This window comes from Parafilimonas sp. (assembly GCF_051953455.1).
In the GTDB taxonomy this organism is placed as follows: Bacteria; Bacteroidota; Bacteroidia; order Chitinophagales; family Chitinophagaceae; genus Parafilimonas.
This window is the reverse complement of record NZ_JBQCIT010000014.1, coordinates 115344-230686: the sequence shown is the minus strand read 5'-3', so window position 1 is coordinate 230686 and position 115343 is coordinate 115344. Positions and strand designations below refer to the sequence as shown.

Genomic DNA, 115343 nt, shown 5'->3' with positions numbered 1-115343 from the left:
TTAATGCATCTTCACTCATCATGGATTCTATGGGAACGCCGCCCCAGCTTGCATTGATGATGCCTATAGGAATATGGTATTTTTTATACAAAGCTTTGGCAAAGAAATAAGCCACTGCCGAAAACTGCTGTACATCTGTTGGGTTGGCCCACTTCCAGGAACCTGATGGCAGATCGTTTTGAGGCGCCTCTAAATTGGTGATGTTCGGAACCCAAAATTGTCTTATTTCACTATTATTTGCATGGGCAATTTCATTTGCATACCGAATGCCATGCAATATCATTTGATGTACCATATTCGACTGGCCTGCACATAGCCAAACATCACCAATCAATATATCATGCAGGGTAATTTTGTTCTTACCCGATATATCCATTGTATAAGGGCCACCGGCTGTTTGCGGCACCATTTGCACCGCCCATTTACCGTCGTTTCCAGTAGTTGTTTTATACGTTTTACCATTAAACTTTACACTTACCTTTTCACCTTTTGAAGCCCATCCCCATATATTTATTTTGGCATCGCGTTGCAGTATCATGCTGTCTCTTATCAGTTGCGGAAGCTTTATTTGTGCGTTAACAATAATGCTTGCAAACAGGCAAAAACAAAACATAATTATTCTATTCATTCGTGCGTATTTAGTTTTCAGTTGTCTCATATTTTATAAGCAGGCTTCGTTTAATTTTTTATGTTGAAGGTATTTGTATTGCAGTGTTGAAGACTGGTTCAGTCTAAAAGACTGAACCAGTCTGTATGGCGCTTATTCAGTTTTCTTCACAAACTCACCTGAACCATATTGGTCCAAATGAAAGCCTGAAATATTGCCTTTATCATCTTTTGCAAAATGTATTTTCAAAAAAAATGAAGTCATATAAAAATCGGTTTCAGATGCTGCCAGTAATTTGAATGTATTATTGCCAACGGTTGCAGACAGCGAACCATTTTCCGGTTTTACTTGTATGATTGTTCCATCATTCATTTTATAGCTACCTGTGTATTGCCCCAGTATGGTTGATGACAATTGCAGCGAAGGCCGTTTAAAAACAAACTGTAGCCCTCTTGCATAGCCTTCGCCTTTTGTACCGGAATGCCCCGTGTTTTCCAACACCCTGCTTTCAATTTGCAGGTTTGAATAATGACGATCCTTTAAAAATGACGTTAGTTTTTCAAAGCCTGGTACACTTGTCTCAACACCACCAACACACATGAATAATTTTGCCGGGGGATTAGATTTATTTGTGTGGTATTGCTCTTCATATTTATTCAGTACATTATTATCCCAGGTAAATGCAGGGCTTGCTGCCACATAACGGTTAAACATATCCGGATGGGTAAACAAAGTGTACATGGTAAACAGGCCGCCGAGCGAACAACCAACCAATGTTTTATCATTCACATCCACCCGGTAATTGCTTTCAATAAGCGGGAACACTTCTTTTTTTATAACAGATAAAAATTTGTCAGCACCACCGCTTTGCGGTAAACGCTTTTCGTTAGTAGGCGTGTAATCCCTGGAACGTAAACTGTCAGGATTTGGGTGATGGCCGCCCCACGTGATGCCAACGATAATCAACTCAGGCAAAAAACCATCATAATATTGCTGGCCATATAATGCTGTTAACAACGGAAAATCCCACTGCGAATCCATGAGGTAAACAACCGGGTATTTCTTATCACTCTTATCATAGCCTGAAGGCAGGGAAATCTGCAAAACATATTCCTGCCCGTTCACAATTGTTGAAGTGAACTTTTTTGTTTGCGAACCAGGAATAGTTACCTCAGTTGACTGACTAAACAGGGTTGAAGCAGGCAGCAGGATTATTAATGCGAGGAAAACCTTTTTCATATTTTAATTACAATTTTTTATTGAAACTGAAATGCAAAATACATGCAATCATTATTATCATTATTGCGGATAGCATGCGGCGCATTGAATATAAATACACATTAACGGCATTTGAAGAGCATTGCATTCTATGCTTATATCAGGGCCTTTAAATCTCCATAAGGTTTTATTGTTTTTATAAACCCGTTCTCATCGTATTCGATTTTTGTAACTTTTATACTGCGCAGATGCGTTACACCTTTGCTTAAACTGCTGTCGTGATAAAACAAATACCATTCACCATTAAATTCAACAATCGAGTGATGCGATGTCCACCCTACAACAGGTTCTAAAATCCTGCCTGCATACGTAAACGGCCCGTAAGGATTATCACCAATGGCATAACAGATAAAATGTGTATCGCCGGTGGAATAAGAGAAATAATATTTGCCGTTATACTTATGCATCCAGGATGCTTCAAAGAAGCGGCGGCTATTATCGCCCTGCAATAAGGGGTTGCCATTTTCATCAACAATAACAACATCTTTCGGTGTTTCTGCAAACGCTGATAAATCATCTGTAAGCTTTGCCACTTTTGCGCATAAAGCAGGTTCTTTATCATTTGGCAAATGTGCTACCGGGCTTTCCGGTTGTGCCGCATTGAAACTGCCGCTGCGCCAGCGTTGCAATTGTCCGCCCCAGATACCGCCGAAATACATATAATAATTGCCATCATCATCTTTGAATACGGCAGGGTCTATTGAAAAACTTTCTTTGATCGCTTCCGGCTGCGGTGTGAACGGGCCTGTTGGTGAATCGCTGACCGCTACACCGATTTTGAATATGCCTTTATGATCTTTTGCGGGAAAGAAGAGATAGTATTTACCGTCTTTTTCATTGGCATCGGGCGCCCACATTTGTTTCTCCGCCCAGGGCACATCGTTTACATGCAAGGCAACACCATTATCCCTGGCCTCGCCGGTTGGTGAATCCATTGAAATGACATGATAATCTTCCATGGCAAAATGGCTGCCGAGATCATCAAAGGCTTCGCCGGCATCCACATCATGTGATGGATATATATAAATTTTTCCGTTGAATACATGTGCCGACGGATCGGCAGTATAAATGTGGCTGATCAAAGGTTGCGCAACGGCTTTGCTGTTAAGCTCTTCAAAATTGATATGTGTTATACTTTCTTCAGGCATGATATTTTCCTCCTCTAACTTCCTGTTTAAAGGAAAGCTTTTTCATTAATTAAGAATGTTTGTTTATATGTTTTTTTTACTTTTTGTCTTGACACAAAAACTAACAAGAAAGTCAAGCATGGATGATAATACACACATCCGTGCACACGCCCTGATTTAGCTTTTGTATTGTTGTTTCTTCGGCTGTTATTCTTCAAACCTTAGTCGCGATCATTTTATTTACGTACAACCTGGTCAGACGCATTAAGCGTCAGACCAATATCAATAATCAGCTTAATCAACAACAATAAAATTTTGTAAAAGAGCTTTTGCTTATGAAACATTGAACCGCAACCTTCAGCTCAACAGCGTTCCTGCTGATGCAGTGTTGCGACGCAACCGTGATGCCACCTGTTCATTTGCCGGTATCATCATCTTTATCAAAAAACAACTTGTTGTTTTAACTGTTTCGTTTTTGTTTTAAATCGCTTTCAATCTGCACTTCCATTTTTTTATTGATGACATAGAAAAACAAAAGTCCTGCGCCAATCAAAAAAGGTATAGAAGGATATACGCTCACCAGCATTTTTACACCGTTAATGGCTGCAGGTGTTTGCACATCGCTGTTGGGAACATAGTTATACAAACCAAGGATCCATGTTACCAAAGCGCCGCCAATGCTGAGGCCGGCTTTTAAACCCACCATCATTGCTGAGAAAATAATGGCGGTGGCACGGCGGTTGTTTTTCCATTCACTATAATCTGCCACATCGGCTATCATGGCCCATAACAACGGTATGGTGAGGCCATAAAAAAAGCCATGTAAAATTTGCGATAAAAAAATAATTTTTATTGATGTTGGCGGATAAAAAACAAATGCCAGTATGAATAAAGTGGAGATGAATAAGCAAATGCCAAATACATCGCGCTTGCCATATTTGTCGGCAAATCTTTTTGATAAGGTGATGCCAACAATCATGAAAATGATACCGCCTGCGTTGAATAAACCAAAGCCTGCTGAAACAGGGTCATCTTCAAAAACATTAAGGCCGATGCCTGAAAAGAAATGGATGATAGGGGTTACAAAACTGGTGAGGCTTTCCTTATCAACATAATTTCTAAAATAATAGACATAAGAGCCGCCCTTCATAGCAAGCGTTATAAACACGAGAGTTGTAAGCACAAGCATAATAACCCAGGGCCTGTTTTTAAAAAGATCGCTTAAGTCTTCCTTTAAACTTGATTTTTGTTCGGGCTTTGGTACAATGCGTTCCCTGGTGGTAAAGAATGTGATAAGGAGCATAATGGTGCCGATGATGGCCAGCCACGTCATTACTTTTTCTATGCCCACAGATTTATCGCCGTTGCCTGCCGATACAATAATCGCCAGCATAAAAACCTGCACGAAAAACTGCGCAAACATTACCGCCACAAAACGGTAGGAGGATAGGCTGTTGCGCTCTTTCATATCTCCGGTAATAACACCGCTTAATGCTGAGTAAGGAAGGTTATTGGCGGCATACAGCAGCAACAATAAAGTGTAAGTAACAACCGCGTAAATCACTTTGCCTTTATAAGAAAAATCTGGCGTACTAAATGCAAGCAAGGCAATTACACCGAGCGGTATAGCCGTGAATAAAATCCATGGCCTGAACTTACCCCAGCGAGAGCTTGTCCTGTCGGCCAGCGCACCAATAATTGGATTAAACCCAAATGCCGCAATAAGGCCAACGGTTAATATCAACACCGATGCATGATTGGCCTCAAGGCCATAGATATCGGTGTAGAAATAGGCGAGATAAGTCATTAATGTTTGAAACACAAGATTGGCGGCCAAATCGCCGAGGCTATAGCCAATCTTTTCAAGTACAGATAATTTCTGTGAACTGCCCGGAGGCTTTGTTGTTTGTTTTACTGCTGTTGAATCCTGCACACTCATATATAGGTTTTAAAAGATAAAATTTACTGGCCCTTTGCCGTTGTAATCACACTGAAAAAAGCGGGTTTAGGTTTGAAATCCCTGTCGAATAACAGGGGATAGTTGGTACGTCCGGGAATGGGCCAGCCATTGAGCCATGATTGTCCATCGTTAACGCCCCAGAATGTAACACGGCTAATATTCTTTTTATATTTCCTAAAAAGCCTGAATAAATCTGCATAGGATTGAGTAAGTGTTTGCTGAGCAGAATCAGGTAAGCCAGCCGCATAAGGGTTCATCTCTTTGCTGCTCTTGGCAGTAGCACTTACTTCAGCCGTTGTATTATCCCAGGGGTTGGGCAATACCGTTAAATCGAGCTCTGTGAACATTACTTCGATACCTAAAGCACTAAAAGTTTTTATGCTTTCTTCAATATCTTTTAAAGGGACACTGCCGGCTTTCCAATGGCCTTGTATGCCTACACCATCAATGCGTACACCGGCAGCCTGTATCTTTTTAATAATGGCAATAGCGCCTGCTCTTTTTTTCGGTTGTTCAATATTATAATCGTTATAATAAAGCTTTGTATGCGGCGCTGCTTTTTGGGCGAGGCGGAATGCTTCAACAATATAATTGTCGCCGAGCTTATCAAGAAAAACAGACTTGCGCAAAGTGCCATCTTCATTCAAAGCTTCATTCACCACATCCCAGGAATACACTTTGCCATCGTAGCGGCCGGCAACCGTTGTAATGTGATTTTCAAAATACTTTTTTACAGAATCTGCGCTTTGTATACGTCGCATAAATGCAGGCAACTGGCTATGCCATATCAGCGTATGTGCATTTACTTTGATGTTGTTCTTTTGTGCATAAGCCACCAGTTTATCGGCCTCGTCAAAATTATATTTATCCCAGCCGGGCTGGATTATTTCAGCCTTCATAATATTCTCCGGCGTTACGGCATTAAATTGTTGTTTGATGAGTGCATCTGCAGCGGCATCCTTTTCTTCTATCTGCGGCGTATTCATGGCAGTGCCGATAAGAAAATCGTTTTTAAAAACTTCTTTTAAGGAAGGTGTTGCCTGCGCCGAGACATTTTTAGCAGTGATGCCGCAAGCCAGCATCAAGACTGCAAAGGAACGAATGCGGGAAAGTTTTTTTGCCATATGGTCAGTTGTTTGTTGATTTAAAAATTGTTTCCTCAGGGCCCAGGTAAGATGGCTGCAAATCATTAAAATGAAGCACTATTTTTTGAAGGATGACCGCAGGGCTTATCATCCAATATTTTATTGTATGCTTTCCGTTTTTAATAATCGAATGATTGGTTGTTTTAATAATGATGTTATTGGCAACCCAGTTATCCCATACACGCGGCTTGTTTTCATCGTTGTTGATAGAAATAATTTGCGGCGTTTCGTCGTCTATTGAAATGGCGAATTGCAAACCGGTTGAGTTGTTATGGAAATTTAAGGTAGGAGAGAAGTAAGCATTTAATTTAAATGCGCCTGTATCGGAAGTGTAAAATTCATATTCAAGGTGAGGTGTGTTTTTATTGATTGTTTGAGTGGGTGCTGTTACCGGGAAAGTTGTAATGCCATCGCCATCCCTGCCAATACCCGGAATGATTTTCCAATAAATGCCTGGTGCATCTTTTTTGTTTGTATAATGTGCTGCTTCAATAGAAACATCACCATTCAGTTCATAAAAAATATTTTTATCTGTGTCTTCAGCGCTTAATTCAAAATCCGGTACACTATCTATGAGCGTTACATCCTTAACGATGAGCTTAGAAGAGTCTAACAGCTTTTTTGACTCTTCATGCACATATTTCACTTCTGGCATTTTTTGTTTATCAGGTTGTTGCCAGTAAGTATAGCCAATATGGGTTTGGTCCATCATATGATTCCACTTGCCGCCATTTAGTTGATTGTATTCAAGGCTTATTAAAGAATCATTTGCATAAAACTTTTTCGCTTCATCTGCATATTTGTTGGCAAGCAGGTTGTTGTGTTTGTAATAAAAATCATTGTAAGCAACAGCCGTATATAAATACTGCAGGTTGGTATATGCTTTTAGAGGATGCAGCACCAATTGATAAAATGCGTTCCTGTATTCGGATGGCAATTTATCGTTTATCTTTTCTGCTGATGCCAGTAAACTACCCCAGTCGTTTGTAACCCTTTCTGCTTCATTAAAATTTTCTATGTTGTATGTTTTTGCATTTAATAATTCCGGTTTTCTTCTGGATGCATATTGTGCATACTTTGCCAGTATGCCTGCAATACCTGCAGCATTAGCTCCACCAAATTGTTTGGTTGCCCATTGCAAATAATAATCATTCAAATTATCTTCATTCCAGCTGTTCACGTTATATGCATAGTCTAAAAAGAAAGAGATAGGAAACTCCATAGGTTTTAAATCACCCACATTCACAACCCATATCTGCCGTGCTCCGTATTCGTAAGCAAGGTGCATTTGTTCCCAAACCCTTGCAATATTGTTGGTGTTGATCCATTTATAATTTCTCGGCCCGCCTACATAATCAAAATGGTAATAAATGCCATAGCCGCCTTTGCGTGGTTTGTCGTTTAATTTTGGTAGCCTGCGGATATTGCCCCAGTTGTCATCGCACAAGAGTAAAGTAACATCATCGGGCACACGCATACCCTGGTCGTAATAATCCTGCACTTCTTTATACAATGCCCAATCCTGTGGTGTTTCACCGGCCGGCTTCCCGGTAACTTCTTCAATTATTTTTCTTTGATCGGCAACGATTTTCTCGAGTAAACTGATGGCTGTGCCTTTCGTCATTGGCATGTCGCCATCACCGCGCATGCCAATGGTAACAATGCTTTCGTGATGATCCATATTTTCAATACCTTTTTTCCAGAAAGCACGCAAAACAGAATCATTTTTTGTATAATCCCATGCACCGCTGCCATAACGTTTCCATTCCTGCTGCGCACGCAGCATTGGCTCATGATGCGATGTACCCATAACAATTCCCCACTTATTGGCAAGCACCGGGTTTAGCGTATCATCATCATTGAATGCATTGCCCCACATGGCAGGCCATAAATAATTTGCTTTTAAGCGAAGCAATAACTCAAACATGTGCTCATAAACCAAATGATTTACGCCACCGAATTTTTCTTTTGTCCAGCCGCTGAATGCAGGCGCTTCATCATTAATAAATATACCACGGTATTTAACTGATGGTGATGGATAAGTATAATTGCCTTTGATTACATATAATTCCGCTTTCTTCTTTACGGGCACATCTGCCCACCAGTACCAGGGCGATACGCCTGCCTGCTCTGATAATGTGAAGGCACCGTAAGCTGCGCCGCGTTTATCATTGCCAACAATCACTAATGCGTTTTTTATCCCTTTAACGGGATCACTGATGGTTTGCAGTTTAAAAGCTTCCCATTGATTTTTTATTGCATCAACTTTTAACTTTTTTGCTTTTATTAATTGATTGATTGTTGATGAACCATTTATTGTTCCAATGATAATAATATTGTCTGCTGATGGTGGCAATGATGCAATCACTTTGGGTTTTTTGCCGGTTATCATTTCTATGTCGTGCTGTAATAAAGAAGCAGCTTTATGCACAAGCCAGTCATCATGTTCATCAACATATATGGAAGTTGTTTGTGATGCTGCAACAACCGGGAAATCTGCACCTGTTTTTTTTTCCGATATAAAAGCCTGTGTATAGGAAGTAACCGAAAAAGCAATTGCCGAACAGAGTAAAAAAATAAATTTAATCTTCATGCAGTAAATTATAAAGGCCGACATTAAAAACCAGTGACTGGCTTGCACACTTAAAATATAGCGCAGGTTCAGTGGCTTCGCAAACGCACCGTTTTGCAAACAATTCTCTGGCAAAGTTTGTTTTACTATTTAAAAAGGCAATGTAGTAAATAAACTGTAACCGATTGCATTAAATCTGGATTTTCTCTTATTTTAGCGGAGCTTTACATGCATCCTGGTAACTTTTAATAAATAACTATTGCTTTTATCTTTTAAAATTTTATATGAAACTGTTTGCTGTATTTGTGTGCACACTGTTGTCTTATTGTTGTGCTGCCCAGCATTATAATAACTTCAAAGTATCTGTTTATTGCCGCGCCTATGAGGTTAGACAGATGGGTGATACCAATAATTATTTAAAGCCACTCTGGAATGAAATTTCAAGGCAGCTAAAGGTTGACAAAGTATACCTTGAAACTCACCGCGACCTTATTGTAGTGAACCAGGATACCTTAAATATTGCCAAGAAATTTTTTAAGGACAGGGGCATTGAAGTGGCTGGGGGCATTACTTTGACGATAAGCGAGCCTAACCGGTTTCAAACTTTTTGCTACAGCAATCCTGATGACAGAAAATGGATAAAACATTTAAGTGAGTACACGGCTAAAAATTTTGATGAGTTTATTCTTGATGATTTCTTTTTTACCAACTGCAAAGATGACGGCGCTATAAAAGATAAAGGCGACAGGAGGTGGACACAATACCGTTTAAGCCTGATGACGGAAGCTGCAAAAAGCCTGATCGTTGATCCTGCAAAAGCGGCTAATCCAAAAGTAAAAGTGATTGTAAAGTATCCAAACTGGTATGAACATTTTGCCGGCATGGGTTTTAATCTTGAAACAGAACCCAAAATTTTTGACGGCGTTTATACCGGTACTGAAACAAGGGATGCGGTAACATCTGCGCAGCACCTGCAGCCTTATCTTGGTTATAACATTATCCGTTATTATGAAAATATTGCCCCGGGCAAAAATGGCGGCGGATGGGTTGACCCTTTCGCCAGTAATTATGCTGACAGGTATGCGGAACAGCTCTGGATAACCTTGTTTGCAAAAGCACGTGAACAAACCTTGTTTGATTTCAGAAGTATAACAAGGCCGATAGCTGCAACCGACCGCGCCGCATGGCAGGGGCAGCATACGAGCTTTGATTATGACGAAATGATGCAGCCGCAGAATTATAACGGCGGCGCACCTGCAAGGCCAACAACCATTGCAAGGTTTGCGGGTTATACATTTGAAAAAATAGACAAATTTTTAGGCGCGCTGGGAAATCCGGTTGGTATAAAAAGTTATAAGCCTTATCATTCTGTTGGAGAAGATTTTTTGCAGAATTTTTTGGGAATGATTGGCCTGCCAATGGATATGCGGCCTGAGTTTCCTGCAGAAGACAGTATTATTTTATTAACCGAAGAAGCAAAGTTTGATGATAAGATCGTTGATAAAATAAAAAAGCAATTGACTGATGGTAAAACCGTTGTAATAACATCGGGGTTACTTAAAAATATACAGGATAAACTGAATGATATTGTTGAATTGCGTTATACAGACAGGAAAGCCATAGTGCAGGATTACACTGCAGGCACATTTCATTTGATACATGCCGATAAGCCTGTTCTTATTCCGCAGATAAATTACATTACCAATGATTCCTGGGAAATTGTTTCAGGCATCAGCGGAGATAATGGCTGGCCCATTTTGCACACGGCAGATTATTCAAAGGGCCATTTGTATATATTAACTATCCCGGATAATTTTTCAGACCTGTACAATTTGCCCGTTGAAGCATTAAATAAAATCCGCCAGGTTTTGGGCGGCGAACTCAATGTGCAGATAGAAGGCCCTTCTAAAATAAGTTTGTATGTATATGATAACAATACATTCATTGCTGAATCTTTTCTTGATACGGAAACAGTAGTAAAAGCTGTAACGCCCACATCATTTAATACAATTACAGACATGAATTCAGGTGCAGTTATAAATAGCGAATTGAGAAAGCCCGGCTTTAGCTATACCGAGAAAAACCTGAGCGCTAAGAATGTTTACACATTTACACTGAAGCCTCATTCATTCCGGGTTTTTAAAATAAAATAGGATTGCAATCGATTACAAATTTTCGGTTTAAAAAAGGAAGAATTATGCCGTAACCGTTGACATGTTAAGTATATAATTCACCGTAATGGCAATGAGGCTGCGCTGCTGCAGCCTCATTGCCATATTTACAACAAAATTTATTGGTGACCCGGTTGCGTGCGTTAATCACGTTCAAACATTTTGTTACAGCAACCCCGATTACAGAAAGTGGGTAAAACATTTAAGTAGAATGCGGCAAAAATGTTGATGGATTATTCATGATGATTTCATTTTTATGAACAGCAAAGAGGAAGGCGTTAAAAAGATAAAGGCAATGGAAGCTGAGAAAATAAAAAAAAATTACGTAATCGGTTGCTAAATCAAATAAAATCTTACTTTTAACCACGAAAGCCAACTTTTATTATAGAAACCTGATCAAAGCCATACGAGAATTCAAAATAAAACGTAGCCAGTTTTAATAATAATTAATTTTTTTTGCAATCGGTTTCTATTAAGCCAATGAGAATTAAAGCCGGAAGCTTCCTGCTTCCCGAAGACGGTTGCACCTGATAACGAACAATAGGCTTGCTTTTATCATTTAGGGTATATGTTCAAGTATGTATAAAATATGCGGTTTTATATAAAAAAGCCACACTACATATAGGAATAAAATAATGCATTTGTAAAAAATAGCCGGGATATAATTATTGGCTTTTATTAAACAGCATGCGTTACAGGCGAATAAAGCAAAGCCAGGCTGCTTTTGTTTAATAAATTTTAATTATTCAATTAAGAGCAATAGGCTTCTGCTGTAAACATCCTATAAAGAATAGTAATTGTTTCACCAAATCTATACATCATGAATAAAACCTGACAAACTGCAAATGAATATTTCACAAACTAATAGGCGGCTAACCTGGACGAAAATCTTTTGGATAATACAATCCCAGCTAAATCCAGGTGAGTAAAAAGCATATTCTAAAGCGCTTTAGTGTAAGAGAAAATATTCTAATCAACAACAATGATTTTAAACTTATGTGCTTTTAACGATTGCATTCATTAAAAAACACTTTATGCAAAATATCACTACCAAACAGCTTATTTTCAGCAATCCATTTTGGATTAAACATTGTTTTCTATTTGCTTTTATTACCTGCTGCATAACATCATTTGCAAGAGATGTAAATCATAAAAACAACCCAGCTTCTTCAGCTTTATTTACGGTGGCTGGTAAAGTAACCGATAGCAAAGGTGTTGGGCTCTCGGGCGCTACTATTACTGAAAAAGGAAAGTCAAATGCCACTGCAAGTGCTGCCGATGGTAGTTTTACCATCAATATTCTAGGCCAAACGGCAGTGCTCGTCGTGTCTTATGTAGGATATACAACAAAGGAAGTACCCGTAAATGGCTCAACCAGTAATCTTGTTGTTGAACTTACTTCCCTGGATGCTTCATTACAAACGATAATTGTAGTTGGATATGGTACGCAAAAAAAGCTTTCATCTACTGCTGCCATATCTACTGTAAAAGGAGAGGAGCTGGCTGAAGCTCCGGTTGCCAATGTTTCAAATTCACTTGCCGGCCGGGTATCCGGTGTAATGATGAATGCAAACGGAGGCCGCCCCGGTGCCGATAACCCTGACATTTATATCAGAGGCATTGCAACAACCGGAAATGCCAATCCTTTAATTGTGGTAGATGGCGTTATCCGCAATAACATCAATGAGGTTGACCCCAATACTATTGCTTCGGTAACCGTTCTGAAGGATGCGGCTGCAGTTGCCCCTTATGGCCTTGGTGGCGCCAACGGCGTAATTCTTATTACAACAAAAAGAGGGAATGCATCTAAACCTACATTAACTTTTGGTGGCTATTATGGAGACCAGCAGCCTACCTATATTCCTAAAATGCTCAGCGCACAGGATTATATGCGGCTTCGTAACGAAGCTTACCTGAATGAAAACCCGGGCAGCTCGACTTTACAATTCTCCCAGGAATTGATTGATACATACGCACAAAAAAATGCGGAAGATCCCGATTTATATCCTATCAGTGATGCCTTGAATACCGTGGTGCAAATGCATGCGCCAATGGCCCAGGCCGATGTACAGCTTCGTGGCGGTTCAAACAGTGTGCGATATTTTGCCGGCTTAAGTTATTTTAACCAGCAAGGTATGTTTGACCCTGTGGGATACCAGCGATACAATTTTAATGTGAACCTTGATGTGGATGTTACTCCAACCACCCTCGTTTCCCTGTCATTAAATGGTTCTTATCAGAAGACCGATAATGTGGATGCTAACTCCAGTACAGATAACCTTTTCAGGGCTACCTATAAATTTATTCCCATAGCTAATCTTTTATACAGCAATGGTTATTGGGGAGAATTTGCAGGCAATGCACCATTAGGCGTTTTAAATGCGGGGGGTTATTATTACAGAAATACTACAACCCTGCTGAGTACTATATCTATTGATCAGAAACTACCTTTTATAAAAGGGTTGAGCATTAAAGGAGCATTCAGTTACGACCCTTATAACTACTTTGAAAAGCAATGGCATAAACCTTTTATTTACTGGTCGCAGGATGTTAGCACCACTCCATATACTTATACGCAGCAAATTTCATCACAGGAAGGCGGCGCAGCTACCTATACCTGGCTTAATGAAAACTATTGGCAAAACAACACGTTTACTTACCAGGGTTATTTGAACTATCATAACACATTTGGGAAGCATGAAATAACCGGGTTAGTAGTGGCTGAAGCAAGAAATAACAAGCAACTAAACTTTAATGCAAGAAGAAACAATTTTGCTGTTGATGTTGATGAGCTTAGCCTTGGCAGTTCTGACAGGAATGATTATGATAATGGCGGAGGATCTGCTACGGGCAGCCAGATAGGCTATGTTTACAGGTTAAATTATGGGTTTGATAACAGGTATTTACTGGAGGCTTCAGGCCGGTATGATGGGCACTATTATTTTGCACCCGGAAGCAGGTGGGCTTACTTTCCGGCTTTTTCTGCCGGTTGGGTTGTGTCCAACGAAAAATTCTTTCAATCCGTAAGAAATATCGATTATTTAAAGCTCAGGGCTTCATGGGGAAAATCCGGTAACCTGGCAGGAGATCCATTTCAATATTTAAATGGCTATAACCTGTATGGCAATGCCTATGCGTTTGGCGGCGGCAGGCTTGTACAAGGTTCTTACCTGCCCATAGAAGCAAACCCCTATATTACATGGGAAGTTGCAAACAAAGCAGACATTGGTTTTGAGGCAAATATATGGAGAGGTTTGCTGAGGATTGAAGCAGACTATTTCAATGAAAAAAGAACCGGCATGCTGTTGCCGCCACAGGTTACAGTTCCGGTGGAATATGGTTTAAGCCTTGCCCAGGAAAATGCAGGTGTGATGAAAAACCGCGGGTTTGAAATTACAGTGGGTTCCCATAAAACACTTGGTAACGGGCTTCAGCTTGGGATTGACGCAAACTTTAGTTATGCCAAAAATAAAATGATACAGGTATTTGAAACTTCTGTAACTAAAAACGATCCCAAACGCAGCAGGACAGGCCGTGCGCTGAATACACTTTTTGGATACCATTCGCTTGGTTTGTTTAACACATCCGATGACAAAAATGGCGATGGCGTTATAAACGGCGATGATGGCTATGATATAGTTCAATTTGGTGAATTGCATCCCGGCGATATTAAGTATGCTGACCTGGGTGGCCCGGATGGCAAGAGCGATGGAAAAATTGATTCGTATGATGAAACTGTAATTGGTAATCCAAATATTCCGGCCATTACATATGGAGCAAATATTTCCGCAGCATGGAAAGGATTTGATCTTTCTTTATTCTTCCAGGGCTCATCCATGTCAAGCCGCGATATAAGGGGTTTTATAACTATTCCGTTCAATAACAATAACAGCAATTCCACATACGAATATTATAATAACCGGTGGACCTCCGATCACCAGCATGCCAAATACCCAAGGGCCAACCAGTCTCCGTATAGCAACAATAACCAGGCTACTGATTTCTGGATTATAAACACATCCTATATCAGGTTAAAAACGGGCGTGATTGGATATACATTTCCTGCAGGCCTGAGCAAAAAACTTGGTATGACAAGCCTGAGAATATATGCCACAGGACAAAATGTGTTTACGATAAGCAATCTTAAATTCACTGATCCGCAAACGAACGGTGAAACAGGATACCCGCTTCAGAAGGCTTTTATTTTTGGTTTAAACGCTTCTTTCTAAAAAATTAAAATTAATAAAGATGAAATCAGCTAATAATAATTTTCTTCTTTACAGCTGTATACTAATAATTGCTATTTGTTTATACTCCTGCAAAAAAGATTTTCTTGAGAATGCCGACAAAACGAAATTAACAGATGACACACAATGGGCTTCGGAAGGCAATGCCGATATCTTTTTGAACGACATTTATAATAACCTGCCGGATTTATATAATGCTCCTGAAAACCTGGATAATTTCACGGATGATAACGATGCAGGTTTTTATTATGGCTCCTGGAATTTTAAACAGGGAATTATTAATCCCGCATCTACAAATTACAGCATCTGGGGCGGCGATGCAGGCCCGGCAGATATTAGCCGGTTTAACTGGACCGATGCTTATAACACCATCAGGAAGTGTAATCTCTTTATTCAGAAAATAGGTGAAAACAAGGATAATTTTTCCGACGATTGGTACAATAAAAGACTGGATGAAGTTCGTTTTCTCAGGTCTTTTTATTACAGTAATCTTTTTCTTCATTTAGGGGGGGTGCCCATTATTACTGAACCGCAAACCCGCGATGACAGTACCACTTTATTTAAAGCAAGAAGTACTTATGCCGAAACGTTTAACTTCCTCACATCATCATTAGATACGGTAGTTAATAACGGGTATCTTGCCAAAAAATACAGCCAGGGAGATCCGAATGCAGGCAGAGCAACCCTTGGTGCCGCTTTAATGCTGAAAGGATGGCTTGAACTGAATGCCGCCAGCCCAACTTATAATTCAACATCAGCGCCCGGAGGGCCTGACCCAAATAAAGTGGCAGGTTTTGGCGATGTAGATCAGGGACGGTGGGCTGCCGCTGCCGCTACTTTTAAAAAATTTATAGATGATTATGGCAACGGCGCTCCTTATGAATTGTTCCCGGATGATTCAACACTTTGGTTCGAAGCAAATGAATATAATTCTGAAGTAATTTGGGACAGGCAATATGTTCCTAACACAATGGGTTCCACTTTCGAGCAATACGGCGGCCCTGTTTGGATTAACGGCGCTTACTACACGTGGGGTAATTATGATCCTACCCAGGAATTGGTTGACCAGTTTTTTATGGCAAATGGAAAAGCAATCACTGATCCCACTTCCGGTTATGATCCCCAGCATCCTTACACAAACCGTGAACGCCGGTTTTATAAGTGGATAGTTTATGACGGCGCTCCTTACAAAATGGACTGGATGACAAAAGAGGATACCATTTATACCCGCATAAATGAAGTAAATCCTTCTAAAAACCAGATTGATTTTGCAAGTGATGACGTAGGAAATACGGGTTATTATTTTAAGAAAAAACTGAACCCGCTTGTGCGTCCTGGCGGCGGCCCGGCCAGTGGCGCCAATTATATCTATTTCCGCTACGCCGAAGTTTTATTGGGTTATGCAGAGGCTCAAAATGAGGTTGCAGGCCCCGACCAATCAGTATATGATGCCATTAATAAAATAAGGCAACGATCAAATCTTCCTCCTCTTGCAAGCGGCCTGAGCAAGGACGAAATGCGTAGCGCTATTCACCATGAAAGGAGAGTAGAATTATGCTTTGAAGGCAAGCGGTTTTATGATATCATCAGGTGGAAAATTGCCGACCAGGTAATGAATGTGGATAAACATGCAATGAAGATTACCAATACATCACCTGCTGATAATAGTGGTGTTTGGAAGTATGAAGTAGTGCCTTTAAATCATCCTCATGTATTTAATATGAAAATGTATTTAAATCCAATTCCTCAGCCGGTAATTGCCCAAAATAATAAGCTGGTGCAAAACCCGGGTTATTAAATATTGCAAACGGGAAAAAATCAAACCTCCAATTGATTTTTTTAACCTGAATGTTCCCATTTAAAACAATAAGGCTGCGATGTTGCAGCCCTATTGTTTTATTTATATAAATACAAACTTATTGATGATCCGGCGTATTACCGCTACTGTCATGGCCGGCAGGTGGTGGTGGCGGAGGAGGCGGCGGTGCATTACCATGATCATCATCCGGCAAAACTGCATCTCCTGGATGTGGGTTACCGTGATGACAGGTTACACATTTTACAACAGAAATAGTATCCGGCCTTTGAGAATTTTCCGGGTTGAAATATTTCATGTTTATTTCGTGCGTCATATTAAGCATATAACGGGCAATGTCTTTTTCAGACTTTGCATCACTGGAAAAATCCATTTTACCATTGGCGCCTGGTGAATGACAAAAATTACACCGTACACCCAAAGCTTTATTAAAGCCATGCATTACTTTCTCGAGGTCTTCTTTGCTTATATCTTTCGGTAAAACCTTAAGGTTTTTAAATAAACCTGTATCGCTTAAGCTGGTGTTGTTTTTAATGCTGGCAGAGGGTTTGGTTGCGGCAACACTTATAAAAACACATACAGCAATAAATAGCAGGAAATTAAGTTTTCGTTTGTTTGAATGCATCATAGAGAATTATTTAAGCTTAAAAATTTTTATTTTAAAAAAACGACAATTTATTACAATTGTTCATCAACAGCGTAAATAATGCCTGCTTTTTTTCTTATAGCATCCAATGTTTCGATAAGCGATAAAGAATCTGCGAATGTCATTACGGGGCTTTCTGTTAATCCTTTTTTCAAACATTCACTTACATGTCTTGCCTCGTATTGATAGCCGAATCCTTCTTCAGGCCTGCCTGTATCAATAATTTGTTTCGTATCAAGCCTGCCGGGATAATATTCAATAGTTGCAAAGGGTGTATAATAGCGGGAGGTTAAGCGTATGCGGCCGTTGGTTCCGCAAATGTCTGCTTCCGTTGTACAATCGGATAGAAAAGTTGAAAACAATTGCGCCAGCCTTCCATCATTATATTTAAAAGTAACAGCGCATTGTTCATCGGTGTTCCCTGCCGTTAATATTGCTTCTGCTGTTATAATATCAGGCTTGCCTAAAAAGAACAAAGCCGTAAATACATTATAAATACCAATATCAAGTATAGTGCCGCCGCCCAATGAAGGATCAAGCAAACGTTGCGGTGCATCCGGCGGTGCTTTAAAGCCAAAATTTACAAGCAGGCTTTTTATATCGCCCAGCATGCCGTCATCAATCAGTTGTTTCACTTTATTAAATGGCGGCAAAAATTTTGTCCACACAGCTTCCATTAAAAAAACTTTTTTATCGCGTGCTGCATCAACCATTTCCTTTACCTGTGCATAATTAAGGGCAAATGCTTTTTCGCATAACACGGCTTTACCGTTATTAATGCACAACAGTGCGTGTTCATGATGATGGCTATGTGGTGTGGCTATGTATACCACATCCACCTCATCATCTTTTACCAATGCTTCATAGCTGTAATGTTTATGTTTTATATTGAACTCTTTGGCAAACGCATCTGCTGATGCAGCGTTGCGTGCGCCACAGGCAATGAGCATTGCATCTTCAACGAGCTTAAGGTCTGATGCAAATTTTCTTGCTATGCGGCCACAGCCTAAAATTCCCCAGCGTGTCATATTATTTTTTAGGCGGAAGATAAAGGATTTGATATTGTTATGATGAACTTTTAAACATTTGAAGCAAACCATGCAGGTACATAATTTTTTAGCATAAACAAAAACAAAAGCAGCACAAAGATTTTATTGAAAATGAAATACTATGGTTCACTTTGTATTTTACCTAATACAATTATAAAGTGTACACAGTTGCAGCAGATGCAGGGATTGACAATAACATGATGATACAAGTTTTGTAACTTCATACAACTAAATTCTTCCCAAATGCCAAATACAGAAAACGATGAAACCAGGCTTCGCCGTAAAATTAGGACTGCTGTAGTTTTTATCATTATCGGTTTATTGTTGAATGGTATTTCTGCAATACCGTTGCAGGCGGAGTTAAAAATCTTGCTGTCAAATCCCGATGCGCTGCCGCCATTCCTTCGCGATTGGTGGACTTACGTAAATAGTGGGATAAATGATACAGCCAAAAATTATCCTTTTATGCGGTATGGTTTTGACTGGCTTGCATTTGCGCATTTAATGATTGCAATTTCCTTCATTGGCCCGTTAAAAGATCCTGTAAAAAATCAATGGGTGGTGCAGTGGGGCATTATTACAGCTGCATTTAGCATGGTGATGGCACTGTGCTGGGAACGGTTACGTGATATACCATTCTGGTGGTCTTTAGTTGATGCATTTATTGCGGTTGTTGCGCTTATCATTCTTTTGTTGTGTAATGGCTGGATAAAGCAATTGAAGAAAATAGCAATTGCCTGAAAAGGAAAAGTAACCGGCAGACTCCTTCAGTAACTACAAAACACAGGCTTATTGCACAAGCTAAATCTGTGAACAAAATAATCTGTCAACAGTTTCTTAATCGCCATCATAATAAAAGATGATTTTGGCATTGGTAGAAAGATCTGTTTTTACAAACAGCTTATATGTTTCTTTGCCAACTGTAATACGCATAAGGGCACTGTTTGGTGATATGTCTCCCAAGTTATCGGCGACCAAAATAAATTCATGCTGACGGTTTAATGCATCGGCATGAATAGTAAAAGTTATAGGTTTTGTAGAAAGAAGTTCATTATTAACTACCGGCCTATTGTTGTGATAAACAGATATTCTGTCGCCATCAATTTCGCCGTTATCAAACAGGTCAACCACAATATCGGGCGTTGTAATGTGATAAGCGCCCAACAATACATTACCCCTTTCTTCCAGCACTTTGTCTTTAATGCTTGAAGGCTTTGCCCTTGCTGTTTCCAAAGAGTCAAGTATTGCCCGCTGTTCTTTCGCAGCAAGCGCTTTACTCAGGGAGTCTTTGGTGCGTTGCTGCTTTATGGCTGCAATGTTTTCCAAAGAATCTGCTATCTGTTTTTTTCTTTTTTCTGAAAGCTGTGCATTAACCGCATTTAATTTTTGTTGTTCTTTCAGCTTTGCAATTGCCTGCAAAGAATCCGCAATTTGCTGTTGCCTTTTTTTTACGGCAGCGATAGAATCTTCAATATGTTGCTGTTTGATTTTAGCTGCTGCTTCATTCAAAGAATCTAACTTTCGTTGTTCTTTTAGCTTTACAATTACTTGAAGGGAATCTGCAATTTGCTGTTGCCTTTTTTTTACGGCAGCAATAGAATCCTCAATATGTTGCTGTTTGATTTTAGCAGTTATTTCATTCAAAGAATCTAACCTTAGTTGTTCTTTTATTTTGGCAATTGCCCGTAAAGAATCTGCAATTTCCTGTTGCCGCTTTTTTACGGCGGCAATTTCATTTAAGGAATCCAACCTTCGCTGTTCTTTTATTTTTGCAATTACTTGAAGGGAATCTGCAATTTGCTGTTGCCTTTTTTTTACGGCCGCAATAGAATCTTCAATATGCTGCTGTTTGATTTTGGCGGCAATTTCATTTAAGGAATCCAACCTTCGCTGTTCTTTTAGTTTTGCAATTACTTGAAGGGAATCTGCAATTTGCTGTTGCCGCTTTTTCACGGCAGCAATAGAATCCTCAATATGTTGCTGTTTGATTTTAGCAGCTGCTTCATTTAAAGAATCTAACTTTCGTTGTTCTTTTAATTTTGCGATAGCCTGCAAAGAATCTGCGATTCCCTTTTCATATTTTTGCTTATAGGATGCTACAGATTTAAGTGAATCCTGTTTCAGCTTCTCTCTTTCATCAGCTTCAAATGCCAATCTTTCTTCCAGCCTCTTTTTTCGCAGTTGTGCAATTAAAACAAGGTTTGTCGTGGAGTCTTCTATTTGTTTCAGGCGCTTCTTTTCTTCCAATGCTTCAGGCGTTTCCTTGCAGGGAACGAAAGATTGTATGTTGCTGCCTGAACCAAAATTTTTTACAAGGTATAATTGCGTGGCTTCATCAAATTCACACAGCAGCCGGTAATAAATATCTACGCCATTGCAGCTATCATTGCATGCAATGATGCGGCTGGTTAACAAAAGACTGTCTTCCTTAATCGTTAAATTATTTTCCGTAACGCAGGAAAGGCATTGCGGCGTGTAATCTTTTTGGGATGTTTCACCTGAAAGAACAGTTATGCCCTTAAAAACAAACCGGCTTGTTGTATAGCTGCCTTTTATATCAATGATCACGGGCAGCCCTTTCTGTTTAAAAATAGTTATTCCTGTAAAAGAACTGCCTTTAACACTGTCAATGATTAAATTTTTCGAATTGAGTCTGGGATCTGTTTTTTCTTTCCATAATCCTGCGAGCCAGTTTGACTGCTGTGTATTACCACATAAGAATGCAAAGCAAAGCAGAATTGCCAGAGCAGATTTTTGTAGTTTGCCCGAAGGCATTTGTGCGAATATGTGATACAGGCAGCCGATAGTGTTTGATTTGAATAAGGGTACCAATAAACCGTACTGAATATTATTTAGTTTGAAGCGAAAGTAATAAAGAAGACAAAATGCCGGTACAGGTTTTTCGAAGGCAATTTTTTATAGGAACATCTTGCGCATTTTACGGTTAAATTTGTTTACACTTGTATAAATAAATTCTTTACACCAAACCATTATTATGTTATCCCAATCAATGCAGGAGGCCTTAAACAGGCAGGTTCTTATGGAAGCGCAATCTTCGCAGGCTTATCTTGCCATGGCAAGCTGGGCCGATATACAACCGGGCCTGAAAGGCGTAACACAGTTTTTCTTTAAACACAGCGACGAAGAGCGTATGCACATGCTTAAACTAATCACTTATATAAATGAGCGTGGCGGTTTTGCCGTAGTGCCGGCTTTGGAACAACCCACTTTAACTTTTGTTTCTTTAAAAAAAGCATTTGAAGAACTTTTTAAACATGAAGTAAAGGTGAGTGAAAGCATAAATGAACTGGTGGATATGAGTTTGAAGGAAAAAGATTATGCCACTCATAATTTTCTGCAGTGGTATGTAAATGAACAGCTGGAAGAAGAAAGACTTGCGAGGGAATGTAATGATAAGCTTGAATTAATCGGTGATGATAAAAGCGGCCTCTATCTTTTTGACAGGGATATTATGAACATGGGCGGTGAAGGTCATGGCAATAAAAAACATTGATTTATTCATTTATATATTTTTAGCCGGCCGCAGTATTTCATGGCATCACGGTTGTGTCACTCCCTTGTACAGGTGTATTTCATGGCATCAAAGTTTCAGCTTTATTTCCCAGAAAAAACTGGTTTTCTTTTTTCAAGAAAAGCGGCCGCTCCTTCTTTCGCGTCAGCCGTATCAAAGCACTCTCCGAATTTTTTCATTTCAAAATCATAACCCTGCTGTGTGTGATCAAAGTTATTAATGCATTCAATAACCCTCGCAATAGCAAGCGGCGCTTTTGTATTAATTACACCTGATATCTTTTTCACTTCATTCAATAACTCTGCAGGCGCAACAATTTTATTTACTATTCCATATTGCTGTGCCTCTTCCGCAGAGATTATTTCGCCCGTCATCATTAACTGCATTGCCCGGTTTTTGCCAACCAGTTGTGTAAGCCTTTGCGTGCCACCATAACCGGGAATAAGCCCCAGGTTTACTTCGGGCTGGCCAAACTTTGCATTACTGCTTGCTATAATAAAATGACAGGCCAATGCCAGTTCGCAACCGCCGCCCAATGCAAAACCATTTACGGCGGCAATAATCGGCTTGGGGCAGGTTTCAATTTTATCAAACACCGTTTGCTGCCCTTTTCTTGCCAGTGCTTCGCCGGCTGCGCCATCAAGTTTAAGAAACTCGCTTATATCAGCACCGGCTACAAAAGCCTTTTCGCCGGCGCCTGTAATAATGGCTGATTTTATTTGATCGTTTTTATATACTTCGTCAATAGCAACACTTAATTCTTCTATCACCGTCCTGTTCAATGCATTCAGTTTATCAGGCCGGTTGATGATGATCGTGTAAACAGTATCATCTAAAGATGTTTGTAATGTTTGATAACTCATTTTCTATAATTTAAAAACTTCTGTTTTCTTTCACCCAATCCTTAATATAAACCGCTATTTCGTGTGTGTTGGCGCCCGGCGCAAACAATTTGCCAACGCCCATTTCATGCAGCGCCTTCATATCATCATCAGGAATAATGCCGCCGCCGGTTACCAGTACATCATTCATCTCTTTTTCTTTCATCAGCTTTATGATTTTTGGAAAAACCGTCATATGTGCACCGCTTAAAATGCTTATGCCTATTGCATCAACATCTTCCTGCAACGCAGTGTTTACAACCATCTCCGGCGTTTGGCGCAGGCCCGTATAAATAACTTCCATGCCTGCATCCCGCAGTGCAGTTGCTATAACTTTTGCACCGCGGTCGTGGCCATCTAACCCAACTTTGGCCACCAGCACACGTACCGGCCTATTTAATGTTTCATTCATGCAATCCCTTTATAATTCATCAATAGATAATGCAATTTACGATTGAATTGCATTGATAATTTCTTTGCTTAGCGGATCAATGCCCGGTTCAAAATAATGCGTAAGCATGCCTTCTTCATTAATAAGATATTTGGTGAAGTTCCAAACCGGTGGTTTATTCAGCCAGCCATTTTCATGTTCATTACTCAGCCATTCAAATATTTTATTTTGGCCTGGCTTTTTTATAACGACGGACTTTTTAGCCAGGGGGAATGTTACGCCGTAATTTACTTTGCAGAACTGAGCAATGGCTTCATCATTGCCTTTTCCCTGCTCATTAAAATCATTTGCCGGAAAGCCGATGATTGTTACATTGTATTGTTTGTATAATTTTTCGAGGTTCTTATATTGGTTGGTATATCCGCAATCGGAAGCGGTATTTACAATCATCAGTTTTTTTCCTTTAAAAGAGAAAAGATTTTCTGTTTTGCCATTATTTAATTCAACACGGAGGTTATAGATGGATGTGGCAGGTTGAGCATGTTGCTTATTAAAATAAATGACCTTGTTTGAATTCCTTTTCATAATAAGCGGGTACAAAATCTTCATTATTTTTTGCCGTATGGTCATTCCAAAAATTTTGATGAAAATACTGCGGGTTATCTTAATGAAGAATTATTATGCATATTAAGCAAATCAACTTTCTTCATTAAAATTTGTTTGTCAGACTGGGTTTTAGCCAATTGAATGGCATTGTCAAAATTTAATCTCGCCTTGGTATTATCGATACCTGTATATAATTCTCCAAGCAAAGCGTAATAATATTGATTACCGGTTAACTGCAGTTTTTCTGCTTCTTTAATGGCCCTTCCTTTTCCATGCACTTTTGAAAGCGCGTATGTGCGGTTTAATGCGGCAACCGGTGAATATTCAAGCTGCAGCAGGCGATTATACATTTGTAAGATGTTATCCCATTTTTCCGCAGAATCTTTTTTAATCGTATGCCAGTATGCAATATTGGCTTCAATGTGATACTTTGAAATCGTATCTCCTGTTGACGCTTTGTGGAGGTAATATATTCCCTTGGCTATAAGTTCCCGGTTCCATAAACTTTCATCCTGGTCGTAGTATAAAACTATTTCACCGTTTTCATTCTTCCTGGCTGCAAACCGCGATGCCTGCAGGCACATTAAGGCCAGCAGCGCATTCACAGGCGGCAGGTTGGTTTGTTCATTATCCGCAAGTAAATAAGTTAACCGCATTGCTTCCTGGCAAAGGTCTTCGCGAAGCACAATATTTTTGCTTTCAGAATAATATCCTTCATTAAATAAAAGGTATAAAGTGAGAAGCACATTATGTAAGCGCTTATATATTTCCTGCTGTGATGGAAAAGCTATCATTACATTTTCCTGTTTCAGCTTTTCTTTGGCACGTAATAATCTTTTGCTGATCGTTTCTTTATTACTAAGAAATGCGTTGGCAATTTCTTCTATTCCAAAGCCGCAAAGTATGCGCAGCGCCAGGCCTATCTGCGATTCAGCGGGTATTAAAGGATGGCATATGGCAAACATCATTTGCAACTGGCTGTCGGTAATATTTTTTTCTGAAAGGTCTATTTCAATTGTTTCAATGTCGTCAATATTATTTTTTAACTGTGGTTGAATTTTGCCGGTAAAAATTTTATTGCGGGCGATATGATTCTTCGCCTTGTTTTTAGCAACCATATAAAGCCAGGCAACTGGATTGGGGGGAATGCCTTTATAAGTCCAGGTTTCAAGCGCCGATAAAAAAGTTTCGCTTGCAATGTCTTCTGCCGTTTCAATATGTTCAATGCCGAAAAGTTTACATAAAACAGCGGTGATCTTTGCAAATTCTGTTCTGAATAAATGCGGTATTAATTGCTGGCTTTCCATAAGAACTTCCGTAACATTTCCTGTTACGGAAGTAGTGAATTTAAATTGTTAATGCATACCATCATTCCTGGCTATTCTTCTTACTTCCATAGTATTGCCCGGACCCTGTAAAACCGGTGAACCTTTCGCAAATTCAACGGCTTCTTCAATTGACTCCGCCTTTACAATAAGATAACCACCCAGTGTTTCTTTAATATCGCCAAAGGGCCCGTTGGTTACAACATTATTATGATGCACCACTTTGGCATCATCAAAAATAAGCCCGTTACCGGCTACAAATTTATTCTGGGCGGCGATGCTTCCAATCCAGTCCATTGTTTGTTTCATCCAGATTTGTATTTGTTCAGGCGATGCTACTTTTTTACCATCTTCATGCCTGAAGATTAACATGTATTCATCCATAAAATAAATTTTTTGTTCTTCTTCATAAAAGAACACGTTATAGAAATTTGTTTGATAACTATATAACAAATGCGATTTTAAAAAATGGACAAGCTTTGTAAAATATTTTATGGTTCCGCCAATACCATGAATAAAAGCATTGAAAAAAATTCTGTATTAATCGTCATAACCTGTTCAAAAAAATATATCATATTTAAACCCACATTTGAATTTAGTTTTACAGTTATAAATTTATCACATGCCCCATACTTTTTCAGTAAAAGGAAATTATGTAAATATCAAAAGTAAAACCATAAACGAAGCGGCAATATTTGTTGAAGACAGCAAGATTGTTTCTGTTGAAATTTATGGAAATGAAAATAAAACGCTGCCTTACATTCTCCCGGGCTTTATTGACAGTCATGTGCATGTTGAAAGCAGCATGCTTGTGCCTTCAGAGTTTGCGAGGCTGGCAGTGGTGCATGGTACGGTAGCCACCGTAAGCGACCCGCATGAAATTGCCAATGTATGCGGCATAAAAGGTGTTGAATTTATGATTGCCAATGGGAGAGAAGTAAATTTTAAATTCAATTTTGGCGCGCCGAGTTGTGTGCCTGCAACCATTTTTGAAACGGCCGGTGCTGCATTAAACAGCCAGGAAGTGAAAATGCTATTGGAGAAGCCGGAAGTAAAATATTTGAGCGAGATGATGAACTTTCCCGGTGTATTAACGGGTGATGATGAAGTGATGAAAAAGATTGCGGCTGCTAAAAAACTAAATAAACCTGTTGACGGCCATGCGCCGGGTTTACGCGGTGAAGATGCTAAAAAATATATTGAGGCCGGTATATCAACAGATCATGAATGTTTTACAAAAGAAGAAGCGCTGGATAAATTGAAATATGGGATGAAGATCATTATACGCGAAGGCAGTGCCGCTAAAAATTTTGAAGCATTAATTGATTTGCTGAATGATTATCCAAACGATATAATGTTTTGCAGCGACGACAAACATCCTGATAGCCTGGCAGAAGGGCATATTAATAAATTATGCGAAGGGGCCGTTGCAAAAGGTATTGATACTTTTAAGGTATTGCAGGCGGCCTGCATCAATCCTGTTGAACATTATAAACTGGATGTTGGTTTATTGAATGAAGATGATGAGGCTGATTTTATTCTTGTAAAAGACCTTATATCATTTCATGTAATTCAAACTTATATTAACGGCGAACTGGTTGCAGCAGGCGGGCATACAAAACTCCGGTCGGTTCCCGTTAAACCCATCAATAATTTTTCTATTGATAAAATAAGTGAAAACGATCTGAAAATTGCAGCGGGCGAATTTAGTTTAACTGATGATAAAATTCCTGTGATAGTAGCATTGGACGGGCAGCTTATCACCAATAAATTATTGATGAAACCAATGCAGGTAAACAACGAGCTGGTAAGCGATGTTGAAAATGATATTTTAAAAATAGTTGTGGTTAACCGCTACAGCAAAGCGCCCGTTGCAAAAGCTTTTATTAAAAATATGGGTTTGAAAAGCGGAGCCATTGCTTCTTCCGTTGCACACGACAGCCATAATATTGTTGCTGTTGGCTGCGATGATAAATCATTAACAAAGGTAATTAACTTAATTATTGAAGCAAAAGGCGGTGTAAGCTGTGTGGATAATGCAGGTAATGAAAAAATAGTTGCGTTGCCGGTTGCAGGTTTAATGAGCGCAGATGATGGCTATAAAGTTGCGGCCGCTTATACTGAAATTGATAAAATGGCGAAGACAATGGGTTCGAATTTATCGGCACCATTTATGACTTTAAGCTTCATGGCATTGCTGGTAATTCCGCATATAAAACTTAGTGATAAAGGTTTATTTAACGGCGATAGTTTTTCATTCTTTTGATGAAGAAATGGCATCGCTTAAAGTGTCTGCACTCATAACAGATAAAGCCAGGCTGTCTGTGCCTTTGGGCAAACGGTAGCGTATTTTAAAATTTTTTGTTGCACCCGGCTTAAGTATAGATGGAATAACATCTTCATGCTCTTCTACGCGAATGCCGTTTTTATAACAAAGCATTTTAAGGCGCGTATTTTTATAAGCGGCAACAGAAGCCATATTTACAAGCTTTCCTTTAATTACCGTGTTCCCAAAAAGATTCCGCTTATCATCCGACGATAAATGAATGAATTGTTCCGGATGTTCACTTTCACGCTGGGCAAGGCTTATCTTATTTTCCGCATAGGTTTTGGAATCAAATCTCTCCTTGCAGGAAAGCATGGCCAGCATACTTACTGCTACAATCAAATACTTCATATAATGCGTTTAGGTATTAACGATGTAAAGTTTGGCTTTATTACAGCATCAGGCTTCCTGCCCCATCCAAACAGCGCCGCCTATGCTGTTTCTTGATGCGCCTGTAACCGAAGCCAGTACCGTATTTTCTTCGCGCCATCTTAATATGCCAAGCAATGCCATAATTAAAGCTTCCTTATACTGTACAATATTATTTTCTGCAACAATCGCTTCAATGCTTAAAGATGCTAAATTTTCCTTTATTTTTTGAATAAGAAATTTGTTAAAAGCGCCACCACCGGTAATAAGCAGTTTATAAGGCTGCGCCGGCTCATTTAAAATTAATGCTGAAGCAGATTGTTTCAACTGGTAAACAATATGTTCTGCATAAGTAAATAATGCATCGGCTGTATTTATATCGAAAGATTTGATGATCGGAAATATTGTATCCGTTCCAAAATTATTGGAGAGCGACTTAGGCGCGGATTGCTGATAATAATCTAATGTATTCAGTTTTTCGAAAAGCGCCGTATTTAAGTTGCCTGATGAAGCCATGTTCCCATCTTCATCAAATTCTTTACCGGCTTCCTGCGCCAGCATGTTTAATACACGGTTGGCAGGGCATATATCAAAAGCAATAAAATTATTTTGCTGCTTAAAAGAAAGATTGGCAATACCGCCTATATTCAGATAAAAATCATAATCGGGAAACAACAGTTTTTCACCCATGGGAACGATAGGTGCACCCTGCCCGCCCAAAGCCACATCTATAATTCTTAAATCACTTACCACATTAATGCCTGTTAATGCCGCCAGTGTTGCGCCACAACCCAATTGCGTTGTTACGCCATTCAAAGGATCATGAAAAACCGTGTGCCCATGCGAGGCAATTAACTGAACGCGGTGATGCAAATTATTTTCTTCAATAAACCTGTTTACACAATCCGCAAGGTATTTGCCATAAGCCGCATGCAATAAACAATAATCATAGGCACTGCTTGTTTTTGCATTGGTAAGTTTTTCTTTCCATTCCGCGTTGTATGCATAACAATCTGCTGCAAGTATGTTATAACTCCATGTGCCGCGGTTTTCTTCCAGTTCAGTGAAAACAATATCAAGCCCGTCCAAGGAAGATCCGCTCATTAAACCAATAACCCTGTATATCATTATAATTAATTTCTGAAGCCCGCAAGTTATCTGAATTATTTTTTGATTGGAATATTACGTGCTTCAAATAATCGGTGCAGGCTTCCAATTAACCATGAACTGTTGGCCGCTTACGAAAGTGGCTCCGGTTTGGGTGCGCCACCCGCAGGTTTGGATTTATCTTCAGGCAATGGTATAAACTCATGGTTATCTGTTGGCGGCAATATGATGCGCCCCTGCTTCCAGTCTTCTTTTGCCTGTTCAATCCGTTCTTTTCTTGAGGATACAAAATTCCACCAGATGTATCTTTCTCCCAGCGGTTCACCGCCAAGCAGCATTAATGTTGAATGTTCTTTTGCAAGCAGAGTAGGATCTGCGCCTTTGGTAAATACAAGCATCTGGCCTGCCTTATATGTTTGCCCGTTGATTTCTATGCTGCCATGAGCAATATAAATGCCGCGTTCAGCATGTTCTTTTGGTAAAGCAAATTTCGTATTGGCTTCAATCACTGCATGCAAATAAAACAACGGCGAATGGGTTTTCACATCGTTACGCAACCCATAGGCATTGCCGGCAATGAGCCGCATCCATATGCCTTTACCGGTATAAATTGGTAAAGCATCGGGTTTATAATTATTAAAGGCCGGCGCCGATTCTTCATCCTTTTCCGGAAGTGCTACCCAGGTTTGTATCATTTCGAGCTGGCCACCAGCAAGGGTTGCGGGGTCTTCAAACCGTTCTGAGTGAGCAATGCCGCGGCCTGCCGTCATCCAGTTTACTTCGCCGGGTTTTATTACCTGTTCCACGCCCAGGCTGTCGCGGTGCGTAACCTGCCCGCCAAAAAGATAACTCACAGTTGATAAACCTATATGCGGATGCGGCAATACATCGAGTGAAGATATTTGCTCAGGCGCCTGCAAAACCGGCCCTGCATGATCCATGAAAATAAATGGGCCCACCATGCGGCGCAGGCGGAAAGGCAAGATGCGTTTTACCTGCATTGACGGGCTTATGGCCGCATTACGTGCTTCGATAACAATGTCCAGCATAATAATGTTTATGTAAAGCTATGCCGTTTTTAACGGGCTGGCCAAAAGGCCAGCCTATTATCTTTTTTGAAAGACTTTTAAAATCAAATTGTCAGCTATAACTATTGTATTATCAACCGTATTGTTTCGTTCAGCTTATTGCCTTTGATAACTACATTATATATGCCTGCTGCTGGTTTGCCTGCGAATGGAATGGCATAATTACCATTCTTTTGAACCTGTATATTTTTCGATAAGATCAATCTTCCGTTTATGTCTGTTACTTCTGTCGTTATGTGTGTGCCATTATAATTATTCAATGCAATAAAAGCATTGCCATTGGATGGGTTGGGATACACTTTTACAGTGGGCGTTTCAATGTTTAAGGTTACAACCTTTATATCAGAAATTTTACTGCTGCCATCTTTATTTACCTGTATAAGCTGGTAATAGTTATTGCCGTTAACAGGCTGTAAGTCGTACGTATTGTAAGATTGCGCTTCTAAAGAATTGCCCCTGCTTTCTACAGTAGCCACATTGCGCCAGCCCGTTTTACCATTGGTGCTATGTTGAATTATAAAATGGTCATTTCCTGTTTCTGTTGCCATCTTCCAGTTTAATAACACTTTTGTATTGTTTTCCGGTTTTGCATCAAACATGTCCATTTTTGCAACAGGCGAACCATCCGTAAAAGGTGATAGGCTTTTTAGGTCGGCACGCTGAAACGTAGGCCAGTAAACGGTTTTGTCGTCCAGCATTTGGCCGATATCACCAATATTGCAATAAGAAAAAGTATAGGTGCCGTTATTTTCCGTTTCCTCGTGAATCAATGCGAAATAGCTCATGATATCAGCCTGCTCTTCAATTTGCCCCACAATACTTCTGTTTATCCAGGGCCCAATGGGTGATTGTGCATATTCCACTTCTATCTTATTGCTTAAAGGCGTCATGAATAAGGCTACATAATGATTGGGCCCCATGCGCACCACTGAATACAAATTCACATCTGCAATTTCTTTACTATTCTGATAATCGTAACTCCAGCCTGTGTCGGTTAAAAACTGCCACGGCGTTGTTGCGGAAAACTGGCCTGTGGGAAACCTTGCTACAACCGCATGCGATTCATACTGGTTTATTTCGCGGGCTGCATACGCATAGGTGTATCCATCATCTGCCTTGCATAAAGTATTATACTGAAGTGTGCCGATCCAGGGCATCCATTCTATGCTGTGCAGCGTAAGGCCAGGCAAAGAAAACACAGCCACGGCTTCGCGATCGCCATACATTAAAGGATCGCCTTCATTAGGTTGTACCACATCCGGCAGCAGCACTTTCAGCGAATCATTTTCCACGATCATATCCCTTGGCCAGAAAAAGTCATCATGGCCAACGGGGTTTGGCGGCTCCATAATGGCTTTGGGATCTTCAACCGTTCCGCCAATCAGCGTGTGCAAAATACCATTTGGCTTATCTGCCGTTTGCAATACGAGCGTATTGCGGAGTAACCGGTTTGTGCTCATTGAGTTGGTGGTAGTATCGTTATAACCATACCATCCGTCCGAGAAAGTCCACACAGTTCTTCCATCGGGTAATGGTTCGGATATTTGCCCGTCTGCACTCAGCCATGCATATTCATTTTCGGGCCGGTTATTTTGCCACATATAATTCATGGCCACATCAATTTCATTATTGTTTTCATCTAATATTTCAACCTTATCAATATTATATTCTGTAGTTGATAAAAATACAAAACCAAGTGCAGCCTTTGTATCTGCTGCTTTAAATGCAAATTGAAATTCTTCCCAGCCTGTATATAACTTATAATCGTATTGCAGCAGTTTATGTGGCCCTTTTATAATCAACGTCATTTTCGCCGATCGTGCTTTTGCTTTTGCCCAAAAGCGTACCATATATACTCTGTCTTTTTTGAAAGCCATCATATCGTGCTGTAACCCTACATCCGGTGCAGTGCCGCGGCTGGTGACATTTACCTGTAAAGATTTAAGCCCGTCTTTATACAAAGAATCTATAACAGAAGCCGAAGCAACAACACCGGCGTTCTTTTTAAATTGCCAGTTTTGCATATTCTTTTCAAAGCTTCCATTGGTTAATAATTTTGCTTTTGAATTGATGTTTGCAGCAGCCTTTATTGAAGGCAGTGCCATCGGATAATCAAGGTTAGGAATCCTAAAATAATACGTTGTTCCTGCTGTTATATTTTCTGTAGGTTGAATACTGTATTCATACTCCGTTACAGTATTGTTATCCATTGACTGGTTAAGCTCATTCGTTCGGGCCAATAGTTTTCCCGGTATGAATGTATTGCCGGTGCTGCTTAATTGTTGCGTGGTTGCAGCGAGATCGGTGACGATCGTATTAGCCAGCGTTATTTTAAATGGATTATTGTTGTCAAAATTGGTGAGGTAGCGCCAGGGGCCGTTAGGCGAAGAAGCCACCTGCAGGTTGGCATTAAAACTTTTGTTTTCGCCGGTGGTGTTTTGCAACCGGATACGCAAACGCAGAATGCTGTCAATTGAATTAATGGTGATTGACTGGTTTTCAGCAGCCTTCCACGTGGCAGAAGATTGAGAACCGTTATTATTACGCCATCGCCAGTTGCCTTGCGAAATAAAAGCAAAAGATGATGTGCTGAATGCAATACACAGGAAGATGAGCAGTGTACATTTTTTCATGCTTTTTTTAAATTTATGTGGAGAATTATTTAATTCATAAGATTAGCTGCCTGTTAGAAAAGCGGTCAACATATTGCATAATATATATTTTTCTTCCAGGGCCAGATATGGCAATCACTGCAAATGTTTTTCAATAGTACATTCACAACCCCGTAACCGCTATTGTTTTATAAACAAATGCAACAAATATTTTAAAAGGATGGCACTGAGGTAACAGCTCTTTTGCAGGACTATATGATATTTATTACCGGACAAGCTATTTTGCGCAATTACATTTACTGCTGATGAACAAACAAAGTATTTACGATTTTGCAGCAATTATTGTTGCCTCATTGCTTGTTTTTATCTCAATATGCCGGGTTAATTTTTATACTGGATGGATTGCTTTTATGCCGCTGTTTATGTGCGTGATAAATGCATCTTCCAAAAAATGCTTCAGGTCAGGATTGGTTTTTGGTGCAGCCTTTTCATGCTTTGCCTATTTCTGGATGATAGCCGGCGCACAGCGGTTTACGGGTTATAATTTTTTATATGGCACAGGCGTAATGTTGCTATGTACAGTATTTGTTGCATTTTACTGGGGTTGCTTATTGTTTTGTTACTCACTGCTGCAGAGGCCATTAAGGAATATTGCGGATGTTTTACTTAACAGTATAATAATGGCTGCTGTTTTTTGTTTGTTTGAATTTTTATTATCATTTATTGCAGAGGGTTTTCCATGGTTTGGTTTTTATGCGGGCAGTTCGCTGATTGGGAATTTGTATGCCATTCAGCCGGCGGCCTTATTTGGCAATGCTGCTTTGTCTTTCATAATAATCGTTACTAATTATTTGTTTGCTGGTTTTATTATCAAAAAACAATGGTTGCAGTTAATTATACCTGCTGCAATTATGGCTGCTTATATGCTTTGCGGTTATTGGATATATTCAGAGTTCAATTTAAATATTGATAAAAAACATCCTGTAGAAATTGCTTTAATCAACGAAAATATTTTGCCTGATATTAAGTGGGATGATAAAAATGGCGATGTGCTTGTTCAACGCCTGCTTCAGCTTGATGAAGAAGCTGCTGCACAATATCCCGGTATTATACTATGGTCTGAATCTGCTATTCCATGGACGTACAGGAAAGACGATGATCTTGTAAATGAAATATTGAAAATATCAGGTCCTTCAAATGCTACGCACATACTGGGAATTAATACAGCGGTAAAAGATAATATTGTGAATAATTCCGCTTATTGCATTCGGCCGGATGGTACTGTTGCCGGACGGTATGATAAGCAATCATTATTGTCGTTCATTGAGGCTCCATTGTTCAATATAAGCCTACCTTTTTTTTCAAGTAAAGGGTTTATTGTAAATACAAACAATGCTCATAATCTTCCTTTGCCAACAGCCTGCGGTAAAGCCGGCATGCTCATTTGTAATGAATCGTCCGGCGCAAAAGCAGCCATGTTTGCAGTAAATAATGATGCGCAGTTTTTATGCAACATAAGCAACGATGGATGGTTTAATAACACTTATATTGTGCGCAATCATTTTTACAAGGCAAGGTTAAGGGCTGTGGAAACAAGAAAGGATATGGCGGTTAATTCAGACAATGGCTATTCGGGGTTTATAAGCGCCAACGGCGTTATCATCAACCAGAGAAGGGATACAGACCCGTTTGTAATGAAGGAAACGGTTTACAGGAACGATTATAAAAGTCTTGCTGTAAAATATCCATATTTGTTTATTTCAGCTTGTGCCATATTTGTACTGACTGTTACCATATTTACAATTTTTAAAAAGAACAATTAATACAAAGAACTTTATATGAATGCTGCTGTATTGTTTGCAAGTTTTATTATGCAGATGCTTGTTTATTTTTCGATGCATACCGAAAAAAATAATTCCGGCATTTCTTTTATTGAACAGCGGATAACCGGTGATACGATACGGCCTGTAATTCCCGGCGACTTTGCAGATCCTTCTGTTATCCGTGTTGGCAATAGCTATTACGCTGTTGGAACATCATCTGAATGGGCGCCGCATTATCCTCTTTTTAAATCAACCGATCTTATTCACTGGAAGCAGTCGGGGTATCTATTTCCGCAAACGCCGGCGTGGGCTTCATCATCATTCTGGGCGCCTGAACTGTATTATCGCAACGGAATATATTATGCTTATTATACAGCGCGTAAAAAGGCTGATAGTATTTCATGCATAGGCGTAGCTACGTCAAAAAATCCCGAAAAAGGCTTTACAGATCAGGGTATTGTGCTGGAGTTTCACAAAGAAGCCATCGATCCTTTTATTATAGAAAGTGATGGTAAGTTATTCATGTCATTCAAAGCTTATGGTTTGGATAACCGCCCGATAGAGTTATTATGTTATCAGCTTACTGATGATGGATTAAAAACTGTTGGTGAGCCCTTCATGTTGTTGCGTGATGATGAAAAGATTGGCCTGGAAGGGCAATGTATAATTAAACGCAACAATTATTATTATATATTTTATTCAGCAGGAAGTTGTTGCGGAAGCAAATGCAGTTATCATGTAAACATTGCCAGGTCGGCATCACTCAAAGGCCCTTATACAAAGTATGAAAATAATCCTGTACTTACTGAATATGGTGAATGGAAATGTACCGGGCATGGCACTATTGTAAACACTGCGAAAGGAGAAGATTATTATTTGTACCATGCCTACAGTAAAGTGGATGATGTTTATACGGGACGACAGGGTATGCTCGCAAAACTGGAATGGGATAAGCAAACCGGCTGGCCGGTGATTAAACCAATTAGCGGCGAAAACCCTGCAAGTTTTAAAGATGATTTTTCAACCGGTAAATTGAACAACTACTGGCAATGGGATTTCAGACATGCACAACCGCAAATAAAGATTGAAAAAGGGGTATTGTATTTATCAGGCAAACCCACAGCAGATAATGCAACAGGTATAGCATTATCAGTACGCCCATATAAACCCAATTATGCAATAACTGCGGCTGTAGTGAATAACAATGCTTCATTAAAGGGATTATGTATTTATGGCGATGCGAACCAATCTGCGGGCATTGGCATTAAAAATAATATTGTTCAGGTTTGGTATATAAAGGATAATGAAAAGAAAGTGCTGAATGCTATAAATGCAAATGCTGCACAACCGCTGTATTTAAAGCTGGCAGTGAAGGATGGTTGCAAACTCAGGTTTTACTGGAGTGACGTTGCAGGCAAATGGAATGAAATAGTAACAGGAGAGGATTATTTTAATGCAGGTTTTTTGCCACCCTGGGATCGCAGCCCGAGGCCAGGCTTATTGCAGCAGGGAAATGAACCCGCTGCATTTGATTTTTTTGAGATCAGGTATTAATAAACTTTTGGAAAAATTATTTAATCTTATTCGCCTTTAATACGGGTGCTATAAAATATAACAATACGCCGCAACAAAAACAAAACACAGCAAGTATCTCTGCCTGCGTGGGATGCAGTCCAAGAAAATTATAACGTACATCAATCCTTATTTTCTCAATTAAAAAACGTTCAACGCCCATCAGCATCAAACAATATGCAGATACACGGCCTGCAAGCTTTTCACGCCTTAAAGCAAATAATAAAACCAGTACGATTATTAATCCCATGGCCAGCTCATATAAAGGGGTTGGATAAACAGGCACAGCAAGTTTATAACAATAGTCATCCCATGTGCAGCCCTGCATATAAATGCCCTTGCGCAAAATGTTATGCGGATAATCATAACTCCATAACCAATCCGGCAACCATGAAAAAGGATTAGGTTTTGGATTATTTATACCCCAGTCCCCATCGCCTGCAATATGGCAGCCCAGCCTTCCTAATGAATAACCCAATATTAAAGCCGGCGCCAATGCATCTGCCATGCGCATACGCTGCAAGCCAAATTTGTAATGGTACAGCCACATGGCAAACGTGGCTACAATAAAACCGCCAAGAAATGCGAAGCCTTCCGAAGAAAAGAAAGTGTGTACAGGGTCTTTAATAAACTTGCTCCAGTGTTCCAATACACCAAAAATCTTTGCACCAATAATGCCCGACAAAGCCGCAATTAAAATGGCATGTGGTACATATTCATGCGGATAAATTTTTTTAATCTCGTTATAAGGAACAGCAGGCCGCCGCTTGTATTGAATATAAAAAGTTACAAAGGCCCAGATAGCTCCGCAAATAATTCCCGCTGTTAAGTTGCCTTGTAATGAAAAAAAATAGCCAGCATTGTTTTTATACGTATCGCCGGTAAACAAGCCAATTAGTTTAAAGCCGCCAATAAAGCCCAATATAAAATGAAACAATATGCGTTGAATATTTATGCCATTACCAACAGTTATTGTTTCAGCCCTATACGTTAACTCACCAGCTTTTTCTTTATATTTTAATTCATGTTCCCATAACCATGCAGCCGGAATAAATGCCAGCGCCATAAAAAAACCGGCGGTGCTTATAGCCTCCAGGAAAGGAAGGCTTATTCCAAAAAATTCTTTAATGAGATAATATAAATTGGGATACATGAAATTATCTTCAGGATATTATGAAGATAGGATTATCGGCAAAATGATGTATGGTTTACTCGTTGAATAAAAATTTCCTGCCTGCTGTTGTCAGTTTAAAATCATCTGTTCTGAAAGGTGCAACGGGCAAACCATTTTTATTATACAAATCAATATCGCCGGGCTGGCCGCTCCATAAATACCGTACAGCAATGGGGTTTTGTATATTCATGCTATAAACAACCACTGAGGTTTCGTTTTTAATATAGGCTTTCGCCCAATGAAAAACACTGTCGCTGCCTGCAATGGCAAAGCCACGTACATAACCATGCTTGTCTTTGCAAATAATATTATTATCAAATGTTATAATGATGCTGTCATCTGCAACCTGCATATTTTTATAATGCGGGCTTACTTCAATACTGTCAATATGGTAAACTATATTTAATGCTGTCATCGCAAGCCGGTTGCCCACGGCCAGTTTGTTATGCGGATGCAGATTATCGGCTTCACCCACATCAATCGTTACCGCCATACCGGTATTGGGCAGTGATAAAGCGGCAGCCTGCGCTTCACGTAATTCAGCCCAGTCGCTGTTTTCAGGCCGCAGGGGTTCTTTGCCAAGATTGGGTAATTGAACAATTAGAAAAGGCAAATCGCCCTGGTTGAATTGCCTGCGCCAGTCTGTTATCATAGCAGGCAATAATTGTTTATATTCTTCAGCCCTGCCCGTATTGGCTTCGCCCTGGTACCAGATAAAACCTTTAATGCTTAACTGCGTTAGCGGCGCAATATTCGCGTTGTATAACACCGTTGGCGTTCCAAATATGTAGGTATTTGCAACCAATGGTTTTTTAAATTTTGATGCATCAATTTGCACTCCTTTTTTATACTTCCATTCACCGGCCCAATAAGGAGACCAAAACATATTATACATGCCGCCCTTGCCGCCTGCATCAAACACACGCACCACAACAATGTTATTTTTCGGTTTAATAATACTGTCAGGTATTTTAAATGTCGTCATATTCATATTGCCATAAGCTTCGCCCACTTTAACGCCGTTTACCCAGCAAATATGATAATCATCCACCTGGCCTAAATTGATGTTGGAATTGCCAAAAAAATCCTTCGGAAAAGAATCATAACTTTTCCTGAACCATACCGATCCATCGTAATCTTTCAGTTCATTATCTTCCCAATGCGAAGGCTGGTTCATTGTTTTCCAGTCACTCATATCTGTCTCCGGTTTATACCATTGCTGCGTTAAGCCCGGATCATCTTTTAAATAATATTTTTTTTCCCATGACGATTTTATCTTTTCAAAATCATCATTCATCTGTTGGATGCTTTTATGCGGGGCGAGGTAAGTATTATAAAATTTATCGAATTGTGGAAACTGCTGTATTGCACTATTGCTCATCCACTCTTCAATGGCAGTTGCCCCGAGGTTATCACTTATCAGCCCAATGGGAATATTTAAGTGTTGTTGAAGATAACTGCCGAAGAAAAAACCAACGGCTGTAAATCCGTTTACATCTCTTGTGTTTGCAATTTTCCATGAACCGCTTTTTATGGTGTCCTGCGGCACAAAATCAGTTCCAATGCCAACAGTAAATAACCTTATTTGATTGTTGTTGAATGCTGCTGTGTCAGGTTTTGGATTGGCATCTTTAACTGCAAACTGCATATTGCTTTGGCCGCCGCATATCCAAACATCACCAAATAAAACATTGTTTAGTTCAACAGTATTTTTTCCTTTAATGATAATTTGATAAGGCCCGCCTGCTACCTGCGCCGGTAATGTTATTTTCCATTTGCCGTTAAGGGCAGTAGTATTATACGTTGCCTGATTGAATGATATAGTTATAGCTTCATTATTATCAGCAGTGCCCCAGATGTTGCAGGGTTTATCGCGCTGCAAAACCATATTGCTTTGAAATAATACAGGCAGTTGTACATTGGCTTTTGCATGTATGAATGCAATTAAAAAAAGAATAAAAAGAAAAAATTTGTTTCTGTATTTCATGCATCAAAATAATTAAGGTTTATTTTTTGGGTAACCGGCTAAGGAATTTATGGCATCGTTCCTTGCGTCGCAACACTTGTGCTGCAGTTTTTCATGGCTGCGGCGGTTTCAATTTCATAAAGCGCCTACTATTCACTTGTTTCTTCAATTTTATGTTTTTCATTTAATCAACCTTTTCAATACTTATTATATGCTCAGCAGGTTGTGCAAGCTTATACATTTCATCCGCCATCGCATCCATTTGTTTTTGCAATGCATCACGCTGTGATCTTGTATGCGTTTCCATATATGCTTCTTTTTTGCCATTGATGAATGGGTTCTTCTTTGCTTCCGCCATTATTGAATCGGTTATGGCTTGTGAATCCTGCAGGAACCAGCCTTTATCATATAAATAATCATAACTGATCCAGTAAAATGCACGCAGTTTATCTTCCAGGTCTTTGCGTTTCAATTGCAGCTCCATTATTTTTTTGGCCTGCTGATATTGCGGCGTATTGCTTAATAAAGCAAGATTAATACCCTCGTTTAAGTCAGCGCCGGTAAAAGTTTTGATAACATCGCCATCGATCTTCAGGGTATAATTTTTGTTAGCATCAAGGCTTTTTACTGCAAGCATTTCCTCATTAAATTCTTTAATAAACGGAATGACACTTAATGCTTCATATTGCTTCTGCGGGTTTAAAAATACCCTTGCCGTTGAATCAATTGGGAATGGTAGCGACTTCGCCAAATATTTAAAAGTAACGGTATTATTTTTTTTATTGATTGCTGTAACAGTTGCATTATCCGCGTTTATAAGCTTACCGGTTTTTCCATTAATTGAAACATGGGCAATAGGTTTGCCAGCCAGGCCCTGTGCTTTCAAAAACAAATAGGCCATCACCAGGTGGCCGGCATTGCCCGGATGAATCCTGTCGGGCCCTGTGATGGTAAACGCCGTATCTGTTTGTTGCCCTTTTAAATTAATATCGGTCATCGGATAAAACAAATCAACATACGGCCAGTTGTTTTTAATGGCTGCTTCTTTCTGAAAAGCAACAATGCCTTCCATCGTTTTAAACTTTCCCCAAAAAGGATCTTTGCCATTCTTCACCGTTTCATCATACGGCGATGAAGCCATCATAATTTTTTTAATGCCGGGATAAGCATTCACTTTATTCCTGATTTTTTCAAACCATTTGTAAGCCGTATCAATAGCGCTCTTGCGCACACTGTCCGTTTTATCTTTATGCATCCAGTATTCAAAATAACGGCTGTCATTCATACCAAAGCTTATAGATAAAACAGTCGGCTTTTTTATAAGCAGGTCGCTGTCCATGCGCAGGTAAATTTGCCTTGCCACATCTCCGCCGATACCGCCGTTATACACAGTAATTCTTCTTTCGGGAAAATGTGTGATGTAATACAGCCAGATATAGGTTTCATAAAAACCCGCTTCTGTAATGCTGTTGCCTGCAAACACAATGCGGTCGTCATTTACAAAAGGCGCAGGTGATTTTTGGGCAAACGAAAGCAGGCAGGCCATCAAACAAAAACAACTTATAACAAGCTTTAATTTCATTCGTATATTTTTTATTTTTAGTTGCTGAACGAAGCGGCCGGTATGTATTGTAGTAACATTTTATGGCGCGAATAATAAGTACATTCAGCCGGTATTTACCACTATCGCCAACAGATAATTAACAGTTTTAATATAGCGGTAAAGCTATTCTAAAGTGTCTTATGTGTTACCACATAAACTTTTCCTTTGAAAAATTTTTCTTTCCTGTTTTTATGTTGCGTTACTATCGTTGCACATGCGCAAAAAAAATATCCGGCTGATTATGTAAACCCGTTTATTGGCGCCAGCACCAGCGCGGGCAAAGCGGGCATTTATCATGGGCTTGGCAAAACTTTTCCCGGCGCCACCACGCCGTATGGCATGGTACAGGTGAGCCCGAATACAATTACCGGTGGCGATAATGGTTCCGGCTACAGTTATGAACATACAAGTATGGAAGGCTTTGCATTCACACAAATGAGCGGCATTGGCTGGTATGGTGATCTGGGTAATTTTTTGGTGATGCCTGCAACAGGCAAACTGAAAACATCTTCGGGAAAATTAAATGATAAGCCCGGAACCGGGTATCGTACCCGATATGATAAAGCAAGTGAAAAGGCATCGGCAGGTTATTATACAGTTCAGCTAACAGATTATAATATCAAAGCAGAAATGACGGCGGCGCCTCATAGTGGTATATTGCGTTTCACATTTCCGGCAAATAAAAGATCACGCATACAGATTGACCTGGCAAGAAGGGTAGGAGGAACATCAACAGCGCAATATGTGAAAGTTGTAAACGATAATACCATTGAAGGCTGGATGCAATGCACGCCTGAAGGCGGTGGCTGGGGCAATGGCGATGGCAAGGCCAACTATACGGTTTATTTCTATGCGCAATTCAGCAAGCCTTTAAAAGATTATGGCGTGTGGCGTGCAAACATTCCCGATACGGCCAGCCGCAAACGCGAAGCGATAGAAAGTGATTATTACCAGCAGTGGATTGCCGGTGCGGCTATTGAAAAAAATAGTAAAGACGCCGAAGGAAAACATCTTGGCTTTTATACGCAGTTTGAGACAAAAGCGGATGAGCAGGTTTTAATGAAAGCGGGCATTTCATTCGTGAGTATTGAAGGGGCGAAGAAAAATCTTGAAGCAGAAATAAGCGATTGGAATTTTGATAATGTTCATGAAAATGCGGTTAAGCTTTGGAATAATGCCTTAAATGTTATTTCAATTGATGGCGCAACAGAAGAACAGAAATTTGTTTTCTATACAGCATTGTATCATACCATGATTGATCCGCGGATTGTAACTGACGTTGATGGTAACTATACGGGTGGCGATAATAAAATTCATCATTCAACAGCATTTCATAAACGCAGCATATTCAGCGGCTGGGATGTTTTCAGAAGCCAGTTCCCGCTGCAAACCATTATCAACCCAACATTGGTGAATGATATGATTAATTCGCTGGTAACGTTGGCTGATGAAAGCGATAGCAATTATTTGGAAAGATGGGAGCTGCTGAATGCTTACAGCGGCTGCATGCTGGGCAACCCTGCCGTTGCTGTATTGGCCGATGCCTATGTAAAAGGCATTCGCAATTATGATGTGCAAAAAGCATATCAGTATGCCGTTAATACCAATGAAAAATTTGGCAATGGAAAATTGGGGTATGATCCCGGCAGCATAGCTAAAACATTAGAATATGCTTTTGACGACTGGTGCTTATCGCAAATTGCAAAAGGCTTGCATAAAGATGATGATGCAAAAAAATATTATACACGTTCGCTGGATTATAAAAACATCTGGGACACATCGCACAACTGGTTTCGGCCACGCAATGAAGATGGCTCCTGGGAGCCCTGGCCAAAAGACGGGCGGTTAACAGATTGGTACGGCACATTTGAAACCAATCCTTATCAGCAGGGGTGGTTTGTTCCGCATGATGTGGATGGTATGGTTGCATTAATGGGCGGCAGGAAAAAAACAATTGCCGACCTGGAAGATTTCTTCAATAAAACGCCTAAAAATTTTTCATGGAACAGTTATTATAATCATGCGAATGAACCGGTGCATCATGTGCCATTTTTATTTAATCGACTCGGCGCTCCATGGTTAACGCAATACTGGACAAGGATTATCTGCGACAGCGCCTATCACAATGCTGTTGAAGGTTTGGTGGGTAATGAAGATGTGGGCCAGATGAGCGCCTGGTATGTGCTGGCATCTATTGGTATCCATCCTGTGTGCCCCGGATCAACAAGAGTGGAAATTACAAGTCCTTCATTTAAACAGGCAACGATTCATTTAAAAGATGGGAAAACATTTTCCATCATTGCGCATAACAATGCTTCATCCAATATTTATATACAGAGCGCCCTGCTGAACGGCAGGCCTTATAATAAATGTTATATTGATTATTATGATATCATGAAAGGCGGCAGGCTTGAATTAACAATGGGTGCAAAGCCAAATAAAAACTGGGGAATAATGCAGGCCACATATAAGGACAGTGCTGCTACAAATTTTTTTAAAAGAACAACAGGCGTTGTTGCTATGGATGGCGGTTATACAATCCGGTTGAATGACGGCAAAATATTATGGCTTTTTGGTGACAGTTATATTGATGAATATGACAGCATAACTAAAACAGTTCCCTGTTTATTTCAGGCAAGAAACAGCGCTTTATTGCAGCCTTCCGCAAATGATTGGCAGCAGGCTAATACCATTGTTTTAACCGGTAATAAAAGCCATGACAAAACATTTCTGACAGATAAAAATAATCCCAGTCATTTCTTTTGGCCGGGTTGCGGTTATCAATTGAATGATACCATTTTCATCTATGGTATGAACATGAAAAATGCAAAAGGCGGTTTGGGTTTTGCCAAAGCCGGGAATGATGTATGGATAAAGCTTTTATATCCCTCTTTAAAAACAATTGCAATACAGGAATTACCTGCAAGCGACAGCATACAGTTTGGCAGTGGTTTGGTGGAAGATAAAGAAAATGAGTTTGTTTATATCTATGGCGCTAAAGCAAAATTTATATCAGCGGATGTATATGTAGCCAGGTTCTCTTACAATAATCCTGCTGCGGAATGGGAATATTGGAATGGCGTATCATGGAGTAATAAAATTAAAGACGCAAAACCTGTTACGGAAGCATTGTCTAACAGTACCACCATATCAAAGGTGAAGAATAAATATCTTTTACTTACAGCGGAGTTCAGCGTAAGTTGTGATGGCGGTAAAGATATTTATGCAGCTGTAAGCGATCATCCGGAAGGGCCTTTTTCAACACCTGAAACTATTTATACCATTACCGATACATTGCAGGGCCATTATCCTTTTTTCTATTTGCCAATTGCGCACCCGGATTGTATTAATGATAATAATGAATTGCTCATTCACTATTCCATCAACGGCTATGAGCCTTGTATTAAGAACTGTGTAAGCAACAGGTTTAACCCCGAATATTACCGCCCTCAGGCCATATATGTTTCGTTGAATGAACTGGGTATTGAATAACGTGAGTTTGAGTATTTAAATTTTGATTATGAAATTAAAGATGATTGAAAAAAAGAACTACGAACGTCATTTCGACGATAGGAGAAATCTCCCAAATGATGACCCTGGTTAATCTTATCCCGGGCTTACCTTACTGATACCTTGCATTTACCAGCTTAACCGTTTTAAAACCAAATAGCGGAATGTTACAATCAAAATAAACTTTTTGTTTTCCGTTAAATTGAACAGATGAAGTGGTGGCATCATTCAGTTCCACAAACTGCAACTCATCTGCATAACAATTCAGCCTGATATGGTGTTTTGTTTGATCCGAAGAATTGTTCACCAATCTTACATACAGATCATCGCCTTTATAATACATGGCTGTAATAGCCAGGCCATCATCCATGCCTTCAATAAAATTATTTACCGCTTTACCGGCATCAGCTGCAACTGTAATAACCGGCTGGTTCCATTTAATTGTTTCATTGTTTAAACCGGCTTCATTCCATTTGCCTTTGTGTGGCACGAGTGCATAATGAATATCCGTGGGCCCGTCAACGCTGTAATGCCTGTCCCATAAACCAACACCGGCATATTGAATGGTTAAAGCCAATGGAAAATTTTCACCATGCGAATAACTGGTTACATGGTCGGAGAGCAAGGCCATACCATAATTGCCATCACCATCGGTTACATCAACCCAGTTAAAAACAACATTGTTTTTAATACTGTCCCAGCGATTGTAAAAAGTGTTGGATAATTTACTTTCCGTTACATCAAGCGGCGCATCTTTATATAGTTTTTGATTTTTTAAACTTAATGGGAATGCAGCGAGCAATTTACTGCTATCATTATAAAAAGCTTTGTGGCGGTCGGCAGCATAATAGCCGCCAGACTGCCTGTAATCTTCACCAATACCAATACCTTTTTTATAATCAATATACAGGCGCACATCAATGCGTTTTTGACCCTGTATTAAAGTAATAGTCTGAACAAAATCATTTCCGCTTATGGTTCCGGTAACCTGCAGTTTTATTTGTAAAGGCCCGTTTTCAGCAACAGTAACCTTTACAGGCTTATCGCTGCTTTTTGCATAACCGCCATTATTATAGAAATGCCCGCGCAAAACATTAAAATCGTTTGCATCTTCTGCAACAAAATTTTTATTGTCAAGATTTTTTGCAATGAGTTGTTTGATGTTGCCATGCTTTGCATCAATTACCAGTTTATACAAATCGGATTCCATTACAAAATTTCCTTTGTTGTCGTTTGTAATAAAAGTGCCGGCTGAAGCAGCCTGTTTTGGGTTATTTATTAAAGTATAATTATGATAACCAAAAGCCGGTATGCCGGCCTCGAACAGTAAAGTTTTTGATGAATCTTTATTGTAAATAAGTTGCGATGGGATCACTTTGCCATTTTGCGATATTCCTTTTGCCGGTGAATTATCATCAAGGTTTACAGTAATCACCTCGTTCCTGTTAATAGCTGTTGTATTGATTGCAATAAGATGTTGCGTGTTATTACCTGCTGCCTTTGGCGCTAATGCTTTTAATGATTGCTGAATAATATTGTTGCTTATTGAATCGGTGAAGCCCGTCCAGAGCTTCACATGATCAGCCCATGTTTTTCCATTGTGCATGTTATAAGGCACAATCCAGCAATCATGATGCTGCGCCAATAGTAATGTTCTCCAGGCTTCATCAAATTGCGTTTGAGGATAGGGAAGGCCTGCATATAGTTTTGCCATCGCGGCTGTTTTTTCAGCCATTGTTATTTTATTTTCAGCCGCACGAACTTCCTGTGCAATGCGTTGTAAAACCTGCGCGCCCCAAACGAGGCTTACCTGTATATCTTCCTGCGAAAGGCGCCAGTTTTCAATATCTTTTTTGTTTTCTATCAGTTTGAAATAATTGCGCCACGTGGTGTATTGTGTAGCGGAAGATTTATAGCCGTCAAGCCAGGGGCCATTTTTCCAGCCGGCATCCTGCAGGCACATGCCAACGGGATATTGTATGCCCTGTTTGAATGCAGCATTAATGTAAGTGTCTGAATTGTTCCAGGCTGTTGTTTGCCAGGTTGACCTTCTTTGCAAATCCTCCGAGGCATAACGCGGAACGGTTAATATACTTGTTCCGTCAGGCCCGATCCAGTTTAATGATTCGCCGCCATAAGCCCTCACATAACCGCCCCAGCAGGTGTTAGGATTCTTAAGCGAAGCATATTTAAACCCTAATGATTTTAATATGCCGGGCAATGCACTTGTAAAACATGGCTCTTCCGATGAATAGGTTGTGAATTGAATAGCCGGAAAATGTTGCTTTAACTTTTGCATGCCATACTGAAATTGCCTGATAATACTTTCTTCAGAAATATTGTATAAATACCCCTGGCCATAAGATGGATTTACATATTCAACAGGTGCATTGTAAGATGAATCGTTGATGAGTTTTTTTATAGCTGCATAGCCTGCAGGGTCTTTCAATGCAATTGTATCCCAGCTTTCAGGTTCTATTTCCAGGTTTACTTTCCAGTTTTTATGAATGCTTAAACTATCTGCAATAAACTTTGTTACCCATAGAGGATAATGGCCGTAAATGCCGCCATGATAGCCATCCACAAAATAATTTGTTTGGGCAGTGAGCGGTTGACACGCGGCTAAAGCAATGGAAAAAAATAAAGAAACGATGGTTGTTCTTTTCACAGAAGCTTTAGTTTAAAAAAGGGGCAGGAATGCCCCCTTTGAATTTTACGACTGCTTTTGTATGAGACAAAAAATGCATGGTTGATATGTGTAACAATTCTAATAATTATTGGGATTAATAAATCGCTGCCAAACCACTCTATCTCATTTACACTTAACAGGTATAAGTAACCTTAAAAATAATTTCCCGCTATTCATAAAATTTATTTCAGGATTCCTGGTGAAAAATTGTTTAACAGTAATTGCTTATGAATTAAAACCGGATCGATATACTGTTTTATTAAACGGCTTTGCCGGTTTTAAAAAAGATTTACAGATTATGTAAAAAAGTTTTTTTCTGCATCTGTTGTTAAACAATTGTATGAAAAAAAATATAATCACTCTTTTACTGCTTATCAACTTTTTTGACATTTATGCAGCAGACGAAAAAAATGAAGTGCAGGCAAACCTTACATCGGTTACTGTTTACAGGTCTGGTGCAGAAATGACGCACAATGTTTCTGCAATATTAAAAGCAGGAAACAACCAGCTTATAATTAATAATATTAGCAATGCAGTTGACAGTAACAGTATCCAGATAAAAGCGCCGTCTTCCGTTACCATTCTTGGCTTTGAATTTTCAAAGAATTACCTGGTAAGCACAACCAAGACGCAGCGCAGGCAACAGCTTGATGATTCATTGCAGCAGGTGCAAAATAATATTGACAAGCTTCAGCTTTCCATCACCAATTCAAGAGAATTACTTGATGTTTTAAAAATGAACCGGGATATAAAAGGTGAACAAAATGGTTTAAGCGTATCAGAACTGGAAAAGTTGATGGACTATTATGATTCAAAGTCAACCGAATTGCAAAACACGATCGCCCAATTAATGGAAAAGAAAAATAAAGCGGTTACTCTTGCTGATAAAATAAAAGAACAGATAAATGAAGAAGATAAAAAGAATATAAGCACGGCAGGCAGGTTAACGCTTGAACTGAATGCCGCTATGCCTTTGAAAGCGGATTTTATTATCTCCTATATTGCCCGGAATGCTTACTGGCAGCCGTTTTACGATATGCGTGCAGACAATATTCAACTCCCGTTAAAGATCTTTTATAAAGCGAAAATTGTTCAAACAACCGGTATCGACTGGAAACAGGTAAAGCTTTCTTTGTCAACCGCTACACCATCGCAAAAAAGAAATGCGCCGGAGCTGCAAGCGTGGTTCCTGGGTTATATTAATTCTTACTTCCGAAATGAGCTTAATGGTTCATTGGCAGGCAAAATCGCAGGCATACAAATGCGTGGCGCCACAAATTTGAATGAAGTAGTCGTTGTTGGTTACGGCACGGCAAAGAAGGATGCAATTACTGGCAGTGCTGCAGCGCCAAAACCTGTGTATGTTGTTAATGGCAGTGTTGTAAGTGAAGAAGCATTTCAGCAAATAAATCCCAACAGCATTAAAAGCATTGATCATTTAAAACCTGTAGCAGCAAAAGATATATACGGCAGTGTTGCAGAAGGCGGCGCTGCTGTTGTTCAATTAAAGGAAGGACTGCAGGATTATATAGCCGTTACCGACAAAACGCTGAATGTAAATTTCGATATAGATATTCCTTTTGATGTGCCAACCAATGGTAAAGAACAAACGGCCACTTTACAAATTATTGATGCCGGTACTGCATACGAACATGTTGCTATTCCGAAAATGGATAATGATGTTTACCTCATAGCAAAACTGCAAAACTGGGAACGGTTAAACCTCCTGCCGGGCGAAGCCAATATAATAATGGAAGGCACTTATGTAGGCAAAACCTATATTAACCCGGGGAAGACTTCAGATTCTCTTAATATAACCCTGGGCAATGATAGGCGGGTGGTTATAAACCGTAAAAAGCTTGAAGACTTCAGCAGCGTGAAGTTTTTTGGCAGCAACAAACTTCAGAAATTTACTTATGAAATTGTGGTAAAGAATAATAAAAAGGAAGCGGTAAATATTGTTGTAAAGGACCAGTATCCTTTGAGCACCAATAAAGACATTGAGGTGGAATTAAATGAAACTTCCGGCGCTGTTGCTGATAAAGATAATGGTTCGCTGATGTGGCAATTAAAACTTGAACCTAATGAATCAAAAACCTTCAGGTTTTCTTATACTGTAAAATACCCGAAAGACAAAAGCATAAATATTTACTGATCAATCGCTTTTTTCCTTCAAGCGATGGTGCATGTATTCAGAAGGCATTATACCAAATTGTTTTTCAAAATTCTTACTGAAAATTTTCGGCGAACTGTAACCAACGATTTCAGATACTTCATTTATGTTGTTGCCTTCCGCCATTAATTCAGCCGCTTTCTTTAAACGGGTAAGGTTAATAAGGTCGTTGGGTGTGAGGTCGGAAATGGAATTTATTTTACGGTAAAAAGTTGGCCGGCTCATGTTCATGAACTTTGCAAGCCGGTCAACATCCAGGCCGGTATCCTGCAAATGTTCAACGATAACCTCGTTTACTTTATCTAAAAAGCGTTCATCTGATTTTGTGTGGGCAATGGTTTTTAGTGCAACCAGTGGTGAATTGGCAAAGAACTGTTTTATCTTATTGCGGTTGGCCAGTAAACTGCCTATTTGTGTTTTTAAATATTTGGGTGAAAACGGTTTTTCTATGTAAACATCTGCGCCCAGTTCAAGGCCTTCAATCTTTGCCTGCATCGTATTTTTAGCGGTTAACAGCACCACCGGCAAATGGCTTAATTCAACGTCTGATTTAACGATGCTGCATAATTCGAAGCCATCCATCACAGGCATCATCACATCGCTTACAATAAGGTCAATTATTTCATTCTTTAAAACATCCAGGGCTGCTTTACCGTTTACCGTTTTTTTAACGGCATACAAATCCTGCAGGTTGCTTTCAATAAAGTCAAGTATCTCCGCATTGTCTTCCACTAATAAAATTACCGGCTTCATAGTCAATCGCTGTTATGAATATTACTGATAGGATGAACCGGCAATGTAAGCACAAATACATTCAAATCTTTGATGCACTTATCCAATACCAGCGTGCCATTGTGCATTTCTGCCAGTGAACGGCTCAGCGTTAACCCAATGCCCGTGCCGGCATGATTGGAAGTTTCCTTGAGGCGATAAAAACTATCGAATATTACTTCCTTATTCTCTTCAGGAATAATAAAGCCGTCGTTCGAGCATACTAACTGGTATCTTTCTTTTTTATCATCCGTATAATGCAGGCTGATGGAAACAAATTTTTCTGCATACTTAACGGCATTGTCAATAAGATTACTGAATATTTTGTTCAATGCTTCTTCATCTGCATAGGCAGATAAATTTTCAACCGATTTTACATCGAGCCTGATATTTTTTTGGTCAGCTACCGGTTTAAAACGAATATAATTATCATACAAAAGGCGGGAAACGTTGGTCTTAATAAAACTGAGATGAAAGCCGTTCATTTCAATCTTCCTGAAATCGAGTAACTGGTTGGCAAGATGCATCAGCCGGTCTGTATTGCGGCTCATCAGTTCCACACTGGTTTTAATCGACGGTACTTCATCAATCTGGTCCATGATGTTTTCCATGGGCCCTTTTATCAATGTAAGCGGCGTTTTAATTTCATGCGCCACATTGGTAAAAAAATTTATCTTGTCTTCATAATTTTCTTTTTCTTTTTCATATGCCAGTTTTTCAAGCCTGCGCTGTTGCCTTGCCCTTGACCGGTCAATAAAAAATTTAATTGTAAAAAATATTATGAGTAAAATCAATACAGCATATAACATATAAGCCTGCCAGGTTCGCCAGAACGGCGGCAATATTTCAATATCGAGCTTTGCGTAATTATCGGCCGTATTTTTTGCATCCAGCACTCTTACAAGAAAAGTATAATTGCCCGGCGTTAATTCTGTAAAATATGCTTTTCGATTGGTGGTAAGATAAGTCCAGCTTTTGTCAAGCCCTTCCATTTTATAAGCATAACCAATAGTGGAAGGTGCGTTGTAATTAAGCGCAGCAAAATCAATGCTGAATGATGACTGGTTATGCGCCAGCACAATCTTTTTTGTAAACGTGATGGATTGTTTAAGCGGTGACTTTGTTGAATCTATGCACAGCTCTTTGTTATACACCTGGAAGCCTGTAATATACACCGGCGGAATAAAATCGTTGCTGGTAATAGAATCAGGGTTAAAGCTGATCATACCTTTAACGCTGCCGAAATACATATTGCCTTTCTCATCTTTGCAAGCCGAGCGGTAGTTAAACTGGTCTGTTAACAAACCATGCGATTTATTAAATATTTTTACCTCCTTTGTTGAAGGCGTGAATCTCACCAGGCCTTTTGATGTGCTTACCCATAAATTATGATGATTGTCTTCAAGAATAGCATACACCACATCTGCTGGCAATCCATCCCTGGAAGTATAAATATGCAGCTCTTTTTTTTCCGGTTTATAAGCGCAAAGCCCGCCTTCCGTAGCAAACCACACAGTGTTTTTGCTATCGTAATAAATATAGTTTACAATATTGCAGGCAATAACCTGGTTATGATTAATGGAAAAGAAATAATGTTCTGCTTTATTGGTGGAAGGATTGTAAATGTAAATGCCATCACCATAAGTGCCACCCCATATATTGCCATTATTATCTTCGCCCAGCGCACGAAAAAATGCTTTGGGTAATGCAGTAATGCGTTCAAAATTATTTGTAGATGGCAGGTATTTAAATGCGCCTTTATCAGTGGCCGCAATTATTTCACCGGTTTTGGTTTTAAGTAAAGCGCCTATAAAATTGCTGCCAATGTCGGCATTAAGCGTGTTGAAATTATGCAGTCTTTTACCGTCACTATTCAGCAGGTCAAGTCCATGTAAATAAGTGCCTGCCCAAACCGTATCATTATAGGCAAGCAGGCTGTGAATGTTGGAATAAGAAACAGTCTGCCTGTCTTTCGCCGGATTGTAATTGATAAAGTTGCCTGTTGCCGCATTGAATTTATTTAACCCGGCATCTTCTGTTCCTACCCACAACATACCATGATCATCTTCATAAATTTCGCTCACGGCATTACCGCTTATGGAGTTCTCGTTTACCTTGGGAAAATATTTTTTAAAAATGATATCCTGCTTCGGGTAATAATTTACGCCGCCAAAATAAGTACCCGCCCAAATGCCGCCCTGTTTATCCAGGCAAAGCGTTTGCACAATATTGTCCGATAAGGAATAAGGGTCTTCAATCTGCTTTTGCAGGTTATAATAATTGCCGTTGCTGATGTTAAAAATATAAATACCCGACTGCGTTGCAATCCAGTATTCATCTTTATTAATGGCGATAATATCACGGACGATAATATCTGTTTTATCCGTATTTGAAGTAAGCAGGTCTTTATAGGTTGATGTTTTTATATCGAATAATTTCAAACCCTGGTTAGATGTTCCGATTAATAAAGTGCCGTTGCCTGCATCATACAGCGACTGTATCCATTTTGAAACAACATAACCGGAATGACTGAAGAGGTCATATTTTTCATCAAAGCTGTTGTTTGCTGTATTGTATTTTGCAATAGTGCCCGATGAGGTGGTTACCCATAAACTGCCATCCTTTAAAATATTGTAAGCTGTTACTTCTTTATTTATACTAAATGCATTGGTAACATTTGTTTTTGTATTGTGCCGGTACAGCGCATAGAGTGTTATATAATATACATCGTCGCCAACAACCTTTACAGATTGCACCGAGCCATTGCCCGCGGGTTCAAATTTTGTAAAGCTTTCAGTAAGTTCATCAAAAACAAATAATCCTTTTTCCGTTCCTACCCAGATTTTTTTATTTGCCGTTTCTGATAAACTCATGATCGCATTGCTGCCAATACTCTTTTTATCTGAAGGATTATTGCGAAAGATTTTATAGGAAAGCCCGTCAAACCGGTTGAGGCCATCTCTCGTGCCAAACCACATAAAGCCAAGATGGTCCTGCATCACACAAAGTACTGCGTTGTTGGAAAGGCCATCTTCCACCTGGTAATGCGTAAAATAATAGGGCTGAGTGCGGGCATCAGCCAGGAAAAATAACAATACAATAAATGCAAAGCATTTCCTCATACGGCAAATATCCAATGAAAGTGAATTAAATCAATGTCACTCCAGCTTTGAATAACCGCAATATGATAAAGGATAATCTTAATCCACATTCATATATTGGCAGTAACAATTATAATTCTACTGCCAATAATTCTTTTCCAAGATTATGAATAGCAGATTCAATTTTCTTTACCTGAGAGGGGCGGGGTTTTTTTAATCCTGAGGCATAATGCTGAAGCTGTTTCTGATTGATGCCTGTCATGCGTTCCAATGCTGCGTTTGTGAAGATTTTTTTATAGAAATTTAAAAAGCTTTCTGTATCAAATTTGAAAACCACTTCATTATCATCCATTAAAATAGCGGGTATATTTTCAGATTTATTATATTTTTTTAATAGTCGTATTCCTTCTATAGCAGACTGTTTGGCCTCTTCTACGGTATCGCCCATGCCATACACGCCTGGTGCATTTTCTGCATAAGCACTAAATGCGTTATTACTGCGTTCAATAATGATTTTTATTTTTTTTGTTTTACTTGTTTTTTGTTTGCCGCTCATTGTCTTCTATTTAATATCCAAATTTAAAAGTGCTGCTAAGCCTTATTTAAGCTTCATCTCTTTTCTTATTTTATTTTCAAGCCCTTTTCCCAATTCTTTTGCTCCATGAAATGGAACAGGATACATTTGTCCTTCTTTTTCATAAATATAATGGCTGCCTTCAGCCTTAATATACTTCCATCCGTTCTTTTTAATTAATCTGTGAAATTCTGAACTTTTCATTGGGTTTTGGGCCTTGATATTATTCACAAAAATATCGGTACAACAAATCAAAGGTAGTAAAAATGCTATCATTTTTAAATCTTAAATATCTTTTTCAGAAAGATTTAAATCTGTTATTGCGAAATGGCCACAGTTATTAAGCTTAACAACTTTGAGACAAATCAATCCAAACATGAAACAAAAATTCTTCATTCCCCAGTTATAAATTTTTCTTTTTGCCATTGTTATTATTTACCACTTGTGAGAGAACGGTAACATGCCGTTTTAAAAATTGATTGCCATGACTATGACGCATAACTGCTGCCAGCAACTTTCAGACAGGCAACTGCTTGATCTTATAAAAGAAGATAATAAAAAAGCGTTTGAAGAAATATATAACCGTTACTGGAATTTTTTAATGCAAATGGCGTTGAAGCACCTGCAGTCAAAACAAAAAGCGGAGGATATAGTGCAGGAAATCTTTATCAGTTTTTATAACAGGCGCCATGAATTTGAACTGACCGTTTCATTGCGCGCCTATTTCGCACAGGCCTTAAAGTTCAAGGTTATGAATGAGTTCCGGTCGCAGGTGGTAAGAGATACTTATACCAAACATATACGCTATGTATATGCCTGTTCCGGCCATACAACCTATCCTATTTGTGAAACAAAAGAACTGGCTTATCATATAAACCGTTCCATCAATTTATTGCCTGAAAAATGCAGGCAGGCTTTTTTATTAAGCCGCAGCGAAGATCTTTCTTATAAAGATATTTCGGGCCAGTTGAATATTTCTGTAAGCACGGTTGAAAAGCATATCAGCAAAGCGCTGAAATTTTTAAAAACAAATTTGTGTTTGCAATAGGTTCATTTTGTAAACACTACCTTCCTTCTATATCATGATTGCATCCTTACGAATTAAATTCATTGCTGTATTCCTTTTTGTTGCCGGCAGTACGTATGCACAAAAACCGTTGGTTGAATATGTAAATACATTGCAGGGCACTAACTCAAGCTGGGATTTATCTTATGGCAATGTTTATCCAACTATTGCCTTACCATTTCCGATGCATTCATGGTCGCCGCAAACCGGCAAGAACGGTGATGGCTGGAAATATACTTACAACGCAACAACCATAAGAGGCTTCCAGGAAGTGCATCAATGCAGCCCGTGGATGGGCGATTATGGTGTGTTTACTTTAATGCCCGTTACAGGAAAGCTAAAGGTGAAGGAAAAGGAACGCGCTTCGTCTTTTAAACATGAAAATGAAATTGCTAAACCATCTTATTACAAAGTAAAATTTGATAACGGCATTACTACCGAAATAAGCCCTACGGAACGCGGCGCTTTCATGCGTTTTTCTTTTCCAAAAAACGATGCTTTTATGGTATTTGATGGTTATACCAAATTCAGCTCCATACAAATACTACCGGAGGAGAAGAAGATTATTGGTTATGTTACCAACGGCACATTCATCCCCAAAGAGTTTAAAAACTTTTTTGTTATGCAGTTCGACCAGCCTTTTGTTGCTTACGGCACCTGGAAGCAGGAAGACGGCAGCATAACTACAAACAGTTTGTTTGATTCAGGCCAAAAGCGTGGCGCTTACATACAATTTAAAAAAGGCGCGAAAGTGAACGTAAAAATTGCTTCATCATACATAGGCCCCGAGCAGGCTGCGCTCACTTTAAAACAGGAGCTTGGCGATTATAAAAAATTTGAAGAGGTTAAAGCTGCCGCCGATGAAATATGGAATGATTTATTAGGCCGTGTAAAAGTGGAAGGTGGAACAGAAGAAGAAAAGGCAACTTTTTATTCATGCTTATTCAGGGCAAGCTTATTCAGCCATAAGTTTTATGAAATAAAAGAAGATGGCAGCCCTTACTATTTTAGCCCCTATGATGCCAAAATTCATGACGGTTATATGTTTACCGATAATGGTTTCTGGGATACATTCCGCGCACAATTCCCGTTAAGCAATATACTTCATCCAACCATGGAAGGCAGGTATATGCAATCGTTACTGGATGCACAGCAGCAATATGGTTTTTTCCCAACATGGTCAAACCCCGGCATGAGTGGTGTAATGGTGGGCAATCATGCTATATCCTTATTAACTGATGCATGGGTAAAAGGCATAAGAACATTTGATCCTGCAAAAGCCCTCGAAGCATATTTTCACGAAGCCACCAACAAAGGGCCCTGGGGCGGTTCCAATGGAAGGGAAGGCCATGAATATTGGTTCAGCATAGGTTATATTCCTTATCAGGTGGTTAGTGAAAGCGGCGCCAAAACATTGGAATACGCATACGATGACTGGTGTGCCTATCAACTGGCAAAACTTACAGGCAATACATTTTATGAAAATGTGTTTGCCAGGCAAATGTTTAACTATAAAAATATTTTTGATACAACGGTTGGCTTTGTACGCGGCAGGACAAAAACAGGAGAGTGGGTGCCCAAAGATTTTGATCCTGCTGAATGGGGCGATCCTTTTACAGAAGGCAATCCCTGGCAATGGACCTGGTCAGTATTTCACGATATAAATGGTTTGATAAAATTAGTGGGTGGTGAACAAAAATTCAATGCAAAACTGGATAGCTTATTCACGGCACCGAATGTTGTAAAGTATGGTTCTTATGGTCATGAAATACATGAGATGAAAGAAATGGTATTGCAGGATATGGGCCAGTATGCGCATGGCAATGAGCCGGTGCAGCATGCCGCCTATTTATATAATTACAGCGGGCAGCCATGGAAAGCGCAAAAGCAGTTGCGGGAAATAATAGCGAAAATTTATAATGCCGGACCCAATGGATTTCCGGGCGATGAAGACCAGGGCGAAACTTCTTCCTGGTATGTGCTGAGCGCTTTGGGTTTGTATGGTGTTTGCCCCGGCACGGATCAATATGTTATAGGCAGCCCGGTGTTTAATAAGGTTACGATCACGTTGGAAAATGGTAAGCAGTTTATTATTGAAGCGAATAATAACAGTGACAAAAATGTGTATATACAATCAGCCAAACTGAATGGTGTAAACTATAACCATAACTGGATTACTTATAATGATATTATCAATGGCGGCACATTGCATTTTGAAATGAGTGATACGCCGAATACCAAACGCGGCATTGATGATGCAGATAAACCGTATTCCGTTTCTGCAACGCGGTCAGACGCTTCAAAAGCGTCAGACCGGTAGCAAATTTTAACTATGTAACTGGCCGAAAAAAATTGCCTGTAAGTTTAAAGAGAAGTTACTCATTTTTTACAGTTACCTGCTTTATGAAAAGTCAATTTCTAAATCTATTGAACCGACTAAGCTGTTATTAAAAAATAATTAATAAATAATTAAAGGTTAATAGCGGTTGCAAAAAAAATGAGTGACTATATACAATAACGATGTTATGAAACGATTATTCTTTGGTGCCATTACTGCCTGCGTATGTTTAATTACAGCCTGCACAAAAGAAAATTTCCTTGATAAGACTGCAACGACTGATCTTGATGAGCAATCCGTATTTTCTGACAGTGCCCGTTCAATGGATTTTCTTTCGAATATTTATGCCAATGCAGACTTCAGTTTTAATCTGGCAAGATTTAGCAATGCTGCCGGGCTTGATGCGAGTAGCGATGAAGCGGAAGGCCCTTTGTCAGCTACGGTTACAACTTATAACCAGTTTGCATCCGGCGGTGTAACGGCGTTCAGTATTGCAACCGATGCATGGAATAATTCCTATACACAAATAAGGGCCGTAAATCAATATTTAAAACATCTTTCTGTTATTCCATTCCCTGATCATTTAAAAAACAGAACGAAGGGCGAAGCACTTTTTTTGCGTGCATGGTATTATGCACTTATGTTGAAACATTATGGCGGCGTGCCAATTGTGGGCGATACGGTATATACAGAAACTGATAAAATAAACACAGTTAGAGATACGTATGAAGCCTGCGTAAATTATATAACAGAACAATGTGACCTTGCCGCTTCTCTGCTGCCGGCATCTTATGCCGGTCTTGATTATGGAAGGGTAACAAAAGGCGCTGCACTTGCACTGAAAGCAAAAGTGCTGCTGTATGCTGCAAGCCCTTTATTTAATGGCGGCGCAGAAACAGATGATGCCACTTTAAAAGCAACTATAAGTTACCCGGCATATGATGCCAACCGCTGGAAACTGGCGGCTGATGCGGCTAAAGCGGTTATCGATCTTGGTATTTATAGTTTAAATGTTGATAATAATACGAAGCCGGGTTATGGTTTTTATAACCTGTTTCAAAAACGCGTCAACAGCGAATACATTTTTGCAAGAATGGAACCCGATAATAAAGACCTTGAAAATTTATGGCGGCCGCCTTCCCGCGGCGGAAATTCTACACAGGGTTCTTTTCCGTATCAGAATCTTGTAGATGCTTTTGAAATGAAAGACGGTTTACCCATCACTGATCCTGCTTCAGGTTATAACCCGGCAGATCCATATGCCAACAGGGATCCGCGTTTGGACTTTACGGTTACACATAACCTCTCTATGATTTATGTTGCTTACGACCAGCTACGCCCTGTTTACACTTATGATGGCGAACCTAACGGCGATGGTTTTGGCGCAGGTACGCCCACTGGTTATTATGGAAATAAAATGTGTAATGATAATGTAATCCCCAACTACTTCTTCAACGTATCACAGCGGTGCTATCCATTGATCAGGTATGCTGATATTTTATTGATGTATGCTGAAGCGATGAATGAATATGCAGGCCCTTCACAGGAAGTATATGATGCCGTTGAAGCAATAAGGCAACGTGCGGGCCTTGATCCATACCAGTTGAAACAGGGGCTTGCAAAAAATGAAATGCGTAAGGTAATACAACATGAAAGGCAGGTGGAGCTTGCATTTGAAGAATCAAGGTTTTGGGATGTAAGGCGATGGAAGATTGCAGGTGAGACAGATAATCAAACCATGTATGGCATGCGCGTGCAAAAAGATGCAAACGGCAATTATAGTTATTCAAAAGAAACGGTGCGTAAACACAGTTTCAGAACGGCCATGTATTTATGGCCCATTCCGCAAACTGAAGTTGCCAAATCATCAGACCTGTTACAAAACCCCGGATATTAAAAAGATAAAATTCAATTATATGCTTGCGAGAAAAATATTTTTTCCTGTTATGATCATGCTGTCCATGGCTGCCGTTTCCTGCTCTACAAAAAAGGAATTGCTGGCAGAGCCTGTAAAAGATTTGAATGCAACCTGGCATATTCAAAATGTCACCAGGAATACAGTTGATATAACACCATATATTGATGCTGCCGATTTCAAGCTTACATTATCACCCGATAATACCTATACACTGGAAGGCAATAACATTCCCTTCCTGGTAAACAATGCAGCCGGCACCTGGTCATCAGATGATCCGCAATACCCTTACAACATTACGTTTAAACCTGCCGATAGCACCAGCAGTTTCAGCGGCAGCATTGCAACGCCGGTTTCAAAAGGGCAGCGTACATTAAGCATAACATTCAACCCGGGATGTCATTCCAATACTTACATCTACACATTTGAAAAATCTAATTAAACATGCAGGCAACATCAAAAAATAAAGGATCTATCAGGAGAAAGATATACCTGTTATTGTTTATTGCTTTTGCAGGTTTAATTATCACCGCCTGTGTTTCCACACTTACCATTGTAAGCCAGGATGCATTGGTTACACCCGGCGATTCTGCGCACATGGTGATAGCATTGCAATGGTCTGAAATAAACTACGACCGCAACGACAGGCAGGTGGTTGGTATTTGCGTACCCAAATCATGGAATGCAGCACGCAATACCAGCATGACTTACACCAGTGATGTAGGTAATGGAAAACTTGTTGTAATACCCGATGGCATTACAGAGCCTTCAACCGGGTTATCCTATCCAACTGCTATGATGAATAAGTTTGGTATTGGCCCTAACTATATCAATGACATGGAATGGGTTGTTTTCTGGACGGATAATAAATTGTTTGCTGCCAATCAAACCACAGTAAACGGCACCATACGCATCAGCATAAAAACCGGCGAAGATTATTTAAGCTTTAAACCGGGGTATGCCATGTGCGAAGATGAAGATGGTTTATCTGACGAAAATTCCGGTTACTATCAAAGCCAGTTTGGAACCTGTATGGAAGTGATAGGAAATGATCTCACCGTGGACGTACAGGATTTCTGCAACCCGCAGATAGGGCCTGCAGAGCCGTCAAGCTCCACGCTCGATGATATTATCACCATTAAATACAATGGCAATCTTGATACTTCTGCCTTAAAGAACCAGGCCAATATTTATTTCTGTGCAAAAGCTTTTACCACCACGGGCGACAGCATAGAAGTTTGCCAGCCGTCGGCACAAACACAGCTTACGCCTTTTGATATAAAACAATGGCGCATCGATTTCTGGCCGAAGAAATTCTTCAACGTGCCGGATGGCGTAGAACTGAAACAACTGCAATATTATTTCATCGATCAGGCAGGGACGCTTAAAACAGGTTATGGCAATACGGATGCACCATTTAAATACACTTTTAAATGCAAATGATAAAAGCCTGAACATGCATAAAGCCATCATAGCTAAAACAAATTGTTGTATGAAAAAAATTCTGTTACTGGTATTTCTTATAGCCTGTTATTGTACACAAACAATGGCCCAGCAATTCACGGTTCAGGGTAATGTGGTTGATGAATACGGGCGTGCCATGGCAGGCGTTACCATTCAGTCAAAGAAAACAAATGCCACAACCACTTCGGCTGAAGATGGTGCGTTCAGCATTGCAATACAGCCAAACGATGTGCTGCAATTCAGTTATCCCAACTACAAAACCAGCAGCATTACCGCACGTGATTCTTCCACCACAATCATTGCAAAGCTCACGCCCGCAGCATTTGCCACTCCGGCCACTACTGATGTTTTATATGAAACAAGGGATAATCAAAAGATTCTGGGATCTGTTTCCACCATTTATAACAGCCAGCTTACAACAACACCCGCATCACTGTATGCGTATGCACTGGCAGGAAGGCTGCCGGGTTTATATACGCAGCAGAACCGCGGCTGGAAAAGTTCGAACGATAATGCTCTTGGATCAGTTGATGTGGACGGTTTATTCTATCCCAATCAAAAAGGCCTCGGCGCGCCTAACGATAATACCGAAATAAGCCTTAGCCTGCGAGGGCAATCGCCCATTACAATTATTGATGGCGTGCAACGTGATATTTATACGATCGATCCTGAAAACATAGAATCTGTGAGCGTGCTGAAAGATGGCCTTTCCACCATATTACTCGGGCAAAGAAGTTCAAGAGGCGTTATACTGGTTACAACAAAAAAGCCGGTAACAGGCAAGCCGCATATTTCTTTAACGGCGCAAACAGGCATACAGCAGGCGCTTAAACTGCCCGATGCTTTGCCTGCATACCAGTATGCTTATTTATATAATGAAGCGCAAAGCAATGAAGGCAAGCCCTTGTCTTATACAGAAGCAGATTTTCATGCCTACCGTGATCATTCAGACCCTTATGGCTATCCTGATGTAAACTGGTTTAATACTATATTAAAAAACAGTTCGCTTATGAACCGGTACAGCCTGAACGTAACAGGCGGCGGTGCAGCAGCACGTTATACTATTGGTTTAGGTTATTTATCTGATAATGCATTGTTCAATGGCAGCAACCCCGCTTATGAAACCAATGCTACCATTAAGCGTTACACGGTTAATTCCAATATTGATGTGGACGTAACAAAGTATTTCAATGCAAAGCTGCAGTTGTTTGCACGGGTACAGGAAGAAAACCAGCCCGGCGGCGGAACAGATGCCATTATCAGCCAGATGTATTCAACGCCTAACAATGCTTATCCTGTTTTCAATCCTGATGGCTCTTTTGGCGGCACACAGGCTTTCCAGAGAAACCTGTATGCACAATTAACACAATCCGGTTACATACAGGATTATGAAAGAGATATTTTTTCAAACCTCGAGCTTAATTACAAGTTTAACCAGTTTGTACCCGGCCTGTGGGCGAAAGTGCAGAGCAATATTTCGGTATATGCAGCCAATTCAACCAACAGGAGTGCAGGCGTTCCGTCTTTTAAATTCTCTGTAAGCGGCAACGATACTTCGTATAACCGTTATGGTAATTACACAGACCAGGGAAATAGTTTTAACCTCACTTACAGTGCACAGTTCTGGTATTTGCAGGGCGCTGTGGGTTACACGCGTTCCATCAGGAAAAACAACTTTACTGTAAAAGCCTTTTACGACAGGTATGAAAGTATATTTAATTACGACCTGCCAAAAACATTGCAGAATATTGCACTTGCGGGAACATATGATTTCGATGGCAAATACTTTTTAGAAGCTGCCGTGAATTACAGCGGCCAGGATTATTACCCGCCCGGTAACCAGTTTGGCTTGTTTTACGGAGCCGGCCTGGGCTGGAACCTTGCCAAAGAAAACTTCATTAAAGACAATATTAGCTGGATAAATAACCTTAAGCTCCGGGCAACCTACGGCCGCACCGGCAATGATAATGTAGGGTATTTTACCTGGCGTGAAAGTTACCAGCTGAATATTGTAAATCCAACCTATCCAATCGGTATAAACCGTGCATCGCAGGGCGTAACCCAGCAAACAACTTTGGCCAACCCTAATGTAACATGGGAAAAAGCTGATAAATACAATGCAGGCATTGATGCCGCTTTCTTCAAGAACAGGTTTTTATTGACTGCCGATTATTATAACAATCGCTATTTCGATTTGTTGCAGTTGCGCGGCAAGCAATCATCCATGATCGGTATTGGTTATCCTTATGAAAATCTCGGCATTAATAATTATTCGGGCATTGAAGTGCAGGCCACTTATCAAAACCATATCAAGGATTTTAATTACGCCATTTCAGGCAATATTTCATCACAGCAATCAAAGGTTATTTATGGTGATGAAATTGAACAGGCATATCCCTGGAATAAACGCACCGGCCAGCGTGTGGGAATTGAATTTGGTTACATAGCAGAAGGGCTTATTCAAACACAAGAGGAAGCGGAAACAGCAGCGGCGCCCGCAGGCTATACGCTGCAGCCCGGTGATATAAAATATAAAGACCTGAATGGAGATGGTTTAATCAATCAATATGATCAAACAGCTATCGGCGAAACCAAACCTTTAATGTTTTATGGCGTAACAGCCAGCATCAGCTATAAAGGCTTTGATATAAACGTATTGCTGCAGGGTGTTGCCAACAGGAAATATTTGCTTACAGATTATTCATTCGGTTCAGGCACACAGCAGGCATATACCTATATAGTTGGAAGATGGACGCCGGAAACCAGCACTGCGTCTTCATTTCCGAGGCTTACGCCGGGCTCAAATGCCAACAACGATCTCTGGAGCAGCTATTGGATGCGCAATGGCAATTACTTCCGTTTAAAGAATGCGGAGATCGGTTACTCACTGCCTTATAAACTGGTGAACCGTTTAAAGATGACACAGATAAGAGTGTTTGCCAATGGCCTTAACCTGTTTACACACGCAGCTTTCGACCGTGTTGACCCGGAAGTGTACCAGCAGGTATATCCCAACCAGCGCATCATCAATTTCGGCCTTAATGTTAAGTTCTAAGTAAGAAGAATTATGAAAAAAAATATTGCCATATTCATTGTTATAGCAGGCTGTTTTGCCGCATTAACTTCCTGCAGGAAATATGAAAGTGTTCCGGTAGAAACCGTTACACCTGATTATATATGGGATGCAAAAGATTCAAACGGCGTTTATGCAAGCCAGTATTTGTTTTCCATTTATGCAGCTCTGCCTCAAATTACAGGTAACCGCATTGGCCGCGATTTGCTGGATGCAGGTTCTGATGATGCCGTTACATCGCAAACCACATCACAACCCATTACCTTGCTGGCAACAAGCGGTATAACAGTTTTTAATAACCCGGATGATGCATGGGCCGGCAGTTACCATGGTATCAGGATGGCTACGAATTTCCTGAACAATTTTGGCGCAGTGCCATTAAAGAATGTACGTGAAAAACGTTCGTGGTTTGGAGAAGCAAGAGTAATGCGTGCCTTTTTTTATTGGGAACTGGTACGGCGTTATGGTGGCGTGCCAATATTGGGCGATTCATTAAAAACACTGGAAGATAATATTGAAATACCGCGCAGCTCTTTTGCAACCTGTGTGAATTATATCGTAAATGAATGTAACCGTGCGGCGGATAGTTTAAGAGATGATCCTGTTGATGATGGAAATTATGGCCGTTTCACAAAAGATGCAGCCAGGGCTTTAAAAGCGCGGGTTTTATTATATGCTGCAAGCCCTTTATACAATGGTGGTAACATAGGCGACTCATTAAATGGTTATGAAAATTATGATGCGGCCCGCTGGAAACTGGCCGCAGATGCAGCCAAAGAAATAATGAACCAGGGCGTTTATGACCTGGAAGAAAATTTCATTGACATATTTATTTCACAACGCAATAAAGAAGTTATTTATGCCAAAACAAATACTACAGGCAAAACGGTAGAAACAACGAACGGGCCTATCAACTATGCAACAGCGCCGGGCTCCGGCAATACAAGCCCAACACAGGAATTAGTAGATGCTTATGGCATGGTAAACGGCCTTGAAATTAATGATCCCAATTCCGGTTATAACCCCGAAGACCCTTACGCCAACAGGGATCCGCGTTTAGGTTATACAGTATTATATAATGGCGCCCAGTGGTTAAATACGGCCATTCAAACATATATAGGCGGCATTAACAGGCCGGGCGGTGCAACAGTGCAAACACAAACAGGTTATTACCTGCGCAAATTCATGGGTCATTTTGAAAATACAACTACTTACGAAGATCATTATCATGATCTCATCTATTTCCGCTATGCAGATATTTTATTGATGTATGCAGAAGCTATGAATGAATATGCAGGTCCTTCTGACGATGTGTTTGCAGCAGTTGAAAAAATAAGACAAAGGGCGGGATTGAACCCTTATACTTTAGATCACAGTATTTCAAAAGATTCATTGCGAACTGTTATCCGCAATGAAAGACGTAAAGAATTTGCATTTGAAGAACAGCGCTACTGGGATATACGTCGCTGGAAAATTGCAGGCCATGTTTATAATGATGCGCCTTTGCATGCCATGAATATTATCAACAGCCCAAATGGTTTTGTATATAATATTCAGCCGGTGCTCACAACCGGTTTTGATGAATCGAAAATGTATTTCTATCCAATACCCTATAATGAAGTGGTGAGCAATGAAAACATGCGGCAGAACCCGGGATGGTAAGGTTAAACTGCAAGCCATCAGTTGTATGCTGCAAACGGTTGTTCATAATAATTACGATGAATATTGATATAAAATATTTATAAAAACTATACGATGAAAAGAACTTTTTCATTCATATTACCAATACTTGTTTGTTTATGTTTTACTGTTGGCGTTTATGCGCAAACAGTAAGTGGAAGCGTGAAAAATATAGAAGGGCCGCTGGCATCTGCCTCTGTTGTAGAAAAAGGTTTGCCGGCCAATGGTACAGCCACAAACGCTGACGGAAACTTCAGGCTTACGCTTAAAGGAAGATCAAAAACATTGATCATTTCAAACATTGGATATGTAACGCAGGAAGTGAAAATTGACGATGCATCAAAACCAATGGAAATCATTTTGCAGCCAAACGACCAGGGGCTTGACCAGGTGGTGGTAGTAGGTTATGGAACAAAGAAACGTGTAACCAATACAGGCGCCGTAAGCACTATTTCGGGAGAATCCATCAGGCGTGTGCCTACTGCAGCCGTTCAAAACACTTTACAGGGAAGGGTGCCGGGTGTATTTTCCGTGCAACGTGGCGGGCAGCCGGGTAAAGATGCATCCGACTTTTTTATACGCGGTATAAGTTCATTAAACCCCGATGGTAATAAACCATTAATTATTGTGGATGATGTGGAATATACTTATGAACAGCTTGCACAAATAAATGTAAATGAAATTGAAAGTATTTCTGTTTTAAAAGACGCTTCTACCACTGCAGTATATGGTATTAAAGGCGCCAACGGCGTACTGATTGTAAAAACACGCCGCGGGGCAAATGGCGCACCGCAGGTGAATGTGCGTGTGGAAAGCGGTTATAACACGCCTACGAAAGTGCCCAGGTTTTTAAATGCCTATAAATCTGCAACGCTGGTGAATGAAGCATTGAATAATGACGGCCTGCAGCCGCAGTTTACACAATCGCAGTTAAATCATTATAAAACGCATGATGACCCTTATGTTTACCCCGATGTAAACTGGTATGATGTTATACTTAAAAAAGGTTCACTGCAGGCCAATACAAACGTGGATATTTCGGGAGGAACAGATAATGTAAAATATTTTATTTCTGCCGGCGCTTTTACACAAAATGGCAACCTGAATAATTTTTCTGACCCACGCAACCAAGGGGTTCATAATAACTATTTTTATAACCGTTATAACTTCAGGAGTAATTTAGATATACAGGCCACAAGAACCACCAAACTCAGGCTTGATGTTTCAGGCAGGTTCGGGCAAATAAATTCGCCATTATTTTATGCGCCCACACTCAGCCCCACTACAATCATTAACAGTGTTATGTCTGAAATATACAATTACCAGATCATAACCCCGTATGCCGCGCCGGTATTGAATCCTGACGGAAGTTACGCTTATGCTTTCGGGCCAAACCTCAGCAATGTGCCCACGCTTAATGCAAGGCTGGCCACCATGGGTTATTCCAGAAACAGCAGGACCGATTTTAATGTTTTGTTTGATATAAACCAGCGCTTCGATTTTATCACAAAAGGCCTTGGCGCTTCCATACGTGTTGCTTATGCCGGTACCAATGATATCACCAGAACGCAGGCACGCACTGCTACGCCGCCGGCTTATCATTATGATTCATCGGGCCATTATACGCTTGATAAAAACGGCTTGTATGAGCTGGCGCCGTTTGCTTTAAGCGGCGGCAACGATCTTTTTGACAAACGTTTAAACATACAGGGCTTTATAACGTACGACAGATCATTTGGCGTAAATCATTTTTCTGCATTTGCCTTATTTAACCAGGAAAGTTATGTTACAAAAAGCGGCGGCACACTGGCTGTGCCACAGAAACTGCGCGGCACCACATTAAGCCTTCATTACGATCTTAAACAAAAATATATAGTTGATTTTAATGCAGCCTATAACGGTTCCGACCGTTTTGCTGCAGGCCACCGCTATGGTATATTTCCTGCCGGCAGTATAGGATGGAACCTGGCGCAGGAAGATTTCTTTAAAAATACCTTCCCCGTTTTCCAGTTGTTTAAGCTGCGTGGCTCTTATGGTTTGGTAGGTTCTGATGCGGTGATTGATAACCGTTATTTATATCAACAGGTGTATTTAAGACAGCCGTTTCCCAACTATTATTTTGGTACAAACAGCAACCCTACTTCGGGGTTGTATGAAGGCAGCCTTGGCAATCCCAACGTTACCTGGGAAAAATCAAGAAAAGCAGATATTGGTCTTGACATCAATATGCTGCATGATAAAATATCCATGCAGTTTGATGTGTTTAATGAATACAGGTATGACCAGTTGTGGTTTCCCGGCTCCGTTCCTTCCATGATAGGTGTGGGTTTGGCCAGGGCCAATCTTGCCAGTGTGCGCAACCGCGGGTTTGAAGGGTTAATTAAATTCCAGGATAAGGTGGGCAATGTTGGGTATGATATAACAGGCGTTATCAATTATGCGAAAAATAAAATCATTTATCAGGATGAGCCGAACCAGACTTACCCATGGCTGGCAAGAACGGGCCATCCTATTGGCCAGCCATTTGGTTATACCGCTATTGGTTTTTATGAAAGCCAGGAAGACATTGACAAAAGTGCCAAGCCGAATATTGATCCTTCTTCCATTAAACCCGGCGATCTTAAATATAAAGACCTGAATAACGATGGCGTAATTGATGAACGCGACCAGGGGCCAATTGGCAAACCAAATATTCCAAGTTTAAATGCAGGCATAACCTTTGGCTTTCATTATAAGGGCTTTGATTTAAGCATATTATTCCAGGGTGCGTTTGATTACAGTTTCCAGGTTACGGGCATCGGTATTCAACCTTTTCAAAGCCAGTGGCAGCCGGTGCATGAATTAAGATGGACGGAAGCAAATGCAGTCAATGCAAAGTTCCCAAGGCTGAGCAGCAGTGCATCGTATGAGAGCAGCCCAACGGCTTATCCTTCAGATTTCTGGCTGGTAAATGCCATGTATGTGCGCATGAAATCTGTGGATGTTGGTTACCAGTTTCCCAAAAAATGGCTGCCTTTGAAAATTAATAATGCGAGGTTTTATTTCAGCGGTTATAATCTTTTAACGTGGACGAATTTTAAACTGTACCAGCAGGATCCTGAAGTAGCCACCAATACCGTTGGTGATGCTTACTTAAACCAGCGTGTATTTAATGTGGGTTTACAGGTGGGCTTGTAGTAAACATGCTTTTGGAAAGTTTTTAAACTTTTTAAAGTTGCCTGCCGGTTAAGCCATCTCTTTACGGTTTAGCAGCGCTATCAGAAAGAATGCCACGGCTGAAAGCGAAGCAACCGTTCTGATCGTATGATAATATTCCCACCTGTCGCGGATACCCTGCCAGTCAGCAGGCATCGCAGCAACCGTCCATGTTCTTATTTGATTATCTATGGGCACTTCAATGCCAACAGTTATGATAAGCGCTGTGATAAACAGCACTAATGCTGCAAGCACGCAATAGAAATAGAGGTTTTTTGTTTTCCATGAACCAATAAGTAAAATCAATAAACAAAGAACAGATGCCGGCATAATGATACTCATGGTAAGCGCAACATTTGCCATAATTTCTTTTCCTATGGTAAGAAACATTGCTGCCGGCAGTTCATGCATTGTCCTGCTTAAAGAAAACCATGTACCCCAGAATACGCCCGCTACAAGCACGAGCAATAAACCGGTTATAAACTGTATTGCTTTCATAATAAAGGTTTTTATTGTTTACTGATTGAATTTTACTGTTGTTGGAACATACATAAAGTTATTTTATCCGTTTTCATTCAAAAGCATGAAGCGATAAAAAGAGGCATTATGAAGATGAAGCCGGGAAAAATGCAGGTGTACAACAAATAGATTTTTGGAAAGTTTAGAGCTTTTCAAAAGTTGTGGTTTTTTTGGCTTTAATGCTACCTGTAAATTATAGTATTTATATGTTAGTATATTTGAGATCAGGCTGAAAGATGCTTATGAAATGTCTTAAATTATTTATTCCATTTCTTTTCATGATATTATCAGGTTATTCATTTACCGACAGCCATAAACCAGTTTCTTATCATGATCCAAAAATTACTTATGACACAACTAACATCGATAGTATTGAATTTAAAGAAGCCTGGAATTCATTTGCAGACGCAGCTATTCATAATGATATTAAGCGATTAAGAAAATTATCAACCAATTGTATTTATTGTACTTACTGCGTTACAAATACTAAATACAAGGATTCTTTATTCACGGATTTTCAAAACAGGAATAAGAAAATATGGTATGACAAATTTTACAATGAACTGTCTTATATCCCGGCAGGTATTTTTTTTAAAGAAGATTATCAATTAATTTTTGACAGCGCTTTAATCAAGCGAATAACTGACCAATCAAAAATAAATTTCTTAAACAGGGGTAACGAGGCATTGACGACAATTCATCCTTGTTATAAGGATATATTTAAAAATGATTCCCCCAACATACAGGAAGTTCTTGTGACATGGATTGACCCTTCTCCAAAATATGAGGGTGCGCAAGTTGCACTCGATTTTATAATGACAAAGAATGGGTACAAATTTTTTTCTTTTTATACCATTCCGTAAAGCAATTACGCTGAGGCAAGAACAGCCTAACATACTTTTTGAAATTTTTTGGTAACCCTAAAAATACCAAACCTTCACTCATTTAAAATTTGTTGCTATCTTCAATTTTCAGAATGACGTATTGTTTTGCCGTGCCATTATACTGATGGCAGTTGCTTAAAAAGGTTTTAACACCGGCAGTTACCCTGATATTTGAGCAGTTTGATTTTGTGAATCTTGGTGAGTAAATACAAGATAAAAAGAATTAGGCCTTGTTAAGCAACCGATTGCATAATGGATCAAAACAAATACATTTGTAACAACGAAACCATTTTAGCACATAGGAAACGATTGTTTTATTATTCTCTGTGTAACCAATCTAAAAACATCTAACAGAATGAGTAATTCAAGAAGGTCTTTTTTATCCAAAACAGCCATCGCTGCTGCCATTGCCCCATTAGCCCCGTTATCCGGTTTTGGCAAAACATACCAGGAAGCTATTGACAAAACGCCCATGTATTCGCCACCATCTGATTTAAAAATCACAGATGTAAAATGCGGCTATATACGCGGCAGCTTATTCGTAAAAATCTATACAAACCAGGATATATGGGGCTGCGGCGAAGGGGTTGATGCCATTCCCGGCACATATTACCTCGTCAAAAATTTTGGTATGCGCTTAAAGGGAAAGAACCCGTTAAATGTGCACCGGCTTTTTGAAGATATCCGCCGCCAGGGTTTTTTCCAGGGGGCGCAGGCGGGCATGTATGTGGCCGTGCTCTCGGCCATTGAAACGGCTTTGTGGGATTTGGCCGGTAAGGCTTTGAATTTGCCTGTATATCAATTGCTGGGCGGTAAATTCCGCGATAAAATAAGAGTGTATTGCGATACGGCTTTATACCAGCGCAACCTGCCGCAGCCGTCCGACTTTGCAGAAGCGGCTAAGAAAGCAACAGGCATGGGTTTCAATGCCATTAAATTCGATCTTGACCAGGCAAATGATCCCAATAAATACGATGCCTATAACTGGACGGCCAGCCCCGGCGAGCTGCAAAGAATGTATGATCAGATTGCAGCGGCGAGGGAAGCTGTTGGGCCAAAAAATGATATTTTGGTAGATATGCATGGCCGGTACGATGCTGTTACGGCGCAGGCTATCTCTAAACGGCTGGAGCCACTGAACCTGTTATGGCTGGAAGAGCCTATTCCTGCAGAAAACGCAGAAGCGTATAAACTTATTACAGAATCTACCAAAACACCTATTGCCGCCGGCGAAAATCATTACCTGGCTTATGGCTTCAGGCGGTTACTTGAAATTGGCGGTGTTGATATTATTATGCCCGACCTGCAAAAATGCGGTGGGTTGGGAGAGGGGCAGCGCATTGCCAATCTCGCCAATTTATATTACACACCTTTTGCACCGCACATGGTGGCTTCTTTTCTTGGAGCAATGGCTTCCTGCCATGTATGCGCATCCGTGCCTAATTTTTTAATACTTGAATGGCAGTCATATTTCCATACGGATCCTATGTTTAAGGAAATTGTTACCTACGATGGTGAATGGGTGAAAGACAGCTTTATTACGCTTTCTGAAAAACCGGGTATTGGCGTAGAGATAAACGAGGAAGGCATGAAAAAATACGCCATAAAGGATGTGCCCTTTTTTCAATAAATATCCCTTGAAAAAAATATCCTGATTAAGAAGATTTAAACCTAATAACGATTTATGCCTGCCGGAAAAAAAACTGTTTACAACGTCTTTTATGCTATTTCATTCATTTCCATCCTCGTATTTGCATTTACAACGATTAACGAGAATCATGATGTAGCCGGTTGGTTCCTGGCATTTTTCTTTGCAACGCTTGCTATTGCATTCAGGGGAAACCATTTTTTGAAAGGGCTTTCCTATACTGTAATGATCGTTGCTGTTGTAAGTATTGCCATGTATCACCCGCAATATTTCACAACCATTGGCGACTTTAAATTATCGGCTTTAATTATCCCTTTATTGCAGATAATTATGTTTGGCATGGGTACTGAATTAAGCCTGAAAGATTTTGCCAACGTTTTAAAAATGCCGAAAGGAATTATTATCGGCGTTGCGTGTCATTACATCATCATGCCGCTGGTGGGTTTTGCCATTGCAAAGGCATTTAATTTTCCTCCTGAAATTGCTGCAGGTATTATACTCATCGGTTGCTGCCCCAGCGGGCTTGCCTCCAATGTAATGTGTTACCTCGCAAAAGGCAATCTTGCCTTGTCGGTATCTGTCACCACTATTTCTACCATGTTTGCACCATTTCTAACGCCTTTGCTGATGCAATTGTTAGGCGGAAGTTTTGTGGAAGTACATTTCTGGGATATGGTATGGGATATTACCAAAATCGTTATTATTCCCGTGGTTGCAGGCCTCGCATTTCACTATCTCGTTCATGGTAAATTTCAATGGCTTGATAAAGCCATGCCGCTGGTTTCCATGGCGGGCATCGCATTCATTTTAACGATTATTACCGCCGCAGGGAGGGATAACCTGGTTAAAGTTGGCGCACTCTTGCTGATAGCAACTTTTCTCCACAATTTAGCCGGTTATTTCCTGGGATACTGGTCTGCCCGTGCCTTAAAATTCCAGGAAAGGGATTGCAGGACAATTGCGCTGGAAGTGGGTATGCAGAATGCAGGGCTGGCATCGGGGCTGGCGCTGGCAATGGGCAAACTGGCCACTGCTGGTTTGGCGCCGGCAATCTTTGGCCCGGTAATGAATGTTACAGGTTCAACACTGGCAAGCTGGTGGCATAATCATCCGCCGGAAGGTGCAACAGTCTCAAAAACAAGCAATAAAGAAGAGGTTATTACAATAAAATAGTTATCTATGTCAACGTTCAAAAAAATATTATTCGCTATTGCCATATTTGCTTTTTGCAAACAGGCAGGTGCACAGCAGGTGCAAATAAGTAAAGAACAATTAATTGCTTTAACGCCTTTGTGGAAGGGGGAACGTTTTCCGGATGGACGCCCCAAAGTGCCGGACGATATTATGAGGCGCATGAAATCGGTGAGCGTGGAAGAAGCCTGGGCTGTTATGAAAAATGCCGGTTACGGCTACCAGGTGGCCGAGGGCTGGCAGGTAATCAACCCCGACAGCGTTTTGGTGGGCCGCGCCGTTACGGCAACCTTTATGCCCGCCCGCCCGGACGTATGGAAAGCAATTGATTCCGCAGGTAAAAAAGAAGGCAGGCGCGGGCAAAATACCTGGCCGGTTGATTTGCTGGTGAAAGGCGATGTATATGTTGCCGACCAGTTTGGCGCCCATCGCAACGGACCCACTATTGGTGACAATGTGGGTAACGCTATTTATGCAAAATCCGGTAATGGAATCGTGTATGATGGCGCATTAAGAGATGTGGAAGGGCTAAAGGAAATCGGAGGATTTACATCGTATTATACGAGCTACGATCCGTCTTATCATAACCCCCCGGGCGATTTGAATACCATGATTGTTGGCATAAATCAGCCAACCCGCATAAGAACTGTTACCGTAATGCCGGGCGATGTGGTGCTGGGTAAATTGGGCGTGGTTATTTTTATTCCGCCGCACCTGGCTGAAAAGGTAGTAACCACCTCAGAGATTGTACGGTTGAGAGATTTATTTGGACATCAACGTTTACGTGAAGGAAAATATACCGCAGGGCAGATTGATGCACGGTGGAGCGACGATATTGAAAAGGATTTTTCCAAATGGCTTAATGAGCATATAAATGAACTGCCTGTGGGGAAGGAGCAGATACAGGAATTTCTGAAAGACAGAACGTGGTGACAGTGAAAAAATTTATACCGCCATCAATTCCCCGTTTGCAATGGCAAAAACGTGATCTGTTTTGTTTTTTTTGATTAAAGCCAGGCCGCTGAATTTTGAAAAGGCGGGCAATACGCCAAATGCATCATTAAAATAAAAACAGGGAAAGCTTAGATGCTGCCTGCTTTTGCCCCGGATAGAAATGCCCGGGTGCAGGTGACCGGTAAGATAATAAGCATCTGCATGGCCTGCGTGTTTTTCAATATCAGCATAATCGTGCATAAAGGCGAATGTGCTGATGCGTAAAGGGCTTGCATCAAACACATTGATTTTTGTTTGGGCATACCAGTCGCGGTGCAGTATATCATGATTTCCTTTTACCAGTAAAATTTCGAGTTGCGTAAAATCATTGCGCCATTTTTCAAATAACAAATGTTCTTTATTGGTACGGCTGTGAAAAAAATCGCCCACAACAATTAATTGTTCTGGCTTATAAAATTGGAGGAGATTAAAAAGGCGCTGCAGGTCTTCTATAAAAACATGCTGCGGCATAGGTATGCCTGCTTTCCTGAAATGACCGGTTTTACCAAAATGGCTGTCGCTTAAAATGAGTGTTTTTTGATCTTCCCAAAAAATGGCCCGTTCCGGCGAAAGCCATAAATGCTGCTCCCTGAAATTAAAACAATGTTGCTTCATCTGCTGCTGCAAACATAAATCATCGGTGAAAAACTATTTGTGAAGGTGAATAAAAAGCAAGCGGTTAATCTCCAACCTGAATGCCTTTTTCTTCAAGATATTTGCCAATGCAAAATGTATCGTTTTTCCAAAGCTGAATAGGCTTATGCCAGTTTATCCAAAGCCAGTCTTTATTTTTTTCAGCAACCATTACCTGCTGTGTGGAGGTGAAAATCCAGATGACTCTTTTTGTACCAAATTCAAGCAACAGGTCTGTTTTGCGTTTAATGTAACCTGTTTCAGTCATGTCTTCCAATTCTGCTGTTATATCAACTTCTATTTGCAGCTCAGCAGGTATGTCAGCGTAATGTTTGGATATTTTAGAATAAGGAAAATTCCTTTCATCGTAAACTAAAATATCGCCACCTAAATTATTTTTATGATTGATATGCAGGCCTGGTTCTCCTGTAAAAACCATATACTCATTACCAATTACCTGATGCAAAAGTTTTACGAGCCAGGCTACGATAAAAGCCTGCAAGGTACTTGCTCCCATAATTGATTCGGCGTTTAGGTTGTTTTTAATGGCCTGTTTATAACCCTTGTAATACAAGGGCTTTCCATCCATTATTTCATATATAAAGGAATCGGGTATTTTTTTGCGATGCGATGATTTCTTTCTTTCCAGCGTCAATGCCATAACAAAACATTTACTCAAATGTACAAAACTTACCGGCCAATTATTTTTTTGAACAGTTACTTTTGCGCCAAATTGAATTAAAGCCATGCAAAAAGATACAGCCGTATTTTCTCTCATTCAGAAAGAGCTCGAACGCCAGCGCCGCGGCATAGAATTAATAGCCAGTGAAAATTTTACCAGCTTGCAAACCATGCAGGCCATGGGCAATGTAATGACGAATAAATATGCTGAAGGCTATCCCGGCCGTCGTTATTATGGTGGCTGTGAAGTAGTGGATGAAAGTGAGCAGCTTGCTATCGACCGGCTTAAACAAATCTTTGATCTTGAATATGCCAATGTGCAGCCGCATAGCGGTGCACAGGCCAATGCAGCGGTTATGCTGGCTGTATTGCAGCCGGGCGACCCGATTCTCGGGCTTGATTTAAGCATGGGCGGCCACCTTACGCATGGTTCGGCCGTAAACTTTAGCGGTAAACTGTATGAACCGGATTTTTATGGCGTGGGCAGAGAAACCGGTACGGTGGATTATGAAATGCTGGAAACAAAAGCCCGTGAAGTAAAACCTAAATTGATTGTTTGCGGCGCCAGTGCCTACAGCCGGGATTGGGATTATGCCCGCATCCGCAAAGTGGCCGATGAAGTAGGTGCGCTGGTTATGGCTGATATTGCGCATCCTGCCGGCTTAATTGCAAAGAAATTATTGAACGATCCGTTCGATCATTGTCATATCGTTACCTCCACCACCCACAAAACATTACGGGGGCCACGCGGTGGTATTGTAATGCTGCGCAAAGATTTTGAAAATCCATTTGGTATCAAAGATCCCAAAGGCAATATCCGCATGATGAGCAGCCTGCTCGACCTGGCCGTTTTTCCCGGCACACAGGGCGGCCCGCTGGAACATATTATAGCGGCAAAAGCCGTGGCATTTGGTGAAATACTTACCGATGAATTTACGGTATATGCAAAGCAGATTATTACGAACGCGCAGGCAATGTCAAAAGCTTTCAATGAGAAAGGATATAAAAGCATAAGCGATGGCACCGATAACCATTTACTGTTGCTCGACCTTCGCAATAAAAATATTTCCGGTAAGAAAGCAGAGCAGGTGTTAGGCAAAGCCGATATTACTGTAAATAAAAATATGGTACCATTTGATGATAAGAGCGCCTTTGTAACATCAGGTATTCGCGTGGGCGTGCCGGCTGTAACCACACGCGGCATGAAAGAAGAACACATGCAGTTTATTGTTGACAGTATCGATGCCGCTTTAATGAATGCTGATGATGAGGCTTATCTTTCATCACTTAGAGGCAAAGTGAATGAATTTATGTCGCAGTTTCCTTTGTATCCTGAATTAGGATAAAAGCTTCGCTTTTTGTTTTGAGGTTACCGGCAACAGTATTTATAGCATCGGGGTTGCGTCGCATCACTTCGGCAACATATTTTCATGGGAGCGATGCCGGCTTTCACTGGCTCCAAGCTTACTATAGAACATTTTTGGCATTATAATTTATGTTAGTAGTAAAATACTTTTATTGTTAACCTGAAAATTTAATGTATGATTACAAAAGAAGTCGCTGACCGCCTTGTTGAACTTTGCCGTAAAGGTGATTTTGATACAGCCCAGTCTGAATTATTTGCTGATGATGCGGTAAGCATAGAACCTTATGCTACACCGGATTTTGCAAAAGAAACGAAAGGTAAAAAAGCCTTAAAAGAAAAATCAGAGAAATTTAATTCTATGGTGGCTTCAATGCATGGGATTGAAGTTTCGGAACCATTGGTGGCCGGTAATTCATTTGCGTGTACCCTGCGCATGCATGTAACCATGAAAGAAAAAGGGGATATGGATATGGAAGAGTTATGTGTTTATAAAGTGAAGGATGGAAAAATTACAGAAGAGCAATTCTATCTGTAAATTGGCAGGTAAATTTTTTACTATGCCTCAGTTTTTAATTCTTGCTAAAGATTATACAGATGCCAATGCTTTGCAGAGGCGGCTTTCTGTTCGTGAAACCCATTTGAAAAGAATGCGTGTGGAAAAAGCGGAAGGCCGCTTTATTGTTGGCGGCGCCAAACTGGATAAAGAAGGTAATATGCATGGTTCCATGTTAGTAGTGCAGCTTGAAAATGAGGACGCGGTAAAACGATGGATTAATGAAGACCCTTATATTACGGGCAAAGTATGGGAGCACGTTGAAATATTACCTTTTAAAATTGCAGAGGTTTGAAATTTTAATTACTTCTTCCCATCCAGAGAATAGTGTTAATAATAAACATGTTTTGCATTTCGCTTGAAAGGGTTGAAGATAGCTGTGCATTGGTGCCATGCTCATAATCCATATCGTTGTGGCCCATATTTATGTACACCATTTTATAGTTGGTATTTGTCCACGCAACAGGATAATAACCGCTATGCCATATCTCATTTAATTTGGGGCCGGTGCCCAAAGGAAAGCTGGTTGTATCAATAGCCAGCAGGATTTTTATATTCTTGTTTTTTCGGATATCATTCTCCCAGCTATACCATTCATTGGGAGCCGATTTAAATTTTTCAGGTAACCCTTTTGTTGAAAGGGAACCCGCATCTTCTACCCGTAATATGGCTGATGTGGGCCGCCATGTATTGGATTTGTATTCGCCGGCGCCAATAAACTCATTATGATACCAGTTCCAGTTTTGCGGATAATCTGAAGGCGTTAATGCAAAACCCGAAAAATGAAAACCTATCCATCCGCCACCGTTTTTCATATATTGTTCAAAAGCCAGCCGCTGCAACGAATCTTCGGGCCTGGTATCTAAAAACATTACAACTTTATATTGTTTTAAAAATGCAATATTCAGTTTGCTCCAGTCGCTGGTTGAATCGTAAATAAAGCCATATTGTTTTGCCATTTTAGGAAACCATTTGTTTGCCTCATGCACAAAACTTATATGGGCAAGATCGTGCTTTGCCGTATAAAAAGCTATTACTTTAAAGCTTGTATCATTTTTCTGCGCATTGACATTCATCAGCGAAAAACAAACAGAAAAAAAAATAATTATGATTGATCTGGCGCCTGGTAATTTCATATATGCCTTGAATTAAAGAAGATCTATTTTGAGAGCCCTGCTATAAGATTAATAGTAAGTGCCACAACAAAAGTGTTGAGTGCAAACGATAACAAGCCATGAAACAATACGATGCGCCTTATTTTGGGCGATGATACCTCTACATCAGAAACCTGGAAAGTGCAGCCAATTACAAAAGAAAAATAGGCAAAATCGAGATAGTTAGGTTTGGCATTTCCCGGAAATTCAAGCCCTGTGGCATCTTTGCCCGGGTTGTTTTCGTCATCATCATAATATCTATGTGCGTAGTGAAAAGTGTAAATAGAGTGCACCATTATCCAGGAAAGCATCATTCCGCTTATAGCTGCGGGTAAGTAAAGGATATCTGTTTCTGAACTGTTTTGCTGCGAAAGCATAAGCAGCAAAACAGTAAACATACTGGCCAGCGACGAAATCACTATCAGTATAAATACAAAAATAGCGCTGCCATCATCTTTCGTTGCCAATTTTTTTATTTGCGGAACAGATCTTTTTGCAATAACTATCCAGCTTAATATAAGGTAGCATAATGCAAATGCATCCCACATAAGCGTTATCTTTATGAGCGATGATGTTTTCTTTAAAATAAAAAAGGCAACAAAGCTTACGATTAAACTAATTGCAATCCTTTGTAAAGGGTGCATCCGTAAAAGATAACTATCGGAATCTTTCTCTTTTTTTGACTGCATATTTTTTATAGTTAGAAAATGGTTGAGTTAATAAAAAATGTTATGATTTTCATAATCAATTTTACCTTGGCTCAAACAACTTCTTAAGCTGAAGGTAAAATTAAATGTTATGCTCTTTAAAATGTACCTAATATCCGGGCGCAGGCAATCACCTTTAAATATTGCGTGTTAAATTGCATGTATAAGATGATCTTATTTAGATGAAAAGAATAGCCATCATAATTCCTGCATTATTTTTTTATATGGTTTCGCTTGCGCAAAGCCAGAAAATAATTTCTGATTGCACCATTTTATATTCAATAAACAGCTCCGGTTCGGAACACAGGGATATGGGATCGAAAACACTTTATATTAAAGGAAAACAAATGCGGGTTGACCTTGCGGGTAAAGCTTTTAAGCAAACATTCTTTTATAACAACAACACTGGCAATGCTACTGTTTTAAAAGAAATAGGCGCATCAAAATATATTGCTCAATACAATGCGGCGGAATGGAAAAAATTAAATCATATATATGACAGCATCAGGGTTGAATTAAAAGACTCGGTAAAAAATATTCTCGGTTATAATTGCAGGCAGGCAGTCCTTACTTTAAAAAACGGCAAAGTTTACACGGCTTATTATGTGCCGGGATTAATTCCATCGGTTATGGAAATGCCTTTTGAAGCTAAAAATATACCTGGTCTTGTACTTGAATATGAATCAACCGGCAGAGATAATGAAAACATTATTTACGCAGCACAGAAAATTGATTTCAAGCCTGTAATTACACACCTGTTTGATATACCTAAGACCGGTTACAGAATTTTACACTGATTAATGTGTGCCAGGGCGGGAAGGCGTTTTGAAAAAAGGTGTTTTCACCTTGTATTTGTATGGATAAACATAAGCGGTGTTTCCGTGCTCCATACGTATCATTGACTGGCCTTCAACAGAATTTAAAGAATTTATCTGGTAAAGGTTTGAAGATCCTTTATATTGGAATTGGGAAAGCCTGAAACTTGGATAAGCAGTATTTTTTAAAGTGGTCCGGGTAAAATTTTTAAGACTTAAGTCCGTAGTATCGCCTTTTTTCCTGCTTTTATTATTATCTACAAAAGAGGCAAATGCCTGTACGCTGAAAGCGAAAGCAAGCAGCAGCATTAGTCTTTTTGGAGATAAAATTTGTTTCATGGCGCAAATATACAACTTTAACACGAAATATACTTTTCTATAACGTAAATAATAATCTTTTGTTACAGAAATTGGAAAATATACTATCATTTTTTAATTTTCCGCAACATCACGCCTATGCATGACCGTCCTTTCCGTGGAAATACAGATGAAATTGATGATTTGATCAGGCAATATGAAGATTTACGGGCCGGCAGAAAATCTTCTTTCCTTGAGGAAGAATCCTTCGAAATCCTCATAGAATATTTTAATGAGAAAAACAGCTTTCATAAAGCGCTTGAAATAACGGAAACAGCGCTTGATTATTTTCCCTACTCCGGTGATCTTTTTGTACGAAAAGCAGATTTGCTGGTGGCCATTCACAATTATACCGCGGCGCTTGAAGCCCTTAAACAGGCTGAATTCTATGATCACGATAACATAGATATATACATCCTGAAAACTGATGCTTACCTGGCACTGGATTTACCTCAAAAAGCCGCCTCTTTGCTGGAAGAAGCTTTGTTGATTTTTGAAGGCGATGACCGCCTTGACCTTTTATTTGAATTGGCTGATGTATACGATGATTACGAGGATTTTGATAAAGTGTTTGATTGTCTTGTATTGATACTCAGGCAGGAACCGGCCAATGAAGAAGCGCTGTATAAAATTTGTTTCTGGACAGATTTTACAGGCCGCAATGAAGAGAGCATAAAACTGCACCAGGAAATAATTGAAGATCACCCTTATTCCGAACTGGCATGGTTTAATCTCGGCTCAGCTTACCAGGGATTGAAGCTGTATGAAAAAGCCATTGATGCTTACCAGTATGCAGTTGCCATAAATGATAAATTTGATTATGCCTATCGTAATATGGGCGATGCCTATATAAGGCTGCGCAGGTATAAAGATGCGATAGAAGTGCTTGAAAAAGTGGGTGAAATTACGAGGCCGGAAGATGTAATTTTTGAGGCCATCGGGCACTGCTATCATAAACTTGGAAAATTTGCATCGGCCCGCTTTAATTACCGCAAAGCGAGCCATATAAATACAGGCGACAGTAAACTTCAATATAAAATTGCCCTTACATACATTAACGAAAAAAAATGGGATAAGGCCATTGTGCATCTTGAAAATGCATTGCGTATTCATAAAAACGTTCCGGAATACAACCTGGCCATGGGCCAGTGCGTGCTCCAGCTCGAAAATTATAAAGATGCTGTGCATTATTTCAGCATGGTAGTAAGAAGCCGCCCTAAAAATGTACGCGGCTGGAAAGCGCTTATTACCTGCCTTTATCAATCGGAATATTTTGAAGAAGCGATTCAGCAATGCGTTACAGCATTAAAACTTACAGAAGGCAAACCGTTAATCCACTATTTATACAGCGCGATTTTATTTGCGGCCGGCAAACAAAAAGAAGCATTGGTACAACTGGAAGCCGGCCTTAAGCAATCGCCGGGGCTTGTAAAGAGCTTTGTAGAGCTTAATCCATCCATACTTCAAAATTCTTTTGTGGTGGATTTGCTGGCACGTTACAGGAAATCAAAACGCAAAAAATAAGTTGCTTTTTCCTTACATATCATAATAATACCTCATAATAATACCTCATACCCTTATTTTTGCGGCCCAAATAAGTTTGCATGAATTTTAATCTTACTCAAATTCCGGAGAGGAACCAGAAGCCCCGTGCAAGTGGAATAACAATGGTGATGGATAAAGGGCTTAGTATTGAGGAGGCAAAGAATTTTTTAAGTATTGCTCATCCCCATGTTGATATTTTAAAGCTTGGTTTTGGAACAGCCTTCGTTACGCCCAACCTTCGGGAAAAAATAGAAGTCTATCAATCTTTTGATATACCGGTTTACTTTGGAGGCACTTTATTCGAAGCCTTTCTCATTCGCAACCAGTTTAATGATTACATAGAAATGTGTAAGAATTATAAAATTGCTTATATGGAAGTAAGCGACGGTTCCATCACCATACCGCATGCTGAAAAATGTGGTTATATAGAAAAGCTTGCAAAGCATGGAACGGTGTTAAGCGAAGTTGGCTCCAAAGACGAAACCAACATTTTTCCACCTTATAAATGGATTGAACTGATGCGGGCAGAACTTGACGCCGGCTCTGCTTACGTAATTGCAGAAGCAAGGGAGGCCGGCAATGTAGGCTTATACCGCGGCACCGGCGAAGTAAGGCAGGGGCTGGTTCAGGAAATCCTCACACAAATTCCGGCGGAAAAAATTATATGGGAAGCGCCTCAAAAATCGCAGCAGTTATATTTTCTCGAACTGCTGGGCGCTAACGTAAACCTTGGTAATATTGCTCCCACAGAGGTTATACCACTGGAAGCCATGCGGGTGGGTTTAAGAGGTGATAGTTTTCATTTGTTTTTGAATAAAAACTAAACCATGCGGCAATTTGGCCTGATCGGGTTCCCGCTTTCGCATTCCTTCTCTCAAAAATATTTTACAGAAAAGTTTTTGAAGGAAAACATCAGCGATGCCGAATTCCTTAATTTTTCCATTCCCGATGTTACAGCTATTGAAACCATTTTTCGTGATCATCCTTTATTGCAGGGCTTGGCCGTAACCATTCCTTACAAAAAATCTGTTATTCCTTATCTAAACAGCGTTAATGATGCTGTTAAAGAAACGTCTGCCTGCAATTGCATTAAAATAAGGGGTGCAATAAAAACAGGTTTTAATACTGATATAATTGGTTTTGAAAAATCGTTTGTGAAGCAGTTAAAGCCGCATCACAAAAAGGCGCTGATATTAGGCACAGGCGGCGCTTCTGCAGCCATACAATATGTATTAAAGAAGCTTAATATTGAATATTTGTTGGTTTCAAGAAATGAATCCTTAAGAGCAATTGCCTACAGTGATATTTCTCCTGTAATGTTTCTTGAATTCAATATTATCATTAACTGTACGCCGCTTGGCACTTATCCCGACACGGAAAAAGCACCTTTATTGCCTTATAGTTTATTAACGCCGGAACATTACCTGTACGACCTTGTTTATAACCCGCCGCTAACCAAATTTTTACAGTATGGAAAAGAAGCGGGCTGTACCATTAAAAACGGTTATGAAATGCTTGAATTACAGGCAGAAGAAAACTGGAGAATCTGGAATAGTTGAATAGCCGTATCACAAGTTTAAAACAGTTATGAAAGAGTTTGTAAAAAAATTTTTGCGCTAATAATAATTTAATATTATTGCAAACTCTGAGAAGCACAAATTAAAGTTGCATCATGCCAAAAAAACAAATTTTTACCCTCGAATATCCCGTAAGGTGCTCGCCAGGTATCCTGTATGGTTTTCTTTCTACACCGGCCGGGCTAGGCGAATGGTTTGCTGATAAAGTTGATGAAAGGGATAATGTATTTATTTTTTCATGGAACGGCGCTATTGAAAAAGCTGAGGTAGTAGACTCTGAGCTTGATAAGTTCATACGTTTTCACTGGCTTGCCGCGCCAAAAGATGAATATTTTGAATTTAAGATTGAGAAAACGGAAATCACCAATCAAACTATACTGGTTATAAAAGATTTTGCTGAGAAGAATGAAATAAAAGACCAAACCCAGCTTTGGGAATACCAGGTTAAAGAGCTTTTTCACCGGCTGGGTAATTAACCCCCGCGCTTTCTTACTGAAAGAAATACTTATTCAACAAAATAATATACAGTGTTCAATTTGTAAACCTTTGCAAATTGAGTATTGAGTGTGGTGTTTAGCCCTCAGGAAAGTGCGATGCTGAACCTTTTACCAGCATTTCAATAAACTCCCTGTATTGCTTTTTGAAAAATATTTCAGCATCATTCCAGTTATTTAACGGGAGCCGGGCGGCTATCTTTAAAAACTCCTTTTCAAGTATTGCTGCTGAAGAAATAGCTTTAAAAGGTTTGTAATTTGATTCTTCAAAATGATGCTCCCACTGCGATGCACTTACACAAATAAAATATGCCTCGTGCTGTTTATCTTTTATGAATTGTGATAATACAGTTTTATATTGTTTAAAAAATTTTCCGGAGAGCTGAAGCGTTATACTGAAATAATTTCCCCACCAGAAAAAACATCTTATGGCAAATGCATCGTTTTTATTAAAAAACCTGGGATAATCCATCATTACATAAGGTAAATACAAATAATTCTCTCCTTTATAAATTTTGGGCGACGATAAATGCGCTTCAGCCGGCAGCGAATTTGAAAAGTTGTTTAATGTTTTTCTGAAATCTTCACTCAATAAGCCAAATAAATCATACACTTTTTGTATAATTCTATTCTTTGTTAAAATAAATTCGCTGTTTACAACCAGTTCTAATTCCTTTTTTGAAAGCTCTACATTTGTAGCGGGCATAAGCATATTTTAAAAGTTATTGCAAAGTGTTGAAAAAACTTGACATACTTATTGTTAAAGCATTTATCGGCCCTTTCATTGCCACCTTTCTTATTTCATTATTTGTATTGGTGATGCAATTTTTCTGGCTGTACATTGATGACCTCGTGGGCAAAGGGCTCGACGTGTTCACTATTTTAAAACTCATAAGTTATGTGGCGGCAACCGCCGTTCCGCTTGCATTACCGCTTGCATTGCTGCTTTCATCTATAATGACGTTTGGCAATCTCGGCGAAAGCTTTGAACTCGTCGCTATAAAATCCGCAGGTATCCCGCTGCTGCGGTTTATGGCGCCTTTGCTTATTGTTGCCATACTCATAAGCGGTGTGGCTTTTTTATTTGCCAATAATATTATACCTGTCGTAAATCTTAAACTGAATGCTTTAAAATATGATATCATTGTTACCAAGCCGGCGCTGGATATTAAAGAAGGTGTTTTTTATGATAAGATAGAAGGTTTTGTAATTAAGGTTGGTAAAAAGGAAAAGGACGACAGCACCATTCACAACGTTGTTATTTATGAAAAGAGTTACGGCCCGCAGGATCAATTCCTGGTTGCCAACAGTGGCGTGATGAAGGTGACGCCGGATAAACGCTTTCTTCAATTTACGTTGCATGATGGATGGAACTACCAGGAAAACGGAAGCCGGTATAGTACCAATACAGATTATATAAGAATGGGCTTTAAAGATTACCAGAAAGATTTTGATTTAAGCAGTTTTCAAATGAACAGAACAGAAGACAGCCTGTTTAAATGGGACCCGAAAATGCTTACGGTTCATCAGCTTAATTTATCTATTGACTCCATTTCAAAACTGAGAGATTCGAATATAAACCGTTTGAAATCGCAGTTGCAGCCCGTTCTTGTTTTTTATAAATACCGCGACAGCGCCTGGGTGCTGCCCGATTCATTAAAGAATAAATCAATAAAAAATATTCGTTCTATCATTCCCGACAGCATGGCATCAACCGTGTATGACAGGTCATTTTCATCCATAAATTCGGTAAAGGGGTTTGTTGATATTGCGCAGAGCGAATACAGCGACAGGCAAAACCTGCTGCGTAAAAACCGCGTGGAATGGAACCGCAAATTCAGTTTGTCCTTTGCCTGTATTGTGCTCTTTATGATTGGCGCGCCGCTTGGCTCCATTATCAGGAAAGGCGGCCTCGGTTCACCGCTTGTGTTTGCCGTTATCTTCTTTGTGTTATTTCATTTGCTGAACACTTTCGGCGAAAAATTTGCAAAGCAGGGTGTTACCAGCGCAGCTTTCGGAATGTGGCTTTCCGCTATTATACTAGTGCCTGTTGGCGTATTTTTAACTTCAAAGGCCATGAGAGATTCGCAGTTGTTTAATAAAGAGTTTTATTTCAGGTTTTTTAAAAAATTTAAGTCAATGACAGGGAGAGCAAAAACCAAATCTGAAATTGATTAACTGTATTTATAATGAAACTTATTTCGGGCATCAGTTTTTAAAATTTCAATAAAGGCAATTGCATACAGCACAACAAAATTTCAGGGTTCAAAAATGGATTACGGCTTTATCTGTAATACTTTTTGTAGTAAAGATTATCGCCTATTATTTTACAAATTCGCTGGCAGTGCTTTCTGATGCGCTTGAAAGCATTGTAAATGTCATAGCAGGCTTTATTGGGTTGTACAGTTTATATGTTGCTGCAAAGCCTAAAGATGCCGATCATCCTTACGGGCATGGAAAAGCTGAATTTGTTTCTGCTGCGGCTGAAGGAACATTGATTGTTGCATCCGGCATACTTATTCTTTACGAAGCTGCTGTAAATTTTATACAAAACAGGCCGCTTGAAAAACTTGATACCGGTTTATGGCTGATTGCCCTTACCGCCATATTGAATTTTATTGCCGGTTTTATTTGTGTAAGAATAGGCAGGCGCAACAGTTCGCATGCCTTACAGGCAAGCGGAAGGCATTTAATAATTGATACCTGGTCAACGCTTGCTATTATTGCAACGCTTGTAATTATTTTATTCACGAAGTTTTATTGGCTTGATAAAATAGTTGCCTGTGTTATTGCCTTCGCAATTATCTTTAACGGCTATAATATTGTACGCAGGTCGCTGGCCGGAATAATGGATGAAGCCGATACAAAATTATTGCGGCGCATGGTGCGGTTGCTTAATGAAAAGAGAAGGCCAAACTGGATTGATATACATAACCTGCGCATTATAAAATATGGCAGCGTATTGCATATTGATTGCCATCTTACCCTTCCTTTTTATTTAAATGTGCTGGAAGCACACGATGAAGTAGTGGCGCTGGAAAATTTAATTATTTCAGAATTTGGCGACCAGGTTGAAATGTTCGTTCATACGGATGGAAGTTACCCGGTAAGCTGCGCCGTTATATTTAATGAAAAAGAAAAAACAGCCTGTCCGGGTTCCAGGCCGGATAAAGAATGGAAACTGGAAAATATCATGAAGAACGAACGGTTTGGGCTGTCGCAGATAGAAGTTGATATTGCCAGCTGAGTTTATTATGGCTAATATTATTTATAAACCGTACCTGCTTATTTTGTTTTATATGAAACCGGACATAACAAAATTTTTGATGCACAGAAAGGTAAATATGTGAGGTTCCATACGGCAAATAAAAAATCAAAAAATATTCGGATGAAACGCTATGCAAAATATTTTTTCACATAGGAAGAATGTACACCAGGGCGTTCCATTGAGACAATTAAAAAACAAATATGTACGAATGAAATGTTTTATTCTTGGCATTTTCCTGTTTTGTATTTCACCGTGGCTCAATGCTCAAAATAATAGCACGCATACGCGCATAAGTGTTATTACCTGCGGGCCGGGCAACGAATTATATTCTTTATTCGGCCATACTGCATTGCGCATAATTGATAGCGTAAATCATACTGATGTTGTGTATAACTGGGGTGGCTTTACTTTTGATCAGCCTAACTTTTATTTAAAATTTATGCGCGGCAAGCTGCTGTATTATTCTTCTGCCGATGCATTCCCGGAATTCATGTATGAATATATTTATGAACATCGCAGCGTTTATGAACAGGAATTGAAAATAGACAGCGCATCAAAACAAAACATTATTAACGCTGTTAACTTCAACATGCAGGGCAATAACCGTTTTTATAAATATGATTTCCTGCTTGATAACTGCACAACAAGGGTAAAGGATATTGTTTTAAAGAATATACAGGGTGATACTATACACAACAGAATTGTTCCTGCAGGTACCACTTCCAGAGACCTGATACATTACTATCTAGATAGGGGCGGGCAACACTGGACTAAGGTTGGCATAGACATTTTGCTTGGCGGGAGAGTTGACCAGATTGTTTCAAATGATGAAGCGATGTTTATGCCCGAGTTTTTTATGAAAGGCCTTGCCATTGCTTCTGATGAAGGCGTTTATATAGCAAGAGATGCAACCGTTTTATTAAAAGGTGAAAACGGAGACGGATCGTCAGGTAAATACATTCCGCTTATTGTGCTTGCCATAATTTCGGTGGCGCTTTTTATTGTTTCAAAACTTAATGCAAATTGGGCAAAAAGGCTAACAAGCTTTGCTGATGCTTTACTGCTTTATATAACCGGCCTTATAGGCTTGCTTTTATTGTTCATGTGGTTTGCCACAGATCATACCGTTTGCAAAAACAATATAAATTTAGTTTGGGCCCTGCCTTTCAACCTTCCCGTTGCTTTTTGCCTCATTAAAAAACCTTCCTGGCTGAGCAACTATTTTTTTATTGTGGCCGTTATTACAGCAGTATTTATTGCCACATGGTTCTGGGTGCCGCAGCAGTTAAATATTGCATTATTACCTGTGGTAATTTTACTGTTAAACAGGTATATAAATCTTTCCAATAAGTATCGTAAGGTGATTTAAATGATAAAGACCATTACGTGTAAAAATACTGCTTTATCGTATTATGTTTTCGGTAAAGGTTTCCCCGTTGTATTGTTACATGGTTTTGCAGAAACCTACGCTATATGGAAAAATCAATCCGGGTTTCTGAAAAATTATTACAAACTGATAGTACCCGATTTGCCGGGCTCAGGCGCATCCGGGCTATTTGAAACCGGTAAGAATAATTTAAGCATTGACGAACTTGCAGACAGCATTCATTCAATAATAATAAATGAAAACATTGGGCATTGCATAATGCTTGGCCACAGTATGGGCGGGTACATTACACTTTCTTATGCTGAAAAATATGCTCATACATTAAAAGCATTTGGCCTTATACATTCAACTGCTTATGCAGATAGTGAAGAAAAAAAACAAATCCGCAAACGTGGTATTGAAATGATGGAAGCTTATGGCAGCTATGCTTTTCTTAAAACCACCACTCCTAATTTATTTACCACCGGCTTTAAAGAAACACATGCGCATATAGTAAAAGAATTAATAGAAGAAAGCCGGCATTTTAAAAAAGAAAACCTGCAGCAATATTACTACGCCATGATGAAGCGCACAGACAAAACAAGGGTGCTTAAGAATGCCGGGTTACCGGTTTTATTTGTTGCCGGAACAGAAGACGCTGCCGCCCCTTTAAACGATGTATTAAAACAGGTGCATGAACCTGAAATTGCATACATTCACATTATGAATAATATGGCACACCAAAGCTTGCTTGAAGTGCCTGTAGAGTTAAACAGGATATTGAAGAATTTTATAGATGAGACTTCCTGAAAATTTAAATATTTTAAAGATTTTGTTTGTACTGATAATGCTTTTATCAGCTCAGATATCTTATGCAGACCATCTTAAAGGTGGCTGGATGAAATATACATTTATGAGTAAAACAGGCAGCACGCTTAATTACAGGGTTTCTTTCTATCAGTATTCAGATTGCGGCCAGCGCGAAAAGGTGGATGCCGGTATTTACATGGCGGTGTTTGCTGCAAATTCGTCACAGCCAACAATGGTTAAATATGTTCCCCAGGCCACTTTAACCACTGAGTCAAAAAATGATTTCGGGCCTTGTTTTCAAAACCCTCCGTTTGTATGCTATCTCGTGGCAGAATATACAACCACCATCAGTGTCCCTGAAAATGAAGACGGTTATACGCTTTCGGTGCAACGTTGCTGCCGCATTGCGGGCATTGCAAATGTGCCTGTTTCAAATAGTTTTGGATTAACTTATACAATTACAATTCCCGGGGGAAGCAGCAGCAACGATAACAGCCCTGTTTTTAGTTTTAATGATGCATCGGCCATTTGTGTCGGCTCTCCTTTTTCCTTCGATTTTTCGGCAAAGGATATTGATGGGGATGAACTTGTTTATTCATTATGCAGCGGTATAACCGGTGGCACGCAGTTTGAACCCGTAGTGGAAAACCCTGCACCGCCACCATACAGATCTGTCTCTTATACTCCTCCTTATTCCGGTGCCCAGCCGCTTGGTGCAAATGTTTCAATTGATCCTGAAACAGGCATACTTTCAGGCATAGCTCCTGATAAAACGGGTACCTATGTTGCGGCTGTTTGCATTGATGAATATAGGAATGGCAAGTATATAGGCCATACGAGAAAGGAACTGCATTTGGAAGTGTCCAATTGCAAACTTGGCGGCGCCCAACTGGACCCATCATATATAACCTGTGATGGCTATGATTTTACGTTTGTAAACAAGGCAGGTAATAATCCTAATTATACCTATTCCTGGGATTTTGGTGTTACAACGCTTACTTCTGATACTTCATCTAACATACAGCCAACCTATATTTATCCCGATACTGGTGTTTATACGGTAAGATTAAAAGCCCAGAATAATGCAGGATGCGAGGATTCTGCCAAAGCAGAAGTAAAAATATTCCCCGGTTTTAAAACGGATTTTTCTATTGATGGAAGCTGCATTTTTAATCCATACAACTTTAAAGATCTTACCACAACAAAGTATGGATTTGTTGATTCCTGGAAATGGTATTTTGGAGATGAAATCAATGACGGTGGCGGTTTTATTCCACCTGGAGATACGATTCAGTATCCTACGCATAAATATGCCGACACCGGCCAGAAAACCATCACCTTAATTACAACCAATTCAAAAGGTTGTATTGATACCGCTACAAAAGTGCTGCCCGTTAATACGGGCCCTGATGTTGCCATGGGTTTCAGGGATACGCTTATCTGCAGCATTGATACGCTTCGGTTAAATGCCTCTTCCTCCACCACCGGCGCCGCTTTTAACTGGCTGCCGGCTTATAACCTGATCGGGTCAAATACAGCGAAGCCTTATGTATATCCCAAACAAACAACTAAGTATAATCTTACAGTAAGCTATAAAGGATGTGTGGCTGAAGATTCGGTTACTGTAAATGTTATTGATAAAGTATTGCTGGAATTGCCCGCCGATACAGCTATTTGTAAAACAGACAGCATACAGCTCACACCAGCCACCAACGCGCTTTATTTTTCATGGACGCCGGCACAGGGCTTAAGCAGCGACACCGCAAAAGCACCTGTTGCAGTTCCGTTAGCAAATACAAAATATGCTGTTACCGCTTCTGTTGGAAAATGCAAGGCAACAGATGCAATTAATGTGACGGTAGTGCCTTATCCTTCAGCAGAAGCGGGTGATGATATAAGTATATGTTATGGCACTACCACTCAGTTGCACGCTAATATAGAGGGTTCCAGCTTTTCGTGGACGCCGGTTAGCTCACTGGTGAATTCGCGCAGTTTGTCACCGCTTGCCGGGCCGCAGTCAACAACCACATATATATTATCGGTTACAGATACAATTGGCTGTCCCAAACCTGTAAGTGATTCTGTTGTGGTATCGGTTATTCCAAGAGTGATGGCAGATGCGGGTAATGATACTGTTATTGTACGGCAACAACCATTGCAGCTTGAGGCTAAAGGAGGCACCAATTATCAATGGATGCCTGCTTCCGGTTTAAGCGATGCATTTATAGCCAATCCTGTTGCAACGTTTACCGACGGCCCCGATACGGTTTCATACAAAGTAAAAGTAAGCACGCCCGAAGGTTGTTTCAGCTATGATAGCCTAAAAATCTACATTTTTGAAACAGACCCGCAGGTATTTATACCAACAGCTTTTTCACCTAATGGCGATGGTATAAATGATGTTTATAAAATAACGGCCGCCGGTATGAAACAGTTTTCTTATTTCAGGATTTATAACCGCTGGGGACAGTTGTTGTTTAATACCGGTACGCCAAACAAAGGCTGGGATGGAACCTATAACGGCAACAAGCAGCCAAGCGGCACATATGTTTATGTTGTGGAAGCAACTGACTATAACAATAAACCTTATTTAAAAAGAGGCACTTTTGTTTTGATACGGTGAGTTTCGCCAAAGTAAGTCATGAAAATGTAGAGGTAAAAACATTCACGTTCAAGTTTAACAGCTCAGGCTTCCATAAATTAAATTTCTTCTAACAATTCTTTTATCTTCTTCATATAAGTATTTCTTATAATTTTCGTTTTAGTGGAATAATCTTTGAGTAAACAGTTGACTGGTTAAGTAGTTAAGTCAATGGTTTGGTGAGAAAAACAAAAATTATACGAGTGAAACAACCTGCAATATTGTTTTGTTTTTTTGTTGTTTTTAGTTTGATAATCTGTTCATGCAATAGTGTTTTGCAGAAAGATTACGAGTTCTATTATTACCCCGAAAAGAACACTTATTATGATGTTGTAAATAAAGAATATATCTATTCTTTAGACGGCGGCCAAACCTGGGATTCCTTATTTGTAGCTTCAGAAAACGAGCCTGCCACACTTGGCACCAAACGTATTTTGCATAGCAAACAGCATAGCATCTGGCTTGATAATGCGGAACATATTCAACAATATAATGGCCGTGCCGTAAATGTGCTGGCAAGTGATACAACTGCTTCAAACCAGGCCCTTGTAGCAGAGCGTAAAATAAAAAAAGCAGTAAATACATCATCCCAAAAAAAAGAGCCTGAAAAAAAGCCCGGCTTTTTTAAAAGGCTTTTCGGTAAGAAAAAATAAAAATTAGTGAAACCGGGCATGATAATTTTCCCCAACAATGGGATGTACATAGCGGGGTTTCATAAGACAACTAAAAATAAATAGGTACGGATGAAAACAACTTCTTTCTGGCAACGTATGGGTTTTCACGAATGGTTTTTGAAACGTGAAGCCATTTATGATATAAAACAAGCGCCGCCGCTTACCGCTGATGATGTATATAAATACATTATTCAAAAATTTGAAGAATCTATAAAAGAGTTGTCGTTTGCCAATCGCATTGTTTTTTTTCATGAATACATTGTATGTTTTAACGAAGAGGATTATAATCAGTTCACACAAAACAAAAAAGGCATTTTCGGGTTGATCGTCCAGGAATGTGTAAAACAGTTTTACAATATTCTTGAACGGTATAACAATGAAGGAAAAGTTGTAGCGCCCGCTTCCAATAAATGGGTGTTTCGTTTTGCAGCCCATCCTGAATATTTGCGTGGCGATAAAAGCGTTATCGGTAAACTCATGCCGGGCAGTATTCATCAAAAAAAAGAAAGTTTACGGGTAACTTTTATACCAAGACAAACAGGCATTGCAGAAACTTTTGATGTGAACCCTGAATTGCTTGACGGCTTTATTTTTTACAGTGATGGTTATTATGAAATTGCTTACGACCAGCATTTCAGCATGAATGCCAAAGCTGTACAAAACAGTGAGGCGAGATTGCTTGCAAGGTTTGAAACTATTGTGCCCGATAAAGAATTTGCCGGCAAAAAAATTGAATATTATATGCGGGAACCAGATATTCTTATTTCAGGTAAAGATGAAGCCGCAGATAAGGAAGATGTTTTTCGCATACCCTCGGAATGGGTGAATACGCCGCATTTACGGGTACGGTTTAATAATGATGATCATAAATTTTACCTGGCTTCCTTTGGTGAGAAAACATTGGTAAATGAAAATGAAGTGGTGGCAAGCGATGCAAACAACCCGGTTTGGGTGCCGCTGCCACTTAATTCGCGCATTGTGCTGAATGGTATTGTGGGCGTGAATATTTTTAAATCATGATGGTGTAACGCGGTCAGACACTTCAAAAGCGTCAGACCAGTATCAAGGCTCATCTTTTCTGCCGGAACAGAAGTATGTTAGAAACAATTAGTAATAATGAACAGGAAGCCGTAGCTGTCAATTATGCAGCACAAGGGATTGGCACCTGCCTGGCGGCAGGCAGGCAACCGGGATAAGTAAAGTTAATTAGCGGTAACAAAAAAATAATCGCATAAACTTTCAAAAAATATAAACATCACTCATGTTAAATATCATTCTTTCATCATCGCTGTTTTTGGCTTGCCTGCTGTTGCTGGCGGCTAATTTTCGCGATGTAAAAAAAACGCACAGGAACGATGGCTGATAATTTTTACGGCAATACAGATACAGGTAAAATGCGCGACAATAATGAAGATAACTTCATTGCGCAGAAGATTGTAAATGGTAAATACATTATCGGCTGTGTTATTGATGGCGTTGGCGGCTATGAGGGCGGAGAAATTGCTGCGGCGCTTACGCGTACAACTATTCTGAATACATTAAAAAATGCATCGGGTGATGTAATTCATCTGCTGAAAAACGCATTAACGGCAGCAAACACAAAGATTTTTGAAAAGAAACAAAAAAGCGATAAGTATAACCAAATGGCCTGTGTGGTTTCGCTTGCGCTGATTGATATTAATGATAATAAATTTTATTATGCGCATGTTGGTGATACAAGGTTGTATCTTTTTCGCGATAACTCGCTGGTAAAAGTTACACACGACCATTCTTTTGTTGGCTTCCTGGAAGAGAGCGGCCGGTTAACTGAAGAAGCTGCCATGAGCCATCCCAAACGCAATGAAATAAATAAGGCACTTGGCTTTGATGAAGTAAAGTTTTCGGAAGCCGATTATATTGATACAGGCGAATCTCCTTTTTTACCCGGCGATACTTTATTGTTATGCAGCGATGGTTTATATGATATGATCAATAGCCGGACTATTGCCGGCATTTTAAGTTCGCCGCAAACACTGAAACAAAAGTCTGCCGCATTAATTGATGCAGCAAACCTTGCAGGCGGAAAAGATAATATAACGGTTGTTTTAATTCAGAACGATAAATCGCCTTCACAATATGAGGCTACAAAACCTGTTGTGAAAAAGGTGGAGCCTGAAGAAGAAATTATTGAACCGCAACAGGTAGAACATATTCAAAAAGAAATTGTAGTGAAGAAAAGCGGCGGTGCTTTTATTCGTTTTCTTGTTGTGCTTTGTTTATTGCTGGCGGCTGCACTCGCATGGTTTGTTTATAAAGATTATTTCAAAAGTGCTAATGCTGCTATTGTTGTAGCCGATTCTCCGGCAACCAAAAGAAACAGCCAGGTTATAAAATTATCAGACAGTATTATAAATTCAACATCAAATATTATCTCACTAAGAAATCTTTTTGGCAATAATCCCAGGGTTGTAATAAATGATTCGCTGCTCATCAAATCTGATACATTAATCATACACGGCAATAATGCTTTGCTTGTTGCCGATTCAAGTTATAATGATGCTGCTTTTATCTTCTTCCCGCAATGCAAGTATGTGCTGCTTGACAGCATAACATTTGAAAATTTTAATACAGCATTTATTGCCCGTGGTACTGCTGTGCATTTAAAAGATGTGCGGTTTAAGAATTGTGTTGTTCCTGTTGCTTATGCTGTTGGTTTACCTGCTGATACGCGTCTATCCGGCGTTATTTCAGACAGCGCTTTATTAAAAATTGATTCAGCTAAAACTATTGTACACGAAAGATGAGTGCACCGGCAAAACAGGATATAAACAGGAATACGGAAAGGATTTTCTTACTGCTTTTAAGTGCGGTGATGGTTGTGCTTTTTTATAAAATGTACCTGGTAATAAATGCGGGCTTTAAGGAAGTGCCGGAACGTTTGAAGAACGGCACAATGATTAACCTGAACGATGTGCATTATGCCAGGAATATGAAAACACTGCTGCAGAAAGGCCGCTATTTCAGCGATGAGAAGGATATAAATTTAATCAGTTCCACTTTTGAGAAAGCGAGACTTGCCGACAGCGCGTCCATCGATAACATTGGAGATCTTAATAAGAAACAATACAGCGTGTTTGCTGAAACAGCACTGGCGCAGGGCGGAGAATCGTTTAAACGAAGAGTGCAGGGCGAAAGGATTGCATTAGGCATAACTGAAGAGGAAACAGCATTGTTTGCATTACAGCAAAAAAATCCTTCAGCTATTAGCAGCGTAAACGATTTGCATGCAGGCAGCCATAGCATCAGCGGCTCCATACACGAAGCTGGTATTGCTGTGCCAAACGTTATTGTGCGCCTGCAATTGATTTTGCCGCAGGATAGTTTATACAGCAATAATGTGGAGGAAGTTGACAGTATGCTGCAGCAAAATACGATCACTGTAAAAAAATTGTATGCGGTTGATTCATTAAACAATAAGCAACTGCAATCGCTCACGGCATACGTACAAACAGATGCGCAGGGTAATTTTTCTTTTAGAAACCTTCCGGATGATAAAACCTATAAGGTATTGCCGCTGCAAATGAATTATGCTTTCGGTTATTCGCAGGGAATAGAAAAGTTGGATCATGATGCATCTTTTAATTTTTATCGTTCACCGCACCGCTTAAGACTTTTTTCAACAAAAGATTTCAGTTCGCTTAAAAAAGAAAAAGCATTTATTGTAAGAACGCCCGATGAAGTAATGCAATGGTTTTGGATAATTTCTGTTTCTTTTATTGCAGGCTTCCTGTTGCTGCATTTGGTGATGAGTTTGTGGTTTAAAAATGCAGACCAGTTGATACTTCCGGCCATAATGGTGATTACCGGCTTATCGTTTATAACATTGTTCAGCCTTCAGGATCCTTTGCGGGACTGGTTTTTAGCGAAGAACACAATTGGGTATTTTATTGCCGGCATTATTGGAATAATCCTGTTGTTATTATTCGATTTAAAGCGTTTTACAACAGATTCAAAACTCTACCGCTTATTTGTTTTCAGCAAGATGAAACTTGCTTCAAATGGCTGGCCCTGGGCTATTATTGCGTCCGGTTTATTGGCTTTGACATTGATGTTTGGAACCGGCCCTGAAGGCAGTGGCGTTAAAGTAAATCTCTTCGGTTTTCAGCCGAGCGAAATTGTAAAATTTGTTATTGTATTTTTTCTTGCAGGATTCTTTGCCACTAACGAAAAATTTATTTCCTCTTATTTTACATGGACAAAACGCAGCCGCTTTTTTGCCTTTGCATTAATTGCTATTCTTGCCACCATACTTCTTTTTTTAATGCTGGGAGATTTAGGCCCTGCAATGGTTTGCTGTTTTGCCTTTATCATTTTATTCTCTTTTTCAAGAGGCGATTTTTCTCACATGGCAATATCAGTATTGTTTTATGTGCTGGCTGTTTGGTTGTTAGATAATGTGTTGACTGCAACCGTTGTTACGGCTGTATTTTTTGTTATTTATACATTGGTTGTCACAAAAAAATTAAGCGAATCCTCTGTAATGGCGCTGGTAGTTATTGCCGCATTTTTATTGCTGGATAAGATACCGTTGATCGCAGAATATTTTCCCGGCCCGATGGAAAGATTAATTGACCGCAAAGCCATCTGGCAGGATCCGTGGAATAATGAAGTATTCGGCGGCGACCAGATTGCAAACGGCATCTGGGCCATGTCGGGCGGCGGCATTACAGGACAGGGCGCCGGTGAAGGTTTTGCCAAAACAATTCCCGAAGCGCATACAGATATGATTTTGCCTGCAATGGGAGAGGAGTTTGGCCTTGCGGGTATTATCAGTGTTTTTATTGTATTCTTTATTTACCTGCACCGCTCCATTGTTATTGGCCGGCATTCAGGAAGACCATTTTTATTTTATATATGTGCGGGTATTGGTATTGCTACATTCATTCAGTTCTTGCTGATTGCAGGAGGGTCAGTCGGCGCCTTGCCTTTATCGGGTGTAGCCTTGCCGTTTATGAGCTATGGCGGCTCATCATTAATAGCAAACATGCTGGCTGCCGGATTTTTATTGTCTGCATCAACGGTGCAGGGTTCACCTGTACAAATGAAATTTGTATCACGGCAACAGGACAGGAATCTTATGCCTGCATTGATTGCGGCCTGCGCCGGAATTATATTGCTGAGTGTGAGTGTAACGAAATACATTCTCGGCAATGCAAAATGGATTGTGCAGCCGGCGTTGGTTGCCGACAGGAGTGGTGCAAGGATGTTTAGCTATAACCCGCGTATCAGCATTTTAATGAACAGGCTGCAGGCTGGTAATTTGCTTGACAGGAACGGCCGCATATTGGCAACAAGCCACCAGGATTTAATTAACACCCAACGCGATTCATTGCTGGCATTAAATATTCCGGAAGAAGATATTAATGCGATGTTTTACAAACGCCAGGATCGTTATTATCCATTTGGGGCACAAATGTTTTTCTGGACAGGTGATGCCAATACAAATATTTTTAACGGGGCATCTAACGGTTATTTTGCTGAATACAGCGAAGCGGCCGAAATGCGCGGCTTTCCTATTCCTAAAAACAGTTTTTCTGTAAGTGCCACACGTTATCACGAACAACGTTTTCTTCCCGAAACTTCAACGGAGATGAGTGTGGAAAAGAAAGATTACAGTGCATTGGCGCCAATGTTATTGGCCGGTATAAACAGCGCCGCCGTTGATTCATTTAAAAACAGAAACCGTGACGTTCATCTAACACTCGATGCCGCACTGCAAACAAGGATACAGCAATCATTGGCGGCTGACGATTCACTCGTAAACAATCGTGTTTCAGTTGTTGTGATGGAAGATAAGACCGGCGATGTGCTGGCTTCAGCCAATTATCCTTTACCGCCTGTGAATGACTGGGACCTGCTTAACCTTACACCGCAACAGCAAAACGCATTGCCAGGATGGATAACAGATAATGATATTGGTTTCACCATCGCATCGCAACCGGGCTCAACAGCCAAGCTTGTTACAGCGCTTGCAGCTTTTAATAAATTAGGCCTCGCTGCATCAAAAAAGATCATCAAGGTATATCCTGCTGATCTCATAAGAACAAAAGGCTACGAACCTGATGAAGCAGGTAATATAAATATTGAACGCGCTATTGTAAGATCAAATAATTCATTCTTTATCCGGCTTGCCAATGAATCGCAGTTGCAGGAATATATGGGCGATCTCTATTTAAAATCCGGCATGTTTTTGCATGGTGTTGGCGGTTATTATTATGATTATGATATGAACAATAAAAAGCAGCAGGAAGAATGGAAGGAGCTTTGGCGCAAAACAGAATTTACAAGCCTGAAAAGCTATAATCCATCTAACATTAAAAGAACACGCGGTAAAGGCATTTCAGGCATGGCATGGGGACAGGGCGAATTAATTGCAACACCCGCTTCCGTTGCACGCATTGCTTCCGGTATTGCCAACAACGGCACGATGATGCAAAGCCGTTATGTTTTAAAAGTGAGCGGGCAGCAAACAAAACTGTTGCCGGGCATTGAGTTAACAAGCGATTCTGCCTCAAAGCTGATGACGAAATATATGATTGAACAAAGCCTTCCAAAAATTTGGCATTTGGGAATAAGTGTTGCCGGTAAAACAGGAACGCCGGAGCGTATTGTAAAAAATGAAAGGGTAAATGATGGCTTGTATGTTTTCTTTGCGCCTAATCCAAAAGACAGCGGTCACATTGTTGTGTGTGTGCGCATTGAAAGTTGCCAGGGCTCAAGCGTAGCCGTTAAACTGGCGGGTAAACATGTGGTTCCTATATTGGAAGAAATGGGTTATATAAAAGGTTTTGGCGATGAGAAAAAGAAACCGGAAAAGGTTGTTGCCAATAAACAGCTTGCTGCCAACCGCAATCAGTCAACTGCAAATAATCAACAATAAATAATGATAACATGCTTAGCTTTTTAAAAAAAGATAAACAGCCCAAAGATGTAAAAACATTGAGGAGCGACCTGCTTGATTTTATTAAAGATCAATTAAAAAAAGCAGAAGGAGAAGGCGCTGATATTAAAGGCATGCATTTATATATCAACTGCAATGCACAGGATAAATTTTTATATGACAGCGCTGTGTATATAAATAACACGGATCAGTTTAAAGAAGAAGTGCAGCGCATAGCCGATGATTTTGATATCGGCCTTCATGCTGGCTGGCAGTTCCAGGTTTTTTGCGATGAAGAAGTGCCGCCGGAAGCCATTCAATCTAAAGATCTTGATGCAGCTTTATTTATATCAACCAAACAAAAACCAACCATCAGGCGTGAAGCAGTTGCTTATTTAAAAATATTGAATGGTGAGGCAGAACAAGCTGTCTACATACTTAAATCATCAGGCAAAAAAATCAATATTGGCCGTGAAAAAAATGTACAGGTTTCCGATGGTTACCTGCGCCAGAACCAGGTGGCTTTTCTTGACAGCAGCAATAATAAAAGCAATAAATCAGTCAGCCGCCAGCATGCGCATATTGAATGGAATGAAGAACTTGGCGCGTTTTTTTTATATGCAGATGAGGGCGGTATTCCGCCTGCCAATAAAGTGAAAGTGAAGCCTGAAAAAGGTGCGGAGATAAAACTCATCACCACGGAAGTCGGCTATCATTTAAAAGAAGGCGACCAGATAATTTTGGGAGAATCAGCATTACTGGAATTTAGTTATTTGGAATAATGAAGAATATATTTACGCGAAATCAGAGACTTCGCAGCGCAGTACGTCAGAGGCTTCAAAGCGTCAGACCGGTAGCAACACGCTGAAGTATTATTATCAATAAATAAAAACCGTTCTAGTAAAAGATATTATACAAATACATTAATGAGTAAAGTTTTTACCATAACATCCGGGCTGGAAACAATGGGTGCCCTTAAAACCGGTGGCCAGGGTTCTGTTTACAAAGGCAGGCGAATGGGCGAAATTATCACCGCCATCAAACTGTTGCCTACACCTATTTACAGCGAAACCGCCGATGATAAAAACTTTACACATTTTCAGAATGAGGTTCAGAAATTAAAGAAAGTAAATGAGCAGCCTAATCCAAATGTGGTAAAGCTCGTTAGTTCGGGTATAACAGAAACAGGCAATTTTCCATACATAGAAATGGAGTTTATTGAAGGTCCTGACCTGGAAGAATTACTAAAGCCGCCACATGATCCTGTTTTTACCATAAAAGAATGTTTAAAGGTGGCAGAACAGTTGTCCGGTGCATTGGCGCATTGTCATCGCTTTAATGTAAAACATGGCGATATTAAAAGCAACAATATAAAATTTAATAAAGGTACAGGCAATTACGTGCTGCTTGATTTTGGTTTGGCAATCATGAGTGATGAAGACCGGCGCACGAGCCTTCGCCATGCAGGCGCAATAGAGTTTATGGCGCCCGAACAGAATGAAGGCCGCATGTTATTTGAAACAGATGTGTATAGTTTTGGTGTGGTGATGTTTGAACTGCTGGCGGGCGTTGTTCCTTTTCCATTAAAAGATAAAGGCGAAACATCACGCAATGCCGTAATGCTGGCACACATGGAAGCAACGCCGCCCAATATTTTTGCCTTACGTGGAAAAGCATTGCCGGAAAGCTGGAGTGCGGAAAAAAGAGAAAGCGAAATGCTGATACCGGAATGGCTGTTTACCATGGTTTACCGTTGCCTTGAAAAAAAGCCGGAAAGCCGTTTTGCAAGTGGCATGGCGCTGCATGAATTTGTTCTAAAGAACAGTGTTTCCTTTGCAAAAGGTGAAGCTTCGGGCCAGTTAAGATTATTGCAGCAGGAAAACAGGAAGCTGATTGAAGAGAACAGGAATCTTCAAAACGAATTACAACAATTCCGTTCGGGCAAAATAACGGTCGCCACTTATCAAAATGCTTCAGGTGAAAATGTAATCATACAAAGAAAGAAAAGCAGCGCTCCTAAAGTTTTCCTGTGGATATTGGCAGGTTTATTTGTTGCGGCAATTTTTATTTACGCTATTCAGTTAAATAATAAGAATAGTATAATAAATAATAATGCAAAGAATGTGCTTTCTGATTCTTTTTTGCATGTAACAACTGAACAACAGCAACAGCTTAACAATGCGAGGGATTTATTAAAAGCCAATAGTAAAGATGCAGCGCTTGATATTTACCAGAATCTATCAGAGCAGGGAATTGCGCAGGCAATGTTTCAATACGCCAACCTTGCATTGCAGGGCAAGAATGAAAGGCTTGATTGTAATGAGGCTTTTGAAATGCTTACCAAAGCAAGCGATAAAAATTATCTTCCGGCCAAAACAACACTGGGTTTTTTATACGCATTTGCTAACGATGAAGCCACTTTAAAACAACTGAATTATTACAACCGCTGCGTATTTCCACTTAATATTACCAAAGGCGCCGATCTTCTGATGCAATCAACGGTGCAGGGCGATGTTACTGCAGAACAATGGTTGGATAAGCTGGATAAGAAAAACTGATAGTACAGACAATTTCCGGTAAACCAATTGCAGGAATTATAGCATGCCTTTATTCCTCCGAGAAAATTTATTTTGTTAGATTTGGTGCAACTCAAACGCTGCAAAAATGGATAAATTCTACAGGTGGCTTATCCTGTTTTATAGTTGGGAAAGCTCGTCAAAAAAGAATATTTCCGTTTTTGGACTTGCAAAAGAAAAAAAACAACTCAGGAAAAATTTAATACGCAGCATAAGAAACTGGGCGCTTATCATCTGCGGCATTTTTTCGGCAGCCTGCGGCCTGAAAAGCTTTTTATTGCCTAACCGGTTTATTGATGGCGGCGCTACCGGCATATCATTGCTTACAGCTGAAGTAACCGGCATACCGGTCTCCATTTTACTGATTGTTGTAAACATCCCTTTTGTATTGCTTGGCTACAAAACCATTGGCCGTTTTTTCGCCATAAAAACAATTATTACCATAACCATGCTTGCCATTGTGGTTGCATTTTTAAAGCTGCCTGAAATAACGCATGATGCATTGCTTGTTGCCGTATTCGGCGGCTTCTTTCTTGGTGCCGGCATTGGCCTTTCCATACGCGGCGGCGCTGTGCTGGATGGCACTGAAATACTCGCCATCTTTTTAAGTAAAAAACTTAATGTTTCCATTGGCGATATTATCATTATTATAAACGGCATCATCTTTTCTTTTGCCGCTTATTTTCTTACCATAGAAATAGCCTTGTATTCTATGATAACATATCTCGCAGCTTCCCGAACACTCAATTTTGTGATTGAAGGTATTGAAGAATACATGGGCATTACCATTATATCCGTTCATAATGAGAAAATAAAAAAGATGATAATTGATGTTATGGGCCGCGGTGTAACCATTTATAAAGGCAGCGAAGGTTTTGGTAAGAGCGGCACAAATAAAGAGCGGGATATTCTTTATACCGTTATAACACGTCTTGAGTTAAGCAAGCTCACTGCTGAAATTGATAAAATAGACAGCGAAGCTTTTATTGTAATGAACAGTGTAAAAGATACAAGGGGTGGAATGATTAAGAAAAGGCCGCTAAAGCATTAGTCAGCGTTTTACAGGTATCATTTCATTTGCAAGGAATGTTTTCCAGTCTTCCAGCATTTTGCCCTTCAATACACGCGGAAACTTATGCTGGCCGCCAATTTTGCCAAGTGAACGCATGAATTGTATAAAAGTTTTTTCAGGCAAAACATCCAGAAAAACTTCTTTTAATGCATGGCCTCTTTCTGTGGCATAATCATCGTTTAATTGTTTAAGGTAATCGTCTATTTTAAAGCGGAGTGTTTCCGCATTTACCGCATCATCGCAGGCTACATACCAATGATGGGCGAATAAATTTTCATAAGGTTCACCCACCACCGCAAATTCTGGAATGGAAATATTCATATCGCTGCTGGCAAGCTCTATGGCTTTATTCATATTTTCCACACTTAGATGCTCGCCCACCAAACTCAGGTAGTGTTTGGTTCTGCCGGTGATAACAATTTCACAGCGTTGCTTATCGGTAAAACGGATTGTATCACCCACAATATACCGCCAGGTGCCGGCGCTCGTGCTTATTATCAGCACATAATCTTTATGTTCTTCCACCTCAGAAACGGTTAAAATCTGCGGGTTTTCAACAGGGTCTCCGTTTGCATCAAAATTCTTATCGTCAAACGGAATAAATTCATGAAAAATATGCTCATTGGTCACAAGCCGCATGCCCTTTGAATTGGGCCTGTCCTGGTAGGCAAAAAAACCTTCACTGGCAAGATAGGTTTCAATATAAGTAAGCGGTTTGGCCAGCAGTTTTTCAAAGCTTTTTTTATAAGGCTGAAAACTTACGCCGCCATGTACATAAAAAGCCAGGTTGGGCCATATATCGTGTATGGTTTTAAGGTTGTACTCTGCAATAATCATTTCCATGCACATTTGTATCCAGGCAGGTACGCCTACAATAAAACCAATATCCCATTCCGGGGCTTTTTTTACAATCTCCCTCAGCTTGCGATTCCAGTTGCGCTGCCGTGCAATTTTTTTGCCCGGCTTATAAAATGGCTGAAACCAGAACGGAACTTTTTTAGCGGTAATGCCGCTAAGATCGCCGGCGTAATAACCACCGCCTTTCTGCAGAGCGGTGCTGCCGCCCAGCATAAGCCAGCCTTTACCAATTGAACGAACGGGGATATCGTTGTAATTACGCAGCGAAAGTATCTGGCGTATCATCACCACGCGGTTGCCTTTAAGCAAGTCGTTTGTTATAGGAATATACTTGCTTGCCGCTTCGCTGGTGCCGCTGCTTAAAGCATAATATTTTATCCTGCCGGGCCAGCAAACATCCGGGTAGCCCTGCAGGGAACGGTGCCACCAGGCATCATAAATTTTATTATAATTAAATAAGGGAACTTTTTGTTGAAACAGCTTAACACAGTTTTCCTGCAACCCAATTTCATCAAAACGGTATTGCTGGCCAAACTCGGTAAATCTTGCTTTGTGTAATAATTTTCGTAATACACGTTCCTGCTGCCTTTTAAAATCATTTTGCGGCAGGCCAAGTCGTGCACGAATAGTTTCAGGAAGTTTGATATCAAACAATGCCATCCAGTGGTCTTTATTCAACTTACGAAACTAAGGAAATTTTACATCAGCATAGCAATTTCATTTAGCTCTTAACTAATCAATAGGATAAACGGTTGTACAAAATAAAGTAAGATATATTTGCGCATGCTTAAACAGGTATTATTAGAGGCGGTTAAAACTGCAGCCGCAATTATGAAAGACTATTCCACCCGCAGTTTCTCCATCAGCAATAAAGAAGGCATTAATAACCTTGTAACAGAAGTGGACCATAAGTGTGAGGAAGCCATTTTTGCGATCATCAGAAAAAACTATCCTGACCATTACATTTTAAGTGAAGAATCCGGCGAGATTGCACAGGATTCAAACTACAAGTGGATAATAGATCCTATTGACGGTACCGTAAATTATGCCAATCATATACCGATATGCTGCGTAAGCATAGGCATTGAAAAAGATGGTAAAATGGAACTGGGCGCAGTTTATAACCCTTTTATTGATGAATTGTTTTTTGCAGAACGCGGCAAAGGCGCAAGCTTAAACGGGCAGCCGATACATGTGAGTAAAACGCAGCATTTAGCTAACAGCTGCCTGGTTACCGGTTTCCCCTATACTTACCTTGATATGCCAAACGGCCCGTTGGAAGTGTTTGGAAAATTTATAAGAAAAGGCGTTCCGGTAAGGCGGTTTGGCAGCGCAGCCATCGATCTTTGTTATGTTGCAGCCGGCCGTTTTGACGGGTTCTTTGAACATAAATTGAATGCCTGGGACAGTGCTGCGGGTTTTTTAATCATTGAAGAAGCAGGCGGCAAAGTAACCGATATGAAGGGAGATTATTATAATCCTTACCAGCCCGGTATTATTGCCACAAATGGTATTATACATGACGACCTATTGAGAGTAGTGCAGGGCGGGGAAGTAGAGTAATTGTAGTCTGAATGTATATCATAAATAATCAGTGTTTAATCCTGCATTCAAAAATCGTAAATAGCAATGAGTAACCGCACAGAAATATCAACGTTGGGAGAATTTGGTTTAATCAATCATCTTACAAAAAATTTTGAAATAAGTAATGCATCCACTATTGTGGGCGTGGGCGATGATGCTGCCGTAATTGATCATTATGGAAAACAAATTGTAGTTACTACCGATCTTTTAATTGAAGGTGTGCATTTTGATTTAATGTACACACCTTTAAAACATCTTGGTTATAAAAGCGTGGTTGTAAACCTGAGCGATGTGTATGCCATGAACGCAACGCCTGCGCAAATCACCGTGAGCATCGGCGTAAGCAACCGCTTCAGCCTTGAAGCGCTGAATGAATTTTATGAAGGCATTTATGCTGCCTGCGAAAAATATAATGTTGACCTGGTTGGCGGCGATACATCTTCCTCTCAGAAAGGGTTTATTATTTCTGTTACTGCGATAGGAGAGGTGGCACCTGATAAGTTTGTAAAAAGAAGCACCGCCAATAAAGGCGATTTAATTTGTGTAAGCGGCGATTTAGGCGCTGCATTTTTAGGCCTTACCTTACTGGAAAGGGAAAAAAGCATTTATCTTGAAAACCCGCAGATACAGCCCGATCTTGAAGGGGAGAGCTATATTGTTGGACGGTTTTTAAAACCCGAGGCACGAAAGGACATCATAGAATATTTCGCGGAGCAAAATATTGTACCAACCGCAATGATGGATATAAGCGATGGTTTAAGCAGTGAAATATTGCATATCAGCAACCAAAGCAATTTAGGCTGCAGGCTGCATGAAGATAAATTGCCTATTGCCGAAGAAACGCGCCTGGCTGCTTTTAAGTTTGGTTTGGACCCCACCGTTTGTGCATTGAACGGCGGTGAAGATTATGAATTGATTTTTACGGCGAAACAGGACGATTATGATAAGCTTGTTTTGAATGATAATATCAGCATAGTTGGTTACATGACTGAATTGGATGAAGGCCGCAAACTGATAAGTAAAGGTGGTAATGTTTTTGACATCACGGCGCAGGGATGGAATTCGCTGAAATAAATATTAGACGCTTATAATCCTAATTCAAAGGAATACCAAACCACGATATCTTTTTTTCATAGAACATAGACTTTCTTTTTGCTTTGGATTTGCTGAAGTATATATTCAGCCAATCCTGGTGTTCCTGTACGTGTTTGTCAAGATCAACAATTAAGGGTAAAAGTTGTGATAACAATTTATCCATTGCCGGATCGGGATTTGATATTTGTTTGATATTATTTTTCGCCTTCAAAATATTAGCATTAGTTGAATCTATCATGCCTTGTATTTCTTCATCTGTTTTTTCCGGCTTAAACTGTTTATTGCGGTATTCAATAAATCCATTAAAATCCTTCACCGCACCATTAAAATATGCAACTGCATCGTTATAAAGCGTTGCAAGCATTGCCTGCCGTTTATTTTCTTTATCTATCTTATCGTTTTCTATGTCCAGCTTAATATGCCGAAGCCTGTCGAATATCATTGAATTCTTTACGCCGTTTTTTTCAATCCTGCCTGCCTCTGCGGCTAATTGTTCAATGTGGTTTTGCTGTTCAAACAGAGCAATAGAATCGGCATAATTAAAAAAAGGCTTCGTTGTATTTTGTATTGTCTTGCCTTCGTAAAACTCCTGGTTGGTTACCGGGTAATTAAGACATTGCCAGAGATAATCGAAAGGCATGTGTGATTTAATCAAGAAAGAAGGATCAGCTCCAAAATACTTATTATCAATTCGTTTATAAAACTTCGAATTCATAATGCAACCAGATCCCCAGGTGGGATCGAATAAAGACCAGGCAGTATCAATGTAGGCAGCACACCATACATGCGGAATATAATCGGTGAAGCCATTTTGCTTTGTATAGCCCGGAACCATGAAAGATTTTATATTGCATTTTGCACATATATCACTAAACAAGGCTGCATAGTTTTCGCAAATGCCTTTTCTCGTTTTTAATGGCTTATTTATTTTTTCTTCTACCGGTTCATAAAAGTTCAGGGCAAACATATTGTCAACATCATATTGAATATTGGATGCTACCCAAATAAATGCAGCCCTTGCTTTTTCTTTATCAGTTGCAAAATTTGAATTGATATAACCCGCAATGCCGGCTGTAGTTGCAGTTAATGAATCGGGTATCTGCAAAGTTTTTGCATCTATTGTCGCATATTCATTTACACTTGTTTTCTGTGCATGTGAAATTTGAATAAACAATAAAAGAAAAACCAATAGACTCAGTTGTTTTATAGAGGGCTTCATGTGGTTGAATAAACTATTAAGAATTAAAACTGTACCTCAAAATTCATTTCCTTATCATCTCTTGAAATTACCAATGTTGTTTTATCGCCTTTTTTAAAATGTTGTAAAGCCTGCATATAGGTTTGTACATCCACAAATTTAAAATCACCTAACTGCAATAAAACATCACCGGGTTTAAGGCCGATTTTTTCCGCCGTTTTGCCTTTGCTTACGCCATCAATCCGCATACCGGTGCCGGTATAACCATAATCGGGCATTACGCCTAAAGTTACGGGCAGGCTCACACTGCGCATTTCTGCATCCTTTGTTTTAAGAAATGAAAGCTTGCCTTTATCGTTGGCTGCATTAATAATGTTTACGATGTAATCAACTATTTCTGTTTCGTCTTTATAATTTATTTTATCTGCATCATCTGTGGCTTTATGATAATCAGGATGGCTATTGGTAAAAAAGAATAATACCGGCACGCTGTCGCGGTAAAATGCAGCATGATCGCTTGGCCCGCTGCCGCTGCTGTCGAATTTTATTTCGAGATTGGGATCGGTAGTCTTTTGAAAAATTTCTCCCCATGCCGGTGAAGTGCCATAACCGCCAATGGTGAGTTTACGGTCGGCCGCATACCTTCCCACCATATCAAGGTTGATCATGTAATTCAGGTTCACGTTGGCCGTTGGATGCTGCAGCCAGTATTTGGAGCCAAGCAGTCCCAATTCTTCACCCGAAAAAGCCATGAATAAATAATTATTATTCCTTGCTTTTGTATTGTATAGAATCCTTGCCAGTTCAAGCATAGCCGCAGTGCCGCTTGCATTATCATCGGCGCCGTTATGTATCTGCCCGGCGCCATCCAGGCTGTTACCATCTTCACCATAACCCAAATGGTCGTAGTGTGCGCCAATTACAACAGTTGTGGGCGCATTAAAATTAATATAGCCAATCACGTTATGCGCTTTGCGGTTATCTGCCTGCAGGTGCACATTCAAATCAATATCATAAATGCCGGTAAGGTCAGCAAAATGTTTCTGCAGGCCTTGTTGTGTTATATAAATAACGGGAATAGTAACGGCTGCCGTTGTATCGAATTTATTAAACAGGATATTATCGGCCTGTGTTGAACTGTTATAAACAATAAGCGCTGTTGCGCCTTTTTTGGCATCCGTTTCTGCTTCCTCTCTTAATAAACTGCTGATGTCAAAATGCGGATTGCCTTTGTTATCTTCCAATACATCAGATACATTCCAGAACCAGATTTGTTCCTTTTCACGCAACATGGGAGAAATACTGCCTTTAGCACCGGCATTTGCTGAAAAAGATAAAGGGTAATAGTCTGTTTTTGCTTCAAGTTTTTCACCATTCACAGAAAAATAATTGTCCGGCGAATTGAAAGAATTGCCTTCGCTTATTTCAAACGCCTGTATAAAACCATTGTCGCCTTTAGGTGCAAGCTTATATTTCTCAAACATGTTGCTGATGTACTGCATGGCAAGGTTTTCGCCAGCACTGCCCGCCCTTCTGCCTTCAAGCTTATCGCTGGCGAGATAATCAATATGCGATTGAAGGTTGGCCGTGATTATTTTATCTGCTTTTGCCTTGGCTCTTTTAGACTGTGCATTTATTGCAGTTACAACCGGTAATATTAAGAGTATCAGTATAAGCTTTTTCATTTTTCCTGCTGATTACCGCAAATGTAAGTGAGAGATTTTATAAAAGGATTGTAGGTTTTGGTTTAAGTAATTTAATAAATATTTTACGCGGAATATTCATTTGTATTTACTTTAAAAGATACCGGTACCGTTTCATCACCGGCCTAATAACAGAAGCCTTATTTTTGTTGCCCTAAATTTATAATATGGGTAAACACGCTTACATATTTCCGGGCCAGGGCTCGCAGTTCAGTGGAATGGGAAAAGTTTTATATGACAGCAATGCGCAGGCAAAGGAATTATTTGAACGGGCAAACGATATTCTGGGCTTCCGCATAAGCGACATCATGTTTGGCGGCACAGATGAAGAGTTAAGGCAAACAAAGGTTACGCAGCCTGCTGTTTTTTTGCATTCTGTAATTGCATTTAAAACATTAAACGATGTGAAACCTGATATGGTAGCCGGCCATTCGCTTGGCGAATTTTCGGCGCTGGTTGCCAATAATGTTTTAAGTTTTGAAGATGCGCTGAAGCTGGTAAGCATACGTGCGCAGGCCATGCAGAAAGCCTGTGAGATAAACCCTTCAACCATGGCGGCTGTATTAGCTTTGGCAGATGATAAGGTGGAAGAAATTTGCGCTGCTGTTACAAAAGAATTAGATCACGACCAGGTGGTGGTGGCGGCTAATTATAACTGCCCCGGCCAACTGGTAATAAGCGGTTCAACCGAAGCCGTTGACCTGGCCTGCATGAGAATGAAAGAAGCAGGCGCAAAACGTGCGTTGCTGCTGCCTGTTGGCGGCGCTTTTCATTCGCCTTTGATGGAGCCCGCTAAAGCAGAACTGGCGGCTGCTATTGAATCAACAACCTTTAATACAGCAAGCTGCCCTGTTTATCAAAATGTGGTTGCTGTTGCTGTAACAGACCCGTCAACCATAAAAACAAATTTAATTGCACAGTTAACGGGCGCAGTGCGCTGGACGCAAAGTGTGCAGGCAATGATTGCGGATGGCGCTGCGGAATTTACCGAAGTTGGTCCCGGCAAAGTGCTGCAGGGATTGGTAAATAAAATTGACAAAAGTGTTGTTACGAATGGAGTAAACTGAACGTGAAACGTGAATCGTCAAACGTAAAAGCTTAAGGGTTTTAAGCGATGAATTAAGTTTATAACACATATTGGTTAGATCAATCCTCATCATTTTCGTTTCACTTCAAACAAAAAACATGTTTATACCCAACGATACTTTATTAAAGAAATATGCACAGGTAATGGTTTTATATGCCCTCAACAATGGGCAGGGCATTAAAAAAGGAGATACTGTTTTTTTGGTGGGACAGGAGTGCAGCAAACCGCTTTATCTTGCTATTGCCGGAGAAATATATGCAGCAGGTGGCAATATCATTACCTATTATCAGCCTGATGATATCCGTGGTCAAAGCATGCCCCGCCTGCTGCTTGAAACAGGCAGCGATGAGCAAATTGGTTTCTTCGCAAAGCCTTACTGGCAGGGCGCAGTGGACGCAGTGGATCATATTCTTTTTATAATTGCAGAGCCGGATATTCATGCATTTGAAGGATTGCCTTCTTCAAAAATAAGCCGCATGAACAGTGCAAGGGCGCCATATATGGCCATGCGTGAAAAGAAAGAACAGGCTGGTAAATTATCATGGACGCTTTGTTTATATGGCACGCAATCTATGGCCGACGAAGCCGGACTTTTACTGGAAGATTATTGGGAACAGATAATTGAAGCCTGTTATTTAAGAGATGATAACCCTGTGCAAAAATGGAGGCAGGTGCAGCAGGAAATTGAAACGATAAAAGACAAATTAGACGCCCTGCCAATTGAGAAACTGTTTATAAAAGGTGAGGCCGTTGATTTAACGATAAAGATTGGTGACAACCGTAAATGGTTAAGCGGCGGTGGCAAAAACATTCCAAGCTTTGAAATATTTACTTCGCCCGACTGGCGCGGAACCGAAGGGTTTATAAGGTTTAACCAACCACTCTATTATTCAGGAAAACGTATTGCAGGCGTTTCATTAAAATTTAAAGCGGGCGTTGTTGTTGAATCTTCGGCTACGGAAAATGAAGATGCCTTAAAAGAAATGATTGCGCAGGAAAATGCTGATAAAGTGGGCGAATTTTCATTAACAGATAAACGTCATTCCCGCATTACAAAATTTATGGCCACTACATTGTTTGATGAAAATATGGGCGGCGAATATGGCAACACGCATATTGCATTGGGTAATGCTTATAAAGACACTTATCCCGGCGATATGATGAAAATTTCTGAAGAGGAGTGGGCGGCTATGGGCTATAATTCCTGCCCCAAAGTGCATACAGATATTATAAGTACGGATAACAGGACCGTAACCGCTTTATTAAAAGATGGTGCGGAAAAAATAATTTATAAAGATGGAGAGTTTGTGATTTAGTTTAAATAACATCCGGGCCAGAGACTTGCTGTGTGCATACACATAACTACACAGTTTAATCAAGAACATGTTTGTGCTTTAATAAAAAAATATTGTTGTTTGATTTAAAACTTAAACAAATGCTATTACGATCATTCATTTTTGTTTCGTTGCTGCCGGCAGTATCTTCTGCTCAAACAACTAACCTTGATACCATCGCAGCGCAAATGCAGTATGCCGCCAGGCAAGGTTTGCTCGATAAATATTATCCGCAAAATACAGATACTTTATACGGCGGCTACCTCAGCACTTTCACATACGATTTTAAGGCTGCCGGCACACAGGATAAAATGATCGTAACGCAGGCAAGGCATATCTGGTCAACAGCAAAGGCGGCTATGTTTTATAAGGATACAACTTATATTTCAATGTCGCGTCATGGATTTTATTTCCTGCGTGATAAAATGTGGGATGCAACTTATGGCGGTTTTTATAATCTCGTTACAAGAGACGGCACACCCAAAAGCACCATTAAAGAAGCTTATGGCAACGCATTTGCCATTTACGGGTTAAGTGCTTATTATGAATGTTCGCATGATACCGCTGCTTTAAATCTTGCAAAGGCAGGTTTTAAATGGCTTGAAAAAAACAGCCATGATTCAATTTATAAAGGCTATTATCAACATTTAAACAGGGAGGGTTCCCGTGTAAAAAGAACGGTTGATGTGCAAAGCACTTCTGATGTTGGCTATAAAGATCAAAACAGTTCTATTCATCTGCTTGAAGCATTTACTGAGTTGTATAAAGTTTGGCCTGACAGCCTCGTAAGAACAAGGCTGGAAGAAATGCTGCGGCTGATAAGGGATAAGATTGTAACAGATAAGGGTTACCTGCAATTATTTTTTACATACGACTGGAAACCTGTTACGTTCCTCGATTCATCGGAGCAATCTATCCTGAAACATAAATTCCTTGATCATGTTTCATTCGGGCATGATGTGGAAACCGCTTATTTAATGCAGGAAGCTTCAGAGATTTTATATGGCAAGGCTGATGATAAAACACTTGCAATTGGCAAGAAAATGGTGGATCATGCACTAAACAATGGATGGGATAGTTCGCTTGGTGGTTTTTATGATGAAGGATATTATTTCAAGGATAAACCGGGCTGTACCATCATCAACAAAAGCAAGAACTGGTGGGCGCAGGCAGAAGCGCTGAATACATTGCAACTGTTTTCATACATGTATCCAAAAGATGCAATGCAATACAGGCAAAAGTTTTTTAAGGAATGGCAGTATGCGCAAACTTATTTAATAGACCATGAACATGGTGACTGGTATGAAGAAGGGCTGGATAATGAGCCGCAACGTAAAACAGCATTAAAAGCGCATATCTGGAAAGGCACTTATCATGTTTTCCGTGCGTTGATGAATTGTATTAACAGGGTTGAAAGTAATGCGCATTAAAACTATTTTGTTTGATTATTTTTTTGAATCGCGCAGACTCAAAGAAGATGAAGAAGCACGAAGTTCACTTACTGGTAAACAATTTATAATCCTCTCAATTTTTACATGCGTTGAATTATTGCTAAGTTTATGCCGGCTTAGCGTTGCTGTATAATCATAATCTATAACATATCATACATGAAATTCACATCAATCTTTCGTTTTGCATGTACAGCTTTTATGCTTGTGCTTATTGCATCCTGTAATACCAATACCAAAGAAGAAGCTTCTTCATTAAACGATGGCGGCCTTACATTGCCGGCAGGATTTTCTTCCAATATAGTTGCCGATTCTCTTGGCCGTGCAAGGCACCTTATTGTAACGCCGCAAAATGATATTTATGTGCGGCTTGCGCAGCCGGTAAAAGGCGTTGGCACTTTATTATTGCATGAGGAGGGTGGCAAAGGAAAACTGCTGTATGGCTTTGGGGATTTCGGTGGCACGGGTGTTCAGATACATGATGGTTATTTATATACCGCTTCCAACACGGAAATATTCCGTTATAAGCTGGATGCAGATAATCATGTAACCGATACGGCAAAACCGGAACGTATTGTAACGGGTTTAATCGACAGGAATCAGCATGCAACCAAGTCTATTATGTTTGACGATAAAGGCAATATGTTTATACCTGTTGGCTGCCCGTCCAATTCCTGCCAGGAAAACGACAGAACGCCCGGTTCCATGGGTATGCCGGGATGCCCTTTACTTGATTCAGCAGGTGGCGTATGGATGTTCAGCGCTGATAAAAAAGACCAGCAATACGGCGATGGCGTTCGTTATGCAACAGGCCTGCGCAATGTGGTTGCCATAGCATGGAATGATGCGGCTAAAAAGTTATTTGTAATGCAGCATGGCCGCGACCAGCTCAGCACTTTATTCCCCAAATATTTTAATGACAAACAAAGTGCGCAGTTGCCGGCTGAATGCATGTATGCTTTAAACAATGGAGATAATGCAGGCTGGCCTTATATTTATTATGATCCTTTCAAAAAGAAAAAAATATTAATGCCGGAATATGGCGGAGATGGCGAAAAAACATTAGACAGTAATTTTATTGACCCGGTCGCTGCCTATCCCGCACACCTTGCACCCGATGGCCTGTTGTTTTATACCGGAGATATGTTTCCTGAAAAATATAAAAATGGCGCCTTCATTGCTTTTCATGGTTCATGGAACCGTTCGCCGGAGCCACAGGCAGGTTTCTTTGTAGTGTTCCAGCCCTTTAAAAACGGTGTGCCGGATGGAGACTGGGAAGTATTTGCAGATGGCTTTTCCGGCGGCGCCGACAGTACAGCAAGCGGCCGTGCGGTTCATCGTCCATGCGGTTTGGCGCAAGGCCCGGATGGCGCTTTATATGTAAGCGATGACAATAAAGGCACTATCTTCAGGATAACCTACAATAAGAACGATCTTGAACGTGATAAGAATAAACCGTCACCAAATAATTTCAGGGACACGCCTGTTACAGCCATGAATGAAAATAAATAATGGCCTCGCTTATAGTTTTCTGAATTAAATGTTTTGATTGTCGCACAGAGAACACAGGGTCAAAAGCGATATTATTATTGCTCAGCCGGCTCTCTTACTCTGTGCGGCACAATTTTACCACCGCTAAAGTTGTAACAAGTAGCATACTGCGATAATCTGTTATTTGTGAAATACATTATTAACCCCACGCTTTACGCAAAAACCTAAGCCAGTTGCCATGCATGATATTTTCAATATCAGGATTTGAATAACCACGTTGCAATAACAAAGAAGGAATTTTATCAAGATCTGCAATTGTTTCAAGGTCATAAGGACATTGCTCTTTGCCAAAAGCACCATCCAAATCGCTGCCAATACCAACATGCAAAGCATTACCTGCCAACTGGCAAATATGATCGATATTATCAATTACCTTCTCCATATTGCAATGGGTTGATTGAGGTGTTGATATGCCCCGCTTCCATCCTGGCACCAGCATCCAGGCATCAAACGCACCACCAATAACAGCACCACGTTCAATTAAGACTTTTATCTGTTCA

At 40.1% G+C, this 115343-nt stretch carries 85 protein-coding genes (2 of these 85 cut by a window edge); 48 read left to right on the top strand and 37 right to left on the bottom strand.

Features of this window, described 5'->3' with window-relative positions:
- The 6 genes from ACTHN6_RS05640 to ACTHN6_RS05615 form a co-directional block, all read right to left on the bottom strand.
- Positions 1–628, bottom strand: the 5' portion of a protein-coding gene (locus tag ACTHN6_RS05640; RefSeq protein ID WP_440434749.1) for a sialate O-acetylesterase. It extends 1298 nt beyond the left edge of the window; the window shows 628 of its 1926 coding nt (coding positions 1–628); the start codon lies at positions 626–628; its stop codon lies beyond the left edge, outside the window.
- A 132-nt stretch (positions 629–760) separates the two neighbouring features.
- Positions 761–1846 (bottom strand): alpha/beta hydrolase-fold protein, encoded by a 1086-nt coding sequence (locus ACTHN6_RS05635; protein WP_440434748.1) that lies wholly within the window; start codon positions 1844–1846, stop codon positions 761–763.
- Positions 1847–1980: 134 nt separating this feature from the next.
- Entirely contained in the window at positions 1981–3033 is a 1053-nt protein-coding gene (locus ACTHN6_RS05630) for a glycoside hydrolase family 43 protein (protein ID WP_440434747.1), read from the bottom strand.
- A gap of 439 nt (positions 3034–3472) precedes the next feature.
- Positions 3473–4951, bottom strand: a complete 1479-nt coding sequence (locus ACTHN6_RS05625) for an MFS transporter (protein ID WP_440434746.1) — start codon at positions 4949–4951, stop codon at positions 3473–3475.
- Between the two features lie 23 nt (positions 4952–4974).
- Positions 4975–6096: an endo-1,4-beta-xylanase gene (locus ACTHN6_RS05620; protein WP_440434745.1), complete on the bottom strand. Its 1122-nt coding sequence runs from the start codon at positions 6094–6096 to the stop codon at positions 4975–4977.
- 4 nt (positions 6097–6100) lie between these two features.
- Positions 6101–8710 carry a glycosyl hydrolase 115 family protein gene (locus ACTHN6_RS05615; protein ID WP_440434744.1) on the bottom strand — a complete coding sequence of 870 codons (2610 nt, stop codon included), beginning with the start codon at positions 8708–8710 and terminating at the stop codon, positions 6101–6103.
- A gap of 263 nt (positions 8711–8973) precedes the next feature.
- Between ACTHN6_RS05615 and ACTHN6_RS05610 the strand changes: the two genes are divergently transcribed.
- From ACTHN6_RS05610 to ACTHN6_RS05600, 3 genes are all read left to right on the top strand, one after another.
- The gene (locus ACTHN6_RS05610; protein ID WP_440434743.1) at positions 8974–10842 is read left to right on the top strand and encodes a hypothetical protein; all 1869 of its coding nucleotides are present in this window, start codon (positions 8974–8976) and stop codon (positions 10840–10842) included.
- Between the two features lie 1052 nt (positions 10843–11894).
- Positions 11895–15089, top strand: a complete 3195-nt coding sequence (locus ACTHN6_RS05605; protein WP_440434742.1) for a SusC/RagA family TonB-linked outer membrane protein — start codon at positions 11895–11897, stop codon at positions 15087–15089.
- A gap of 19 nt (positions 15090–15108) precedes the next feature.
- Entirely contained in the window at positions 15109–16905 is a 1797-nt protein-coding gene (locus ACTHN6_RS05600; RefSeq protein ID WP_440434741.1) for a RagB/SusD family nutrient uptake outer membrane protein, read from the top strand.
- Positions 16906–17023: 118 nt separating this feature from the next.
- On the opposite strand, the gene ACTHN6_RS05595 is transcribed toward ACTHN6_RS05600, so the two are convergent.
- On the bottom strand, positions 17024–17551 hold the full coding sequence (locus ACTHN6_RS05595; protein WP_440434740.1) for a c-type cytochrome: 528 nt from the start codon (positions 17549–17551) through the stop codon (positions 17024–17026).
- A gap of 50 nt (positions 17552–17601) precedes the next feature.
- Positions 17602–18597 (bottom strand): Gfo/Idh/MocA family protein, encoded by a 996-nt coding sequence (locus ACTHN6_RS05590; protein WP_440434739.1) that lies wholly within the window; start codon positions 18595–18597, stop codon positions 17602–17604.
- 264 nt (positions 18598–18861) lie between these two features.
- Between ACTHN6_RS05590 and ACTHN6_RS05585 the strand changes: the two genes are divergently transcribed.
- Positions 18862–19359 (top strand): hypothetical protein, encoded by a 498-nt coding sequence (locus ACTHN6_RS05585; RefSeq protein ID WP_440434738.1) that lies wholly within the window; start codon positions 18862–18864, stop codon positions 19357–19359.
- Between the two features lie 96 nt (positions 19360–19455).
- Here ACTHN6_RS05585 and ACTHN6_RS05580 read toward each other — a convergent pair whose 3' ends face one another.
- Positions 19456–21393: a hypothetical protein gene (locus ACTHN6_RS05580; RefSeq protein WP_440434737.1), complete on the bottom strand. Its 1938-nt coding sequence runs from the start codon at positions 21391–21393 to the stop codon at positions 19456–19458.
- Between the two features lie 220 nt (positions 21394–21613).
- Here ACTHN6_RS05580 and ACTHN6_RS05575 point away from each other — a divergent pair, with 220 nt between their 5' ends.
- Positions 21614–22132, top strand: a complete 519-nt coding sequence (locus ACTHN6_RS05575) for a ferritin (RefSeq protein WP_440434736.1) — start codon at positions 21614–21616, stop codon at positions 22130–22132.
- Positions 22133–22233: 101 nt separating this feature from the next.
- On the opposite strand, the gene ACTHN6_RS05570 is transcribed toward ACTHN6_RS05575, so the two are convergent.
- From ACTHN6_RS05570 to ACTHN6_RS05550, 5 genes are read right to left on the bottom strand one after another with little or no spacing between them, the layout of a single operon-like run.
- Positions 22234–23013 carry an enoyl-CoA hydratase/isomerase family protein gene (locus tag ACTHN6_RS05570; RefSeq protein WP_440434735.1) on the bottom strand — a complete coding sequence of 260 codons (780 nt, stop codon included), beginning with the start codon at positions 23011–23013 and terminating at the stop codon, positions 22234–22236.
- A gap of 10 nt (positions 23014–23023) precedes the next feature.
- Positions 23024–23443 carry a cobalamin B12-binding domain-containing protein gene (locus tag ACTHN6_RS05565; RefSeq protein ID WP_440434734.1) on the bottom strand — a complete coding sequence of 140 codons (420 nt, stop codon included), beginning with the start codon at positions 23441–23443 and terminating at the stop codon, positions 23024–23026.
- 36 nt (positions 23444–23479) lie between these two features.
- Positions 23480–24052 carry a glutathione peroxidase gene (locus ACTHN6_RS05560; protein ID WP_440434733.1) on the bottom strand — a complete coding sequence of 191 codons (573 nt, stop codon included), beginning with the start codon at positions 24050–24052 and terminating at the stop codon, positions 23480–23482.
- 29 nt (positions 24053–24081) lie between these two features.
- A complete protein-coding gene (locus ACTHN6_RS05555; protein WP_440434732.1) occupies positions 24082–25335 on the bottom strand; it encodes an RNA polymerase sigma factor in 1254 nt (417 codons plus the stop codon).
- A gap of 48 nt (positions 25336–25383) precedes the next feature.
- Entirely contained in the window at positions 25384–25737 is a 354-nt protein-coding gene (locus tag ACTHN6_RS05550; RefSeq protein WP_440434731.1) for a YciI family protein, read from the bottom strand.
- A gap of 238 nt (positions 25738–25975) precedes the next feature.
- On the opposite strand from ACTHN6_RS05550, the gene ade reads away from it, so the two are divergent.
- Complete coding sequence (gene ade / locus ACTHN6_RS05545) at positions 25976–27619, top strand: adenine deaminase (RefSeq protein ID WP_440434730.1); 1644 nt, start codon at positions 25976–25978, stop codon at positions 27617–27619.
- On the opposite strand, the gene ACTHN6_RS05540 is transcribed toward ade, so the two are convergent.
- From ACTHN6_RS05540 to ACTHN6_RS05525, 4 genes are all read right to left on the bottom strand, one after another.
- On the bottom strand, positions 27608–28030 hold the full coding sequence (locus tag ACTHN6_RS05540) for a hypothetical protein (RefSeq protein WP_440434729.1): 423 nt from the start codon (positions 28028–28030) through the stop codon (positions 27608–27610). The two genes, ade and ACTHN6_RS05540, sit on opposite strands and share 12 nt — an antisense overlap.
- Before the next feature lie 48 nt (positions 28031–28078).
- Positions 28079–29176, bottom strand: a complete 1098-nt coding sequence (locus ACTHN6_RS05535) for an anhydro-N-acetylmuramic acid kinase (protein ID WP_440434728.1) — start codon at positions 29174–29176, stop codon at positions 28079–28081.
- A gap of 110 nt (positions 29177–29286) precedes the next feature.
- Entirely contained in the window at positions 29287–30204 is a 918-nt protein-coding gene (locus ACTHN6_RS05530) for a pirin family protein (RefSeq protein WP_440434727.1), read from the bottom strand.
- A 101-nt stretch (positions 30205–30305) separates the two neighbouring features.
- Entirely contained in the window at positions 30306–32876 is a 2571-nt protein-coding gene (locus tag ACTHN6_RS05525; RefSeq protein WP_440434726.1) for a carbohydrate binding domain-containing protein, read from the bottom strand.
- A 284-nt stretch (positions 32877–33160) separates the two neighbouring features.
- Here ACTHN6_RS05525 and lnt point away from each other — a divergent pair, with 284 nt between their 5' ends.
- Positions 33161–34678, top strand: coding sequence for an apolipoprotein N-acyltransferase (lnt, locus tag ACTHN6_RS05520; RefSeq protein ID WP_440434725.1), 1518 nt, complete (start codon positions 33161–33163; stop codon positions 34676–34678).
- Positions 34679–34693: 15 nt separating this feature from the next.
- On the top strand, positions 34694–36232 hold the full coding sequence (locus ACTHN6_RS05515; RefSeq protein WP_440434724.1) for a family 43 glycosylhydrolase: 1539 nt from the start codon (positions 34694–34696) through the stop codon (positions 36230–36232).
- A gap of 16 nt (positions 36233–36248) precedes the next feature.
- Here the strand turns inward: ACTHN6_RS05515 and ACTHN6_RS05510 are convergent, their stop codons facing one another.
- The 3 genes from ACTHN6_RS05510 to ACTHN6_RS05500 form a co-directional block, all read right to left on the bottom strand.
- Complete coding sequence (locus tag ACTHN6_RS05510; RefSeq protein WP_440434723.1) at positions 36249–37403, bottom strand: prolipoprotein diacylglyceryl transferase; 1155 nt, start codon at positions 37401–37403, stop codon at positions 36249–36251.
- Positions 37404–37458: 55 nt separating this feature from the next.
- The gene (locus ACTHN6_RS05505; protein ID WP_440434722.1) at positions 37459–39411 is read right to left on the bottom strand and encodes a sialate O-acetylesterase; all 1953 of its coding nucleotides are present in this window, start codon (positions 39409–39411) and stop codon (positions 37459–37461) included.
- A 163-nt stretch (positions 39412–39574) separates the two neighbouring features.
- Positions 39575–40972: an SGNH/GDSL hydrolase family protein gene (locus tag ACTHN6_RS05500; protein WP_440434721.1), complete on the bottom strand. Its 1398-nt coding sequence runs from the start codon at positions 40970–40972 to the stop codon at positions 39575–39577.
- 186 nt (positions 40973–41158) lie between these two features.
- Here ACTHN6_RS05500 and ACTHN6_RS05495 point away from each other — a divergent pair, with 186 nt between their 5' ends.
- A complete protein-coding gene (locus ACTHN6_RS05495; protein WP_440434720.1) occupies positions 41159–44485 on the top strand; it encodes a GH92 family glycosyl hydrolase in 3327 nt (1108 codons plus the stop codon).
- Positions 44486–44615: 130 nt separating this feature from the next.
- Here the strand turns inward: ACTHN6_RS05495 and ACTHN6_RS05490 are convergent, their stop codons facing one another.
- The gene (locus tag ACTHN6_RS05490) at positions 44616–47171 is read right to left on the bottom strand and encodes a glycoside hydrolase family 38 C-terminal domain-containing protein (protein WP_440434719.1); all 2556 of its coding nucleotides are present in this window, start codon (positions 47169–47171) and stop codon (positions 44616–44618) included.
- A gap of 361 nt (positions 47172–47532) precedes the next feature.
- Here ACTHN6_RS05490 and ACTHN6_RS05485 point away from each other — a divergent pair, with 361 nt between their 5' ends.
- Complete coding sequence (locus ACTHN6_RS05485) at positions 47533–49347, top strand: DUF4139 domain-containing protein (RefSeq protein WP_440434718.1); 1815 nt, start codon at positions 47533–47535, stop codon at positions 49345–49347.
- Here ACTHN6_RS05485 and ACTHN6_RS05480 read toward each other — a convergent pair whose 3' ends face one another.
- The 4 genes from ACTHN6_RS05480 to ACTHN6_RS05465 all read right to left on the bottom strand — a co-directional run bounded on the left by ACTHN6_RS05480 (position 49348) and on the right by ACTHN6_RS05465 (position 54087).
- On the bottom strand, positions 49348–50118 hold the full coding sequence (locus ACTHN6_RS05480) for a response regulator transcription factor (RefSeq protein ID WP_440434717.1): 771 nt from the start codon (positions 50116–50118) through the stop codon (positions 49348–49350).
- A gap of 2 nt (positions 50119–50120) precedes the next feature.
- Positions 50121–53258: a ligand-binding sensor domain-containing protein gene (locus tag ACTHN6_RS05475; protein WP_440434716.1), complete on the bottom strand. Its 3138-nt coding sequence runs from the start codon at positions 53256–53258 to the stop codon at positions 50121–50123.
- 109 nt (positions 53259–53367) lie between these two features.
- Entirely contained in the window at positions 53368–53793 is a 426-nt protein-coding gene (locus ACTHN6_RS05470; protein ID WP_440434715.1) for a hypothetical protein, read from the bottom strand.
- 42 nt (positions 53794–53835) lie between these two features.
- Entirely contained in the window at positions 53836–54087 is a 252-nt protein-coding gene (locus ACTHN6_RS05465) for a type II toxin-antitoxin system HicA family toxin (protein WP_440434714.1), read from the bottom strand.
- Between the two features lie 208 nt (positions 54088–54295).
- Between ACTHN6_RS05465 and ACTHN6_RS05460 the strand changes: the two genes are divergently transcribed.
- The 8 genes from ACTHN6_RS05460 (at position 54296) to ACTHN6_RS05425 (ending at position 68524) form a co-directional block, all read left to right on the top strand.
- Positions 54296–54859, top strand: coding sequence for an RNA polymerase sigma factor (locus tag ACTHN6_RS05460; protein ID WP_440434713.1), 564 nt, complete (start codon positions 54296–54298; stop codon positions 54857–54859).
- 34 nt (positions 54860–54893) lie between these two features.
- A complete protein-coding gene (locus tag ACTHN6_RS05455; protein ID WP_440434712.1) occupies positions 54894–57197 on the top strand; it encodes a GH92 family glycosyl hydrolase in 2304 nt (767 codons plus the stop codon).
- 205 nt (positions 57198–57402) lie between these two features.
- Complete coding sequence (locus ACTHN6_RS05450) at positions 57403–59112, top strand: RagB/SusD family nutrient uptake outer membrane protein (protein WP_440434711.1); 1710 nt, start codon at positions 57403–57405, stop codon at positions 59110–59112.
- A 19-nt stretch (positions 59113–59131) separates the two neighbouring features.
- Entirely contained in the window at positions 59132–59572 is a 441-nt protein-coding gene (locus ACTHN6_RS05445; protein WP_440434710.1) for a DUF5004 domain-containing protein, read from the top strand.
- A gap of 2 nt (positions 59573–59574) precedes the next feature.
- Positions 59575–60573, top strand: coding sequence for a DUF4961 domain-containing protein (locus ACTHN6_RS05440; RefSeq protein WP_440434709.1), 999 nt, complete (start codon positions 59575–59577; stop codon positions 60571–60573).
- A gap of 49 nt (positions 60574–60622) precedes the next feature.
- Positions 60623–63649 (top strand): SusC/RagA family TonB-linked outer membrane protein, encoded by a 3027-nt coding sequence (locus tag ACTHN6_RS05435; protein ID WP_440434708.1) that lies wholly within the window; start codon positions 60623–60625, stop codon positions 63647–63649.
- Positions 63650–63661: 12 nt separating this feature from the next.
- Positions 63662–65329, top strand: coding sequence for a RagB/SusD family nutrient uptake outer membrane protein (locus tag ACTHN6_RS05430; RefSeq protein WP_440434707.1), 1668 nt, complete (start codon positions 63662–63664; stop codon positions 65327–65329).
- A 93-nt stretch (positions 65330–65422) separates the two neighbouring features.
- Positions 65423–68524: a SusC/RagA family TonB-linked outer membrane protein gene (locus tag ACTHN6_RS05425; protein ID WP_440434706.1), complete on the top strand. Its 3102-nt coding sequence runs from the start codon at positions 65423–65425 to the stop codon at positions 68522–68524.
- Positions 68525–68572: 48 nt separating this feature from the next.
- On the opposite strand, the gene ACTHN6_RS05420 is transcribed toward ACTHN6_RS05425, so the two are convergent.
- Positions 68573–69040: an anthrone oxygenase family protein gene (locus ACTHN6_RS05420; protein ID WP_440434705.1), complete on the bottom strand. Its 468-nt coding sequence runs from the start codon at positions 69038–69040 to the stop codon at positions 68573–68575.
- 263 nt (positions 69041–69303) lie between these two features.
- On the opposite strand from ACTHN6_RS05420, the gene ACTHN6_RS05415 reads away from it, so the two are divergent.
- The 4 genes from ACTHN6_RS05415 to ACTHN6_RS05400 all read left to right on the top strand — a co-directional run bounded on the left by ACTHN6_RS05415 (position 69304) and on the right by ACTHN6_RS05400 (position 73717).
- A complete protein-coding gene (locus ACTHN6_RS05415; protein ID WP_440434704.1) occupies positions 69304–69924 on the top strand; it encodes a hypothetical protein in 621 nt (206 codons plus the stop codon).
- Positions 69925–70300: 376 nt separating this feature from the next.
- Positions 70301–71575 carry a mandelate racemase/muconate lactonizing enzyme family protein gene (locus ACTHN6_RS05410; RefSeq protein WP_440434703.1) on the top strand — a complete coding sequence of 425 codons (1275 nt, stop codon included), beginning with the start codon at positions 70301–70303 and terminating at the stop codon, positions 71573–71575.
- A gap of 54 nt (positions 71576–71629) precedes the next feature.
- Complete coding sequence (locus tag ACTHN6_RS05405) at positions 71630–72766, top strand: bile acid:sodium symporter family protein (RefSeq protein ID WP_440434702.1); 1137 nt, start codon at positions 71630–71632, stop codon at positions 72764–72766.
- Between the two features lie 6 nt (positions 72767–72772).
- A complete protein-coding gene (locus ACTHN6_RS05400; protein ID WP_440434701.1) occupies positions 72773–73717 on the top strand; it encodes an RraA family protein in 945 nt (314 codons plus the stop codon).
- Positions 73718–73729: 12 nt separating this feature from the next.
- On the opposite strand, the gene pdeM is transcribed toward ACTHN6_RS05400, so the two are convergent.
- Positions 73730–74392: a ligase-associated DNA damage response endonuclease PdeM gene (gene pdeM / locus ACTHN6_RS05395; protein WP_440434700.1), complete on the bottom strand. Its 663-nt coding sequence runs from the start codon at positions 74390–74392 to the stop codon at positions 73730–73732.
- A 64-nt stretch (positions 74393–74456) separates the two neighbouring features.
- Positions 74457–75071 (bottom strand): hypothetical protein, encoded by a 615-nt coding sequence (locus tag ACTHN6_RS05390; protein WP_440434699.1) that lies wholly within the window; start codon positions 75069–75071, stop codon positions 74457–74459.
- A gap of 85 nt (positions 75072–75156) precedes the next feature.
- On the opposite strand from ACTHN6_RS05390, the gene glyA reads away from it, so the two are divergent.
- From glyA to ACTHN6_RS05375, 3 genes are all read left to right on the top strand, one after another.
- Positions 75157–76437: a serine hydroxymethyltransferase gene (gene glyA, locus ACTHN6_RS05385; protein WP_440434698.1), complete on the top strand. Its 1281-nt coding sequence runs from the start codon at positions 75157–75159 to the stop codon at positions 76435–76437.
- Positions 76438–76632: 195 nt separating this feature from the next.
- On the top strand, positions 76633–76992 hold the full coding sequence (locus ACTHN6_RS05380) for a SnoaL-like domain-containing protein (RefSeq protein WP_440434697.1): 360 nt from the start codon (positions 76633–76635) through the stop codon (positions 76990–76992).
- 22 nt (positions 76993–77014) lie between these two features.
- Complete coding sequence (locus tag ACTHN6_RS05375) at positions 77015–77305, top strand: YciI family protein (RefSeq protein ID WP_440434696.1); 291 nt, start codon at positions 77015–77017, stop codon at positions 77303–77305.
- Between the two features lie 4 nt (positions 77306–77309).
- Here ACTHN6_RS05375 and ACTHN6_RS05370 read toward each other — a convergent pair whose 3' ends face one another.
- Positions 77310–78146: a ThuA domain-containing protein gene (locus tag ACTHN6_RS05370; protein WP_440434695.1), complete on the bottom strand. Its 837-nt coding sequence runs from the start codon at positions 78144–78146 to the stop codon at positions 77310–77312.
- A gap of 23 nt (positions 78147–78169) precedes the next feature.
- Positions 78170–78853 carry a DUF1345 domain-containing protein gene (locus ACTHN6_RS05365; protein ID WP_440434694.1) on the bottom strand — a complete coding sequence of 228 codons (684 nt, stop codon included), beginning with the start codon at positions 78851–78853 and terminating at the stop codon, positions 78170–78172.
- 200 nt (positions 78854–79053) lie between these two features.
- Between ACTHN6_RS05365 and ACTHN6_RS05360 the strand changes: the two genes are divergently transcribed.
- The gene (locus ACTHN6_RS05360) at positions 79054–79668 is read left to right on the top strand and encodes a hypothetical protein (RefSeq protein WP_440434693.1); all 615 of its coding nucleotides are present in this window, start codon (positions 79054–79056) and stop codon (positions 79666–79668) included.
- On the opposite strand, the gene ACTHN6_RS05355 is transcribed toward ACTHN6_RS05360, so the two are convergent.
- Complete coding sequence (locus ACTHN6_RS05355) at positions 79669–80025, bottom strand: hypothetical protein (protein ID WP_143075903.1); 357 nt, start codon at positions 80023–80025, stop codon at positions 79669–79671.
- 117 nt (positions 80026–80142) lie between these two features.
- Between ACTHN6_RS05355 and ACTHN6_RS05350 the strand changes: the two genes are divergently transcribed.
- The 4 genes from ACTHN6_RS05350 to ACTHN6_RS05335 all read left to right on the top strand — a co-directional run bounded on the left by ACTHN6_RS05350 (position 80143) and on the right by ACTHN6_RS05335 (position 83641).
- A complete protein-coding gene (locus tag ACTHN6_RS05350) occupies positions 80143–81567 on the top strand; it encodes a tetratricopeptide repeat protein (protein ID WP_440434692.1) in 1425 nt (474 codons plus the stop codon).
- Positions 81568–81647: 80 nt separating this feature from the next.
- Positions 81648–82412, top strand: coding sequence for a phosphosulfolactate synthase (locus ACTHN6_RS05345; protein WP_440434691.1), 765 nt, complete (start codon positions 81648–81650; stop codon positions 82410–82412).
- A gap of 3 nt (positions 82413–82415) precedes the next feature.
- Complete coding sequence (locus ACTHN6_RS05340; RefSeq protein WP_440434690.1) at positions 82416–83147, top strand: shikimate dehydrogenase family protein; 732 nt, start codon at positions 82416–82418, stop codon at positions 83145–83147.
- A 113-nt stretch (positions 83148–83260) separates the two neighbouring features.
- Positions 83261–83641 (top strand): START-like domain-containing protein, encoded by a 381-nt coding sequence (locus tag ACTHN6_RS05335; RefSeq protein WP_440434689.1) that lies wholly within the window; start codon positions 83261–83263, stop codon positions 83639–83641.
- A gap of 97 nt (positions 83642–83738) precedes the next feature.
- Here the strand turns inward: ACTHN6_RS05335 and ACTHN6_RS05330 are convergent, their stop codons facing one another.
- Positions 83739–84365 (bottom strand): hypothetical protein, encoded by a 627-nt coding sequence (locus tag ACTHN6_RS05330; protein WP_440434688.1) that lies wholly within the window; start codon positions 84363–84365, stop codon positions 83739–83741.
- Positions 84366–84391: 26 nt separating this feature from the next.
- On the opposite strand from ACTHN6_RS05330, the gene ACTHN6_RS05325 reads away from it, so the two are divergent.
- The 12 genes from ACTHN6_RS05325 (at position 84392) to ACTHN6_RS05270 (ending at position 102964) form a co-directional block, all read left to right on the top strand.
- Entirely contained in the window at positions 84392–85837 is a 1446-nt protein-coding gene (locus ACTHN6_RS05325; RefSeq protein ID WP_440434687.1) for an LptF/LptG family permease, read from the top strand.
- Between the two features lie 58 nt (positions 85838–85895).
- A complete protein-coding gene (locus ACTHN6_RS05320; protein ID WP_440434686.1) occupies positions 85896–86906 on the top strand; it encodes a cation diffusion facilitator family transporter in 1011 nt (336 codons plus the stop codon).
- Between the two features lie 229 nt (positions 86907–87135).
- The gene (locus ACTHN6_RS05315; protein ID WP_440434685.1) at positions 87136–88296 is read left to right on the top strand and encodes an Lnb N-terminal periplasmic domain-containing protein; all 1161 of its coding nucleotides are present in this window, start codon (positions 87136–87138) and stop codon (positions 88294–88296) included.
- Complete coding sequence (locus ACTHN6_RS05310) at positions 88297–89103, top strand: alpha/beta fold hydrolase (protein WP_440434684.1); 807 nt, start codon at positions 88297–88299, stop codon at positions 89101–89103.
- The gene (locus ACTHN6_RS05305; protein ID WP_440434683.1) at positions 89090–91726 is read left to right on the top strand and encodes a gliding motility-associated C-terminal domain-containing protein; all 2637 of its coding nucleotides are present in this window, start codon (positions 89090–89092) and stop codon (positions 91724–91726) included. Before ACTHN6_RS05310 ends, ACTHN6_RS05305 begins: the two co-directional genes overlap by 14 nt.
- Positions 91727–91947: 221 nt before the next feature.
- Positions 91948–92397, top strand: coding sequence for a hypothetical protein (locus tag ACTHN6_RS05300; RefSeq protein WP_440434682.1), 450 nt, complete (start codon positions 91948–91950; stop codon positions 92395–92397).
- A gap of 90 nt (positions 92398–92487) precedes the next feature.
- Positions 92488–93438: a hypothetical protein gene (locus ACTHN6_RS05295; RefSeq protein ID WP_440434681.1), complete on the top strand. Its 951-nt coding sequence runs from the start codon at positions 92488–92490 to the stop codon at positions 93436–93438.
- A gap of 335 nt (positions 93439–93773) precedes the next feature.
- On the top strand, positions 93774–95201 hold the full coding sequence (locus ACTHN6_RS05290) for a PP2C family protein-serine/threonine phosphatase (protein WP_440434680.1): 1428 nt from the start codon (positions 93774–93776) through the stop codon (positions 95199–95201).
- Positions 95198–99337 carry an FtsW/RodA/SpoVE family cell cycle protein gene (locus ACTHN6_RS05285; RefSeq protein WP_440434679.1) on the top strand — a complete coding sequence of 1380 codons (4140 nt, stop codon included), beginning with the start codon at positions 95198–95200 and terminating at the stop codon, positions 99335–99337. The genes ACTHN6_RS05290 and ACTHN6_RS05285 overlap by 4 nt, the downstream gene beginning before the upstream one ends.
- Before the next feature lie 11 nt (positions 99338–99348).
- On the top strand, positions 99349–100119 hold the full coding sequence (locus tag ACTHN6_RS05280) for an FHA domain-containing protein (RefSeq protein WP_440434678.1): 771 nt from the start codon (positions 99349–99351) through the stop codon (positions 100117–100119).
- Positions 100120–100263: 144 nt separating this feature from the next.
- A complete protein-coding gene (locus tag ACTHN6_RS05275) occupies positions 100264–101895 on the top strand; it encodes a protein kinase domain-containing protein (protein WP_440434677.1) in 1632 nt (543 codons plus the stop codon).
- 106 nt (positions 101896–102001) lie between these two features.
- Positions 102002–102964, top strand: coding sequence for a YitT family protein (locus tag ACTHN6_RS05270; protein ID WP_440434676.1), 963 nt, complete (start codon positions 102002–102004; stop codon positions 102962–102964).
- Here ACTHN6_RS05270 and ACTHN6_RS05265 read toward each other — a convergent pair whose 3' ends face one another.
- Positions 102965–104521 carry a GH3 family domain-containing protein gene (locus ACTHN6_RS05265; RefSeq protein WP_440434675.1) on the bottom strand — a complete coding sequence of 519 codons (1557 nt, stop codon included), beginning with the start codon at positions 104519–104521 and terminating at the stop codon, positions 102965–102967.
- Between the two features lie 153 nt (positions 104522–104674).
- On the opposite strand from ACTHN6_RS05265, the gene ACTHN6_RS05260 reads away from it, so the two are divergent.
- Both ACTHN6_RS05260 and thiL read left to right on the top strand, forming a co-directional pair.
- Entirely contained in the window at positions 104675–105406 is a 732-nt protein-coding gene (locus ACTHN6_RS05260) for an inositol monophosphatase family protein (RefSeq protein WP_440434674.1), read from the top strand.
- Between the two features lie 66 nt (positions 105407–105472).
- Entirely contained in the window at positions 105473–106501 is a 1029-nt protein-coding gene (gene thiL / locus ACTHN6_RS05255) for a thiamine-phosphate kinase (protein ID WP_440434673.1), read from the top strand.
- A gap of 19 nt (positions 106502–106520) precedes the next feature.
- Here the strand turns inward: thiL and ACTHN6_RS05250 are convergent, their stop codons facing one another.
- Entirely contained in the window at positions 106521–107741 is a 1221-nt protein-coding gene (locus tag ACTHN6_RS05250) for a transglutaminase domain-containing protein (protein ID WP_440434672.1), read from the bottom strand.
- A 23-nt stretch (positions 107742–107764) separates the two neighbouring features.
- The gene (locus ACTHN6_RS05245; protein WP_440434671.1) at positions 107765–109405 is read right to left on the bottom strand and encodes a M28 family peptidase; all 1641 of its coding nucleotides are present in this window, start codon (positions 109403–109405) and stop codon (positions 107765–107767) included.
- 185 nt (positions 109406–109590) lie between these two features.
- Between ACTHN6_RS05245 and fabD the strand changes: the two genes are divergently transcribed.
- The 4 genes from fabD to ACTHN6_RS05225 all read left to right on the top strand — a co-directional run bounded on the left by fabD (position 109591) and on the right by ACTHN6_RS05225 (position 114804).
- Entirely contained in the window at positions 109591–110490 is a 900-nt protein-coding gene (gene fabD, locus ACTHN6_RS05240) for an ACP S-malonyltransferase (RefSeq protein WP_440434670.1), read from the top strand.
- Between the two features lie 118 nt (positions 110491–110608).
- Positions 110609–111826 (top strand): aminopeptidase, encoded by a 1218-nt coding sequence (locus ACTHN6_RS05235; RefSeq protein ID WP_440434669.1) that lies wholly within the window; start codon positions 110609–110611, stop codon positions 111824–111826.
- Positions 111827–111945: 119 nt separating this feature from the next.
- The gene (locus ACTHN6_RS05230) at positions 111946–113274 is read left to right on the top strand and encodes an AGE family epimerase/isomerase (RefSeq protein ID WP_440434668.1); all 1329 of its coding nucleotides are present in this window, start codon (positions 111946–111948) and stop codon (positions 113272–113274) included.
- 177 nt (positions 113275–113451) lie between these two features.
- Complete coding sequence (locus tag ACTHN6_RS05225) at positions 113452–114804, top strand: PQQ-dependent sugar dehydrogenase (RefSeq protein ID WP_440434667.1); 1353 nt, start codon at positions 113452–113454, stop codon at positions 114802–114804.
- Positions 114805–114982: 178 nt separating this feature from the next.
- Here the strand turns inward: ACTHN6_RS05225 and ACTHN6_RS05220 are convergent, their stop codons facing one another.
- Positions 114983–115343 carry the final stretch of a dipeptidase gene (locus ACTHN6_RS05220; protein WP_440434666.1) on the bottom strand. The gene runs 704 nt beyond the window's last position, so the window shows 361 of its 1065 coding nt (coding positions 705–1065); its start codon lies beyond the right edge, outside the window; its stop codon occupies positions 114983–114985.

What these genes read in the sequence shown, in the direction of transcription:
- ACTHN6_RS05635 (WP_440434748.1), bottom strand. Translation starts at nt 1,846, where the DNA reads ATGAAAAAGGTTTTCCTCGCATTAATAATCCTGCTGCCTGCTTCAACC.
- ACTHN6_RS05630 (WP_440434747.1), bottom strand. Translation starts at nt 3,033, where the DNA reads ATGCCTGAAGAAAGTATAACACATATCAATTTTGAAGAGCTTAACAGC.
- ACTHN6_RS05625 (WP_440434746.1), bottom strand. Translation starts at nt 4,951, where the DNA reads ATGAGTGTGCAGGATTCAACAGCAGTAAAACAAACAACAAAGCCTCCG.
- ACTHN6_RS05620 (WP_440434745.1), bottom strand. Translation starts at nt 6,096, where the DNA reads ATGGCAAAAAAACTTTCCCGCATTCGTTCCTTTGCAGTCTTGATGCTG.
- ACTHN6_RS05615 (WP_440434744.1), bottom strand. Translation starts at nt 8,710, where the DNA reads ATGAAGATTAAATTTATTTTTTTACTCTGTTCGGCAATTGCTTTTTCG.
- ACTHN6_RS05610 (WP_440434743.1), top strand. Translation starts at nt 8,974, where the DNA reads ATGAAACTGTTTGCTGTATTTGTGTGCACACTGTTGTCTTATTGTTGT.
- ACTHN6_RS05605 (WP_440434742.1), top strand. Translation starts at nt 11,895, where the DNA reads ATGCAAAATATCACTACCAAACAGCTTATTTTCAGCAATCCATTTTGG.
- ACTHN6_RS05600 (WP_440434741.1), top strand. Translation starts at nt 15,109, where the DNA reads ATGAAATCAGCTAATAATAATTTTCTTCTTTACAGCTGTATACTAATA.
- ACTHN6_RS05595 (WP_440434740.1), bottom strand. Translation starts at nt 17,551, where the DNA reads ATGATGCATTCAAACAAACGAAAACTTAATTTCCTGCTATTTATTGCT.
- ACTHN6_RS05590 (WP_440434739.1), bottom strand. Translation starts at nt 18,597, where the DNA reads ATGACACGCTGGGGAATTTTAGGCTGTGGCCGCATAGCAAGAAAATTT.
- ACTHN6_RS05585 (WP_440434738.1), top strand. Translation starts at nt 18,862, where the DNA reads ATGCCAAATACAGAAAACGATGAAACCAGGCTTCGCCGTAAAATTAGG.
- ACTHN6_RS05580 (WP_440434737.1), bottom strand. Translation starts at nt 21,393, where the DNA reads ATGCCTTCGGGCAAACTACAAAAATCTGCTCTGGCAATTCTGCTTTGC.
- ACTHN6_RS05575 (WP_440434736.1), top strand. Translation starts at nt 21,614, where the DNA reads ATGTTATCCCAATCAATGCAGGAGGCCTTAAACAGGCAGGTTCTTATG.
- ACTHN6_RS05570 (WP_440434735.1), bottom strand. Translation starts at nt 23,013, where the DNA reads ATGAGTTATCAAACATTACAAACATCTTTAGATGATACTGTTTACACG.
- ACTHN6_RS05565 (WP_440434734.1), bottom strand. Translation starts at nt 23,443, where the DNA reads ATGAATGAAACATTAAATAGGCCGGTACGTGTGCTGGTGGCCAAAGTT.
- ACTHN6_RS05560 (WP_440434733.1), bottom strand. Translation starts at nt 24,052, where the DNA reads ATGACCATACGGCAAAAAATAATGAAGATTTTGTACCCGCTTATTATG.
- ACTHN6_RS05555 (WP_440434732.1), bottom strand. Translation starts at nt 25,335, where the DNA reads ATGGAAAGCCAGCAATTAATACCGCATTTATTCAGAACAGAATTTGCA.
- ACTHN6_RS05550 (WP_440434731.1), bottom strand. Translation starts at nt 25,737, where the DNA reads ATGGATGAATACATGTTAATCTTCAGGCATGAAGATGGTAAAAAAGTA.
- ade (WP_440434730.1), top strand. Translation starts at nt 25,976, where the DNA reads ATGCCCCATACTTTTTCAGTAAAAGGAAATTATGTAAATATCAAAAGT.
- ACTHN6_RS05540 (WP_440434729.1), bottom strand. Translation starts at nt 28,030, where the DNA reads ATGAAGTATTTGATTGTAGCAGTAAGTATGCTGGCCATGCTTTCCTGC.
- ACTHN6_RS05535 (WP_440434728.1), bottom strand. Translation starts at nt 29,176, where the DNA reads ATGATATACAGGGTTATTGGTTTAATGAGCGGATCTTCCTTGGACGGG.
- ACTHN6_RS05530 (WP_440434727.1), bottom strand. Translation starts at nt 30,204, where the DNA reads ATGCTGGACATTGTTATCGAAGCACGTAATGCGGCCATAAGCCCGTCA.
- ACTHN6_RS05525 (WP_440434726.1), bottom strand. Translation starts at nt 32,876, where the DNA reads ATGAAAAAATGTACACTGCTCATCTTCCTGTGTATTGCATTCAGCACA.
- lnt (WP_440434725.1), top strand. Translation starts at nt 33,161, where the DNA reads ATGAACAAACAAAGTATTTACGATTTTGCAGCAATTATTGTTGCCTCA.
- ACTHN6_RS05515 (WP_440434724.1), top strand. Translation starts at nt 34,694, where the DNA reads ATGAATGCTGCTGTATTGTTTGCAAGTTTTATTATGCAGATGCTTGTT.
- ACTHN6_RS05510 (WP_440434723.1), bottom strand. Translation starts at nt 37,403, where the DNA reads ATGTATCCCAATTTATATTATCTCATTAAAGAATTTTTTGGAATAAGC.
- ACTHN6_RS05505 (WP_440434722.1), bottom strand. Translation starts at nt 39,411, where the DNA reads ATGAAATACAGAAACAAATTTTTTCTTTTTATTCTTTTTTTAATTGCA.
- ACTHN6_RS05500 (WP_440434721.1), bottom strand. Translation starts at nt 40,972, where the DNA reads ATGAAATTAAAGCTTGTTATAAGTTGTTTTTGTTTGATGGCCTGCCTG.
- ACTHN6_RS05485 (WP_440434718.1), top strand. Translation starts at nt 47,533, where the DNA reads ATGAAAAAAAATATAATCACTCTTTTACTGCTTATCAACTTTTTTGAC.
- ACTHN6_RS05480 (WP_440434717.1), bottom strand. Translation starts at nt 50,118, where the DNA reads ATGAAGCCGGTAATTTTATTAGTGGAAGACAATGCGGAGATACTTGAC.
- ACTHN6_RS05475 (WP_440434716.1), bottom strand. Translation starts at nt 53,258, where the DNA reads ATGAGGAAATGCTTTGCATTTATTGTATTGTTATTTTTCCTGGCTGAT.
- ACTHN6_RS05470 (WP_440434715.1), bottom strand. Translation starts at nt 53,793, where the DNA reads ATGAGCGGCAAACAAAAAACAAGTAAAACAAAAAAAATAAAAATCATT.
- ACTHN6_RS05465 (WP_440434714.1), bottom strand. Translation starts at nt 54,087, where the DNA reads ATGATAGCATTTTTACTACCTTTGATTTGTTGTACCGATATTTTTGTG.
- ACTHN6_RS05460 (WP_440434713.1), top strand. Translation starts at nt 54,296, where the DNA reads ATGACTATGACGCATAACTGCTGCCAGCAACTTTCAGACAGGCAACTG.
- ACTHN6_RS05455 (WP_440434712.1), top strand. Translation starts at nt 54,894, where the DNA reads ATGATTGCATCCTTACGAATTAAATTCATTGCTGTATTCCTTTTTGTT.
- ACTHN6_RS05450 (WP_440434711.1), top strand. Translation starts at nt 57,403, where the DNA reads ATGAAACGATTATTCTTTGGTGCCATTACTGCCTGCGTATGTTTAATT.
- ACTHN6_RS05445 (WP_440434710.1), top strand. Translation starts at nt 59,132, where the DNA reads ATGCTTGCGAGAAAAATATTTTTTCCTGTTATGATCATGCTGTCCATG.
- ACTHN6_RS05440 (WP_440434709.1), top strand. Translation starts at nt 59,575, where the DNA reads ATGCAGGCAACATCAAAAAATAAAGGATCTATCAGGAGAAAGATATAC.
- ACTHN6_RS05435 (WP_440434708.1), top strand. Translation starts at nt 60,623, where the DNA reads ATGAAAAAAATTCTGTTACTGGTATTTCTTATAGCCTGTTATTGTACA.
- ACTHN6_RS05430 (WP_440434707.1), top strand. Translation starts at nt 63,662, where the DNA reads ATGAAAAAAAATATTGCCATATTCATTGTTATAGCAGGCTGTTTTGCC.
- ACTHN6_RS05425 (WP_440434706.1), top strand. Translation starts at nt 65,423, where the DNA reads ATGAAAAGAACTTTTTCATTCATATTACCAATACTTGTTTGTTTATGT.
- ACTHN6_RS05420 (WP_440434705.1), bottom strand. Translation starts at nt 69,040, where the DNA reads ATGAAAGCAATACAGTTTATAACCGGTTTATTGCTCGTGCTTGTAGCG.
- ACTHN6_RS05415 (WP_440434704.1), top strand. Translation starts at nt 69,304, where the DNA reads ATGAAATGTCTTAAATTATTTATTCCATTTCTTTTCATGATATTATCA.
- ACTHN6_RS05410 (WP_440434703.1), top strand. Translation starts at nt 70,301, where the DNA reads ATGAGTAATTCAAGAAGGTCTTTTTTATCCAAAACAGCCATCGCTGCT.
- ACTHN6_RS05405 (WP_440434702.1), top strand. Translation starts at nt 71,630, where the DNA reads ATGCCTGCCGGAAAAAAAACTGTTTACAACGTCTTTTATGCTATTTCA.
- ACTHN6_RS05400 (WP_440434701.1), top strand. Translation starts at nt 72,773, where the DNA reads ATGTCAACGTTCAAAAAAATATTATTCGCTATTGCCATATTTGCTTTT.
- pdeM (WP_440434700.1), bottom strand. Translation starts at nt 74,392, where the DNA reads ATGAAGCAACATTGTTTTAATTTCAGGGAGCAGCATTTATGGCTTTCG.
- ACTHN6_RS05390 (WP_440434699.1), bottom strand. Translation starts at nt 75,071, where the DNA reads ATGGCATTGACGCTGGAAAGAAAGAAATCATCGCATCGCAAAAAAATA.
- glyA (WP_440434698.1), top strand. Translation starts at nt 75,157, where the DNA reads ATGCAAAAAGATACAGCCGTATTTTCTCTCATTCAGAAAGAGCTCGAA.
- ACTHN6_RS05380 (WP_440434697.1), top strand. Translation starts at nt 76,633, where the DNA reads ATGATTACAAAAGAAGTCGCTGACCGCCTTGTTGAACTTTGCCGTAAA.
- ACTHN6_RS05375 (WP_440434696.1), top strand. Translation starts at nt 77,015, where the DNA reads ATGCCTCAGTTTTTAATTCTTGCTAAAGATTATACAGATGCCAATGCT.
- ACTHN6_RS05370 (WP_440434695.1), bottom strand. Translation starts at nt 78,146, where the DNA reads ATGAAATTACCAGGCGCCAGATCAATCATAATTATTTTTTTTTCTGTT.
- ACTHN6_RS05365 (WP_440434694.1), bottom strand. Translation starts at nt 78,853, where the DNA reads ATGCAGTCAAAAAAAGAGAAAGATTCCGATAGTTATCTTTTACGGATG.
- ACTHN6_RS05360 (WP_440434693.1), top strand. Translation starts at nt 79,054, where the DNA reads ATGAAAAGAATAGCCATCATAATTCCTGCATTATTTTTTTATATGGTT.
- ACTHN6_RS05355 (WP_143075903.1), bottom strand. Translation starts at nt 80,025, where the DNA reads ATGAAACAAATTTTATCTCCAAAAAGACTAATGCTGCTGCTTGCTTTC.
- ACTHN6_RS05350 (WP_440434692.1), top strand. Translation starts at nt 80,143, where the DNA reads ATGCATGACCGTCCTTTCCGTGGAAATACAGATGAAATTGATGATTTG.
- ACTHN6_RS05345 (WP_440434691.1), top strand. Translation starts at nt 81,648, where the DNA reads ATGAATTTTAATCTTACTCAAATTCCGGAGAGGAACCAGAAGCCCCGT.
- ACTHN6_RS05340 (WP_440434690.1), top strand. Translation starts at nt 82,416, where the DNA reads ATGCGGCAATTTGGCCTGATCGGGTTCCCGCTTTCGCATTCCTTCTCT.
- ACTHN6_RS05335 (WP_440434689.1), top strand. Translation starts at nt 83,261, where the DNA reads ATGCCAAAAAAACAAATTTTTACCCTCGAATATCCCGTAAGGTGCTCG.
- ACTHN6_RS05330 (WP_440434688.1), bottom strand. Translation starts at nt 84,365, where the DNA reads ATGCCCGCTACAAATGTAGAGCTTTCAAAAAAGGAATTAGAACTGGTT.
- ACTHN6_RS05315 (WP_440434685.1), top strand. Translation starts at nt 87,136, where the DNA reads ATGAAATGTTTTATTCTTGGCATTTTCCTGTTTTGTATTTCACCGTGG.
- ACTHN6_RS05310 (WP_440434684.1), top strand. Translation starts at nt 88,297, where the DNA reads ATGATAAAGACCATTACGTGTAAAAATACTGCTTTATCGTATTATGTT.
- ACTHN6_RS05305 (WP_440434683.1), top strand. Translation starts at nt 89,090, where the DNA reads ATGAGACTTCCTGAAAATTTAAATATTTTAAAGATTTTGTTTGTACTG.
- ACTHN6_RS05295 (WP_440434681.1), top strand. Translation starts at nt 92,488, where the DNA reads ATGAAAACAACTTCTTTCTGGCAACGTATGGGTTTTCACGAATGGTTT.
- ACTHN6_RS05290 (WP_440434680.1), top strand. Translation starts at nt 93,774, where the DNA reads ATGGCTGATAATTTTTACGGCAATACAGATACAGGTAAAATGCGCGAC.
- ACTHN6_RS05285 (WP_440434679.1), top strand. Translation starts at nt 95,198, where the DNA reads ATGAGTGCACCGGCAAAACAGGATATAAACAGGAATACGGAAAGGATT.
- ACTHN6_RS05280 (WP_440434678.1), top strand. Translation starts at nt 99,349, where the DNA reads ATGCTTAGCTTTTTAAAAAAAGATAAACAGCCCAAAGATGTAAAAACA.
- ACTHN6_RS05275 (WP_440434677.1), top strand. Translation starts at nt 100,264, where the DNA reads ATGAGTAAAGTTTTTACCATAACATCCGGGCTGGAAACAATGGGTGCC.
- ACTHN6_RS05270 (WP_440434676.1), top strand. Translation starts at nt 102,002, where the DNA reads ATGGATAAATTCTACAGGTGGCTTATCCTGTTTTATAGTTGGGAAAGC.
- ACTHN6_RS05260 (WP_440434674.1), top strand. Translation starts at nt 104,675, where the DNA reads ATGAAAGACTATTCCACCCGCAGTTTCTCCATCAGCAATAAAGAAGGC.
- thiL (WP_440434673.1), top strand. Translation starts at nt 105,473, where the DNA reads ATGAGTAACCGCACAGAAATATCAACGTTGGGAGAATTTGGTTTAATC.
- ACTHN6_RS05250 (WP_440434672.1), bottom strand. Translation starts at nt 107,741, where the DNA reads ATGAAGCCCTCTATAAAACAACTGAGTCTATTGGTTTTTCTTTTATTG.
- ACTHN6_RS05245 (WP_440434671.1), bottom strand. Translation starts at nt 109,405, where the DNA reads ATGAAAAAGCTTATACTGATACTCTTAATATTACCGGTTGTAACTGCA.
- fabD (WP_440434670.1), top strand. Translation starts at nt 109,591, where the DNA reads ATGGGTAAACACGCTTACATATTTCCGGGCCAGGGCTCGCAGTTCAGT.
- ACTHN6_RS05235 (WP_440434669.1), top strand. Translation starts at nt 110,609, where the DNA reads ATGTTTATACCCAACGATACTTTATTAAAGAAATATGCACAGGTAATG.
- ACTHN6_RS05230 (WP_440434668.1), top strand. Translation starts at nt 111,946, where the DNA reads ATGCTATTACGATCATTCATTTTTGTTTCGTTGCTGCCGGCAGTATCT.
- ACTHN6_RS05225 (WP_440434667.1), top strand. Translation starts at nt 113,452, where the DNA reads ATGAAATTCACATCAATCTTTCGTTTTGCATGTACAGCTTTTATGCTT.